Below are 97,879 nucleotides of genomic sequence, written 5' to 3'. Positions count from 1 at the left end.
GGGGTGTGGGGGTGTGGGGGTGTGGGGGTGTGGGGGTGTGGGGGTGTGGGGGTGTGGGGGTGTGGGGGTGTGGGGGTGTGGCCAGTTTCTTAGTATATCCAACGCCGTGCGACAGGACGGCCAACTGACCGCAAAGAGCGTGGAGTTGACCGCCGAAGCTCGCCGACACGGCGAGGTCCACGGGGGTCTCGACCGCCTGCTCCCAAGGCAGCACCGGAAGCCCCGACTCCGCGAGGAGTTCGGTGACACCTGCCTGGAACGCGGACGATCCGGTGCAGGTGGCGAGCAGCTGGACGCGCAGGTCGTCGTGGAAGAGCGGGACGACGTCGAGCAGCCGGGTCGCCGAAGTGACGTTGTGGACGACGAACAGCACGCGCCGGCATTCGGCCCGTGTCGCCCAGCGAGCCGCGTCGTCCCCGACCGGTACGCGTATTCGGCCGGACCGCCCGTCGATCATCAGCTGTCGTTCCCCGCCCTTCATGTGCCCCGGAGCACCGGGCCGCTTTCGTGACCGGCCACGATAACCAATGGGGCCACGACCTATGGGTCTCTGGGCGGCCGTGGAGGCGGACGCCGGACCGTATTGCGGCACTTGTACGATTGGTACGGCATTTCCCGTGGATGTGTGCCCCGGCACCGGCAGGCCAGGCAGGTGCCCGCGTATCCCGTAGACCCCGGACCGGAGCCCATGCCCAAGCAGCACTGCCGCAGCCGCCTGCTCGATGTCCTCAGAGGCTGTCTCATCGGCTCCGCCGAGGTCGTTCCCGGGGTCAGCGGCGGCACCGTCGCCCTTGTCACCGGTGTCTACGAGCAGCTGATCGGCGCCATCGGGCAGCTGGCGGGCGCCGCCCGCTGTCTGGTCGTGGACCTGCCGAGGGGACGGGGTACGGCGCGCGCGGGACGGGCCCTGCGGGACATCGACTGGGGTCTGCTCGTGCCGGTGCTCGCCGGCATGGCCGCGGCCCTGGTCCTGGGCGCCCGGCTGATCGCGCCCTTCGTCGAGTCGCATCCGCAGTCCGCGCGTGCGCTGTTCTTCGGTCTCGTACTCGCCTCGCTGTGGGTGCCGTACACACAGTCGGGCCGGGCCTGGCGCGTGCGGGACTTCGGACTCGCGGCGGCCGTGGGAGCTGGGGCCTTCGTGCTGACGGGGCTCCCGCCCGCGCAGGCCCCGACGCATCCGGCGGTCGTCTTCGCGGCCGGGGCGGTGGCGATCTGCGCCCTGGTCCTGCCCGGACTCTCCGGCTCGTTCATCCTGCTCACGATCGGTCTGTACGAGCCGACCATTGCGGCCGTCAACGAGCGCGACTTCGGGCATCTGGCCGCCTTCGGCGCGGGCTGCGTCGTCGGACTCGGACTGTTCGCCAAGGCGCTGAAGTGGCTCCTTCAGCACCGCCGACATGTGACCCTGGTCGTGATGACCGGCCTGATGGCGGGGTCGCTGCGGGCACTGTGGCCGTGGCAGGACGCCGACCGGCGACTGCTCACGCCGGATGGCTCGCCCACCGCGGAAGTGCTGCTCGCGCTGGCCGGCTGCGCGCTGGTCGTGGGGGTGCTGCTGATCGAGGCGCGAGTACGGGCTCGGGGCGGGCGCGCGTCGGTGGCTGCCGGGGGTGCGGCGGCGGGTATGGGGCAACCGGTGGCCGCCCGAAGTGCGACGACGGCCGCCGTGACGGAGGCGGCGGTTGTGCGGCAGACGGCCGGCGTGACGGAGGCGGCGGATGCGCGGAAGACGGCCGGCGTGAGCGCGGCGGCCGGGAAGGGAGGCGACCCTGTCCACTGAAGTTCCCGGGGAGACCGACACCCCTCAGGAGACCGAAGTTCCCGAGGAGCAGGTGACCGCGGCGAAGGCCGTCATGTCCCAGCTGCTGCTCGCCTTCCGGCACGGCAATCAGCAGGCCTTCGACGCCGAGCTGGAACGCGTGGGCGCCACCGGCGAACTGGCCGACCTGGTCTCCGCCCTGTGCTGGTCCGCCAACGAGGCCGTACGCAAGGCCTACCGGCCCGAAGCCGGCGACCAGGTCCTGCGCCATCTGGCGCGGCGCGCCCCGTACGGCGAGCGCTGGGTGCTCACCGACGAGGCGGCGGCGCCCGCCGCGGGGCTGCTCGTCGAGGCCGTCGCCGCCGGTGACACCGAGACCGTGCGCGATCTCGTCCGGAGCACCCCGGACACGACGTACCTCCTGGGAAAGCTGGTGCTCGCCCTCGGCCTTCTGGTCCCCGACGTGCCGCCGGAGCGGGTGCGCGCCGTGGTCGACGAGCTGCGCGGCGACAGCGGCGATATATGACGTAAAGACGTCGTACGAGATGCGGCTCGGCTCGCCGCCCGGACCGGCGCCACTCGACGAGGTCGATGCGCGGCCGATGCGAGGCTGATGGGGGGTCCGGGTCCTGGTTCATGAGATGTCCCCCGCGAACACCGGGCGCGGGGCCCTCTCCGCGCCAGTCGGACAGAGCCGGGAACACGGGTGGCCGCCCCGCGCCCCGCCGACCGGGTACGGGGCGGCCAGTCACGTTCTACACGAGAGAGGAATGAGCCCCTCCGGATGTGGTTGAGATCTGGCCACTTCGCGGACGGCGGGGTTCAGCGCAGTTCGCCCTGGAGCAGCCCCATCGTGAACTCGTCGTACCACTGCCCGTCACGGCGGAAGGTCTGCCGGAGCCTGCCCTCCTCGACGAAGCCGACCTTGCGGTAGATGTGGTGCGCCGCGTGGTTCTCGGTGACGACGGTCAGCGCGATCTTGTGCAGCCGCATCTTGTCGAAGCCGTAGCGGCAGACGGTCCGCAGGGCGTCGGTGGCGTAGCCGCGTCCCCAGTACTCCTTCTCGCCGATGTAGAGGTCGAGTTCGGCACAGCCGGTCTCGGGCTCGGCGTCCCGCAGCCGGACGACACCGATCGCGGCCCCGCCGTCAGGCCCCTCGTGCCCCTTGCGCCCATCGGGTCCCTCGCGCACCTCGACGGCGAACAGCACGTTCCCGTACGCGTTCGGCGGCCGCTCCTCAAGCCGCCTGCGCACCGCGGCAAGCGGCTGCGCGTACCCGTCGTCCATCCAGCGCATGACCTCGGGGTCATGGTTCCAGCGCCACAACGCCTCCGCGTCCTCGGGCCCCATCGCCCGCAACGCCACCAGCTTCCCCGCCACCATGACCTCGCCCCCTCCGCGTACACCTTGATGGTCTCTGCGCACCTGCGGGAGAACGACTCTGTGCGCCCCCCCGGCCCGCAAGAGGTAGCACGGGGCGCGGAGGGGGCTCCACTGAATTGAGGGGGGGCGTCCGGCATTGCAGGGTCGGCCGGTCGCGGAGCGCGGACAGGGCCCGGCGGAGGGGTAGCCCGCGTCAGCTCAGGCGTGGGATCTCGATGGCCGGGCAGCGGTCCATCACCATGTCGAGGCCCGCGGCGCGGGTGCGCTCATACGCGGCCTCGTCGATCACGCCCAGCTGGAACCAGACGGCCTTCGCGCCGATGGCCACGGCCTCGTCGGCGGCCGGGCCCGCGAGTGTGCTGTTGAGGAAGACGTCGACGACGTCGATGTCGAAGGGCACGTCGGCGAGGGACGCGTACCCCTTCTCGCCGTGCACGGTCTCCGCCTTCGGGTGGACCGGCACGATGCGCTTGCCGAAGCGCTGCAGGATGGCCGCCACCCCGTGGGCCGCGCGCTCCTCGTTGTTGGAGAGGCCGACGACCGCCCAGGTGTCGCCGAGTTCGGTGAGGATCCTGCGGATGGTCGGCTGGTCGGCGTACATGCTTGGCCTCCGTCGTCTGGGGCTTGGGGCCCGGGGCGTGCGGGTGCCCGCCGCCGGGCTCAGGCTGTGTACGCCCCAACTGCCGGAGGCCGCCGATCCTTCCCGTACGGTGCCCCGGCCTCGCGGTGGCGCGTCCCGGAAGCCTCAGCCGGGGTCCCGTACCTGCCACGCCCCTCGCACCCCGACGTCCCCCGGCTGGTCGGGGACGTGCACCGGAAGGCCCGTGCGGTCGCGCAGATGGTCCGGCAGGCCGTGCAGGTGGGCGGCCTCGCCGCACAGGATCAGACCGCGGTCGTAGACATCCTCGACCAGCTTCGGCGGACTGTCCGGCAGGAGGGCGAGGACGAGGTCGGAGATCGTGCCGTACGTGGCGCGGGCCACCTGCGCCAACTCGGCGACGGGGACCTGGCGGGTGTCGGGCAGGCCGCGCTGGAGGTCCTGGCCGTGCACGGGCACCGTGCCGTGTTCGGCGGCGGCCCGGGTCATCAGATGCTTGGCGCGTTCGGCCTCGCCCGGGCAGATGGTCAGGCCGTGGCGGTGGCGCATCAGGCGGATCAGGCCGGTGTCGACGTCGGTGCCGCCGACCGCGGCGCTGCGCGCGGCGATCACATCGCCGAAGGAGAGCAGCGATGCGGAGGTCCGTTCGGCCCCCACGTCCACTATCAGGGCACCCGCCGGCTCGGCCAGCGGCACTCCCGAACCCGCCGCGGCGGCAAGGGACTTGGGCACGAGGCGGATACGGCGCAGGCCCGCGTTCTCGCAGACGTCGAGCAGCGCCTGGGTCTGCAGGGCGCCTATTCGGTCCGGTACGCAGACGGTGCCGCCGGAGAAGGTGCGGCTCTTCGTGCCACCCGAGGCCTCACGCAGTGCCACGCGCAGGAGATGGGCGGCGAGCGTGGTGTCGGCGACGGCGCGACGGGTCACCGGGCGCACAAGCCGCAGTGCGTCGGGGCGACGGCCCTGCAGGGCGAGCGCTCCGTTGCCGCGGGCCCATATTCGCCCGTTGTGGTCGAGCGCGGCGACCGTGGGCGTACGAAGGACTTGCTGCTCCTGCCGGGAGAGGATCCGCAGGGTCGCGCTGCCGAGGTCGATGGCGAACCCCTGGGCCGCGTCGCGCATATGGCTCTCCACTCACTCGGAACCGGGTCACGGGAAGGCTCGAAGGACGGGAATGCGTAGCAGGACAGGAATGCATCACAGGAACGCATGAAGGGCGGCGGCCCGAGCGGGCCGTGTCTTCGACGCTGGCACAGCTCGTACAGGGCGGCGAGCGCTGGGGGTCCGATGGAGCGGTGCCTGGTGTCTGGTGCCCGGGAGCCGGTAGCCGGTAGCCGGTAGCTGGTACGACGAGGGGCGCCCGCGGCCTTGTGGGGGACGGGAGGCGGAGTGGCCGTGTGCGCACTAGCCTCGGGACATGAGCCCGACGCCCGCACGCTTCACCGTCGTCCTGAAGCCCCAGCTCACCGACGCCGAAGGGCACCTCGACCACGGCGGCGCCCTGCGCTCGGCCACGGTCCGGCACACCGGCGGTTTCGGCGCGAGCGGTTTCCCGCGCTACGAGGGGGACGGTCTGCAGGTCGACATCGACCCCGCGACGCGGACGGTGGAGGCGGCCACCGTCGACGGCGACGAGCTGCCGTACGGCTGGGTCGCGGAAGTCGCCCCGGACGACGACGGCAGCTGACGCCGACGGCCGCCGTGTCTGCCGGAGGACTGCCGACGCCGACGGCCGCCGTGTCCGCCGGAGGACCGCCGTGGGACGCCTCCGCGGCGCCCGCATAGGCTGGCCCGATGCAGGACGAGTACCGCACCGTGGCCCGCGAGGGCGTGCACGAGACCGAGGTCAACCGCTCCCGTTTTCTGTGCGCGCTCGCACCCGCGGCCACCGAGCGGGAGGCGCAGGAGTTCATCGCGCGCGTCCGCAAGGAGCACCCCGGCGCGAACCACAACTGCTGGGCGTACGTCATCGGCGCCGACGCCTCCGTGCAGAAGGCGAGCGACGACGGCGAGCCCGGCGGCACCGCGGGCGTGCCGATGCTGCAGATGCTCACCCGGCGCGAGATGCGGTACGTCGTCGCCGTCGTCACCCGCTACTTCGGTGGCGTCAAACTCGGCGCGGGCGGCCTCATCAGGGCGTACGGCGGTGCGGTCGGCGAGGCCCTGGACGCGCTCGGCACCCTCACCCGGCGCCGTTTCCGCCTCGCCACGGTGACCGTCGACCACCAGCGCGCGGGCAAGCTCCAGAACGAGCTGCGTTCCACGGGCCGCGAAGTGCGCGACGTGCGCTACGGCGAGGCCGTCACCCTGGAGATCGGTCTGCCGGACGCCGACGTCGAGGCCTTCCGTGGCTGGCTCGCGGACGCCACGGCGGGGACGGCCGGGTTCGAGCTCGGCGGCGAGGCGTACGGGGACGCGTGAGCCAGCACCGGCCCCTCAGCGGGTCGGCGGGGCGGAGCCGTGGCCGTCGCCTCGCATGGCGGGCCGGCCGTCCTCCGGGGCGCATCGGGGCGCATCGCCCAGTGCCTCGCCCTTCGCGATCGTGAATCAGGGAGCAGAGGGGCACAGGTGGCCGTGCGTGGTGACTGTGCTCACGCCGCAGGGGCGTGAATCGGGATGCGCCTGAGAGACCGGCGCAGCGACCGATACGCTCGGGGATCATGAGGCTGCTGCACACGTCCGACTGGCACCTGGGGCGGGCATTCCACCGAGTGAATCTGCTCGACGCCCAGGCTGCGTTCATCGACCACCTCGTCGCCACCGTGCGCGAGGAGCGGGTCGACGCGGTGCTCGTCGCCGGTGACGTGTACGACCGGGCGGTGCCGCCGCTCGCCGCGGTCGAGGTGTTCGACGAGGCCCTGCACCGGCTCGCGGAGCTCGGGGTGCCGACGGTGATGATCTCCGGCAATCACGACTCCGCGCGGCGTCTCGGTGTCGGCGCCGGGCTGATCGGCAGAGCCGGTATCCATCTGCGCACCGCGCCCGCCGAGTGCGCCACGCCGGTGGTGCTCGCCGACGACCACGGCGACGTCGCCTTCTACGGTCTGCCCTATCTCGAACCCGCCCTGGTCAAGGACGAGTTCAAGGTGAAGAAGGCGGGGCACGAGGCGGTGCTCGGGGCCGCCATGGACCGGGTGCGGGCCGACCTGGCGGCGCGGCCTCCGGGCACCCGCTCCGTCGTCCTCGCGCATGCCTTCGTCACCGGCGGCGAGCCCAGCGACAGCGAGCGGGACATCACCGTCGGCGGTGTCGAGTCCGTGCCCGCGGCCGTCTTCGACGGCGTCGACTACGCCGCGCTCGGCCATCTGCACGGCAGCCAGACCCTCTCCGAGCGTGTGCGCTACTCCGGCTCCCCGCTGGCGTACTCCTTCTCCGAGCAGCACCACCGCAAGAGCATGTGGCTGATCGACCTCGGGCCCCGCGGTGAGATCGCCGCCGAGCGGATCGACTGCCCCGTGCCGCGCCGCCTCGCCAGGATCGAGGGCACCCTCGAAACGCTGCTCGCCGACCCGGAGTTGGAGGGGCACGAGGATGCCTGGGTGGAGGCCACGCTCACCGACCCGGTGCGTCCGGCCGAACCCATGGCCCGCCTGAGCGAACGCTTCCCGCACACCCTCAGCCTGGCCTTCGCGCCCCGCAGGCCCGACGGGGTCCCCGAGGTCTCCTACGCCCAGCGGCTCAAGGGCCGCGACGACCGGGAGATCGCCGAGGACTTCGTCGCGCATGTCCGCGGCAGCGGGCCCGACGAACACGAACGGGCCGTGCTCCAGGACGCGTTCGACGACGTACGCGCATCCGAGGCCGTGCGCGAGGTGGCCAGGTGAGACTGCACCGTATCGCCCTCACCGCCTTCGGCCCCTTCGGCGGCAGCCAGGAGGTCGACTTCGACGCGCTCTCCGAAGCCGGCCTCTTCCTGCTGCACGGCGCGACGGGCGCGGGCAAGACCTCGGTGCTCGACGCCGTCTGCTACGCCCTGTACAACGCCGTGCCCGGCGCCCGGCAGAGCCCCGGCACCAGTCTGCGCAGCGACCACGCACCGGCGTCCCTGCGCACCGAGGTGCGCCTCGAACTGACCGTCGCCGGGCGGCGGTTGGAGATCACCCGGCAGCCGTCCTGGGAGCGCCCCAAGAAGCGCGGCACCGGCACCACCACCGAAAAGGCGCAGTCCTGGCTGCGCGAGTACGACGCCGGGACCGGCACCTGGAAGGACCTCAGTCGCTCCCACCAGGAGATCGGCGCCGAGATCGAGGGCCTCCTCGGGATGAGCAGGGAGCAGTTCTGCCAGGTCGTCCTGTTGCCGCAGGGCGACTTCGCGCGGTTTCTGCGCGCCGACGCCGAAGCCCGCGGCAAGCTGCTCGGCCGGCTCTTCGACACCCGCCGCTTCGCCGCCGTGGAGGCAGGCCTCGCCGAGCGCCGCCGTGGCGCGGAGGCCCAAGTGCGGGCCGGCGACGACCGGTTGCTGGCCGCCGCGCACCGTATCCAGCAGGCCGCGGGTGACGCCGCCGAACTGCCGCTGCCCGCCCTCACGCCCGGCGAGCCGGGTCTGGCGGGCGCCGTCCTGCAGTGGGCCGCGGTCGCCAGGGCCGGAGCGCGCGAGCGCCTCGCCGTCGTACGCGCCGGTGTCGAGGCCGCCGAGTCCGCCCAGGCCGCGGCGCAGGCCGCCTTCGAGGACGTACGCGAGACCTACCGGCTGCAGCGCCGGTACGCCGAGGCGCGGGAGCGCGCGGCCCGACTCGACGAACGCGCCGGTGAGCACCGGGAGTTGCAGGCGCGCCTGGAGCGGGCGCGCAAGGCCGAGACTGTCGCACCCGCCCTCGGCCTTCGGGCCGCCACCGAGACCGAGCACCGCGACGCCCGGCAGGCCGAGGCACGCGCGCGTGCCGCACTGCCCGAGTCGTTCGCCGGTGCCGGCGCGGCGGGCCTGACCGCCGCCGCCCGCAAGGCACTTGAGGAACTCGGCGGCCTGGAGTCGGCCCGCCGCGCCGAGCAGCGGCGCACCGAACTCGCCGCCAGGCGCGCCGACGCCGACCGGCAGGAACGCGCCGACGCCGACGTACTCCAGGAGGCCGCGGCCTGGCTGGACGGCTGGGAGTCGACCCGCCGCGCGCTGCAGGAACGCATCGAGCACGCGCAGGACGCCGCCACCCACGCCGAGCACCTGGCGGGCCAACTGGAGCCCGCCCGCGCCAAGTCGGCGGCCGCCCACCGCCGTGACGCCCTCGCCGGACAGGCCGCACAGGCCAAGGAACACGCCCTCGCCGCCCGGGAGGACGCGAGCCGGGCACATGAACACTGGCTCGCACTGAAGGAACAGCGGCTGCAGGGCATCGCCGCCGAGCTCGCCCAGAGCCTCACTCCGGGCGCGCCCTGCTCCGTGTGCGGCGCCACCGAACACCCCGCGCCCGCCCGCACCGTCGAGGGGCACGTCGGACGCGAGGGCGAGGAGGCCGCCCTCGCCGCATACCGTCAGGCAGAAGAGCGGCGCGCCGACGCCGAGCGCGCTCTTGGTGACGTACGCGAGCAGCTGGCCGCACAGACCGCCGCCGCGGGCGACACTCCGGCCGGTGAACTGGCCCGGGAGGCCGAAGAGCTGGCCCGCCGGCACGCCGAGGTCCGCGACCGGGCGCTCGGCCTGCACAGCGCGCGCGAGCGGCTCGCCCGCGCCGAGGCCGAGCACGAGCGGCGGCTCGCCGAACGCCAGGACGCCGCGACACGGGCCGCGTCCCGTGACTCCCTGCGCGAGGCGATGGTCCGTGAACAGACCGCACTGGAAGAGGAGTTGACCCAGGCGAGGGGCGGTGCGGCGACGGTCGCCGCGCGCGCCGCGCAGCTGGAGCGGCAGGCCGCGCTCCTCACCGAGGCCGCCGACGCGGTGCGCGCCGTCGAGGACACGGCCCGCCGCCTCAAGGACGCCGACGCCCGCCTCGCCGACGCCGCCTACCGCGCCGGGTTCGAGACTCCCGCCGCCGCGGCCGCCGCCGCGCTCGACGACGCCCGCCACCGTGAGCTGCAGGACCGTATCGACGGGCGGCAGCAGGAAGAGGCCGCGGTCCGCGCGGTGCTCGCCGAACCCGACACGGCGGCCGCAGCCGAGCAGCCGCCCGCCGACCCCGCCGCCGCGCACACCGCCGCGAAGAGCGCGGCCCGGGCGGTGCGCGCCGCCGTCGCCGAGCACACCGCCGCCGAGCACCGCTGCACCGAACTCGACCGGCTCTCCCGCGGCGCCGCCGCCGAGGCCCGCGAACTCGGGCCGCTGCGCGAGGAGTACGACCGGGTCGCGCGCCTGGCGTCGCTCACCGCGGGCACATCGGCGGAGAACGAGCGCAAGATGCGCCTGGAGTCCTATGTCCTGGCAGCCCGTCTTGAGCAGGTCGCGGCGGCGGCCACGGCCCGCCTGCAGCGCATGTCGTCGGGCCGCTACACCCTCGTCCACTCCGACGACCGCACCGGGCGCGGGCGTTCGGGCCTCGGCCTCCATGTCGTCGACGCCTGGACGGGCAGCGAACGCGACACGGCGACCCTGTCCGGCGGCGAGACCTTCTTCGCCTCCCTCGCCCTCGCCCTCGGCCTCGCCGACGTGGTCACCGACGAGGCGGGCGGCGTACGCCTGGACACGCTCTTCATCGACGAGGGCTTCGGCAGCCTCGACGACCAGACCCTGGACGAGGTCCTGGACGTCCTGGACTCCCTGCGCGAACGCGACCGCAGCGTCGGCATCGTCAGCCACGTCGCCGACCTGCGCCGCCGCGTGCACGCGCAGCTGGAAGTCGTGAAGGGGCGGGCGGGTTCGGTGGTACGGCAGCGGGGGCTCGGCCGGTGAGAGTCCGTGCCCCGAGGGGGGCGCGGGCGTTCGGCCGGTGAGCGGTCGTGCCCCGAGGGGTGGCGTGCCCCGAAGGGGCGCGGGGAACTGCGCGACCCGCCACGACGCGTCCGCAGCCGATACACCGACCGGCCAGCCCGCAGGGCACTCAGCAGTCAGTTCAACGGCCCAGCAGCCCAGCGCTCAACGGCCCAGCGGGCGGCGTGGCAGCGGCGATGAGTAGACGACACTCGTCGTCACCGAGCCGAGCGCGCCGATCTTGCCGGAGACCTCTTCGAGATGGCTCATCGAGCGCGCCGCGACCTTGATGACGAAACAGTCGTCGCCCGTCACATGGTGTGCCTCCAGAATCTCCGGCATGGCCGCGACCAGGTCGTGGAACGGCTTGTAGTTGCCGTTCGGATAGCGCAGGCGGACGAAGGCCAGGATCGGCAGGCCGATCTTCTCCGGGGACACCACGGCGGCATAGCCCTCGATCACCCCGGCCTCCTCCAGGCGCCGCACCCGCTCGGTCACCGCGCTCGGTGACATGGAGACGGCGCGGGCCAGCTCCGCGAAGCTGGCCCGGCCCTGGCGCTGCAGCACATCGAGGATGCGCCAGTCGGTGGCGTCCGGGGAATAGTCGGTCATGCCTGAGAAGTAGCAGGGGATTCCCCGGCAGATCAAGGGTGGTGCCGTGGATCGTCCCTTCACCGTGATGATCTCTGGCCATAGATTTCTGGGCATGAACACACAGGTCCCCGCCACCGTCTCCGCTCCGCAGACCGACACCGCGCTCGCCGCCAACCCCGTGCTGCGGGTCGCACCGGCCGCGCCCGCGGCCGCCGCCGCGTACTTCGCGGCGTCGCTCGCCTTCCACACCGATGTCTCCGATGTCGCCGCGGCCCTCGCGGCCGACGGCGACCCCGGGTTCGTGCTCGTCGACATCCGCTCCACCGAGTCCTGGGACCAGGGGCATATCCCGGGCGCCCTGCATCTGCCCACCGCACTCATCCCCGGGCAGGCGGGGGAGCTCCTCGACAAGTCCGTGCCGGTGGTGACGTACTGCTGGGGCCCCGCCTGCAATGGCGCGACTCGCGCGGCCCTCGCCCTCGCCCAACTCGGCTACCAGGTGAAGGAGATGCTGGGCGGCTTCGAGTACTGGGCCAGGGAGGGCTTCGCCTACGAGACCTGGCAGGGCACCGTGCAGCCGGTGGCCGACCAGCTGACGGTGCCGGTGGACGCGGAGGACTGCGGCTGCTGACGGCCGGCGTCGGCAGGTCGGCCCGAACCGGAGCCTGCCATTCGCTCACGTTCCCTGGTTTGACGGGGTCACTTCATGGGACTCGTGGGGCGCGACGGCCCTGGGCGCCGCCTTTTGTGCGCTCCGGCGTCCGGTGGCCGTGGCGCCCGGCCGGCGCTCAGGAGGGGGAGTACCGGCCGGGCCTCGGGGGAGGCGGCATCGGGCGAGGCGGCATCCGGCGAGGCGGCATCGGGCGAGGCGAAATCCGTTGGCACCCCGCGGCCCGTGGCCGCCATCATGATCGGATGCCTCGACTTCCCCACCCCACCCCCGAACAGCTCCGCCGCGACCCGCTGCCGCTGCGCGGGCGTACCGCCCTGGTCACCGGTGCGAGCAGGCGCGGCGGCATCGGCCATGCGGTCGCCCGCAGGCTCGTCGCGTACGGGGCGAGCGTGTATCTGCACCACCACCTGCCGCATGACGAGGCCCTGCCCTGGGGCGCCGAAAGGCCCGAGGACGTCGTGGCCTCCGTGCGGGCGGCGGCGCCCGACCCCGAGCGGGCTCAAGTCCTGCACGGCCCTGGCGACTTGAGCGATCCGGAGCTGCCCGCGCGGCTGATCGCCACGGCCGCGGACGCGCTCGGTGGCCGCCTCGACATCCTCGTCGCCAATCACGCACTCAGCGGCGACGACGGCACGCTCGACGCCATCGACGCCGGGAATCTCGACCGCCACTGGGCCGTCGACACCCGCTCGGTGATCCTGCTCGTCCAGGCCTACGCCCGGCTGCGTGCCGAGCCGGCCTCGCGTACCCCCGGCGGGCGCGTGGTGATGATGACCTCGGGCCAGGACATCGCGGGCGGCATGGCCTGGGAGCTCGCCTACGCCCTCCAGAAGGGCGCCCTCGCCTCCATCACCCGCTCCCTCGCCACCGCGCTCGCCGAGCACGCGGTGACCGTGAACACCGTCAACCCCGGCCCCGTGGACACCGATTACATGTCGGGCACGGGCTACGACGCGATCGCCGCCCGCTTTCCGGCCGGCCGCTGGGGCATGCCGGACGACCCCGCCCGCCTCATCGCCTGGCTGGCCACCGACGAGGCGGAATGGATCACCGGGAACGTGATCGACTCGGAGGGCGGCTTCCGCAGGTAACGGACGCCGCCGCCCGGAGCGACGCCAACTCCCCTCAGAGCTTGGACAGTTCGTCGACCAGATCGTCCAGGCCGAGGGAGCCCTGGGACAGGGCCGCCATGTGCCAGGCCTTCGCGTCGAACGCGACGCCCCGCGCGCGACAGGCGCGACGGGCGTTCTCACGGCCCAGCAGCCAGGCACGCTCGCCCAGTTTGTAGCCGATGGCCTGGCCCGGCATGGACAGATAGCGGATCAGCTCGCTCTCCACGAACTCCGCGGGGCGGCTGCTGTGCAGGCCGAAGAACTCCTGGGCGAGCTCGGGCGTCCACCGCTGTCCGGGGCGGAACGGCGAGTCCGCCGGGATCTCCAGCTCCAGATGCATGCCGATGTCCACGATCACCCGGGCCGCGCGCATCATCTGGGCGTCCAGATAGCCGAGCCGCTGCTCCGCGTCGGTGAGGAAGCCGAGTTCGTCCATGAGCCGCTCCGCGTACAGCGCCCAGCCCTCGGCGTTGGCGCTGACCATGCCCACCGACGCCTGGTAGCGGGAGAGGTCGTCGGCGACGTGCACCCACTGCGCGAGCTGCAGATGGTGACCGGGCACACCCTCGTGGTACCAGGTGGAGAGCAGGTCGTAGACGGGAAAACGGCTCTCGCCCAGCGTCGGCAGCCAGGTGATGCCGGGCCGCGAGAAGTCGTGCGACGGGGGTGTGTAGTACGGGGCCGCGGCGCCGCCCGGCGGGGCGATCCGGGACTCCACCCTGCGGACCCGCTCGGCGAGTTCGAAGTGGGTGCCGTCGAGCGCGTCCATCGCCTCGTCCATGACCTGCTGCAGCCACGAGCGCACCGCGTCGACACCCTCGATGTGCCGGCCGTGCTCGTCCAGGTGCTTGAGCGCCTCCCACGGGGACGCCGCGCCCGGCAGCACCTTCTCGGCCTCGGTCCGCATCTCGCCGAGGATGCGGTGGTACTCCGCCCAGCCGTACGCGTAGGCCTCGTCCAGATCCAGATCCGTGCCGTTGAAGTGGCGCGACCAGCGGGCGTAGCGCTCGCGGCCCACGGTGTCGCTCGCGCCGGCCACCGCGGGCGCGTACGCCTCGCGCATCCAGTCGCGCAGCCGCGCCACGGCCGCGGTGGCGGCGGCGCCCGCGGCGTCGAGGTCGGCGCGCAGCTCCTGCGGGCCGTCCGCCGTGAGTTCCTCGAACCAGCCCTTGGCGCCGTCCTCGCCGGCCCACTCGGTGAGCTGGCCGATGAAGGTCCCGGTGGCGCGCGGGCCGCCGTACATCTTGCGTTCGAGGCCGAGCGCGAGGCAGGCGCGGTAGCCGTCGAGCGCGGCCGGCACGGCGTGCAGACGCCGTGCGACGGCCGCCCAGTCCTCGGCTGTGCGCATGGGTGTCACCGTGAAGACCTGGCGCACCTTGTGCACCGGTGAGTGCAGATTGCTGACGGCGCGCAGATGTTCACCGGCGTCGTGGACCGCCAGCTCTGCCGTCAGGCGCTCCCGCAGCAGCCGGGCGCAGCGCCGCTCCACGCCACTGTCGCCGCCGGGCGCCCGCTCTGCCTCGGCGAGCCGGCCGAGCGTCTCGCGGGCCAGATCCGCGAGCCGCTCGGCACCCGCGGGGGAGAGGTCGGGCAGGGTGCTTGAACTCTCCGGTACGCCCAGGAAGGTGCCGGTGATCGGGTCGAGGGCGATGAGGTCGTCGACATAGGCGTCGGCGATCTGCCGGGGCAGCGGGCTGCGCGTGGTGTCTGACATGCGCACATCCTCGTACGGCCAGGTGTGTGCCGTCACTCGGTTCTGCTGTCGGCAGCGGGCCCTGCGTCGGTGCCGCCGGTGCCGACGGTGCCCGCGGTGCCGGTGTGCGGCGGCAGCAGGGGGCCGCAGTCCCACTGCTGGAAGATCAACCGGGTCTCCACCCGGGCCACTTCGCGCCGCGAGGTGAACTCGTCGAGGACGAGCCGCTGCAGATCCGCCGTGTCCGCCACGGCCACATGCACCAGATAGTCGTCGGGCCCGGTGAGATGGAACAGGGAGAGCGACTCGGGCAGCGCCCTGATCCGCTCCACGAACGGGCCGACCAGCTCCCGGCGGTGCGGTCTGACCTGCACCGAGAGCAGCGCCTGCAGACCGCGCCCGAGCCGCGCCGCGTCCAGCTGCAGCCGATGGCCGACGATCACCCCGGAGCGGCGCAGCCTGGCCACCCGGTCGAGGCAGGTCGACGCGGCCACACCGACCTGGGCGGCGAGATCGCGGTACGTGGTCCGGGCGTCGTTCTGCAGAAGGCGCAGAATGTGTAGATCGATCGGGTCCAGTACGACGGATTCGGCCATCGGCCGAACGTAGCACGGGACTTCACCGCTGCCTTCCGCTGTGCGTTCAGTCTCTGACCATGGACTCGACCAGGGACTTCCACCGGGACGCCGCCACCCCCGCGGACCGGGACCTCGACGGATTCGGCCAGGCGCGGACCACCGCGCGCCGGGCCCTGACCACCGAAGCCGTGCACGCCGGCCGCGAGGACCTCGCCGGGCTCGGCCTGCACGCCCCGCCGCTCGATCTTTCCACCACCTACCCGTCGTACGACAGCCGTGGTGAGGCGGCCCGTATCGACGCCTTCGCCGCCACCGGCGCGCTCGATGACGGCCCGCCCGTGTACGCGCGGCTCGCCAACCCCACCGTCGGCCGCTTCGAGACGGCCCTGGCCCGTCTGGAGGGCACCGAGAGCGCCGTCGCCTTCGCCAGCGGCATGGCCGCGCTGACGGCGGTTCTTCTCGTACGCGCCGCTCAGGGGCTGCGGCACGTGGTGGCCGTCCGGCCGTTGTACGGCTGCAGCGACCATCTGCTCACCGCGGGACTTCTGGGCTCGGAGGTCACCTGGGTCGATCCGGCCGGCATCGCGGACGCGATCCGGGCCGACACGGGGCTGGTGCTCGTGGAGTCCCCGGCCAATCCGACCCTGGCCGAGCTCGATCTGCGGGCCGTGGCGCATGCCTGCGGTGAGGTGCCGCTGCTCGTCGACAACACGTTCGCGACCCCCGTGCTGCAGCGCCCGGCGGAGAGCGGCGCCCGGCTCGTGCTGCACAGCGCCACGAAGTACCTGGGCGGGCACGGCGATGTGCTCGGCGGTGTGGTGGCCTGTGACGAGGAGCTGGCGCGCGGTCTGCGGCAGGTGCGGTTCGCGACCGGCGGGGTGCTGCACCCGCTCGCCGGCTATCTGCTGCTGCGCGGTCTGTCCACGCTGCCGGTGCGGATGCGGGCGGCCTCGGCGACGGCCGCGGACCTCGCGGGCCGGCTCGCCGCCGACCCGCGGGTGGCGCGGGTGCACTATCCGAGGCTCGGGGGAGCGATGGTCGCCTTCGAGGTGACCGGCGACCCGCACGAGGTGATCGCCGGGGTCCGGCTGATCACCCCGGCGGTCAGCCTCGGCAGCGTGGACTCGCTGATCCAGCACCCGGCGTCCATCAGCCATCGCATCGTGGACGCCGGGGACCGCAGGTCGGCCGGGGTGAGCGACCGGCTCCTGCGGATGTCGGTCGGCCTGGAGGACGCCGATGACCTGTGGGCCGACCTGGACGGTGCGCTCGGGGCGAGCGCCGAGTCCGGGACTGGGGCCGGGACTGCGTCCGAGTCCGGGTCCGGGGCCGGGTCCCGAGAAGGGGTACGGGCCGGTTACGGCCGCGGCTCCGTCCCGGCCCGGTCGTAGGGCAGGTTCGACTGGACCGGGGTGGCGTCCAGGCGGGCGGTGATGACGAGGGTGCCCTCCTCGATCTGGTAGTCCAGAGGCAGGCCGAGGCCGCGCATCGCGGCGACCATGCCGGTGTTGGAGGCCTGCGTCACCGCGTACACGCTCTCGCAGCCCGCCTCGATCGCCAGGCCGACCAGGCGGCCGAGCAGTTCGCCGCCGATGCCGCGGCGCTGCCAGTCGTCCTCGACGAGCAGCGCCACCTCGGTCTCGTCGCCGTCCCACAGCAGATGTCCGAGCGCGACCAGGCGCCCGGACGGCGCCTGCACCGCGAGGGTGCGGCCGAAGCGCGGGCTGAGCAGATGGTTGAGATAGCGGTCGGCGTCGCCGACGGGGCCGTGATAGCGCAGGCCGAGCGTGCGCTTGGAGCAGCGCTCGTGCATCGCCTTGGCGGCTTCCAGGTCGTCGGTGTCGGCCCGCCGCACGGAGATGTCGGGGCCCTCGGGCAGCGTCATGACGTCCTGGCTGCGCGGGATACGCGGTCCGAGCCGGGCGTCGAGCTCGACCAGGGCGCGGGCCCGTGCGAACTCGGTCGGCGTGAACGGCAGATACGGCCGCTCCACCGTGATCGCCCCGCCGGCCGGGTCGCGCAGCCGCATCAGGGTGCCGTCGAGCACGCCCTCGACGGGTGCCTCCGCGGACTTGGCGCGGGCGGCTGCCGGGATCGAGCGGATGGTGCAGCGCCCGAGCAACTGGCGCAGGGCGAGCGGGAGTTCGGCCGCGTCGAGGGCGGTGCGGGTGGCGAGGTTGAGCATCCGTGTCGGGGCGTCCACCAGGTCGTGGGCGTCGGCCCGCTCGATCCAGGTGCCGCTGCCGCCGGCCGCGGCGACGGCCCGGGTCAGCTCCGATGCCGCGAGCTGCTCGGGGCCGCGCAGCAGGAACTCGTCGACGGTGCCCTCGCCCAGCGGGTGGGTCTGCAGGCTCAGGATGTCGACGTGCCGGGTGGCGAGCGCCGTGCACAGGGCCGCGAGCGAGCCCGGCTCGTCCCGCACGGTCGTGCGCATCCGCCACAGGGTGGTGGGCCCGGCGGGGCGCTGCCGCTCGGGCTTGCCGGTGGTCCCCGCGTTCTGCGGGGTGCCGGTATCAGCGGTCGGAGGGGCGTGCCCGTGCCGTCGTGACCACCAGGTGTGGAACCCGGCGGTGGCGACGAGGGCCACCGCGGAGGCGATCAGGGCGATCGGCCCGTCCGGCCCGTGGACGACGGTCTTCGCGATGGTGTCGGCCACGGCCACGGCCGTGAACAGGGCGGCGAGTTCGACCACGTCCCGCCGCCAGTGGTGATGGGTGCGGCGGGCGCGCTTCGCGGATGTCACATCAGTCATGTCTGCACTCTGGACCATCGGTGTTGCGTGATCACGAACGCTTTGTGACTGATCGGTTAAGAGGGCTTCTGTCCTTTTTGCGGTTCTTTTGCCTTGCGGTTACGGCGAAGGGGTGTCTGTTCGCGGCGAGAGGGTGTCGGTTTTACGGGGAGGTGTGTCCCGCGCGGGGGTCCGCTCACTGCCCGACGCGGCCGGGCTGCAGCACCTTCGTGTAGAGCACTTCGCCGCCCTCCTGGCGCAGCCGCACCGTCAACTCGCCGCTGCCGCCGTCGATCTCGACCTCTCCGAAGTACGGCGGCACCTCGGCCGGCGAGACATTCGCGCGGGCCGGCGCCTTGACGAAGGTCTGCTCGGGCCCGAACGTGCCGTCCAGCTTCAGCGCGGGGAAGCCGCCCGCGGCCAGCGGCCCGGACACGAACTCCCAGAACGGCGCGAAGTCCTGGAACGCGGCGCGCGAGGGGTCGTAGTGCTGCGCCGAGGTGTAGTGCACATCGGCGGTCAGCCACAGGGTGCCGGTGACCTTGCGGTGCTTGATGTGCCTCAGGAGCTCCGCGATCTGCAGTTCACGGCCGAGCGGGGCTCCCGGGTCGCCCTGCGCGACGGCCTCGAAGTTCTCCTTGCCGTCCGGCACCACCAGGCCGAGCGGCATATCGGAGGCGATCACCTTCCACACGGCCCGTGAGCGCGACAACTCCTTCTTGAGCCAGGCGAGTTGCTCGGCGCCGAGGATGCCGACGGTGTCCTCGCCCTGCCGGCCGGGGGAGTTGGCGTTGCGGTAGGTGCGCATGTCGAGCACGAAGACATCGAGCAGCGGGCCGTGCCGCAGGACGCGATAGACCCGGCCCTCCTTGTCGCCGGAGGGCAGCTCGCCGGAGGGCAGCGTCGAGACCGGGAAGTACTCGCCGAACGCCCGCAGCGAACGGGCCGCGAGCACGTCGACGTCCTTCTCCGTGTAGCGCGGGTCGTCGAGGATCTGTCCCGGGTACCAGTTGTTGCGTACCTCGTGGTCGTCCCACTGCGTGATCGACGGCACCTGCGCGTTGAAGCGGCGCAGGTTCTCGTCGAGGAGGTTGTAGCGGAAGTTCCCGCGGAACTCCCCGAGGGTCTCGGCGACCTTGGCCTTCTCCTCGGTCGTGACATTGCGCCACACCCGCCCGTCGGGGAGCGTGACGCTCGGCTGGATCGGGCCGTCCGCGTAGATGGTGTCGCCGCTGCACAGGAAGAAGTCCGGGTCCAGACGGCGCATCTCGTCGAAGACGCGATAGCCGCCGCGGTCGGGGTTGATGCCCCAGCCCTGGCCCGCGATATCACCGGACCACAGGAACCGGACGCCTTCGCTTCGCTTCACCGGCGGCGTACGGAACGTCCCCATGACCGCCTCGCCGGTACGCCGCGGATCGTCCGGATCGGCGAGCCGTACCCGGTAGTGCACCTGCTCGCCCGGCGGCAGGCCGTGCAGCCGTGTCGTACCCGTGAAGTCGGTACCGGGGCCGAGCAGCGGCCCGCGCCACCGGACGGGGTTGCGGAACGACTCCGTGGCCGAGGTCTCCACGATCATCCGGGCCGGCCGGTCCGAGCGCACCCACACGAGCCCCGAGTGCGCCGAGATGTCACCGGCCTGCACACCCCACGCCGCCCGCGGCCGCCCGGACAGCGACTGTGCGGGGGCCGCGCCGCCGATCGCGGGCAGCGCGAGCGCGGCCGAGGCCGCGACCGTGCCGCGCAGCACGGAACGGCGGGCGGGGGAGCTGCTCGGCTGGACTTCCGGCATCGCTGCGCCTCCTGGAGTGATCGGACGATCGACGGTGCAGGCACCGTACTAGGTCCACGGTCGCAGGTCTGTGGTCGCGGGTGACGGGACCATGAACCGATGGCCACAAGATCGTGGCCTACCTACGGTGGAGGGGCTGGGGCAACCGGTGCCGAACCGTCAATTCCCCGGCGCATCACACTACTTGTGTCCATGCATCCGCGTTCACGCACATTCATGGCGAAGGGGAATCCCATGACCTCGCTCAGCCGTAGCCACATCCGTCTCGCCCGTCCCTCCCGCGATCTGGCCGCGGCGGAACGCTTCTGGGTGGGCGGGCTCGGGCTCGCCGTCGTCTACCGCGCCGAGGGCGGGAGCGAACCCGGTGAGCACGATCTGCTGATGGTCGGCTGGCGCGACGCGGACTGGCATCTGGAACTCGTCCATGAGGCGGCGGCACCCGTCGAGCCGCGCCCCACGGAAGAGGACCTTCTCGTGCTCTACCTCGACGGTCCCGTGCCGGGCGAGCTGGTGGCCCGGCTCGAAGAGCACGGCGGCAAGCGCGTCGTCTCGCCGAATCCTTACTGGAACGAATGGGGCGTCACCGTCGAGGACCCCGACGGCTACCGGCTGGTGCTGTGCACGCGCGCGTGGTCCAACTCCTGAGCGTGCGCGCGGAGGTCATACGCCTTCGCGCGGAGGCGGGGAGTTCTCGCGGTCAGGCCCGGGGCGCCGCACTCCACGATGATCCCGCCGACGAAGACCCCGATGCCCGCGGCGGCCCACACGACCAGGGCCGCGTGGGCGATACGGGCGTCGGCCCAGGTGTCCACCCAGGCCACGGCCATCAGTCCGGCCAGTCCGAGAAGCCCGCACACGCGCGCGTGGATGCGGCCCCTGCCGCCCCGGGGGCTGTCCGCGGGCGCTTCGGGCATGGCTCAGGCGGCCCGGCGGTTCTCGCCGCGGACCGCCGCCGCCCACTCCACCACGAGGTGCTCATAGGCGACCCGCTCGTCCGCGGACAGGCGTCCGCGGGTGCGCACCCAGAGTGCGCGGATGTCCGCGTTGACCGACGCCGCGGAGCGCGGGGGCCTACGGGAAGGAGGGGTGCTGGCCATGCCTGCCAGCGTACGGTGCGGCGCCGTCAGGCCGGCGTAAGTGGGGACGGCTCGGGCAAGTGGGGCAACTGTTGTATTTGAGGGATGATTTGGCGACGTATCGAACCCCTGTGAGCTGCGCTTCAGGGAGGTTGGCGTGAGCCGATTCACAATCGCGCCATCCGCGCGGGGGGCGTCGCCGCCGCCCGCACGGCGCGCGGGCGGCCCGTCGGCTCAGCGGCTGGTGTCGAGGATCACGCGGGCCACGAGGGCGGGGTCGTCGTTCATCGGGACGTGCCCGCAGCCCGGCAGGCGTACGAGCCGGGCGCCGGGGATCGTGTGCTTGGCCCGGATCCCCTGCCGGCGCAGCAGCAGCCGGTCGTGGGCGCCCCAGGCCACGGTGACCGGGAGCCCCGGCACGTCGTCACGGAACAGCGCCTCACGTCCGGCGGCGAGCGTCTGGAGGAAGCCGGTGGCGTTCCGCAGGGCCAGCGTCTCCTCGACGACGGCCTCGGGCGAACGGCGCCCGGGGTGCGCGTAGATGGTGCTCGTGAGGGCCCAACGGCCCGCCACGGAGCGCGAGAGCCGTTCGATCACGGGCAGCGGCAGGCTCTTGGCCCCCTGCCGCATGCCGAGCAGTACGGCGAAGGCGTAACGCCGCTCCGCCTCCGTCCAGAAGCCGCCGGGCGAGAGTGCCGTCACCGAGCGCACGCGCTTCTCGCGCCCCAGCTCCAGGGCGAGAAGGCCGCCCAGGGAGTTGCCCGCGACGTGCGGCGTCTCTATGCCGAGTTCCTCGCAGAGCGCGCCCAGGGCGGCCACCACGGTCGGCAGGTCGTACGCCGCGCCGTCCGGCAGTGCGGGCGACTCACCGAAGCCCGGCAGGTCCACGGCGATCACGTCGTGTTCGGCGGCCAGGATGTCGAACACCGGGTCCCAGGCCTGCCGGTGGTGGCCGATGCCGTGCAGCAGGAGCAGCGGCTCGCCGGTTCCCGCGCGCCGGTACGCGACGGTCGCCGGCCGGGGGCCGTGCGGTGTGTCGATGCTGAAGGAGGCGGTGGCGGACATGCTGCTCCTCGTCGTGGGCGACGCTCCGGCGGGCTGTCGGACGACAGCCTCGTAGACACCTTGTCAGCAACAATTACCGCTCGGTAGGCCCCAGTTCAAGACCCTCACTGCCGCTGCTGTGGGACTTTCGTGTGGGTTCCGTACGGCGCACGCGCGCGTGCCCGCGCAGTCGGCTGCCTTCGGCCGGCAGTCGGCTGTCCGCGGCCGACGGTCGGCTGCTGCGGCCGGCGGTCGGCTGTCTTCTGCTGGACAGTGCGGGCGCCGCGGCCTTGGATGGGACCGTGGCCACGGAAACCGCAACAGAACTCTTCGAAGAGCACCGCCCCGTCCTGATGGGCGTCGCCTACCGCATGCTGGGCCGCGTCGCCGACGCCGAGGACATCGTGCAGGAGGCCTGGCTGCGCTGGTCGGCCTCCGGCCGGGAGGAAGTCAGGGAGCCGCGCGCCTACTTGGTGCGGATCACCACCCGGCTCGCCATCGACCGGCTCCGCCAGGTGCAGTCGCGGCGCGAGGCGTACGTCGGCCCCTGGCTGCCCGAGCCGCTGGAGACGGACTTCGGGCCCACCGCGCCCGACACCGCGGAACAGGCCGTGCTCGCGGACTCCGTGTCGATGGCCGTCCTGGTGGTCCTCGAATCCCTCTCGCCCCTGGAGCGGGCGGTGTTCGTGCTGCGCGAGGCCTTCGGCTTCCCCTTCGCCGAGATCGCCGCCACCCTCGAACGCAGCGAGGCGGCCGTACGCCAGCTCGCGGGCCGGGCCCGCAAACACGTCGACGAGGGCAGGCCGCGTTTCGACGTCGACCCCGTCGAGCGCCGTGACCTGACCGAGCGGTTCCTGGCCGCCGCGGCGAACGGTGACCTCGACAGCCTGATGGCCGTGCTCGCACCCGATGTGCGGCTCGTGGGCGACAGCGGCGGCAAGTCCCGCGCACCGCTGCGCGTCCTCGAAACCGCCGACAAGGTGGGGCGCTTCCTCTTCGGTGTGGCCCAGAAGCCCATCCCGGACGTGGAGTTCCGCTTCGTCGAGGTCAACGGCGGCCCCGCGGTGCTGACGCTCTCGGGCGGCAAACCGGACAACGTCCTCCAGCTGGACGTGGTCGACGGGCGCATTGAGCGCGTATATATCGTGCGGAACCCGGACAAGTTGGTTTCGTTCGTCGCCTGATTGGTCGCCTGATTGGTCGCCTGATTGCCACCTGGTCGGCCACCTGATTTGCGGCCCGAGCGGTCGTCTTCGGTATCCCCGAGCGGCCGTCTTCGGTATCCACGGGCAGGGGCCCTCGCCTGACGCAGGCGAGGGCCCCTCGTCGTTTCACGAACGCGGTGCTACGCGCGCGTGCCCCCGTACGAACAGCGCGTGAACGCTCTCCGGTATCGCGCGACCGCGCTGTGTAACGGACGGAGGATTGGTCTTGACCAAGGGTGGGGGCGCGCCTATCGTCGCGTAGATAGTGCAGGAACCTTTAATAAACAAGGGCACGTAATAGGCCGCCGGGACACGGCGATTGCGGAGGACAGGGTGGGGACCACGCAGCTCGAAACGGTGCCGGAGCCTAAGTACTGGCACCTCAAGACCGTGCTCGCCGAGGCGCTCGACTCCGAGTTCGCCGTGGGCGAGATCCTGCCGAACGAACGTGAGCTCGCCGCCCGCTTCGGCGTGGCCAGGGCGACCCTGCGTCAGGCGCTCGAGCAGCTCGAACTGGAAGGCCGCCTGCAGCGGCGCCGTGGCGTCGGCACCACCGTCGCACCGCCGCGCATGGGGGTGTCCGTCTCGCCGCTGCACACCTGGCCCGGCGCCGCCGGTGACGACTGGGAGCCCGCGGACTGCGCGCCGGGCGTGCCGCCCGCGGCGGTGGCAAGCCTGCTCGGCACCGAGGCCGAAGAGCCGGTGCACACCGTGCGCCGCTCCCGGGTCAGCGGCGGACAGCCCGTCGCCGCCGAGCTGTTGTACGTCCCTGAGGACTCGGTGCCGGACCTGTCCGCCATCGACGCCCCCGCCGGCCCGGCACGCGCGCGTGCCGTCCTGCGCGAGCTGCAGCGCCTCGGCCTCGAAGGTGAGGACCGGGCGGTGGAGCTGGGTTCGGCGCGCGCGGAGGACGCCAAGCAGCTCGACCGGCTGCCGGGTGCACCCGTACTCGTCGTCACCACGCGGTACTTCGCGTTCGGCCGTACCGCCGCGGTGTCCGTCGCCACCTACCGCGCCGACACCTGCCGGCTCACCTTCGGCGACTCCGGTGACGTGGAGATCCACCACGGCCAGGAACGCCAGGCGTCCTGACCGCCCCTGCCTCAACTCGCTTGTCCTGAACTCCCGTGTCACGGGCGTGCGGTGAGCGGCTCGCCCCCGCAGGCGGGCCTCACCGCTAGGCGTGCCTCACTGTTGGGCGGGCCTCACCGTCGGGCCGTGACGGTTCCCTCCACGGCGAAGAGCTGCTCCTCGACGTGGTCGAGGGCGAGGCGCAGGGCGCCGGTGGCGATGGCTGCTTCGCCGAGGGCGGAGAGTGCCACCCGGGGCGGGCGGAGACAGTAGCGGGCCAGCTCGCGGCGCAGGGGTTCCAGTACGCCGTCGAGGCCCGCGGCCCAGCCGCCCACCACGACCAGCTCCGGGTCCAGGGCAAGGACCAGGGCCGCCACGTCGTGCACCAGTCGCTGGATGAACCGCTCGACCGCCGCGGCCGCACCCTCGTCGCCCTCACGAGCATGCGCGAAGACCTCGGTCACGGCCTGCTCGTCCAGCGGATGCAGCGGCTCGCCGGTGGTCGAGAGCAGCGACTCGGGAGTCACCTCGCGGCCGAGCAGATGCAGCGCGCCGATCTCGCCCGCCGCCCCGCCGAAGCCCCGGTGCAGCCGCCCGCCGATCAGCGAACCGGCGCCCGGACTGAGCCCGGCGAGTACGAACACCACGTCGTCGGACTCGGCCGCCGCGCCCTTCCAGTGCTCGGCCACCGCCGCCGTGTTGGCGTCGTTCTCGACAAGGACCGGGCACTTGAAGGACCGCCGCAGCCGTTCGCCGAGCGGCAGTCCCGTCCAGCCGGGCAGGGCCGTGCCGAGCCGGACCGTGCCGTCGGCCTCCACGATGCCGGGGCTTCCCACGCCGACGGCGCGCAGCGAGTCACGGGCGATCCCCGCGCGCCGCAGCAGATCCGCGACGGTGAGCCGCAGCCGCTCCAGGCGTTCGTCCGCGGAGGCCGCCTCGTCCACCGCACGCTCGCCGGTCCCCAGGACCCGGCCGTCCAGGTCGGACAGGACCGCCGCCACCCGGTGCGCGCCGATCTCCAGGCCGAGCAGATGCCCCGCCTCCGCCCGGAAACGGAACCTCCGCGCGGGGCGCCCCTGGCGTCGTGCCACCCCTTCCTCGGCCGCGACCTCCACGACGAGGCCGGCGTCGATGAGTCCCTCGATGACGCCTTCGACCGTGGGCCGGGACAGTCCCGTCACCCGGGTGATCTCGGTGAGCGTCGCGAAGTCCGCGCCGCGCAGTGCGTGCAGCACCACCGCGGAGTTGATCCGCCGCAGCAGAGAGGGATCCCCGCCGGTCAACCGCCCCAACGTCGTCCTCCCAGGTAGCCGCGCATGATGGCCGGATCGTACTCGCCGGTCCCGGCGCACGGCGAGTGCCGGGCACCGCCCAGGAGTGACGGAATCCGGATGTGTACGTGCGAGAGGCCGGACGGGACCGTGCGGGAGGCCGGACGGAGCCGTGCGGGAGGCCGGGGGATGTGCGCATACGGACCGCGCGGGGCGCGGGGGCGCCAGGCCGCGCCCCACGCATGCCACCACGGTCGCCCGCCGCGCACCCCGGCTTCCCGAACCCGGCACGACCCGAACCCGGCGCGCCACACGTGCAGCGACTCGGCGAACCTCCCCAGGTGGGGCGGGTGTTGTCCGACACTCGCCCCATTGTCAGTGCCTGCCGGTTTACTTGAGGCATGAGTACGGCACAGCACCTGCGCGCCATCGACCTGCTGTGCTCCCGGGACCTGCGCGCGGAGCACCGCGGGTCGCATCTGCGCGGGCCCGGATTCGAGCTGACCGAGCTGCTGCGCACCACGTTCGACGACGGCGGGATGGGGGAGTACGACACGGTCGCGGAGCAGTACGAGGCCGAGCGGGACGCACTGCTCGCACCGCTGGGTGCCAAGTGGGGCGAGACGCACGAGATCGGTCTGCAGGGCTGGCAGCTGCGCGGCGGCCTGGGGGACGAGATACCCGAGCCGTGGCACAGGCTGAGCGGGCTCGCCGAGTCGCTGCACGTGTGGCGCGCCGGTGACCGCTGGCTCGCCCTCGGCATCACCTATCACGACGGGCCTGCACTGCTCCGTTTGGTCGCCGCCGCCACGGACATCGACCCGCCGTAGCGGGCGCCCGCCGCGCCCCGGTGCGAACTCCCGTGCCACCATAGGCGCTTGGGGATCTTGGACGAGCGGCGGCACGAAGGAGCAGGCGTGAGCGAGCACAGCGGTCACACGGCACACAATGCCCGGGTCTGGAACTACTGGCTGGGCGGCAAGGACCACTACGCCGTGGACCAGCAGGTCGGCGACCAGGTCACGTCGATGTACCCCAGCATCGGCCAGGTGGCCCGCGCGGACCGCGAGTTCCTCGGCCGTGCCGTACGCCATCTCGCGGGCGAGGCGGGCATCCGCCAGTTCCTCGACATCGGCACCGGCCTGCCCACCGCCGAGAACACCCATGAGGTGGCCCAGCGCATCGCCCCCGACGCCCGCGTCGTGTACGTCGACAACGACCCGATCGTCCTCGCCCACGCCCGTGCCCTGCTCACCAGCTCCCCCGAGGGCGCCACCAGTTATATCGACGCCGACGCACACGACCCCGACGCGATCCTGCGCAGCGCCGCCGACATCCTGGACTTCGAGCGCCCCGTCGCGGTGATGCTGCTCGGCATCCTCAATTTCATCCTGGACACCGAGGAGGCCACGGCCATCGTCCGTCGCCTGGTCGACGCGGTGCCGTCCGGCAGCTATCTGGTGCTCACCCACCCCACCCTGGAGCTCGGCGGCGAAGGCAACACGGAGGCGATGGCCTTCTGGAACGCGAACGCCAAGCCGCCGATCACCGCCCGCACCGGCGCGGAGATCGCTGCGTTCTTCGACGGCCTCGACCTGATCCCGCCGGGCCTCGTCTCCTGCTCCCGCTGGCGCGCGGACGCCACACCGGGCCATGAGTCCTTGCAGGTGGCGCAGTTCGGAGGGGTCGCGCGCAAGCCGTGAGGCCGGCCCGGCCTCAGTCGCCGGACGCCGCCTCCCGCAGCCTGGCGTACTCCTGCGCCATCGTCTCCAGCGTCCAATGCGCGTTCAGGCCGCTGGGGTTGGGCAGCACCCACACCCGGCTGCCGCCGATCGTGCGCTCCTGCGCTCCGATGCGGGCCGTACGGTCGTCGAACGCCGCGCGGTAGGCGGTGACGCCGACGACCGCCAGCCAGTCGGGGCGCAGCCGTGCCACCTTCTCGGTGAGCAGCCGGCCGCCCTCGCGGTATTCGTCGGGCGTGAGCTCATCGGCGCGGGCCGTGGCCCTGGCCACCACGTTCGTGATGCCGAGGCCGTACGTCAGCAACTCCTCCTGGTCCGCGGGCGGCAGCTGCCGCGGGGTGAACCCGGAGCGGTGCAGAACCGGCCAGAAGCGATTGCCGGGGCGGGCGAAGTGATGGCCGGTCGCCGCCGTCATCAGGCCCGGGTTGATTCCGCAGAACAGCACACGAAGGCCGCCCGCCACCACATCGGGAACGATGCGGTCGCGAGCGGCCTCGAGCTCGGCCGGTGTGAACCGGGCGCGCCGTGTCGTCAGAGGATCGCCCCCGGCGTGTATCCGGCGGCCTCCGGGTGCTGCTTGACGATCTCCTCGATCCGCGCCACGACCGCCGCGACCTGGTCACCGGCGGCGCCCGTGAAGGACAGCTTGTCGGCCATCAGGGCGTCCAGCTCCGCCCGGTCGAGCGGAATCCGCTCGTCCGCGGCGAGCTTGTCGAGGAGTTCGTTGCGCTCGGCGCCCTGCTCGCGCATGGCGAGGGCGGAGGCGACCGCGTTCTCCTTGATGGCCTCGTGCGCCACCTCGCGGCCCACGCCGCCGCGCACCGCGCCCATCAGGACCTTGGTGGTGGCGAGGAACGGCAGATAGCGGTCCAGCTCGCGGGCGACGACCGCCGGGAAGGCACCGAACTCGTCGAGCACGGTCAGGAAGGTCTCGAGCAGGCCGTCGAGCGCGAAGAACGCGTCGGGCAGGGCGACCCGGCGCACCACCGAGCAGGAGACATCGCCCTCGTTCCACTGGTCGCCGGCCAGCTCGCCGGTCATCGACGCATAGCCGCGCAGGATGACCATGAGGCCGTTGACGCGCTCGCAGGAGCGGGTGTTCATCTTGTGCGGCATCGCCGAAGAGCCGACCTGGCCGGGCTTGAAGCCCTCGGTGACCAGCTCGTGCCCGGCCATGAGACGGATCGTCTTGGCGAGCGAGGAGGGCGCGGCGGCCACCTGCACCAGGGAGGTGACGACCTCGTAGTCGAGCGAGCGCGGGTAGACCTGGCCGACGGACGTGAAGGCCTGGGCGAACCCGAGGTGACCGGCGATGCGCTGCTCGAGGTCCGCGAGCTTGGCCGCGTCGCCGCCGAGCAGGTCGAGCATGTCCTGTGCCGTGCCCACCGGGCCCTTGATGCCGCGCAGCGGGTAGCGGGCGAGCAGCTCTTCGAGGCGGCCGTACGCCACGAGCAGCTCGTCGGCGGCGGTCGCGAAACGCTTGCCGAGCGTGGTGGCCTGCGCCGCCACGTTGTGCGAGCGGCCCGCCATCACCAGCTCGCCGTACTCCCCGGACAGCTTGCCGAGGCGGGCGAGGACGGCGACCGTGCGGTCCCGCATCAGCTCCAGGGAGCGGCGGACCTGCAGCTGCTCCACGTTCTCCGTGAGGTCGCGGGAGGTCATGCCCTTGTGCACGTGCTCGTGCCCGGCGAGGGCGTTGAACTCCTCGATCCGCGCCTTCACGTCGTGCCGCGTGACCTTCTCGCGGTCGGCGATGGAGACCAGGTCGACCTGGTCGAGTACGCGCTCGTAGTCGGCGAGGGCGGCGTCCGGCACCTCGATCCCGAGGTCCTTCTGGGCGCGCAGCACGGCGAGCCACAGCTGGCGCTCCAGCTTCACCTTCTGCTCGGGGGACCACAGGGCGGCGAGCTCGACGGAGGCGTAGCGGCCGGCCAGGACGTTCGGGATACGGGGCTTAGCAGTCACAGTCGGCCAGTCTACTGGTGCTTTCTGCAGGCCAGCGCCCCTGTCCGGTTCGTCGGAAGCTACGACAGAGCGTCCTGGTCGGGGCGCTGTGCGGGCTGCGGCGCGGGCTCCTCGTCCAGCCTGCGCCACCCGGTGACCGGCCCGGCCCCTGCGCCCTCCGCCGGCGTGATCCAGAAGGCCCGGCCGTCCGCCGTGCTGAACTGCGCACCGCTGCGCCCGTCGCCGGAGGAGCGGCCGGTGAGCCGGCGCCCGATCCACGGCACGAGGTGCTCCCGTGCGAAGCGTGCGTCGGCGATACGCCGGGCCGCGAAGCCGGGCCGTACCGCGGGCGGCAGCACGGTCCGCCAGTCGTCCTCGGGCTCGTAGCCGAGGCTCTGCCACACCGCCTCCGCGACCCGGCGGTGGCCGTCGGCCGTCAGATGCAGCCGGTCCACGTCCCACATCCGCTGATCGCCGAGCACCTCGGCGCCGTACAGGTCGACGACGACGGCGCCGTGCCGCGCCGCCAGTTCGTCGACGTGCCCGAAGAGCTCCTCCATGCGCGGCCGGAACCGTTCGAGCACCGGGCCTCGGCGCCCCGGGCTGCGCATCAGGACCAGCTGCTTGCAGGACGGGGCGAGCCGCTCCACCGCCTCCGTGAGCAGCGCCCGCACGCGGCCCATGTCGCACTTGGGGCGCAGTGTGTCGTTGAGCCCGCCGACCAGGGTCACCACATCGGCGCGGAGCGCCGCGGCGGGCGCCACCTGCTCCTCGACGATCTGGCCGATGAGCTTGCCGCGCACCGCGAGATTGGCGTACCGGAAGCCCGGCTGCACCCCGGCCATCCGGGCCGCGAGGAGATCGGCCCAGCCGCGGTAGGAGCCGTCGGGCAGCCGGTCCGACATGCCCTCGGTGAAGGAGTCGCCGACCGCGACAAGACTGGTGTACGTGGCATTCATCTGCATGGCGTCAGAGATGCTAACCGCACCGCGCGGCCGCCGCCGGGGGAGGTGTCGCATCGGCCCGCGCCCCGCACGTTTCCCCCGGTCCCTGGGCAAGTCGCCGGTGGCGCGGTATGCCGGGAGCAAGCCTGCACATGTACGGATGTGCCGCGGGTGTCCGGGAGAGGGGACTGGCCATGTGGAACGCCGCATTCTGGAAGGACACCGCCGAGCGCGCGGTGCGGACCTTCGCACAGGCACTGGTCGCCGTGCTCACCGCGGGGGCGACCAACCTGCTCGACGTCGACTGGGCCGCCGCCCTCTCGACCGCCGGGATGGCGACGGTGCTCGCGGTGCTCACGGCGATCGGCCTCGGCACCCGCAGGCCCGCGCCGGAGAAGGGGGCCGAGGCCGCGGGGACGTGACGTAGGGGGATGCGCTGGTGGGCGTGACCCGGCGTGACCCGGCGTGACCTGGCGTGACCTGGCGTGACCGGGGGGCGTGGGGGATGTCCCGGGACCGCTGCCGGGGCGTAGGACGCTGATCTGCCCGTGACGCTCCCGGGGGCCTGCCCGTGACGCTCCCGGGGGGCTGCCCGTGACGCTCCCGGGGAGCCCGCCTGGGACACCCCGCGGGACCTGCCCGAGACACCCCCGGGGCGAGGCGCCGTGGGATGGCGGTGGCATGCTGCACCGATGACCGCCTTCTATCACGTGTGCTTCGTCGTGCCCGAACTCGAACCGGCCATGAGGGACTTCAGCGCCGCCGCGGGCGTCGAGTGGCGGACGCCGCGCAGCAATGTCCTGGGCGACTGGGAGTACCGGCTCACGTTCACCACCGGCGGCGCCCCCTTCATCGAGCTGATCGAGGGCCCGCCGGGCAGCCCATGGGACGCGACGGATGGGCCGCGCTTCGACCACCTGGGCTTCTGGACGACCTCCCTGGAAGCCGGTGCCGCACGCCTCGAACGGCACGGCATGCCCGAGGAGTTCAGCGCCTGCCCGTACGGCCGGGCCTTCGCGTATCACCGTATGGACTCGATCGGCGCCCGCGTCGAACTCCTCGACCTGGCCCTGCAGCCGGGCTTCCTGGACACCTGGAACCCCGGAGGCGCGGCCATGCCCGCCATCGACGAGGAGACCTTCGGCGTGCCGCAGAGGGGCGCGGGGCCGAGTTGATGTGCGGCTCCGCCGCGATGGGGGCTCCGCTCAGTGGCCAGCCCAGCCCAGCCCAGCCCAGCCCAGGGCCGGTCCGAACCCGGCGGCACTACCCCTGCGGTCGCCCCGCGACCAGATGCAGCCGCTCCCCGGTGAAGCGCTCGCGCAGTCTGCGGTCGTGGGAGACGACGACCAGCGTTCCCGCGTACGCCGCGAGTGCCTGCTCCAGTTCCTCGACGAGCGCGGGGGAGAGGTGGTTCGTCGGCTCGTCGAGGAGCAGCAGGTCCGCGGGGCGTGTGACCAGGCGGGCCAGGGCGAGACGGCGCCGCTGGCCCACCGAGAGCCCCTTCACCGGCACCGCCAGATCCTCCTCGCGGAACAGGCCGAGGGCGAGCAGCGTCTGCGCGGGATCGTCGGGCGGCTCGCCGGGCCCGGCCGCGAAGGCGTCGAGCAACGAGAGCTCAGAGGCCGCCTCGTCGTAGCGCACCTCCTGCGCCAAGTGGCCGATACGGGCCGGCAGTTGGGCCTCGCCGCGGTCCGGGGCGAGCTCACCGGCGAGTACCCCGAGGAGCGTGGACTTGCCCGCGCCGTTGCGGCCGGTCACCAACAGCCTTGCCCCCGGCTCCAGTTCGAGCCGCGGAACGTCGAGCCGGCTGCCGATCGCGATCTGAGTCAGGGAGACGGGCCGCAGGAAGGGATGGTCGCCGCCGCCGACCTCGGCGGTGAAGCGCAGCGGGTCGGGCGGCCTCGGCACCGGCTCGGCGCGCAGTCTGCGCAGGCGTTCACGGGCGTTGCGGACGGTCCCGGAGATCTGGCCCTCGACCGAGCGCTGATGGCCGGCGAAGCGGGGGTTGGTGCTCATCCGCCAGCCGGCGGAGAGCCGGTCGGAGCCGGCCTCGGCGATCCCCTCCTGGCGCCGCACCTCGTCGCTCCATTCCCGGTAGCGCTGCTCCCAGCGGAGCCGGGCGGCGGTGCGCTGCGCGAGATAGCCGTGCCAGCCGCCGCCGTAGCGGGCCACGGTGTGCCGGTCGCCGTCGACCTCCACGATGGCGTCGGCGATCCGGTCGAGGAAGACCCGGTCGTGGGTGACGGCGACGACGGTGCCGCGATGGGCCCGCAGCCGCTGCTCCAGCCAGTCGAGGGCCGCGGCGTCCAGGTGGTTGGTCGGCTCGTCCAGGAGCAGCAGTTCGGGAGCGGCGGCGAGTACGCAGGCCAGGGACAGGCGCGCCGCCTCGCCGCCGGAGAGTGAGCCGAGGGTGCGCTCGCGCCCCAGGTGCGGGACGCCGAGCCCGTGCAGGGCCGCCTCCAGGCGGGCGTCGGCGCGGTAGCCGTCGCGGGCCTCGAAGGCGGCCACCAGGTCGCCGTACGCGGTGAGTTCGGAGGGTGAGGCGGAACCGAGCGACTCCTCGGCGGCGCGGATCCGCCGTTCCAGGTCGCGCAGTTCGGCGAGCGCGTCGTCGACGGCGTCCTGCACGGTGGCGTGCGGCGGCAGGGCCAGGGTCTGCGGCAGATAGCCCGTGCCGCCGTCCGCGGCCACGGCCACCTCGCCCTCTGCGGGCACCGCCACCGCACCGCCGGCGGGTACGGCACGGCCGGCGATCAGGCGCAGGAGCGTGGACTTGCCGGAGCCGTTCTCGCCGATGACGCCGACGTTCTCACCCGGGGGTACGGAGAGCGAGACCCGCTGGAGCACCGGCCGGTCGGGATAGCCGAACGACACGTCGCGCAGCACCAGTTGACTCATCGTGCTCCCCTCACGTTCCGGTACGCCGCACCGGATGGGCCAGGCGCGCCGGACGGGCCAGGTACGCCGGACGGACCGGACGCGCCGGACGGGCCAGGTACGCCGGACGGACCGGACGCGCCGGACGGGCCAGGCGCGCCCGACGGTTTATACAGGCTGTCCGAACAGCTCCCGCAGCACGTCCTCCATGGTGACAAGGCCCGCCAGCCTGCCGTCCTGGCCGAGCACCGCCGCCACATGGGTACGGCTGCGGCGCATCGCGGTCAGGACGTCGTCGAGCGGTGTGGCCTCGCGCACCCGGGCGATCGGCCGCATCTCCCGTACCTGGAAGGGCAGATCGCGCGGAGTGGCGTCGAGGGCGTCCTTGACGTGCAGATAGCCCACGATGCGCCGGCTCTGGTCGACCACGGGGAAGCGGGAGAAGCCGGAGCGCGCCGACAGCTGCTCCAGCTGCTCGGGGGTGACGCCGATCTCCGCGTACACCACGCTCTCCAGCGGCAGCACCACGTCCTTGACGGGGCGGCGGCCCAGTTCGAGCGCGTCGTGCAGGCGCTCCTGCGCGCGGTCGTCGATCAGGCCCGCGTCGCCGGAGTCCTTGACGAGGCGGGCGAGTTGATCGTCCGAGAACGTCGCCTCCACCTCGTCCTTGGGCTCCACCTTGAGCAGCCTGAGCAGGGCGTTGGCGAAGGCGTTGATCGTGAAGATCACCGGGCGCAGGGCCCGGGTCAGGGCGACGAGCGGCGGGCCGAGCATCAGCGCGCTGCGCACCGGCTCCGCGAGCGCGATGTTCTTCGGGATCATCTCGCCGAGCAGCATGTGCAGATACGTCGCCACGGCCAGGGCGATGACGAACGAGATCGGGTGGATCAGGCCGTGCGGCACGCCGACCGCGTCGAAGAGGGGCTCGAGCAGATGCGCGAAGGCGGGCTCGGCGACGATACCGAGCACCAGGGTGCACAGGGTGATGCCGAGCTGGGCCGCCGCCATCAGGTGCGACACATGCTCTAGGCCCCACATGACGCTGCGGGCCCGCCGGTCGTCCGCCTCGGCGTGCGGCTCGATCTGGCTGCGGCGCACCGAGATGAGCGCGAACTCGGCGCCCACGAAGAAGGCGTTGACGACCAGCGTCGCCAGGCCGATGACCAGCTGGACCGCGATCATCGCCGTTCCTCCTTGTGAGCGGTCTTGCGAGGGGTCTTGTGTGCGGTCCTGTGTGCGGCCTTGTCAGTGGTGTCCTGGCCGGTCTTGTGGCCGGATTCCTGGGAGGCGCCCTCCGCGGCCGTGGCGGGTGCGTGAAGCAGCACGCGGGCCGCCCGGCGTCCGGCTGCGTCCACGACGTCCAGGAGCCAGCCGTCGACGACGACGGTGTCGCCGATGGCGGGGATCCGGCCGAGCTCGGTGGCGACCAGGCCGGCGAGTGTCTCGTACGGACCGTCGGGGGCGCGCAGGCCGATCTTCGCCAGCTGGTCGGTCCGGGCGGCGCCGTCCGCCGAGTACAGCCGTCGGCCGTCCTCGTCCTCGCCCGCGCGGGCCAGGTCGGGAGTCTCGTGCGGGTCGTGCTCGTCGCGTACCTCGCCGACGACCTCCTCGACGATGTCCTCCAGGGTGGCGACCCCCGCCGTGCCGCCGTACTCGTCGATGACCACGGCCATGGTGCGCTTGCCGGAGAGACGGTCGAGGAGCCGGTCCACGGTGAGCGTCTCGGGCACGAGCAGCGGCTCGCGCATCAGCTCGGCGACCGGATGGCGGGCCCTGCGCTCGGCGGCCACGGCCAGGACGTCCTTGATGTGGGCGACGCCCACGACCGAGTCCAGGTTGCCGCGGTAGACGGGGAAGCGGGACAGACCGGTGGCGCGGGTCGCGGAGGCCACGTCCTCGGCGGTGGCCTGCACGTCGAGGGCCATCACCTGCACGCGCGGCGTCATCACGTTCTCCGCGGTCAGGTCGGCGAGGTTCAGGGTGCGTACGAACAGCTCCGCGGTGTCGGCCTCGAGGGCGCCCTCCTTGGCGGAGTGCCGGGCGAGTGCGGCCAGTTCCTGCGGGCCGCGCGCGGAGGCGAGCTCCTCGGCGGGTTCGAGGCCGAAGCGGCGCACCGAGCGGTTCGCGGTGTTGTTCAGATGGGTGATCAGCGGCTTGAAGGCGGCGCTGAACCAGCGCTGTGCCGTGGCCACTCGCTTGGCGACGGCCAGCGGCGAGGAGATCGCCCAGTTCTTCGGCACGAGCTCGCCGACCACCATCAGGACGACGGTGGAGAGGACCGTGCCGAGCATCAGGGCGACGCTCTCGGCGGCGCCCTTGGACAGGCCGATGTCGTCGAGCGGCCCGGAGAGCAGCTTGCCGATGGACGGCTTGGCGAGCATGCCGATGACCAGACCGGTCACGGTGATGCCGAGCTGGGCGCCGGAAAGCTGGAAGGTGAGGACGCGCACCGCCTTCAGGGCGCTGTCGGCGCCCCGCTCGCCGTCGGCGGCGGCCCGCTCCAGGCTGCTGCGCTCGACGGTGGTGAGCGAGAACTCCGCCGCGACGAACACACCGCAGGCCAGGGTGAGCAGCAGCGCCAGGCCCAGCAGAAGCAGTTCGGTCATCGGGTCACCTCGGTCCCATGATCGGCCAGAGGCGGGGCGAATGCGCGATGTCGGCTACTGGGAGGCTCGCCCATGGGCGGACGCTCACACCTTTCGTTGAGGTTCGTCGGCGTATGCCGTGTGGTTCGTCGGCGCGTATGCCGTGCAGCTCGTCGGCGTACGTACGCCGTGATGCGGAGCCTCCATGGTAAAGGACCGGCAAAGGGCTCATCCGGTGAGCGGCTTCACCCAGCGGCGCCACTGCTCCTCGGGCCGGTACCCCGCCGCGCGCCAGGCATGCTGCGCGGTCTCGTTCTCCACCAGGACCATCGCGTCCCCGCGGCGTCCCCCGAGGCGTACGAAACGCTCGTGCGCGGCTTCCAGGAGCGCGGTCGAGACACCCCTGCGCCGGTGATCCGGGTGGACCGCGAGCCGGTACAGATGGCACCGCCATCCGTCGAAGCCGGCGATCACGGTGCCGGCGAGCTCGCCGTCGCGTTCGGCGATGAGCAGGGCCTCGGGGTCGCGGGCGACGAGCCGCTCCACCCCCTCGCGGTCGTCGCTGATGCTCGTGCCTTCGGCGGCCACCTTCCAGAAGGCGAGGACGGCGTCGAGGTCTGCGGGCGTCGCGGCCCGGATGCGCAGTGCGGTCACACCGGAATCCCATCACCGCTGCCGCGCCCGAGTCGAGCGGGTTCCGCGATCCGGGATCCGGACATCACGGCCGCCCCGTGACAAGGGGTACGGAGGTGTTACGCGAGTGACCCCGGATGAGGGTGGGTTCGTATCATGTCCAGTCCGACACACGGGGAGGCGCACACCAATGGAACAGCTGGCTCCTGACGAGCCCAGGGAGATCGCCGGTTACCGCCTCCAGGGCCGGCTCGGCCAGGGCGGCATGGGTGTGGTGTATCTGTCCCACACCCGCGGCGGCCAGCCCGTGGCGCTCAAGGTCGTCCGCCGCGAGTACGCCCAGGACCCGCTGTTCCAGCAGCGGTTCACCCAGGAAGTGCAGGCCGCCCGGCGGGTCCAGGGCCCCTACACCGCCGCCGTGCTCGACAGCAGGACCGAAGGCGCCGACCTGTGGCTGGCCACGGCCTACGTCGCGGGGCCGCCGCTGTCCGACGCCGTCAGCCGCTACGGCCCGCTGCCGCTGCGGACCGTGCTGCAGCTGACCGGCGGGATAGCCGAGGCCCTGCAGACCATCCACGCCGCCGGGATCGTGCACCGCGACCTGAAGCCGTCCAACGTGCTGCTCGCCGCCGACGGCCCGCGCGTCATCGACTTCGGTATCGCCCGCGCGGCCGACACCGCCGCCCTGACCGGCACCAACGTCGCCCTCGGCACCCCCGCCTACATGGCGCCCGAGCAGGCCACCGGCGGCGAGATCAGCGCGGCCCTCGACGTCTTCGCGCTCGGCCTCGTCATGCACTACGCGGTCAGCGGTGCGCATGCCTACGGCGAGGGCCCCTCGCAGGCGATCCTGCATCGCATCGTCGCCAACGAGCCCGATCTGAGCGGCTGTCCGCAGGAGCTGCGCGGCCTCATCGAGAGCTGCCTGAACAAGGACCCGGCGGGCCGGCCGTCCCCGGCCGAGATCGTCGAGCACTGCTACGCGGTGGCCGGCGCCGCGGGACTCGGCCGCGCCGAGGGCTGGTGGCTGCCGCCGTCCGTCGCGCAGGCGGTGGCGCAGCAGGAGCACACGATGGCCCTCGCCTCGTCCTCATCTGCTCCCTCCGCTCCCTCTGCGCCCGCCGCTCCCTCTGCCCCCGCTGTCCCCTCTACCCCTCCCGGCTCTCCCGCCTCCTCCGTGCCGGGGGCCCCGGTGGCCCATATGCCGACGGAGGCCCCGCAGGGTCCCGGCGCCCCTGTGCCGCCCGCACCGAAGGGCGCCCCCGTGCCGCCGCCCCCGCACCCGCTCGGGCAGCCGGGGCCGATGGACCAGTACGGGCAGCCGGCCCACATCCAGTCGGCGCCCCACGGCGGCACCACGGCACCCACCGCGACCGCCAAGCGTGGCCGCACCCCGCTCATCGTGGCGGCGGCCGTCATCGGCGTGGTGGCCGTCGGCGGTGGCTCCGTGTTCGCCTACAAGACCTTCGCCGAGGGCGACGCGGGCACCGGCGGTCAGTCCTCGGACCAGCCCAGCGGCAACGCCGGGGACCAGGACCGGCCGAACGACGACAGCTCCGGCGACAGCGGGCAGAGCGCGGGGCCGAGTGAGCAGCCGGCCGAGGGCGGCGCCAAGACCGAAGCGGGCTGGCGGCTCACCCACCAGGACAAGACCGTCACGCTCACGGGCCCCAAGCCCGACTCGGGCAGTTACAACATGAAGTGCGACGCCAAGGCGGACACGTACAACATCGACGTCGACCGCGACTTCAAGGTCAGGCATCCCGGCACCATGGGCGCCGCCGACTTCATGGGTGCGCTCGCCTACCACGCCTGCCAAGTCCCGGACAATCTCGAGGGGTTGCAGGCCACGGACGGCAGCATCATGAACACCACCACGGAGGAGTTCCCCACCCCCAGCGAGTGCCGCAAGACGGCTCGCGACAGTGCGCTGCCCAACCCGATTCCGCTGAAGAAGCTGCGCGACGACTCCGTCCTCAAGGAGGGGACGGGACTGTGCGTCGAGACCGCCGACAAGGCGGTCGCCCATCTGTGGATCCGGAAGATCAACCGCGACAGTGCCGACGCCCTGCCCACCTATGTGACCACGGCGACGCTCTGGGAACCGGAACAGTGACCGGTGGGGGCGCACCGCCATGCGCCCCCACCGGCCGGGCGCGCGCCGCCGGGCGCCCGCACCTTTCCTCGCTCGTGCGCGCACCCCTCCCTACTCGTGCGCGATGGCCGCGAGCACATTCATCCGTGAAGCCCGCAGCGCGGGAAGCAGGGCCGCCGCCAGGCCCACGACCACCGAGCCGAGTACGACCGTGACGACGGTGCCCCACGGGATCGCGAGGGCCGTCATGCCTTCGAGCGCGAGCACCTGCTGCACGGCGAGCCCCCACACCAGGCCGAGCCCGAGGCCGAGTACCGCGCCGAACACCGCGATCACCACGGATTCGAGACGGATCATGCGGCGCAACTGCCGCCGCCCCAGACCGATCGCGCGCAGCAGGCCGATCTCCCGGGTGCGCTCCACGACCGACAGGGCAAGGGTGTTGACCACCCCGAGGATCGCGATGACGATCGCCAGACCGAGCAGCGCGTACACCAGGTAGAGCATCACCGCGATCTGACTGCGGATCAGCTCCTTGTAGTCGGCCTGGTCGCGCACCTGCACCTGCGGATACGGATCGAGCGTCTTCTCCAGGGAGGCCCGCAGTGCGTCGGTGTCCGTGCCCGCGGCGGCGTTCACGAACAGCGCCGAGTCCTGGGCGTCGGGCAGATACGCGTCCGCCGTGCCCATCCCGATGAACAGGCCGCCCTCGGTGCCGGGACCGCTGGCGCCGCCCTGGTCGGTGAGCGCGGCGACGGTCAGACGGGAGCGGCGCTCGCCGGGGAACTCCACGGGCAGCACATCACCCAGACGCACCTTGTGGTCGGCGGCGAACTTCCGGTCCATCGCGATGTGGTCCTTGGTGAGCGCGGCGGCGGTGTCCCCCGCGGCGTACTCGACCTTGGCGACCTCGTCGAGCCGCGGCTCGAACGCACCGGCCGTGGACTCGACCCGTTTGCCGTCGGGCAGGCGCAGTTCGAGGGGGACGAAGCGCTCGCGTACGACCACGCCGGCGCCGTCGGCGGCCTGCACCCGCTCTGTGATCTCCACCGGGAACGGCAGGAAGTTGCTGTTCTGCACCACGAAGTCCGCGCCGAGTGTCTTGTCGATCTGCTCGTCGAAGGACTTCGTCATCGAGGCGCTGGCCACGGAGAGCCCGCCGACCAGGGCGAGTCCCACCATCAGCGCGGCGGCGGTGGCGCCGGTTCGCCGTGGATTGCGCAGGGCGTTGCGCTGGCTCATCCGTCCCACCGAGCCGAACACCGCGGGGAACGCGCCGCCGAGGAGCCGGATCACGGGCCGTACCAGGAGGGGGCCCGCGATGACCGTCGCGATCAGGGTGAGCACCACGCCGAGCGCGAGCAGCGACGCGGACGTGGAGGTGTCCGCGCTGGCCGCGCACCCGGCGAGCGCGGCCGCCCCGGCCACGGCCACCACCGCGCCCGCCACCGCGCGGATCGTCAACGGCCGTCCCGCACCGGCCACTTCGGCGTCCGCGAGCGCCGCCATGGGCGAGACCCGCGCCGCCCGCCTGGCCGGCAGATACGCGGCGACGAACGTGACGCCGACCCCCACGGCGTAGGCCGCGACGGGCGTCGCCACCTTGATGACCATCTCGGTGGACTTGAGGTTCATGCCCAACAGGCCCATCAGCTCGATGAGTCCGGCGGCCAGGCCGATCCCCGTGGCCAGGCCGAGGGTGGAGCCGACCAGGCCGAGCAGCAGTGCCTCGGTGAGCACGGAGCGGCGCACTTGGCGGCGGTCGGCGCCCAGGGCGCGCAGCAGGCCGAGTTCCCGGGTGCGCTGGGCGATCAGCATCGAGAAGGTGTTGACGATCAGGAAGACACCGACGAGGACGGCGATCCCGGCGAAGCCCAGCATCACGTACTTGATGATGTCCAGGAACCCGCCGAGCTGCTGTGCCGCCGACTCGGCCTGCTCGTCCGCCGTCTTGAGCTCGTACGCGGAGCCGAGCTCGGCGGCCACGGTGCGTTTCAGGGCGCGGTCGTCGACACCGGGGGCCGCGGTCACCGAGATCCCGCTGGCCACATCCGGCCCGCCGAGCAGCTTCCGCTGGGCCGTGCCGGTCTCAAGGAACACCAGTGCCGCACCGGGGTTGGTGGTGGTGAAGGTGGCGATGCCGACCACCTTCACGTCGAAGGAGCCGGGCCGGGCGAGCACGGTCAGGGTGTCGCCGATCGCGACGCTCTTGCTGTCGGCGGTGTCCGCGTCGAGCAGCGCCTCACCGGGCCCGCGCGGCGCGTGCCCGTCCGTGAGGCGCACCGGACTGCGGTCGGTCACATACCAGTTGGTGGCGATGGTGGGCGCGCCCGTCGTGGAGCCGACGGGCTCCTTCTTGTCGTCGACGACGGTGAGGTTCTCCACCGCCGCGTCGACATGGGTGTCCGCCACACCGTCCAACGTCTCGATACGGCGGGCCAGTTCGGCGGGCACGGTCGGGGTGGCGCCGGACGGTATCGCCTCGCGCACACCTTCCTTCGGGCCGACCGTGAGATCGGCGGACGTGGAGGCGAAGAGCCGGTCGAAGGTACGGGTCACCGTGTCCGAGAAGATCAGGCTGCCCGCCACGAACGCGACCGACAGCACCACGGCGAGCGCCGAGAGCGCGAGGCGCCCCTTGTGCGCGAGGAAACTCCGCAGCGTGGCCTTCAGCACGACGGCCTCAGCCCTCGTCCGAGCGGCGCGTGTCCGGCGGCCGGCTGTCCCGGAACGGTTCGTTCGGGCGGTGCGCGTGGGGGAGTTGACCGTCGTGCCCCGGTGTACTGATGTGCCCATGTGCGGCGTCGGGCAGGAGCGTGTCGAAGCGTTTCATCCGCTCCAGGACCGCCTCCGCGCTCGGCTCCGCCATCTCGTCCACGATCCGGCCGTCGCCCAGGAAGAGCACCAGGTCGGAGTGGGCGGCGGCGCCCGGGTCATGGGTCACCATCACCACGGTCTGGTCGAGTTCGTCGACGGCCTCGCGCAGAAAGCCGAGCACTTCGAGGCCGGAGCGCGAGTCGAGGTTGCCCGTGGGTTCGTCGGCGAAGATCAGCTCGGGCCGTGAGGCGAGCGCCCGCGCGCAGGCCACGCGCTGCTGCTGGCCGCCGGAGAGCTGCGCGGGGCGGTGGCTGAGGCGGTCGCGCAGGCCGAGGGTGTCGATGACGCGCTTGAGCCACTCCTGGTCGGGCTTACGGCCCGCGATATCCATCGGGAGCGTGATGTTCTCCGCCGCGTCGAGCGTCGGCAGCAGGTTGAAGGACTGGAACATAAAGCCCACCCGGTCCCGGCGAAGACGGGTCAGCTCCCGTTCCTTGAGCCCGGTGATCTCGGTCCGGCCCAGCCACACCTGGCCCGCGGAGACCGAGTCGAGCCCGGCCAGGCAGTGCATCAGCGTGGACTTTCCCGAACCCGAAGGCCCCATGACGGCCGTGAACCGGCCGCGGGCGATATCGACATCGACCGAGTCGAGGGCGAGCACCGTCGTCTCCCCGGTGCCGTATGCCTTGGTGAGGCCGCGGGCCCGGGCGGCGATCGGGGCCGCCTCCGCGGCTTCGGTGGCGCCGGCTGCAGCAGGTGTGGACAAGGCCGCCTCCCCTGGGTCAAGGCCGTCCCAACTCCCGTACGGGGGCCGAGAGTAGTGCGCTCACCGGCGCGGACGATATCCCTCCCAAGTCGTTGTCGAGGCGACTTGTGTAAGGGGCACCGGCTGGGCCGGGCAGCACTCGCTTGCCGGGGCTAGCGCGGCGCCGCTAGCTTGGAGAGGTGGCGAAGACCCAACTCAATGTACGTGTGGACGAGAGCACCGCGCGGGCCGCCCGCGAGCGCGCCCTGGCCCTCGGGATGAGCATCAACCGCTATATCGAGGAGCTGGTCAGACATGACTCGGGCGAGGCGGGCCGCACTTTCGTGGACGCCGCGGCCGACTTCATGAAGCAGTACGAAGCGGTCTTCGCCGAGGAGTTCGGCGGCGCCGAGACCACCTCGGCCCGCCGCCGGAGCCCCCGTCGTGAGGCCCGCCGTTGAACACTCGGATCGACCTGGCCTGGCTGCTCATGGTCGCCGAGCAGAAGACACCGTCCGACCCGCGGGTCACCGACTGGGGATCGCTGATAGCGGCCGTCAGCCGGCACGAGGCGGAGATCTTCGGCGTCCCGGTCTACGACGACCCGCACACCCGCGCCGCGGCCCTGCTGCAGCAGCTTCTGCACATCCCGGCCCTGGAGCGCGCCAACGCCATCTTCGCCTCGGCCGTCGCATACGCCTATCTCGTCGCCAACGGCCTGAAGGTGGTCACCACACCCGAGCAGGTGCGTGACCTGGCACGGCTCGTCAAGGACGGCACGGCCGACGTCCATGTCATCGCGGCGGAGCTGCGCGGCTGGTCCCTCTGACGTCAGCCGCCGCTCTCGGCCCAGCAGAGGTGCGTGGCGGGTTCTTTCGGCGTCAGCCGCTGCTCCCGGCGGAACCTTCTGCCGCGTCCTCGCGCGGGCGGTGCGCGGTGCCGAGTACGCAGTACGACATGGGCAGGCGCGGGCCGCGGTCGGGCAGCAGGAAGCGGCGGTACGACGCCAACTCGAGCCCCGCGGCGGTGATTTCGGCGAGCGTGTCACGCCCGACATGGCAGCCGCCGAACAGCAGCGGCCACACCGTGCGGTCCAGGCCCCGCTGCACGGCGGGCATCAACCGGCCCTCCGGGGCCCGCCCGTGCTCGAAGAAGCGCATCTCACCGCCGGGCCGCAGCACCCGGCGCAGCTCGGCGAGGGCGCGCGGCACATCCCGCACGCTGCACAGGACCAGGGAGACCACGGCGGCGTCGAAGGCCTCGCTCTTGACCGGCAGCGCCTCGGCCGCCCCGGGCACCACATCGACCGGCACTCCGGCGCGCAGCGCGGCCGCGACCGCCAACTGCCGCAGCCTGCGCTCGGGTTCGATGGCCACGACCTCGGAGACGGCCGGCGGATAGTGGGCGAAGTTCAGACCGTTGCCCGCGCCGATCTCGATGACCCGGCCCGAAAGTCCGGCGAGCAGCTCCTCGCGGTGGCGGCCCATGACCGGCTCGGCGGCCACGCTCTGCCAGGCGTAGAAGCGGGCGAAGAGCGGGTGGTGCACGGTGTCCTTGGAGCCAGGGGTGGGACGCGACGGCATGACGGCCTCCTCGCCGGACGGTATCGGCTACGGCGATTGTTCCCCGCGCCCCGCCGCCGCGACCGGCCCCGGAGCGACGAAACAGAACTCGTTCCCTTCGGGGTCACGCAGCACCTGGAAGTACCCGTGATCGTCCGTCACCATGCCCCCGACCCTGGTGGCGCCGAGCGGCTCGGCCCCGGCGGCGGCCGCGTCCACGTCCCCCGCGTCCAGGTCCAGATGGAGCCGGTTCTTGACGGCCTTGCCCTCCGGCACTTGCTGGAAGGCGATCCGGGTGAAGCCCGGCACGTCGACATAGGACCAGCCCGCGCTCCGGTCCACCGGCTCGCCCCCGAGCAGGCCGGCCCAGAACCGGGCCAGGACAGCGGGCTCCGCGCAGTCGTAGACGATCTCGTCGACCCTTACGTGCATGGGTCCACGGTAGGGCCTGACGAGCCGTCCGGTGATTGAGGACGAGCCCGAAGGGCGATCGACGGCGACCAGGACGGTGACCAGGACGGTGCGGGCCGGCGATCCGGGGCCTACGGGATCTGAGGCCTACGGGATCCGGGGCCAACGGGACCCGGGGCCTACGGCTCCCACGTTCCCGCCAGCGCGGGCGCCAGCCAGCCGGAGGCCCGGGTGCGGAACTCGGTGGGCGCAAGAGCGCCCGCGCCCGACGGAAGCACTCCGAGCAGCGGCGCCTGCGCGGCCACCGGCAGATCCGTGAGGTTGCACTGCTCGGCGAGGCCCGGCTCCTGGGGCCAGCTGCCCACGACCACGCCCTTCTGGACCAGGCCGCGCAAGCGCAGCGCCTCACCGGTGAGGGTGGTCGCGTTGAGCGTGCCGAGCCCCGCGGCCGCGACCACGAGCACCGGGGCGCCAAGCAGCCGCGCGGCGTCCGCGAGCGTGCCGCCCTCGCCGTCGAAGCGTACGAGGAGCCCGCCGGCGCCCTCGATCAGGACCAGGTCGTGCTCCACGGCGAGTTTCCTTGCGGCATCGGCCACTTCGTGGGGCCGCACCGCGGGGAGCCCGGCCCGCCGCGCCGCCGTCCCGGGCGCCAACGGCTCGGGGTAGCGGGCGAGTTCGAGTGCGGTGACGGGGCCCGCGAGGCGGACCACCTCGTCCGCGTCGCCCCGTTCGCCGGGACCCACCCCGGTCTGCGCGGGTTTGAGCACGGCCACCGAGCGGCCCGCCGCGAGCGCGGCGGCCGCCACCGCGGCCGTCGTCACGGTCTTGCCGACCTCGGTACCGGTCCCGCTGACCACAAGGAACGTCATTTCAGCCCGCCTTCGCCGCCGCGGCCACCGCACGGCAGATCCGCGCCAGATCCTCGTCACCCGTGATGTACGGCGGCATCGTGTAGATGAGGTCGCGGAACGGCCGCAGCCACACGCCCTCGGAGACCGCGGCCCGGGTGGCCGCCGCCATGTCCACCGCGTGATCGAGCTGGACGACGCCGATCGCGCCGAGCACCCGGACATCCACGACCCCGGCCTCGGCGGCCAGGGGCTGAAGCCCGGTGCGCAGACCCGTCTCGATGCGTTTGACCTCGGTCTGCCAGTCCTGTGCGAGCAGCAGCTCGATCGAGGCGCAGGCCACCGCGGCGGCCAGCGGATTGCCCATGAACGTCGGCCCGTGCGCGAGCACCGGCACCTCGCCCTGCGAGATCCCCTGCGCCACCCGCGCGGTGCACAGGGTCGCGGCCATCGTCATATAGCCGCCGGTCAACGCCTTGCCGAGACACATCACATCGGGGGTGACGGCCGCGTGGCCGGCGGCGAAGAGGGCGCCGGTGCGGCCGAAGCCGGTGGCGATCTCGTCGAACACGAGCAGCACGTCGTGGGCGTCGCAGGCCTCGCGCAGGACCCGCAGATACGCGGGGTCGTGGAAGCGCATACCGCCCGCGCCCTGCACCACCGGCTCCACGATCACTGCGGCCAGTTCGTCCGCGTACGCCCCGATCCGCTCCCGCAGATGCTCCGCGTACGACTCCTCGTACCCGGACGGCGGCGCGTCCGCGAACACCTGCCGCGGCAGCACGCCCTGCCACAGCTCGTGCATACCGCCCTCGGGGTCGCACACCGACATCGGCTGCCAGGTGTCCCCGTGGTAGCCGCCGCGCCAGGTGAGGAGCCGGCTCTTCTCCGGCCGCCCCAGGGAGCGCCAGTACTGCAGGCACATCTTGACGGCCACCTCGACCGACACGGAGCCCGAGTCGGCGAGGAAGACATGCTCGAGACCCTCGGGAGACATGTCGACAAGGTGCTTCGCGAGCCGGACGGCGGGCTCGTGCGTGAGCCCGCCGAACATCACATGGCTCATCTTCTCCAGCTGACCGCGGACCGCGTCGTTGAGCACCGGGTGGTTGTAGCCGTGGATCGCCGACCACCAGGACGACATGCCGTCCACAAGCTCGCCGCCGTCGGCGGGCCGCAGCCGGACGCCGGACGCGGACTCGATGACGAGTGGTTCCTGCCGCCCGGGCATCGGGCCGTAGGGGTGCCAGACGTGCCGCCGGTCGAGGTCGAGCAGTTCGGGCAGGGGGAACTCAGGCATTCGGGGCCAGATCCGTGCCCGCGCCACGACGGCGTACCGCCACCAGATCGGTCCGCGCCTCGCTCTCCTGCGCGGTCTCGGTGCCGCCGGGCTCGTCGGCCGAGCCGCAGGGCGCGCAGCCCCCGCCGCCGTGCGAGCCGCAGCCCGCCGCGGCGTCGGCGTCACGGCGGTGCTCGGGCAGCGTCACCTTGTCGGTGCCCTCGACCTCGAACCCGGCGTCCGCGATCATGTCCAGATCGGCCTTGCCCGCCTGGCCCTCACTGGTCAGGTAGTCGCCCAGGAAGATCGAGTTGGCGAGGTTCAGGGCGAGCGGCTGCAGAGTGCGCAGATGCACCTCGCGCCCGCCGGCCAGACGTACCTCCACGTCCGGACAGACGAAGCGGACCATGGCGAGGATCCGCAGGGCCCGCTGCGGGGTGAGGTTCCACTCCTTGGCGAGCGGGGTGCCCTCGAAGGGGATCAGGAAGTTCACCGGCACCGAGTCCGGGTCGAGCTCACGCAGCGAGAAGACCACGTCGACCAGGTCGGCGTCGCTCTCGCCCATGCCCGCGATCAGCCCCGAGCAGGCGGAGAGGCCCGCGGCCTGCGCCTGGTGCACGGTGTCCACGCGGTCCGCGTAGGTGTGCGTGGAGGTGATCTCGCCGTAGGTCGCCTCGGAGGTGTTCAGATTGTGGTTGTACGCGTCGGCGCCCGCGGTCCGCAGGCGCTCGGCCTGGCCCTCGGAGAGCAGCCCGAGACAGGCGCACACCTCGACGCCTTCGTTCTGGTCCTTGATCGCCTCGATGGTCTTCGAGACCCGGTCCACGTCCCGGTCGGTCGGGCCGCGTCCGCTGGCCACCAGACAGACCCGCTTGGCACCGCCCGCCACACCGGCGGCGGCGGCCTCGGAGGCCTCGTCGGGCTTCAGCCAGGTGTACTTGAGGATGTCCGCCTTGGAGCCGAGCCGCTGCGAGCAGTACGAGCAGTCCTCGGGGCACAGGCCGGACTTGAGGTTCACCAGATAGTTGAGTTTCACCCGTCGGCCGAACCAGTGGCGGCGCACCTTGCCCGCCGCGGACACCACGTCCAGGAGTTCGTCGTCGGACGTCGCCAGCACGGCGAGCGCCTCTTCGCGGGTCGGCAGCTCGCGCCTGAGCCCCTTGTCCACCAGCGTGTTCAGCAGGTCCATGAAGTGTGATCCTTGCTTACGGCAGTGCCCCCGGCCAAGTAAGAACCTCACAATAGAGCGACTTGCCCATGTGGGTATCGCCACACCCTGTCCCCGCGATCGTCCCGCTAGTGTCTGTTGACTGCTTACAAAGCGACCGGGGCTACAAAGGGAGTGGGGACCCGGGCGGCCCTCCGCCCCGTCGCCCGCGAACACGAGGGATGGGCCGATGCACCGCCAGGCGACGAACGACAGCAGCGCCGCAACACCCTTCGGCTGGATCGACGAGCAGTCCGCACAGCGGCGCGCGGCCGGGCTCGTGCGGGTGCTGCGCCCGCGCGCCGCCGAAAGCGACCGGCTCGATCTCGCGGGCAATGACTACCTAGGTCTGTCCCGGCACCCCGAGGTCACCGAGGGTGCGGCCGCCGCGGCCCGGCACTGGGGCGGCGGCGCGACCGGCTCACGCCTGGTGACCGGCAGCACGGAGCTGCACGCCGAACTGGAGCGTGAGCTGGCCGAGTTCTGCGGTTTCGAGGCGGCCCTGGTGCTGTCCTCCGGCTACGCGGCCAATCTCGCCGCGGTCACCGCGCTCGCCCCGCACGGCTCCCTGATCGTCTCCGACGCGGGCAACCACGCCTCGCTGATCGACGGCTGCCGGCTCGCCCGCGGCGCCACATCGGTGGTGGCGCACGCCGACCCGGAGGCCGTCGGCAAGGCGCTCGATACGCATACGGGACCCGCCGTGGCCGTCACCGACTCGGTGTTCTCGGTGGACGGCGACGCCGCGCCGCTGGCCCAACTCGCCGCCGTATGCCGGGAGTACCGCGCCGGACTGATCATGGATGACGCGCACGGACTCGGTGTGCTCGGCGCCGGCGGGCGCGGCGCCGCGCAGGCCACGGGGCTCGCGGGCGACCCGGACGTGGTCGCCACGCTCACCCTGTCCAAGTCCCTCGGCAGCCAGGGCGGCGCCGTACTCGGGCCCGCCAAGGTCATCGAGCATCTGGTGAACACCGCCCGCACCTTCATCTTCGACACGGGTCTGGCTCCCGCGGCCGCCGGTGCGGCGCTCGCCGCGCTGCGGCTGCTGAGCCGTGAGCCCGAACGCGCGGCACAGGCCCGCGCGGTGGCGGCCGAGCTCCACGGCCGGCTCACCGCCGCGGGCCTGCAGGCGGTGCGCCCCGACGCGGCGGTGGTGTCCGTGCGCGCGCCCTCGCCCGACGAGGCGGTGCAATGGGCGGCGGACTGCCGCGCGGCGGGACTTGTCGTCGGCTGTTTCCGTCCTCCTTCCGTGCCCGACGGGATCTCGCGCCTGCGGCTCACCGCACGCGCGACCCTGACGGGCGATCAGATCGAAAGGGCGGTACGGACCATCGAGCGCACCGCGCCCGCGGGCGCCCGCACCGCATAGGGGTGGGCCGGCGGCTCACCGGGGGTGGCCGCGTACCCGCGCTAGAACGCCATGCCTCGGACGGCGGCGAGGAAGGAGTTCCAGGACGCGGTCGGGAACAGCAGCGCAGGACCTGATGTGCGCTTGGAGTCGCGCACGGCGAGGCGCCCGGTCAGGGGACCCTGGTCCAGATGTGCTGTCTCGACGCAGTTGTTCATGCCGGTGCTGCGGCTGCTGCGCCGCCAGTCGGCCTGGTGGGGTGCGCTGTTCAGAGAAGTGCTGACTGGTACGTACCGAGGCAGTGCTGTCATGGTGCCTCCTTACGTGCCATCACCGATCCCGGCGATGAATTCGAGGGTGTCCTCGGGAGAAAGAGCGTGCTCCCTAAGGGAGTTGAAGGCCTCGGTGTAGGCCTTGAGGTCTTCTTTCCGCTCCAGGTAGAGGCTACTCGTCAGATGGTCGAGAACAACCACATCCAGGTCAGCAATGTTCGGAAAAGAGAAAATAACGAAAGGCCCACTGAGCCCGATGTGGGCACCGGCCGCATAAGGCAGCACCTGCAACCGCACTTGTGGCAGACCGCCGCCGAGATCGACGAGATGGCGCAATTGGCGTGCCATCACCCGGTAGCCGCCCACCGGGCGGCGCAGCACCGCCTCGTCGAGCACCGCGCTCAGCTCAAGAGGCGGATCCCCGTGCAGTACGTCCTGGCGGGCCAGGCGCACCTCCACGAACGAGTCGACCTGCTCCTGCGGCAGCCCGTCGAGGGAGGCCCGGGTCACCGCGCGGGCGTAGTCCGGGGTCTGCAGCAGACCCGGCACCACAGAGGTCTCCAGGGTGTGCAGCCGGCAGGCCTGTGACTCCAGGCTGATGAAGTCCCGGTACGCGGGCGGCAGCAGGCCTTTGTACGCGTGCCACCACTGGTGGCGCTGGGTCCGGTCGCCGTCCGCTCCCGCCAACGCCTCCAGAAGCGCCCGCAGTTGACGGTCGCGTACCTCGTAGGCGTCGAGCAGCAGCCCCACGTCCGCCGGTTTCACGCCACTGCGGCCGGTCTCGATCCGGCTCACCTTCGACTGGTGCCAGCCGACGAGCTGCGCGGCCTCACCGCTGGTGAGTCCCGCGCGGTCGCGCAGCGCGCGCAGCTCGGAGCCGAGCTTGCGGCGGCGCACCGCTGGACCGTACTGCATGCCCCTCTCCTCTCCGGGCGGCGGCAGTGGATGTCGAAGCGCACCAGTGTGCCGTCCAAATACGGTCTTCCGTAGCAGAGTTCACCGCTTCGAGCGACAGATATATGCATATCTTGGGGGATCGGCACCGTGGGCGTCCCGCAAGTGGCAATCTGGCGCGAAGCACCAGTCCGGGTCCGTCGATCATTTCGGTGTTGGTCGGCGTCTATCGGCCCCGTGCCGGTCCGGCCCCGGTGGGAAAGGGACAGCGTCGCCATGGCAGATCACAAGGAAGCCTCCGTCACTCTGCCGAGCGATCCCGCTTCGGTCTCCGCGGCGCGAAAATACGTCAGCAGCGTTCTGAGCGACTGGGGACTGCCCAGTGACGCGGATGTCGCCGACAGCGTCAGAATCATCGTGTCCGAACTCGCCACCAACGCCGTCCAGCACACCTTCGGCCAGTCGCCGACCTTCACCGTCGACGTGGAGCTCGAGCGCGACGAGCAACTGCGTATCGGGGTCACCGACAGCCATCCGCGCTTCCCCAAGCGGCTGCCCGCAGCAGTGCAGCAGGACAACGGCCGGGGCATGGTCATCATCCGCTGGCTCACCGCCGAGTGCGGAGGCCGCCTTACGGTCAACGCCACGAAGGAGGGCGGCAAGACGGTCTGGATCGCCCTGCCGTGGACGGCGCCGGTGCAGAGCTGAGGGCGCGAGCCCTGCGGAGGGACCCGGGCCGTCGCCGACCGGCCGGGAGAGACTCAGGCCGTCGCCGACCGGCCGAACGCCCCGCGCAGCAGCGCGAGCAGAGTCGCCGCCGCGGGGCTCGCGTCCTCGCCCCGGTGCACGACCGAGATGGTCCGGCGCAGCTCGCCCGGCTCAAGAGGGCGGGTGCTCACGGGGGTCGTGGACATCCTCGCCACCATCTCGGGCACCACCGCGACCCCCAGCCCGGCACTGGCCAGGGCGCACACCACCGCGTAACCCGGCGTCTCCACCACCACCGCCGGAGTCGCCCCCGCCGCGGCGAGCGCCGCCTCGACACCACGGCGGCGCGGATGCGCGGGCGCCATGCTGATCAGCGGCTGACCCGCGAGTTCCGTCAGCGGCAGGCGACTTGAGCCCTCGGTGAGCACATGCCCCGGCGCCGTCACCACGACCAGCTCCTCGACGAGCAGCGGCTCCACCGTCACCGCGGCGGGCACGGCCTCCACGCCGTCCGCGGGCCGGTACACATGCGTCAGGGCCAGATCGAGCGTGCCGTCGGCCACCGCCGCCACCCCCTGCGGCGGCTCGAACTCCGCGACGGAGAGCTCCACATCGGGATGCGCACGGCGGAACGCGCTGAGTGCGGGCGGCAGCAGATGGATACCGGCAGTCGGAAACGTGCCGATACGCAGCCGGCCCCCGCTCAGACCGGTCAGCCGCGCCAGCTCGTGCCGCGCCCGGTCGAGTTCGTCGAGCACCCGGCGGGCCCGCGCGGCCAGGAGTTCACCGGCGGCGGTGAGCCGGGCGCCCCGGTGATGGCGGACGAGCAGCGAAGCCCCCGCCTCCCGCTCCAGCTTGGCCAGTTGCTGCGACAGGGCGGGCGCCGTGTACCCCAGGCGCTGGGCGGCCCGGGTGATCGAGCCGTCCTCCGCGACGGCGACGAGTGCGGCCAGGCGCGTGGGATCGTACATAAAAGCAATGCTTAAGGCAGACCCTCAAGATTGCAAGTACCCGCTGAAGGCTCGGGACCGGCACGCTGAGGTCATGGACGCACAGCTCATCGCCTTCGTCGCCGTCGCCTTCGGTCTGGTCGCCATGCCGGGCGCGGACTTCACCGTCGTCGTCCGCAGCGCCCTCGCCTCCCGCCGCGCGGGCTGTGCCTGCGCCCTCGGTATCGCGGCAGGGCTGCTCGTCCACACCGCGCTCGCCGTCGCGGGGGTCGCGGCGGTGCTCACGGCCGTGCCCGCGCTGTTCCGGGCGCTGCAGCTGATCGGCGGGGCGTATGTGCTCCATCTCGGCTTCCGCGCCCTGCAGTCGGCGGCGTCGTACCGGCACCGGAAGGCCGGGACCACTGGCCCGCACAGCGAGGCGCCTGTGGCCGACGAGGCCTCTGCGGCCGTGAGCCTGCGCCAGGGCTTTCTCACCAACGTCCTCAACCCGAAGGCCTCCCTCACCTTCCTGAGCGTGCTGCCGCAGTTCGTGCCCGCTGGCGGTGGCGCGCTGCCGCGCACACTGCTCCTGGCCGCCCTCGTCGTCATGATCGCCGGGCTCTGGTTCCAGGGCGTCGCCCTGCTCGTGGACCGCCTGGGCCGGTGGCTGCGGCGGCCGCGCACCGTGCGGGTCATCGACGGCGTCAGCGGAGCGGCGCTCTCGGCATTCGGCCTCGGGCTGCTCGCGGCGCCGCTGTTCGCGGGGTAGCCGGGCGGGGGAGGCTCAGCCGTCGTCGCCGTTGTCGATCCTGATGAGCCGGGGCAGTACGCCCCACAGGCCGACGCAGATCACGAACGTGCCCGCCGCCGCGATGATTCCGGCCGTCCTGCCCGCCGCCACGTCCACCACGAGCAGCACGGACCCGGTGAGCGCGAGCACCAGCACCGCCATTCCCGCGGCCGCGAGCCGGGACGAGGCCATCACGATCTGCGGCTTCGCCCGGCGCTGGAAGAGCGCGCGGTGCAGCGCCGCGGGTGCCGTGAACAGTGCGGCCGCGGCGACGGCGAGCAGCAGGGTCGAGACATACGTGGTGCGCTGCACGAGATCGAGGGAGGGAAACCGTGGCGTGAACGCCAGGGTCAGCAGAAACGCGAACAGGATCTGGACGCCGGTCTGCGTGACCCGCAACTCCTGCAGAAGTTCGGCGAAGTTGCGGTCGGCACGCTCAAGGGACGTCTCGTTGCGCTCGATGCGCTGCGTCGATTTCCCCGTGCGGTCGGCGCGGTCGGTGGGGTCGGTCGGCGTCTCGCCGTCGGCAGGGTGCGGGTGGTTTTCGCCCATAGACGTCCGAGTATCCAGGCCAACGCCCATCAAGCCCGGCAGGTGGCGCGGCGGGGGCGGTGCGTCAGCCCGTGGCGGTGCGCTCGGCGCCGGTCGTCCGCCACGACCGCCCCGATCCCGGCGAGCCGCTCCACCTCGGCATCCCGCGTGCCCACGGGCGGCTGGATGTCGAGATGGAGCCGGTTCTTCCCGCTCTTCGCCTCCGGCACATCGAAGTTGACGTGCCGCGTCCGGCACGCGCAGGCCGGGACGGGGCTGACAGGTCAACCTACGGCGGCCGCAAGGCAGGGCGCCACGGGGTTACCGCACGCGTCCGTACCAGACGCTGCGCGTCCAGATCTTCTGCAGCCGCACCACGTCACCGGTCTTGGGCGCGTGCCAGATGCGGCCCTTACCGGCGTAGATGCCCACGTGGTAGATGTTCCGGCCGGAGTGGAAGAAGACCAGGTCGCCGCGCTGGCGCTGGCTCGACGAGATGTGCCGGGTGCGGTTGTACTGCTGGGCCGCGGTGCGCGGAAGCTTCTTGCCCACCCGCTTGAACGAGTAGAGCGTGAGGCCCGAGCAGTCGAAACGACGTGGTCCCGTCGCGCCGTACCTGTACGGAGATCCCTTCTTGGAGGCCGCCACCTGCAGGGCCTTGGCCGCCGGCGCGGCCGCTTCGGCCTCGCTCACGGCGCCCGGTGCGAGGACGGTGCCGCCGACTGCGGCGAATGTGAGGACCGACGCGGTCCCCGCCCGCGAGAGCAGGGACGGAACTCGGTTGAGCGCGGTCATGCGCAACCCTTCGTCAGCCGCCTGTGAAGGATGACCTGTCGGATTCGGGCCAACGAAGAATTGCCCGGCCGCGTCGTGCTCTGCGGCTTCACCCCAAGGGGCCTGCCAAGGGACTTGGCGCCCCGCCGTGCTCGGGTCCTCCACTCCTGCCGGTCCACCGATGTCGACCTGGCATCCGGGCGGCGGCAGGACTCGGCGTCCGCCCGGACCGCCCCGCCGCTGTGGCGGGGGCTTGTCGTCGGAAGGGATCTTCACGCACCGGCCGTGCCGATTCCGAGTCGAATCGGCGGTATGTGAGGCTCCTCACGACTGACCTGTTCGGGTGGACAGCGATGTTTGGCGGCTTCGGTGACGAGCCCCGAGGACGGCCGCACCAGCACCGGAACACTTCATTCCGCCCGTTGTGTACGCCCAGAGCGCAACTCGGCTGGTACCCAAGGGAGATCAGCGGCTAGGCCATTCGTGCGAGCCGAACTGGTCGCTCCATGGCGCCGTACGGACACTCACTTCAACTCACGGACGCCGGCGGCACCGTGACCCGCTCCGCTCTCCGCTCCCCGTCGAGCACCCGCAGTGCCCGTGCGAGCGTCGCCGCGTGCACCTCGTGCTCACCGCGCTGGTGCATCAGCGTCAACGCGTCCCGCAGCGCCGTCGCCTTGGTCACGAGGGCCTGCGCGGCCCGCAGGCCGCCGTAGGTGTCCCGGCCGCGGGCCGGGTTGATCCGCCCCATCAGGTCGACGACTTCGAGATAGCGGTCCACCAACTCGCCCTCGGCGCGCGTCAGTGCGGGCAGTTCCGGAAGCTCCGGTGGCAGCATCGCGGGGCTCACCGCGCCGACGGGCCGTAGAGCGAGCCCGCGCGAGGTGTGATGACGCGGTCCACCAGGCCGTACTCCTTGGCCTGTTGGGCGTCGAGGATGGTGTCACGCTCGATGTCGGCCTTGATGCGCTCCTTGCTCTGGCCGGTGTGGCGGGCGAGCATCTCCTCCAGCTCGGCGCGGGTGCGCAGGAGTTCCTGCGCCTGGATCGCCAGATCGCTGGTCTGCCCGTGGATCGGCTCCACGAACTCCGGCTGGTGGATGAGGACCCGGGCCCCGGGCAGGGCGGAGCGCTTGCCGGGGGTGCCGGCCGCGAGCAGCACGGCCGCGGCCGAAGCGGCCTGCCCCATGCAGACCGTCTCCACGTCGCAGGTGACGAACTGGATCGTGTCGTAGACCGCCGTCATCGCGCTGAACGAGCCGCCGGGCGAATTGATGTACAGCGAGATGTCCCGCTCGGGCGCGGCGTGTTCGAGATGCATGAACTGCGCCATCACGTCATTGGCCGAGGTGTCGTCGATCGGGGTGCCGAGGAAGACGATGCGCTCTTCCAGGAGCTTCGCGTACGGGTCCATGGTCCGGCTGCCCGAGCTGGTGCGCTCGGTGAACTCCGGCAGGACATAGCGGGCGGACGGTCGGTTCATGACGGGCCCCTCTCTCGTCAGCGCCTGGCTGTTCGTGGCGCCTGGCTGTGCGCAGCGCCTGGCCATCTGTAAAAAATGTACAGGACGTACATGCCGTTATGATGGGAGCATGGCCTACGAGATTCCGGTGACGCAAGCACGCGCAGAGCTCGCCGACCTCATCAACCGCGTTGTCTACGGCGGGGAGCGAGTGGTCGTCACCCGGCACGGCAAACCCCTCGTGGCCCTGGTGTCGGCGGATGACCTGCGTGCGCTCGAGGAAACGCGGGAGCGGCCGGAGGAGCCGGTGATCAGCGCCGTGTCCACGGTGGGTACGTCCGCGTCCGCGCCGGGCGAACGGCAGCGCTTCGGTATCGCCGCGGAGCACCGCGGCCCCGACGCGACCTAGCCACACGCCGGTCGGCGCCCCGCCCTGCGGCCACCGCCACGGCCGCGCCACGGTCATCGCCCCGGAGAGCGGCGTACGAAAAGCCCGAGAGCGACGTACGAAAAGCCCGAGAGCGACGTACGAAAAGACCGTGCGCCCCCGTCCGCTACAGCGGGGACGCACGGTCGTCCGGTGGCGGGGGAGTGCCGCCCCCCCCCCGGGCGTCACCCCACCGGCACGGGCTCCGGACGGCGTTCGGCGGCGGGTGCCTGTCGCTTGCGGCCGCGCAGGCCGCCGAGCAGCACCAGGACCAGGCCGACGGCCGCCCAGATCCCCAGGATGACCGCGGGCCACATCGCGCGGGCACCGTCGAAGAACGCGACCGACCGTACGAGCGAGCCGCCGGCACCGGGCGGCAGCAGCCGGCCGATCAGGCCGACCGGCTCCGGCAGCAGCTCGGGCGCGGAGGTCACGCCGGAGAACGGGTTGCCGAGCAGGACCACGGCCAGGGCGACGACCCCGATCCCGGCGGGCCCCACGAGTGCCGCGAGCCCGGCCGCGGCGGCGCTCACGGCGAGCGTCGACAGGCCGAGTGCGCCCGCCTCGGTCCACCAGTCGCCGGTCAGCGCCCCGAGCCAGCTGTGGGTGAGCGCCGTGGCCACGATCCCGACCAGGGCGGCGGCCCCCACCAGGGCGAACACCGCGCGCATTCCCCGCAGTCCGAGCATCGTCACGACACCGCCTGCCGCGACACCGGCGATCGCCATCGGCAGCACGCTGGAGCTGAGTGTGGCGCCGCGCGGGTCGGCGGCGGGCGCCGCCACCACGTCATCGGTCACGACCCGGGCGCCCTCCGGGACCTGTGCGGTGACCGCCTGCTGCAGCAGCTGGGCGACCAGCGGGCTCGCGGCCGTGGCGGTCAGGAGCTTGGGGCCGCGCTCGGTGACGACGACCGCGCCGTATACATCCCGTTTCTCGATGGCGTCCCGGGCGGCGGCCTCGTCGGCGTAGCGGTGGACCTCGAACGCGCCCTCGCGCTGCTGCAGTTGCTGCTGCACCCCGGCCGCCGCGGCGGCGTTGCCCGCGACACCGACGGGCAGGTCGTGCGGGGCGGTGCGGGCGGCGGGCCAGGCGAACGCCCACAGGGCGAGGGCGACGAGCGCCGGCACCAGGAGAAGCACGGCGATCAGCCGCCTGCCCTGCGCGGGCGGTGCTGCGGCTGTGGCTGCGGCGCTTTGGGTGGGCGGCGGAGGTGGCGGTGTAGCGGAGGTGGTGGACATGGCGGCCTCCTGCGGCGAGTTGCGGTCGAGTCACGCGGCCGAGTTATAGAGAATGACCGTTCGTTTTACGTGATGCTCACTGTCCCGGTGGCTCGGTCGCTTGTCAAGAAGGAATGTTCGTTTTACGTTGAGGTCCATGGCCCGCGTATCCCCGGAACACCTCGAAGCCCGCCGCCGCCAGATCATCGACGGCGCCGCCCGCTGCTTCACCCGCAATGGCTTCCACGCCACGTCGATGCAGGACGTCCTGCGGGAGGTCGGGCTCTCCGCGGGGGCCGTCTACCGCTACTTCAGCGGCAAGGAGGAGCTGATCGCGGCCATCGTCGGGGAGGCCTTCGACGCCATCAGGGGCGCCTTCGAGGAAGCCGCACGGCAGAGCCCGCCGCCACCGCCCGACGAACTGCTCGGCCATGTCCTCAGGACCGTGCTGCCCGGCAAGGTCGGCGCGGACAGCCGGGACGAGTTCACCCGGCTCATCGTCCAGGTGTGGGCCGAGACGCTGCGCTCCGAGGAACTGGCGCAGCCGTTGCGTGAGGGCTTCAGGCGGATGCGGGGCTCCTGGGCCGAGGTCGTCGACGCGTACCGCGAGGCGGGGATCATGCCCGCCGACGTCCCGGCCGACCATGTGGCGCGCACGATGATGGCCGTGGCTCAGGGATTCATCGCGCAGGCGGCGCTCTTCGGGGACGCGCGCGTGGAGCAGATCGAGGACGGGCTCAAGGCGCTGATGTCCATGCAAGTGCCCAAGCCCAGTTAACGCGCAGGAAAAACTTCGGCATTAGCGTGCAATGTCTTGCGGCGGGACGCCCAAGCTCAGGTCAACAAGATGTTGAAGGCAACTAGTGTCCCGCCTGCGTCCTGGCGGAGGCACGCCCGCAGTCTGCCTCCTCGGCCCGGACGATGCCGGTTCCGCCTGCCCGCACACAGGTGGACCATGACGGACTGTGAGGTGGCACGCGTGCAACTGACCCCGCACGAGCAGGAAAGACTGCTCATTCATGTGGCCGCGGACGTGGCCGAGAAGCGAAGGGCGCGCGGGCTCCGCCTCAACCACCCCGAAGCCGTCGCACTGATCACCTCGCACATCCTCGAAGGCGCGCGCGACGGTCGCACCGTGGCCGAACTCATGGCATCGGGAAGGAAGCTGCTCGCCCGCGAGGACGTGATGGAGGGCATCCCGGAGATGCTGCACGATGTCCAGGTCGAAGCGACGTTTCCGGACGGGACCAAGCTCGTGACCGTCCACGAACCGATCGCCTGACGGGGGAGCCTGCCGATGCAATCCGTCAGTTCTCCCGACGCGGCCCCGCCCGCTTCCGCCGCCGCGGCCCCGGCCGCCGGACCCGTGGTCCCCGGGGAGGTGCTCTTCGCGACGGCGCCCGTCGTCCTCAACGAAGGGCGCCCCGTCATCCGTCTGACCGTACTCAACGCCGCCGACCGCCCCGTGCAGGTCGGCTCCCACTACCACTTCGCCGAGGCCAACCCGGGCCTGGAGTTCGACCGCACCGCGGCCCGCGGCCTGCGGCTCAACATCGCCGCGGGCACCGCCGTCCGCTTCGAGCCGGGCATCCCCGTGGACGTCGAACTCGTACCGCTGGCGGGACTGCGCAGGGTCCTGGGCCTGCGCGGCGAGACCGGAGGTGCCCTCGATGGCTGAGCTGACACGTGCCGCCTACGCCGATCTGTTCGGCCCCACCACCGGTGACCGGATCCGGCTCGCCGACACCGATCTGCTGGTCGAGATCGAGGAGGACCGCTCCGGCGGGCCCGGACTCGCCGGGGACGAGGCGGTGTTCGGCGGCGGCAAGGTGATCCGCGAGTCCATGGGCCAGTCCTGTGCGACCCGCGCCGAAGGCGCCCCCGACACCGTGATCACCGGTGCGGTCGTCGTCGACCACTGGGGCATCGTCAAGGCCGACATCGGCATCCGGGACGGCCGGATCACCGGCATCGGCAAAGCGGGCAACCCGGACACCATGGACGGGGTGCACCCGGACCTTGTGATCGGCCCCGAGACCGAGGTCATCGCGGGCAACGGCAAGCTCCTCACCGCCGGAGCCATCGACGCACACGTCCACTTCATCTCGCCGACCATCGTCGACACCGCCCTCGCCGCCGGCATCACCACCCTCGTGGGCGGCGGCACCGGACCCGCCGAGGGCACCAAGGCGACCACGATCACGCCGGGTTCCTGGCATCTGGCCCGGATGTTCGCGGCGCTCGACGCGACCCCCCTGAACATCGGCCTTCTCGGCAAGGGCAACACCATGTCCGCCGATGCCATGCACGCCCAGCTGCGCGGCGGGGCGCTCGGCTTCAAGATTCATGAGGACTGGGGCGCGACCCCCGCCGTCATCGACGCCTGTCTCGGTGTGTGCGAGCAGAGCGGGGCCCAACTCGCCATCCACACCGACACGTTGAACGAGGGCGGGTTCGTCGCCGACACCCTCGCCGCCATCGCGGGGCGCTCGATCCACGCGTACCACACGGAAGGCGCGGGCGGCGGGCACGCGCCCGACATCATCACGGTCGTCTCCGAGTCCAACGTTCTGCCGAGCTCCACCAATCCGACCCGGCCGCACACCGTCAACACCGTCGAGGAACACCTCGACATGCTGATGGTCTGTCACCACCTCAACCCGGCCGTGCCCGAGGACCTGGCCTTCGCGGAGTCCCGGATCCGGCCCTCCACCATCGCGGCCGAGGACATCCTGCACGACCTCGGCGCGATCTCGATCATCTCGTCCGACTCGCAGGCCATGGGCCGGATCGGCGAAGTGGTCCTGCGCACCTGGCAGACGGCGCATGTGATGAAGCGGCGGCGCGGATTCCTGCCCGGGGACACACGCGCGGACAACCACCGGGTACGGCGCTATGTCGCCAAGTACACGATCAACCCGGCCGTCGCCCAGGGCCTCGACGGCGAGATCGGCTCCGTCGAGAGCGGCAAGCTCGCCGACCTGGTGCTGTGGGACCCGGCGTTCTTCGGCGTCAAGCCGCAACTGGTCATCAAGGGCGGGCAGATCGCGTACGCGCAGATGGGCGACGCCAACGCGTCCATCCCCACGCCCCAGCCGGTGCTGTCGCGGCCGATGTTCGGGGCCCTGGGCAAGGCGCCCGGCGCGAACTCGCTGAACTTCGTGACGCAGTCCGCGCTCGACGACGGGCTGCCCGAGCGCCTCGCCGGTGGCTTCGGGGTCGGCAAGGAGTTCACCGCGATCTCCAGCACGCGCGGCGTCACGAAGGCCGATATGCGTGAGAACGACGCGCGCCCGCAGGTGCGGGTGAACCCCGACAGCTTCGCCGTCACCGTCGACGGCGAGCTGGTCGAGCCCGCGCCGGCGGCCGAACTGCCCATGGCCCAGCGGTACTTCCTCTTCTGAGCCGCCGAGTACTTCTGCGCCACGGAGTACTTCTGACCGCCGAGCACGAGAACCCGTACAAGTACGAGAAGGGGGCGCGTCGATGAGCAGAGCCGCACTGCTGGTTCTGGCCGACGGCCGCTTCCCCGCCGGAGGGCACGCGCACTCCGGCGGGGCGGAGGCGGCGGTGGCCGCGGGCCGCGTCAGGGGCGCCGCCGACCTGGAGGAGTTCTGCCGCGGACGGCTGCACACCAGCGGCCTGGTGGCGGCCGCGCTCGCCGCGGCGGCGGCACTCGGCGTCGACCCGCTGGACCTGGACGACGCCGCCGACGCCCGCACGCCGTCGGCCGCGCTGCGCCTCACCGCCCGCAAGCTGGGGCGCCAGATGATGCGGGCCGCCCGGTCCACCTGGCCGTCGCCTGAACTCGACGCCCTCGCCGCGCGGCGTCCGCGCGGTGCCCACCAGCCGGTCGTGCTCGGGCTCGCCGCCCGCGCGGCCGGGCTCGGGCCCGAGGACGCGGCCCACGCGGCGGCGTACGAGGCACTGAGCGGACCCGCGACGGCCGTCGTGCGGTTGCTCAGCCTCGACCCCTTCGACGCGACGGGCGTTCTCGCCCGGCTCGCACCGGAGGCGGACCGCGTCGCACTCGACGCGGTGGCATCCGCCCGCCGCGTGCCCGCCGACGGCGTCGACGCGCTGCCCGCCGCGTCGGCACCGCTGCTCGAAATCGGAGCAGAGGACCACGCGGCCTGGTCCGTACGGCTCTTCGCGTCGTAGCGGCGGACTGCGGGGAGCGCCGGGACCTGCCTGGTCTGCCGGAACCTGCCGGAACCTGCCGGACGGGCCGTACGCCATTGCGCGGGTCCGAAGGCGCCGCACCGGCCCAAGCGCCCTGCCGGGGCGAAGACATGACGACTGGAGTAACACCATGCACCTCGACCACTCCCACGACGGACCGGCCGCCCTCAGCGCCGATGCCATGCGGCCCGACGGGCGGCGCCGGGCCCTGCGGATCGGGCTCGGCGGGCCGGTCGGGTCCGGCAAGACCGCGACGGTGGCGGCGCTGTGCCGGGAGCTGCGGGACCGCCTTTCCCTCGCCGTCGTGACCAATGACATCTACACGCGGGAGGACGCGGCGTTCCTGCTGCGCGAGGCCGTGCTGCCGCCCGAGCGGATCACGGCCGTCGAGACCGGGGCCTGCCCGCACACCGCGATCAGGGACGACATCTCCGCGAACCTGGAGGCCGTCGAGGATCTGGAGGACGAGGTCGGGCCCCTCGACCTGATCCTGGTGGAGTCCGGCGGCGACAACCTGACCGCCACCTTCTCGCGCGGTCTGGTGGACGCACAGATCTTCGTCATCGACGTCGCGGGCGGCGACGACATCCCCCGCAAGGGCGGCCCCGGGGTGACCACGGCCGATCTGCTCGTGATCAACAAGACCGACCTCGCCCCGTACGTCGGCTCCGATCTGCAGCGGATGGCGGGGGACGCCAAGGAGCAGCGTGCCGAACTGCCCGTCGTCTTCCAGTCGTTGAGGTCCGAGACCGGCGTGGGCGACGTGGCCGCATGGGTGCGCGAACGGCTCGCCGCCTGGACGTCGGCGTGATCGCTCAGTCCGGGGTCCGTGCGCGGGCCCGGATCAGGGCCGAGGCGGACGAGCGCGGCATCAGCCGGCTCCCGGTGCTCGAAGGCGAGGGGCCGCTGGCCCTGCGCCGTACGCGCGCCGAGGGCGACGAGGCGCGGGTCGCCCTGATCGGCGCCATGAGCGCGCCTCTCGGCGGCGACCGGCTCGGCGTGCGGGCCGAAGCAGGGCCCGGCGCGCGGCTGCACATCGGCTCCGCCGCGGCCACCATCGCGCTGCCCGGTCAGACGAAGGAGGCCGCGCACTACGACGTACGCCTGGACGTGGCCGAAGGGGCCGAACTGCGCTGGCTGCCCGAGCAGCTGATCTCGGCGGCCGGCAGCGAGCTGCAGGTCACGACCCGGGCCGAACTCGCGCCCGGCGCCCGCCTCGTGCTGCGTGAGGAGCAGGTGCTCGGCCGGTCGGGGGAGGAGCCGGGCACGCTCAGGAGCCGCCTTACGGTACGTCTCGCCGGGCGGACACTGCTCGACCAGGAACTGTCCTGCGGACCCGGCGCGCCCGGCGGCTGGGACGGGCCCGCCGTCCTGGGCGGGCGCCGCGCGGTGGGCCAACTCGTCGTCGTACGGCCGGAGTTGGAGCACCGTATGCCGGAGCCGCGGATGGTGGGGAAGAGTGCGGCGCTCACTCCGCTGGCCGGACCCGCGGTCCTGGTGACGGCGGTGGCGGCGGACGCGCTGCGGTTGCGCAAGACCCTGGACGAGGCCTGCCGGTGGCTGGAGCGCGCGACCGACGACCGCTGAGTGACCGCAACGACTGCTGACTGACCACTGGCTGGCCACTGCCTGACCGCGACGACCGCGGGATGACCATAGCGACCGCTGAGTCGAATGTGTCTTCCGGTTATCGGATTGGCAAAGAACAGCGGCCTCATCTGTTGTCAGGGACCACACAGGCGCAAAGATCCCCGGAAGATACCGAAACGATCCGATCGAAACGATCTGACGACCTGGGGGAGGTACCACTTGAGACGCACGGCAGTGCTCGGCTCGGCCGGCACTCTGATCGCGGGAACTCTCATAGCGGGCGCGATGGCCGCACCGGCGGCGAACGCCGACAGCGGTCGCCGCACGGTTTCCGAGGCGCACGGCGCGGCCGTCGCGGCGGCCCGCGCGGCGAAGGCGGGCATCGACTGGAAGGACTGCCCGGCGGACTGGGGGCTCGCGAAGCCCGTCCAGTGCGGCTGGGTCAGCGTTCCGCTCGACTACGCCAAGCCCCACGGCAAGCAGATCAAACTCGCCGTGGACCGTGCCAAGAGCACCGGTTCCAAGGACGAGCGCCAGGGCTCCCTCGTCTACAACCCGGGCGGCCCCGGCGGCTCCGGGATGCGCTTCCCGCTCCGGATCGCCAACAAGGCGCCGCTGTGGGAGAAGACGGCCAAGTCGTACGACTTCGTGGGCTTCGACCCGCGCGGTGTCGGCCACTCGGCGCCCATCTCCTGTGTCGACCCGCAGGAGTTCGTCAAGGCGCCCAAGCTCGACCCGGTGCCGGACTCCGAGGCCGACAAGCTCGCCCAGCGCAAGCTGGCCGCCGAGTACGCGGACGGCTGCAAGGAGCGCAGCGGCGAGATGCTGCCGCATATGACGACTCCCAACACCGCGCGCGACCTGGACGTCATCCGGGCCGCACTCGGTGACAAGAAGCTCAACTTCCTCGGTGTCTCCTACGGGACGTACCTGGGCGGCGTCTATGCCACGCTCTTCCCGAACCACGTCCGGCGCATGATCGTCGACAGTGTGGTCAACCCCTCGCGGGAGAAGATCTGGTACCAGGCCAACCTCGACCAGGACGTGGCCTTCCAGATGCGCTGGGAGGACTGGAAGAAGTGGGTCGCGAAGAACGACGCCACCTTCCACATCGGCGACACCCCCGAGAAGGTCGAGGCGCAGTGGGTCAAGCTGCGTTCGGCGGCCAAGAAGAAGCCCATCGGCGGTGTGGTCGGTCCGGCCGAGCTGATCGGCTTCTTCCAGGGCGCGCCGTACTACGACTCGTCGTGGGTGCCGGTCGCCGAGGTGTGGAGCAAGTACCTCGCCGGTGACGAGAAGGCACTCGTCGAGGCCGCCGGTCCTGATATGTCCGACACCGCGGGCAATATCTCCTCGGAGAACGGCAACGCCGTCTACACCGCCGTCGAGTGCGCCGACGCCAAGTGGCCCACCAGCTGGAAGAAGTGGGACCGCGACAACACGGCCCTGCACAAGGACCACCCGTTCATGACGTGGGCCAACGCCTGGATGAACCTGCCGTGTGCCACCTGGGGCGTCAAGCAGCAGACGCCGCTGGAGGTGAAGTCCGGCAAGGGGCTGCCGCCGGTCCTCATCGTGCAGGCCGAGCGGGATGCCGCCACCCCGTACGAGGGCGGTGTGGAGCTCCACAAGCGGCTCAGGGGCTCGCGTCTGATCACCGAGAAGGACGCCGGTTCGCACGGGGTGACCAACCTGGTCAACCCCTGCATCAACGAGCGGGTGGACACCTATCTGCTCTCCGGCAAGACGGACAGCCGTGACGTGACGTGCGCGCCGCACGCCACGCCCAAGCCGTAGCGGTCCGCCGATCGTTCAAAGGGTGAGGGGCGGCCGGAGTCCAACTCCGGCCGCCCCTCGCTCTGTTCCCCTGAGGGCTCACCTTGTTCAGCCGGGGCACCTCAGGCCGGGCGTCGGTGCACCTCAGGCCGGGCGGCGCCGGGCCAGCCAGGCGTCCTCCGCCGCGTAGTCGAAGAGATCGCCGGACGGGTCGTAGGCGGCGGCCATCTTCGGGAACGCCTCGCGCCAGTCCCTGCCGTTCAGGTGGCGGCTCAGCCACTCCACCGTCTCCGGCAGCGACTCGGCGTAGGTGGTCACCGGTCGGTAGCCCAACTCCCGCTCGGCCGCGGTCATATCGAGCACCATCGGGTGCGGCAGGCTCCACGGGGTGCTGCCCACTCCCGGCTCGGGCGGCTCGCCCGACACCAGGACCGTCTCGGCCTCGACCCCCGTCAGCGTGTCGATGGCGGCGCCGATCTCCGCGACCGTGGGGGCCTCCGGGTCGGCGGCGTTGAGGGCGCGTGAGCCCGGTGTGGCCGCCGAAAGGCGCACCAGTTCCGCGATGTTGTGCACGCTCGCCGGGTGGAAGCGGCTCGCTCCGCCGTAGGCGAGGACTCTTCTGCGCCGCCCGTCCAGGGCCCGCTTCACGAAGTACAGCTCGCGCGGCGTGCGGCAGTGCGGCCCGTGGACCGCGGACGCGCGCAGCACGGTCACCGGCAACTTGTCGCCAGTGCCCAGGAGTTCGGCCTCGATGGCGGCCTTGCGTGTGCCGTAGGTCGTGTCGGCCGGGGCCAGTGTGCGGTACGACTCGGGGAGGGGCACCGGGTAGTGCGGGTAGCCGTCGGGCTCGCCCTGGGTGTCGAAGCTGCGGCCCTGGGTGTCCTCGTACACCGCCGCGCTGGAGATCACCACCGCGGAGCCGATGCGGTCCGCGAAGGACGTCAACTGGCGGGCGTGGCGCAGCTCGAAGGCCACCACGTCGACGACCACGTCGCAGCCGTCGCCGAGGAGCCGGGCGAGCGTCGTGTCGTCGTCGCGGTCCAGGGCCGCCGTGCGCACCGTGTCGGGCCAGGACTCGTCGCGGCCGGCCCCGCGCGAAGCCGCCGTGACCTCCCAGCCGTCGTGTGCGAGCGCGCGCACCGCGGCCCGTCCGATCTGTCCCGTCGCCCCGATCACCAGCGCATGTGTCATGCAAGGACCGTACGCCTTTCATGATCCAGACCGTGAGGGGGTTCGCCCTGCGCGGATTTCACCCCGCGAGCAGGGTGTGCGGCCCTCGGCGCCTCAACTCAGGGGCATCCTGGGGAACTTGCGTTCCTTCGCGGCGGCCTGCTTCTCCTTCTCGGCCTGTTCCTCGGCCTTCACCACGGCCGCGTACCGGTCGACGTACTCCTGTCCGGAGAGCTCCAGGATCGCGTACATGATCTCGTCCGTGACGGCCCGCAGCGCTGCCTTCTCGTTGTCCAGGCCCTCGTAGCGAGAGAAGTCGAGCGGTTTGCCGAAGCGGATGGTCACGCGCTTGAAGTTCGGCAGCTTCTGGCCGGGCGGCTGGGCCTCGAAGGTGCCGATCATCGCGCACGGGACGACCGGTGCCTGGGCCTTGAGTGCCATCGCGGCGACGCCGACCTTGCCCTTGTAGAGCCTCCCGTCGTGCGAACGGGTGCCCTCCGGGTAGATGCCGAGCAACTCGCCCTTGCGCAGCACTCCGAGCCCTTCCCGGATCGCCGCCTGGCCGGCCTCCTTGCCCGACCGGTCCACCGGGATCTGACCGGCGCTGCGGAAGAACGCCGCCGTGAGACGCCCCTTGATGCCGGGGCCCGTGAAGTACTCGGCCTTGGCGAGGAACGTGATGCGCCGCTTGATGATCGCGGGCATCAGGAAGTGGTCGGAGAACGACAGATGATTGCCCGCGACGATGGCCGCTCCGTCGTCCGGAATGTGCTCAAGGCCCTCGATCCGGGGCCGGAAGAGCAGCCGGAGCAGGGGGCCAAGCAACACGTACTTGAGCACGTAATAGAACACGGAGTCGCTCCTCACTCTGCCAAACCGGCTCAACCACTGCGTTTTCGCAGGTCACATGGCTATCCGTGGGCGTCAGTGTAGGTGCAGGTACGGCCCTCTGTAACCGTGTCTTGTCGGTTCGATTGCAGAGCTGCCCAAGGAAGCTCGCTCACCCGGCCACGGAGTTTCGGGCTCCGCCGAAAGCCGTGTCCGGCCTTGGCGCAGGCGGTGACGATGCCTGTCAGGGGAACCGGAGCGAACCGGTCAGGGCAATCGGAGAGATACGGGGGACAGTCATGCGTCTACGGGGACTTGGCCGCGCGGCGGCCGTACTGGTCGTGGCAGGCGCCACGGCTGCGACATTGACCGGGCCCGCGGCCCAGGCGGAGACCGGCTCCGCCGCGGCGTCATGGAAGTGCACCGGAGGCTGGGACAAGGCGACGCCGGCGGCCCGCTGGAGGTATCACGCCTCGTGCACAAGGAGCGGCGAGGGCTTCTCGGCGTACTTCCAGCCTTACGACGAGATCCTCTGGGTCTACGACAACTTCCCCAACAACCGCAAGACGGTGGCGCACTTGTCGGTGCAGGGCAACGGGAACGCGTCGTTCAGGACGGGCAAGCACGACGAGAGCTACGCCGAGAACCTGAACGTGAGCATCCGGGTGTGCAGCTCGTCGTCGTCGGCCGCGAAGTGCTCGGACACGTACAGCAAGGGACACACCTGAGCCGACCGGTGAATGCCTCGATGGGGGAGGGTGGGTGGCATGCTGCTGCCCACCGCCCATGAGGCGACCGAGCTCATCGAGGTCATCCGGATCGCGGACCCGGCTCGGCACATCACGTCGCAGGACCTGTCGGTTGAGCCGGTGGCTCTGTGGACGGATGGCGATGTCCGGCAGGTGCTGGCGCTGATCGCCGAACTGCCGGAAGGCGAGCAGTACCGCTGCTCTCTGCCGGCCTGGGGGATCCGGGCGCACAGTGCGACCGGGCCGCTCTTCGAGATCGCCTTCTGCTTCCGCTGTCACGGCGCCCGGATATGGGGCCCGGAGATGCCCGCCGGACAACGCGCGCAGACCTTTGACGCCGAGTGCCCGGCGGCACAGGAACTCCTCGTCCGGTTCCGTGCGTGCGTGGTGGCCTGAATCGGGGGTGCTGAGGGGCACTCATCATCAACTCCCTTCTCGTTTCTCCTCGTTGTGGACAAAGTATGGACGCGCAGCGACCGTATCCCTACGCTGAGCGTCGCTTTGCCGCAGAAGTCTGCGTAGCCACCGCGGAACGACGCAGGAGGAAGAGTGAAGCCATCACGCCCCGAGCGCCCCCGTTTCTTATCTCGCTCCAGACGTCGTGCCACCGGACTGCTGCTCACCGCACTCCTCGCGGGCGGCGTGAGCGTGCCCGCGGCTGCCGTCGGTGAGCCGCGGCCGTTCGCGGATCTGCCGCCGCAGGAACCCGGCGTCACCTTCCGGGCCTTCGACATCCAGTCGCCGCTGAGCAAGCTGTGCGATCTGAAGCCCGCGCAGACCCCGAACGTCGACAAGCTGATTCCCACCGCCGACTGGACCTCGACGGACGGCTTCGGGTTCAGTGACAACTTCGTTTCGCAGATCATCGGCAATCTGAACGTGCCCGAGGCCGGTTCGTATGCCTTCCGGCTGATCAGCGATGACGGCTCACGGCTCTTCCTCGGCGGGCGGCAGGTCATCGACCACGACGGGCTGCACGGCGCCGAGCCCAAGGACGGCGAGATCACGCTCGACGCCGGCTATCAGCCGCTGCACATCGACCACTTCGACGCGGGCGGCGGCCAGCAGGTCACGCTGCAGTGGAAGCCGCCGGGGGCAGCCGAGTTCAGTGTCGTGCCGAACTCGGTGCTCAGCACGGACGCCGATGTCGTACGGGTCACCGCACCCGGCAGGAAGGAGTGCGAGGGAACCTACGACACCCCGGGTGACGGGCTGCCGCTGACCGAGGTGAACCCGGGCTACACCCTGACCGATCTGCGGCCGAAGGGCTTCGAGCCGCAGGTGTCCGCGATGGACTGGCTGCCCGACGACCGGCTCGCGATCACCACCTGGGGCGGCAGCGACGAGACCAAGGGCGAGGTGTACCTCCTCGACAACGTCACCGGTGACACCGGGCCCGAGAAGGTCACGTACAAGAAGATCGCCGAAGGGCTCAAGGAGCCGATGGGCGTCAAGTACGTGGACGGCAAGCTGTATGTGTCGGAGAAGCACCAGCTGACCGAGCTGAACGACACCGACGGTGACGATGTCGCCGACGAGAAGCGCAAGATCGCCGAGTGGCCGTTCGGCGGCAACTTCCACGAGTTCGCCTTCGGACTGCTCTACGAAGACGGCGACTTCTATCTGAACCTCTCCGTCGCCATCAACTACGGCGGCGCGACCACCGATCCGCAGCCCGCCCCCGACCGCGGCACCACCATCAAGGTCAACAAGGCGACCGGGAAGGTGACTCATATCGCCGGAGGGCTGCGCACGCCCAACGGAATCGGGCGCGGCCCCGACGGCGATCTGTTCGTGACCGACAACCAGGGCGGCTGGCTGCCCGCGTCCAAGCTCATGCACATCAAGCAGGACCGGTTCTTCAACCACCACACCAACCCGGACGGCCCGTTCGACGACAAGCCCGTCACCAAGCCGGTGCTCTGGCTGCCGCAGAACGAGATCGCCAACTCGCCCAGTACGCCGATGCAGTTGAAGGACGGCCCGTTCGCCGGGCAGATGGTCTTCGGAGATGTCACCTACGGCGGACTGCAGCGCGCCGACCTGGAGAAGGTCGACGGCGAGTACCAGGGTGCGGTGTTCCGGCACACCCAGGGACTGGAGTCCGGTATCACCCGGATCGCCACCGGACCCGACGGCGCGATCTACACCGGCGGCCTGGGCGCCGACGGCAACTGGGGCCAGGCGGGCAAGCTCCGCTTCGGCCTGCAGAAGCTCACCCCGAACGGCAGGACGGCCTTCGACATCCAGACCATGCGCGCCACCGGTGACGGCTTCGAACTCACCTACACCAAGCCCCTGTCGGAACAGACCGCGGCCAAGCTGACCGAGGGCGCCTACTCCGTCGAGCAGTGGCGCTACGTGCCCACACCCGCATACGGCGGCCCGAAGGTCGACGAGGAGTCCCTGCCCGTCACCTCGGCCCGGCTCTCCGACGACCGGCGCAAAGTCACGCTCACCATCCCCGGCCTGAAGAGCGACCGCGTCGTACACGTCCGCTCGCCGCGCCCCTTCTCCTCGGCCGACGGCGAACAGCTGTGGTCCACCGAGGCCTGGTACACCCTCAACGCCAAGCCCGGGTCCGACGACCCCGTCACCGCCTACGACGCCGAGTCCGCCGCGCTCTCCGGCAGCGCGGGCATCGACACCGAACACGCCGGCTACACAGGCGGCGGCTTCGTCGACGGCTTCGGCGAACAGGGCGCCAAGGCACGCTTCGACGTCGAGGTGGACAAGGACGGCGCCTACGACGTGGGCCTGCGCTACGCGAACGGCCCGCACCCCGCCGCCGGCACCAAAACGGTCGGCGTCAGCGTCAACGGCGGCGAGCCGCGCCGGACGAGCCTGCCCTCCACCCGCGAGTGGAACCGCTGGTCGACGAAGACCGAGCGTCTCCAACTGCACAAGGGCCGCAACACGATCACCTACGGCGTGGGGGCCGACGACACCGGCCATGTGAACCTCGACGCCATCGAGGTACGCCGGCCGGGCGCCCGTATCGACCTGTTCTCCGGCGGCAGCATCTCCACCGCGTGGCAGCACACCGACGGCCGCAGCGCCGACTGGCCGCACACCGCCGAGAAGTCCATGGAGGTCTGCTGCGGAGACCTGCGCACGAAAGCGCACTTCGGCGACTTCAAGCTGCATGCCGAGTTCCGGGTGCCGCTGCTGCCCGACGACGTCACAGGACAGGACCGGGGCAACAGCGGTGTCTATCTCCAGGAGCGGTACGAGGTGCAGATCCTGGACTCGTACGGGGTGCCGAAGCTCGCGAACAACGAGGCGGGGGCGATCTATCTGAAGAAGGCCGCCGACCTCAACGCCTCGACCGCGCCGGAGACCTGGCAGACGTACGACATCACCTTCCGCGCGGCCCGCTTCGACAGTGACGGCAAGAAGACCGAGGACGCCCGGATCACCGTCGTATGGAACGGCAAGAGGGTGCACGACAACGTGGCCGTGGACGGCCCGACCGGCGCGGGGGACCCCGAGTCGGCCGCTGCGGGCGCGATCCGGCTCCAGGATCACGGGAACAAGGTGCGGTTCCGCAACGTGTGGGTGGAGCCGCTGTCCTGACCCACCGGCCCCCAGAGTCAGCCCCGGGGGCCGGTACCTCTGAAGCAACCCTGAATGTCCCTCATCCTTCCCTGACAACTGCCGAAAATCTTTGACGCGTTCACCGGGCGACTGCACCGTGGAGGAGAACGGGCCGCCGAGCGGCAACTCGACGGCCCGTGCACGATCTGAGCTGTCCCGCGCGACCATCAGCCACGACTCGCGCGGGCCCTTCCCCTGCGGAGAAAGCGGGTTGCGTCATGCCCAGTCCTGCACCGTCCACTGTAGTCGCGTCCTCCAGCAGCTACGCCGTGTCCATCGCGGACTCCGAAGAGCTGATCCGCGCCGCGCAGCGTCTGCGCCACGAGGTCTTCGCCCGCGAGATGGGCGCCCGCCTCCACACCCCTGTGCCCGGACACGACATCGACGACTTCGACGCCCTCGCCGACCACCTGGTGGTCACCGACACCACCTCGGGCGAAGTCGTCGGCACCTACCGCCTGATACCCCCGGGCCGTGGTGAACGGCTGTATTCGGACGGCGAGTTCGAGCTGACGGCGCTTGCCGGTATCCGCTCCCAGCTGGTCGAGACGGGACGCTCCTGTGTCCACCCCGACCACCGCAGCGGCGCCGTGATCAACCTCCTGTGGTCGGCCCTGGCCCGCTATCTGCTGCTCTCCGGGCACCGCTACCTCGGCGGCTGCGCCTCCGTTCCGCTGGCCGACGGCGGCCGCGCGGCCAGCAGCGCCTGGCTCCTGGGCAACGGCAAGCACGCCTCGCCGCCCGAGCTGCGGGTGCACCCGCACCGGCCCTGGCACCCCTCGGGCCCGCCCGAAGGGCCGGCCCGCATGTCCGATCTGCCGCCGCTCCTGCGCGGCTATCTGCGCCTGGGCGCCTGGATGTGCGGGGCGCCCGCGCACGACCCGGAGTTCGACGTCGCCGACTTCTACGTCCTGCTGCCCATGGACCGGATCAACGACCGCTACCGGCGGTACTTCCTGGGGGAGGAACAGTGACGGCACCGCCGGCGGAAAGGGGCAGCGCAGCACCGGCACCACCACATCCGGCGCAGCGAGGCACAGCGCCATCGACAGCGACATCCACACCGCCGTCCCCGCCTCTGCCTCCGCGCCCGCCCCTGCCATCGCGCTCGTCCCTGCCCCCGCGCCCCGCCCCCGCGAGCAACCCCTGGTTTCCCGTATCCCCCTGCACCCCGCGCTGTGCCGTGCCCATCGGCCCGCCGGTGCGCCCCGCCGTGACCGCCCGCCGCTACACCGACCTGACCCGCGTCATCGCCGGGGCCGCCGCATCGCCGCGCGCCACGGCGACTCCGGAAGCGGTGCGGCTCAGAGCAAGACGCCTCCTGACCGCGCTCGACGTACACCTGGACGACGGCGGAACCCCGCTCGGCGCGCCCGGCTCCGGCGCCCTCGTCGTCGCCGACCACATCTCCTGGCTGGACGTGGTGGCGCTGCTCGCCTGCGACGCGGTCACCCTTGTCGCCAAGCGCGAGGTGGCCCGCTGGCCCGTGGTCGGCCCGCTCGCCCGCCGTATCGAGACCTGTTTCATCGACCGCGGCAGCCTGCGCGCCCTGCCCCAAGCCGTCGGGCGGGTACGGGAGTTCCTGGCCGCCGGCCGCACGGTCGCCGTGTTCCCGCAGGCCACCACCTGGTGCTCGGCCGCCGGCGGCACCTTCAGGCGCGCCATGTTCCAGGCCGCCGTCGACGCCCGCGTCCCCGTGCGTCCGGTGACCATCGACTATCTCCAGGACGGCAGGCCGAGTCCGGTCGCCGGGTTCCTCGGGGACGAGGGCTTCCTGCCGTCGCTGCACCGGGTGGCCCGCGCGGGCGGGCTCACGGTCCGCGTCCGGGCGCACGGCCTGCTGCCGCCGCGGCACGGCGGGGCGTACGGCGAGGACCGGCGCGCCCTCGCCGCGGCGGCACAGCGCTCCGTGTCCCAGGGCCAGTCGAGCCGCCATGGCTGAGTGGCTCGAGCGCTATGTGGCCCTGCTGCAGAACCTCCTCGACTCGCCGTGGATCTGGCTGCTCATCTTCGCCACGGCGGCGCTCGACGCCCTGCTCCCCTTCATGCCGAGCGAGACGACCGTCGTCATGGCGGCCGTCCTGATCGGTGCCGACCCCGGACGTCTGGTGCTGCTCACGGTCCTCGCCGCGGCGGGCGCCCTCGCCGGGGACCTCGGGGGTTACGCCATCGGCCGCCGCGCGGGCCCCCGCATCATCGCGCTGCTGCTGCGCGGCGCCCGGGGCAGACGCCGCCACCAGTGGGCCCGCACCGCGGTGGCCCGGCACGCGCCCCTGCTGATCATGGCCGGGCGTTATGTCCCCGGGGGCCGGGTCGTCACCGGGCTCACCACCGGCGGTCTGCGCTATCCCGTACGCCGCTTTCTGCTCTACGACGCCATCGGCGCGAGCATCTGGGCCGTGCTCAGCGTGACGATCGGCTGGCTCGGCGGCGCGGCCTTCGCGGGCCGCCCGGTGTACGGCCTGCTGGTCTCGCTCGGTGCGGTCACCCTGCTCACCGCCGCGGTCGAGTGCGCCAGAAGGTGGCGCGGGCGACGCACGTTGAGCATGCAGACTGATGAGTCAGTCATCATCGCAACATCACACCCCGGGGGAGTGGTGGGCAGTAAATCAAAGGTCAGTTGACGTCGCAGCGTCATTCGCGCGTGATCGGCATGTTGCGGTTATCTCAACGCGTCGTTAGTGTGTCCGACCATGCAGCAGGAACCGGGCAGCCGAGTCGGCGACACCCGTGGCGAGGTCGCCGACCGCGTCCGGCAGGTGATCGACGCCGTGGGCGTCAGCCAGCGCGAGTTCGCGCGCCGGATCGTCATGGACCCCTCCAAGCTGTCCCGCTCGCTCAGCGGAGCCCGCCGCTTCACCGTCGCCGAGCTGGCCCGGGTCGCGGACACGGGTGACGTCGACGCGGCCTGGCTGCTCGGCTCCGCCGGCGGTCCGGGCGGCGGTACCGGCAGCGGGCCGTCCGCCGGGCAGCCCGCCCCCGCGGGTCGCCGGCGTTCCGCCGCCCCCGCGGCGCCCACGGACGGCGGCAGGCCGCTGCAGATCGTGCGCGAAACGGTCCGTCTGATCGCCGAGCGCGGCTTCCACGCCGTCCGCGTCTCCGATATCGCCGAGGCCTGCGCGACCAGCACCGCCGCCATCCACTACCACTTCCCGGGCCGGGACGACCTGCTCGAAGCGGCCGTGCGCTGGTGCATGGACGAAGACACCGCACGCCGCGCCGCGCGCACCGCGGAGGCGGTCGATGTCGCGGACGAACTACGGCAGTTGATCGAGCTGCAGACCCCGCACACCCGGCAGCGGCGCCGCCAGTGGAGCGTCTGGCTCGATCTGTGGGCGGAGGCCGCCCGCTCCACCGCCGTCGGCCGGCTGCACGTCGAGTACTACCGGCAGTGGCGTGCGACCGTCGCCGACGTCATCCGCCGCGGGGTCGCCGAAGGCGTCTTCCGGCCGGTCGACCCCGAGACCGCGGCCCTGACCCTTACCGCCCTGATCGACGGCCTCGCGTCCCAGGTCCTCGCCGGCACCCCGGGCGAGTCCGGCACCAGCGCCGACGACATGCTCGAGGCCCTGCTCACCCACGTCGACACCACCCTGATTGCGCGCTGACCGCGCCCTGAACCACGGCACGGCCCTCAGCAACCTCATAACCACCCCATGAACCGGGTAACAGCCCCCATCCCCGTACGAAGAAAGGGAGTTCCGCATGCCCATGAACCAGGACGTCATCGTCACCGCCGCCCTCACCGGCGCCGGTGACACCGTCCGCAAGAGCCCGCACGTCCCCGTCACGCCGGAGCAGATAGCCCGCTCCGCCGTCGAGGCCGCAGAGGCCGGCGCCGCTGCCGTACACATCCACGTGCGCGACCCCGAGACCGGCGCACCCTCGCGCGACCCGCGCCTCTACCGCGAGACGGTCGAGCGGATCAAGGAGACCGGCACCGACGTCATCATCAACCTCACCGCAGGCATGGGCGGTGACCTGGTCGTCGACCCGGAGCAGCCGCTCAAGGGCCTCGGCGAACTGCCCGGCACCGACCTCGTGGGCGGCCTTGAGCGACTGCCGCACGTCGAGGATCTGCTCCCGGACATCTGCACCCTGGACTGCGGCTCCCTCAACTTCGGCGACGGCTCCAACCTCTACGTCTCCACGCCCGACATGCTGCGCGCCGGCGCCAAGCGCATCCAGGAGCTCGGCGTACGGCCCGAGCTTGAGATCTTCGACACCGGGCACCTGTGGTTCGCCAAGCAGCTGCACGCCGAGGGCCTGCTCGACGACCCCACTGCCTTCCAGCTGTGCATGGGCATCCCGTGGGGCGCCCCCGCCGACCCCGGCGTCCTGCAGTCCATGGTCAACATGCTGCCGGAGAACGCCCAGTGGGCCAGCTTCGCGATCGGCCGGATGCAGATGCCGTGGGTCGCCCAGTCGATTCTGCTCGGCGGGCACGTCCGCGTCGGCCTCGAGGACAACCTCTACCTCGGCAAGGGCAACAAGGCCACCAACGCCCAACTCGTCGAGCGCGCCGTGCAGATCACCGAGGCCATCGGCGCCCGGGTCGCCACCCCCGACGAGGCCCGCGTCACGCTCGGCCTCAAGCCCCGCGCCTGAGCCCTGCCCCTCAGCCGCCGCCCCCCGCACCGCCGGAACGTAATGCCGAAGGACCCCTCATGACCGCAACCCCCACACCTCCCTGCGCCCCCGAGGACGTACGCCGCGTCGCCTGCATAGGCGCCGGCGTGATCGGCGGCGGCTGGGTCGCCCACTTCCTGGCCCGTGGCTACGACGTCACCGCCTGGGACCCGGCGCCCGACGCCGAGGCGAAGCTGCGCCGCCTCGTGGACGCCGCCTGGCCCGCGCTCACCCAGCTCGGCCTCGCCGACGGCGCCTCGCGCGAGCGGCTCACCGTGGCCGCGACCCTCGAAGAGGCCGTCGCCGACGCCCAGTTCGTGCAGGAGAGCGCCCCCGAGAAGCTGGAGCTCAAGCGCGACCTGCTCGCCGACCTCGACGCCGCCGCCCCCGCCGGGGTCGTGATCGCCTCGTCCACCTCCGGCTACCCGATGACCGATATGCAGACCACGGCCACCGACCCGGGCCGCCTGGTCGTCGGACACCCCTTCAACCCGCCGTACCTGATCCCGCTCGTCGAGGTCGTCGGCGGCGAGCAGACCGTGGAGCACGCGGTGACCTGGGCGTCCCGCTTCTACGACGTGGCGGGCAAGTCCGTCATCACCATGAAGAGCGAGGTGCCCGGCTTCATCGCCAACCGCCTCCAGGAAGCCCTGTGGCGCGAGGCCCTGCACATGGTCGCCAACGGCGAGGCCACCGTGCAGGAGATCGACGACTCCATCACCGAAGGCCCGGGCCTGCGCTGGGCGTTCATGGGCCCGATGCTCACCTTCGCGCTCGCGGGCGGCGAGGGCGGCATGGCCCATATGCTCGACCACTTCGGGCCGTCCCTGAAGTCACCCTGGACGCGCCTCGAAGCCCCCGAACTCGACAAGAAGCTCTACGACGCCGTCGTCACCGGCTGCGACGAGGAGGCCGCCGGGCGCACCATCGCGGACCTGGTCGCCGAGCGCGACCAGGGAGTCATCGACGTACTGCGGGCGACAGGTCGCCTGCCCCAGCAGCGGAAGGACACCACGTGACCGACACCGACACCCACACCGAGACCCTGCCCCCGCTGCACCGTACGGTCAGGCCCGAGTGGATCGACTACAACGGCCACATGAGCGAGGCCTTCTACGTCCTCGTCTTCGGCCACGCCACCGACGCCATGATGATCGAGACCGGTCTGCACTCCGGCTACCGCGAGTCCACCGGCTGCTCCCTCTACACGGTCGAGTCGCATATCCGTTATCTGCGCGATGTCCCCGAGGGCGCCCATCTGGCCGTCCGCACCCGGGTACTCGGCGCCGCCGCGAAGAAGGCCCACTTCGCGCACGAGCTGTATGTCGTCGACGAGCCGGAGTCCGCGGTGCCCGCCGACGCCCCGGCCGTCGCCACCACCGAGCTGCTCGCCCTCCACGTCGACCAGCAGGCGGGGCGGGCCGTGCCCTTCCCCGACGCGATCCGCGAACGCCTCACGGCTCTCACCGAGGAGGCCCCGGACTGGGCGGGACGGGCCATCGCACGCGTCGCGTAGGGGCTCCGCAGCGAGCCTGTCCGCGTGAGCGGTCACGACGCAGCCACGGCTGCGTCGTGACCGCTCACGCCGCGGCGGACTCGCAGCTGGATACAGCCCCGCGCCCCTTTCGTGTCCCGTCTTCGGGGCCCGTCCGAGCGGTGGTTCGGAGGGTGGTTCGAGGCCCGTCCGAGCGGTGGGCGAGGGCCGTACGAGGGGCAGTGCGGCGCGGCTGCTTGCCGTCACTCGCGGGGCCGGGTGCCCTGGCGGGCGATCCCAACCGCGCCCCCCAGGAGGTCCGGATGCGCCCCAGCGTCCTTGCCGCAGCAGCCCTGCTCGTCCTCGCTCCGGCGGTGCCCGTCATCGCTCCGGCGGTGCCCGCGTACGCCGCGGACTCGGCCCCCGTACGCCCCGGCCTGTTCCTCACCGTCTCGGGCTCCGAGAACACCTGGATCCGTGGCGTCAAGCTGCACTGCACGCCGAAGCCCGCACGGCCGCACCCCAAGGCCGAGGCCGCCTGCGCGGCGCTCGACGCGGCCCGCGGGGACCTCGGCGCACTCGCCGATCAGCCGCTGCGCTGCACCAAGCTGTACGACCCGGTCACGGTGAGCGCCTCCGGCACCCACCGCGGGCGGCCCATCGGCTGGCACAAGACGTACTCCAACCTGTGCGTGATGAAGGCCGACACAGGCCCGGTTTTCGACTTCTGACCGGGCTCGCCGGACGAGCCCGGCTCAGGCCGGGCTCGACAACGCCATCGCCGCCGTGATCAGTCCGAGCACCACCCAGCCGAACCACAGCCAGCCGTTGCTGCCGAGCGCCACCGAGTAGGCCGTCACCGAGACGAGCCCACCGACGGTGAGCACTCCCATCGCTTTCGTAGAACCGGGCATCGCGACACCCTTCCTCCCGCCGGCCGGACACCGAGTGCCCGGACCGCGCCAGAAGGTCATCGTCTCCCGTGCGAGGTCAGTTCCGCTAGCGTCGGAACCGAGTCACTGCCCGCGCGCGTGCAACGAGGCCAGATAGGCGTTGTACGCCTCCAGCTCCTTGTCGCCGTCCCGGTCCGCGGCCCGGTCCTTGCGACGGGACTCACGGTCCTCGGACTTGCGCCACTGGAACAGCAGCGCCACCAGGACCACCACGGACGGAATCTCACTGAACGCCCAGGCGATACCGCCGGCCGCCTCCTGGTCGGCGAGCGCGTCGATGCCGAGCGAGGCGGGCGGGTTCAGATACGTGCCGATCATCGGCTGGGTCGCCATCATCAGGGCGATACCGAAGAACGCGTGGAACGGCATGCCCGCGAACAGCTCCAGCATCCGCATCACATAGCCGGGCCGGTGCGGGCCCGGGTCCACGCCCATGATCGGCCAGAAGAAGACCAGGCCCACGGCGAGGAAGTGCACCATCATCGCGATGTGCCCCGGCTTCGACTCCATCAGGAAGTCGAACAGCGGCGTGAAGTACAGGCCGTACAGGCTCGCGATGAACATCGGGATCGTGAACGCCGGGTGCGTGATCACCTTCATATAGCGGCTGTGCAGCAGCATCAGGAGCAGCTCGCGCGGCCCCTTGCGGCGGCCCCGGCCCGCCACCGGCAGCGCCCGCAGCGCCAGCGTGATGGGCGCGCCCAGGAGCAGCAGGATCGGCGACAGCATGCTGATCACCATGTGCTGCACCATGTGCACGCTGAACATGACCATGCCGTAGTCGTTGAGCTTGGTGCACATCACCAGGGCCACGCTCACCACGCCGAGCACGAACGACACCGTGCGGCCGACGGGCCAGGAGTCGCCCCTGCGCAGGAGGCGTACCAGGGCGAAGCCGTACAGGGCGAGCGCCAGCAGGCAGCCGATCAGGAAGAAGGCGTCCATCGAGAACTGAAGGCCACGGCCCAGCGTGAACGGCGGCAGATCCATGTCCATGTGCATGCCGTGGCCGCTGTGATCCATCCGGTGCTCCTGATTCGTGCCTGTTGTCCGCTCCAGAGTAGAACCGCCCCCGGCCGAGGTGTCGGCCGGGGGCGGGAAGGCGGCGGGCGAGGGTCAGAGCACGGTCTCCGCCTCGGCGTAACGGTCGGCCGGGACCGTCTTGAGCGTCTCCACGGCCTCGGCGAGCGGGGCCATGATGATCTCCGTGCCGCGCAGCGCGGTCATCATCCCGAACTCGCCGCGGTGGGCGGCCTCCACGGCGTGCCAGCCGAAGCGGGTGGCGAGGACGCGGTCGTACGCGGTGGGGGTGCCGCCGCGCTGGACATGGCCGAGAATCACCGGCCGGGCCTCCTTGCCGAGGCGCTGCTCCAGCTCGATGGAGAGCTGCCGCGCGATGCCCGCGAACCGCTCGTGGCCGTAGATGTCCTTGCCGCCCTCGTCGAACTCCATCGACCCGGCACGGGGCTTGGCGCCTTCGGCGGCCACCACGATGGCGAACTTCTTGCCCGCCTCGAAGCGCGCGCCGACCTTCTCCGCCAGCTCGTCGATGTCGAAGGGCCGCTCCGGCACGACGATCGCGTGCGCGCCCGCGGCCATACCGGAGTTGAGCGCGATCCAGCCGGTGTGCCGGCCCATGACCTCGACGATCAGCACGCGCTGGTGCGACTCGGCGGTGGTCTTGAGGCGGTCGAGTGCCTCGGTGGCGACACCGACCGCGGTGTCGAAGCCGAAGGTCACATCGGTGACCGCGATGTCGTTGTCGATGGTCTTCGGCACGCCCACGATGGGCAGTCCGGCGTCGGAGAGCAGCCGGGCCGCCTTGAGGGTGCCCTCGCCGCCGATCGGGATGATCGCGTCGAGACCGAGCTCCTCGACATGTCCCTTGGCGCGCTCGACACCGTCACGCAGATGTGCGGGCTGGACTCGCGACGAGCCGAGGATGGTGCCGCCGCGGGCCAGGATGCCGCTGACCGCATCCAAGTCGAGCTTGCGGTAGTCGCATTCCAGCAGGCCCTTCCATCCGTCGTGGAAGCCGATGACCTCGTCGCCGTGATCGACGACAGCACGGTGCACGACCGAACGGATGACGGCGTTCAGGCCGGGGCAGTCGCCGCCGGAGGTGAGGACACCAATACGCATGACCCAAGAACCCTTGCAACGTGGGCGGATGACCGGACCACGTCGTCCGGCAAAGACCCCGTCACCCTACTAGTGCGAAGTGACGGGGCCGAATCCGTCCCACGGGTCGGTCTTTGGGCGACCGTACGAAAGTGACCTCGAGGGGCCACGGAAGAGCCCTGGAGTGAGTGATCGCTCAGGCGGGCTGGGTGGCCGCCGCGATCCGCTCGCCGCGCAGCGCCTCGTACCAGCGGTCGTCGACCTGCGGAAGGGCGTTCACATCGAGCGCCAGCTTCAGCAGGAGGTCGGCGATCTGCGGGTTGCGGGCGAGTACGGGGCCGTGCATGTACGTGCCGAACACCGTGTCGTTGTAGGCGCCTTCGGTGCCGTCCCCGGTGCCGTTGCCCTTGCCCAGGCGTACGTGCGCGAAGGGCCGGGCGGAGGGGCCGAGGTGGGTGATGCCCTGGTGGTTCTCGAAGCCGGTCAGCTGCGGCAGGCCCAACGGCTCGTCGATGTCCGCGAGTACGTCGCCCACGCAGCGCTCGGCCTCGCCGCGGGTGGAGACCACGTCGAGCAGACCGAGGCCCGGCTCGCGCTGCCCGAGGTCGTTGATGAACTCGTGGCCGAGGATCTGGTAGCCCGCGCACACCGAGAACACGATGGCGCCGTTGGCGACCGCGCGGCTCAAGTTGCCGTCGCGGCGCAGCCGTTCGGAGGCGAGGCGCTGCGGCCGGTCCTCGCCGCCGCCGATCAGATAGATGTCGCCGGAGGTGGGCACCGGCTGGTCGCTGCGTACGTCGTAGCGCTCGACCTCGAGGCCGCGCTGGCGGGCCCGGCGCTCCACGACGAGGGCGTTGCCCTGGTCGCCGTAGGTGCTGAGCAGGTCCGGGTAGACCCACACCAGACGAAGGCTGTTGTCGCTCATGCTTGGCTCGTCCTTAAAGTCCGTGCGGGCGGGGTCAGTTGCCGACGCGGCGGCGCAGATCCTGGAAGGCGGTGTAGTTGGCGATCGCCTCGATCCGTCCGGGCGGCGCCAGCTGTACGGCCTCGTCGACGCTTTCGCAGACCCGGAAGTCGAGCCCGGCGACCTCGAGGCGGACCGCCAGGTCCAGCCTGCGGTCGCCGATGACGAAGATCGGGTGCCCGGCGAGGCGCGTGTAGTCGACGTCCCACAGCCAGGAGGTGTCGGTGCCGTCGGCGCCACGGGCGTTCACCGAGAGGATCACCGGGGTCGGCGGCGGGTCGATCAGCGAAAACGTTTCGAGCCAGCCCGCCGGGTTCTTCGCGAGCAGCAGCCGCAGATCGCGCCCCATGAACTGCACGACGTCGTAGCGGCCCGCGACCGCCTGCACCGAGTACATCCGCTCCAGGGCGACCTGCGGCGGCACTCCGAAGACGGCGGCCACGGCGGCGGAGCTGGTGGCGTTTGCCTTGTTGGCGCGGCCCGGCAGCTGCAGCTGGATCGGCCAGGCGGAGCCGTGCGGGTCGAGCACGTGGTCGCCGTTCAGGGCCCAGCTGGGCGCGGGGCGGCGGAAGCCGCACTCGCCGCAGAACCAGTCGTCGCCGGGGCGCTGCATGACGCCGCCGCACGAGGGGCACGACCAGGCGTCGTCCTTCCACTCCTGGCCGGCCGCGACCCACACCACGTTCGGCGAGGAGGAGGCGGCCCAGACCACCAGGGGGTCGTCGGCGTTGGCGATGATCACGGCCTTGGAGCCGGCCAGGCCCTCGCGCCAGCGCTCGGCCAGCATGCGGGTCTCGGCGGCCCGGTCGAGCTGGTCGCGCGAGAGGTTGAGCAGGGCGATGGCCTTGGGGGCGACATCACGGGCGACACCGGCGAGGTACTTCTCGTCGACCTCGATGACACCGAACTTGGCGTCCGAGCCGCCGGCCAGGGCCGAGGTGATGCCCGCGGGCATGTTCGCGCCGAGCGCGTTGGACACCACGGGGCCCGCGGCGCGCAGTGCCTCGGCGATCAGCCGGGTCGTGGTGGTCTTGCCGTTGGTGGCCGAGACGAGCACGACGTCCAGGTGCTGAGCGAGCCGGCCGAGGAGGTCCGGGTCGAGCTTCAGGGCCACCCGGCCGCCGATCACCGATCCGCTGCCCTTGCCCGCGGCGCGCGAGACCGCCGCGGCCGCCTTGCCCGCCGTGACGGCCAGCTTGGCCCGCGGCGACAGCGGGTCTGCACCCGGGTTGGTTGCCATCGTCCTAGCTCCTCCTTGCTTCCGGCGCCGCGCCTGCCCTCGGCACTGGTGGCCCTCAGCCTATCGAGATCCGTGGCGGGGCCCGAACGGCGCCTCCGGTGGCGGGCCCGGATTCACTTCCCGGGAGGCTCGGGGCGAGCGCCTTCCCGCGTGCGGGCCCGGCCGTCCACGCGTGCGGGCCGGGCCGTCCGCGGGTGTGGGCCGGGCCCGGCCGAACGTACCCTTTCGCTCATGCGACACGGATCCATCCCGGGCAGCTCGGGACGCGTACGACCGATGAGCCTGCTCGGCGACCCCGTGCTGCACGGCCGCTGCGACGACGTCACCGACTTCGGCCCCGACCTCGACCGGCTCGTCGAGGACATGTTCGCGACGATGTACGCCGCCGAGGGCGTGGGCCTGGCCGCGAACCAGATCGGCGTTCCGCTGCGGGTCTTCGTCTTCGACTGCCCGGACGACGAGGACCGCCGGCACCTCGGGCATGTGGTCAACCCGCGCCTGGTGGAGGCCGACGGCCTGACGGTGCGTGGCCCGGAGGGCTGTCTGTCACTGCCGGGCCTCGAAGCGCAGACGCCGCGCTTCGACCACGCCCTGGTGGAGGGCGTCGACCGCGGCGGTGAGCCGGTGCGGATCGAGGGCACCGGCTGGTTCGCGCGCTGCCTGCAGCACGAGTGCGACCACTTGGAGGGGCGGGTCTATCCGGACCGCCTGGGCGGCTGGAGGCGCGGGCGGGTGCTGCGGGCGGCGCGCAGGACGTCGTGGGGCGCCGGCGTCGACGTACACGCGAGGCCGCAGGCGCGGGGCTCTCAGGAACCGGAGACGCGGTAGGGGAGTGCGGCGGGGGCTCGCGGCAGGAGTCTGCGGCGGGCGGCGCTCAGAAGCCCGGGCCGCCGACCCGGTCGCCCGCCGCGGCGAGCCGGCCCCACAGCAGGTCGGCCAGGCTGCCCACCAACTGGGCGCGGGAGCACGGGCGTTCACCGAGCCACCAGTCGCCGGCCGCGTGCATCATGCCGACGATCCCGTGTCCCCAGACGCGGGCGAGCTGCTCGCCGCCGGGGCCGAGGTCGACCCGCTCGGCGATGACCTCGGCGAGCTCCTCGCCGAGGCGGCGCAGCAGGGGAGCGGAGTGCAGGCCGACGTCGAAGCCCTGCTCGCCCTGGGATGCGGTCTCCGCCGGATGCATCAGGAAGCGGTAGACCTGGGGAGCGGCCTCGATGGCCGCGAGATAGGTGTCGAGGGTGGCCTCGACGCGCTCACGGCGTTCGGCCGGGGCGTCGAGCGCGGCCCGCAGTGAGGCGAGCAGGGCGTCGGTGTGCCGCTTGGCGAGGGCCGCGTAGAGACCGCCCTTGTCGCCGAAGTGCCGGTAGAGGATGGGCTTGGTGATGCCCGCCTCCGCGGCGATGGCGTTCATCGAGGCACCGGGGCCGTCGCGCAGCACGACCCGGTCGGCCGCTTCGAGGAGCTCGCGTCGTCGGCGCTCCGCCGATCCGACCTGCGCGGCCTGCTGTGTCGTGTCCATTGCGTTTCTCCCCGCCCATGCGATTCCGTGACGCACGCGCAACGTAACACCCCCGCGGATCCTCCTCTCGAACGCATCGAACGGGTGGCCGGGAGTTGACATTGGCTACTCGCGGGTAACAGACTCCTGTTACCGCAAGTAACATCGTACGTATCGGGTGCTGGAGGGGACATGGCCGAGTTCACCATGGAGCTGAACGACGAGCAGAAGGAGGTCCGGGACTGGCTCCACGGGTTCGCCGCCGATGTGATCCGCCCCGCGGCCGCCGAGTGGGACGAGCGCGAGGAGACCCCCTGGCCGGTGATCCAGGAGGCCGCCAAGCTCGGCATCTACTCCCTGGACTTCTACGCCCAGCAGTTCTTCGACCCGACCGGGCTCGGCATCCCGATGGCGATGGAGGAGCTGTTCTGGGGCGACGCGGGCATCGCCCTGTCGATCGTCGGCACCGGCCTCGCCGCCGTGGGTGTGCTCGCCAACGGCACCGAGGAGCAGATCGGCACCTGGGTGCCGCAGATGTACGGCGACGCCAATGACGTGAAGGTCGCCGCCTTCTGCTCCTCCGAGCCGGACGCGGGTTCCGATGTCGCCGCCATGCGCACCCGCGCCGTCTACGACGAGGCCAAGGACGAGTGGGTGCTCAACGGCACCAAGACCTGGGCGACCAACGGCGGCATCGCCAACGTCCACGTGGTGGTCGCCTCCGTCGACCCCGAGCTCGGCTCCAAGGGCCACGCCTCCTTCATCGTGCCGCCGGACACCCCCGGCCTCTCCCAGGGCCAGAAGTTCAAGAAGCACGGCATCCGCGCCTCGCACACCGCCGAGGTCGTCCTGGAGAACGTCCGCGTTCCTGGGCACTGCCTGCTCGGCGGCAAGGAGAAGCTGGACGAGCGCCTGGCCCGCGCCCGTGAGAAGGCCAAGAAGGGCGGCGAGCGCGTGAAGAACGCCGCGATGGCCACCTTCGAGGCGTCCCGGCCCGCGGTCGGCGCGATGGCCGTCGGCACCGCCCGCGCCGCGTACGAGGAGGCCCTCGAATACGCCAAGACGCGCGAGCAGTTCGGCCGCCCGATCATCGACAACCAGGGCGTCGCGTTCCAGATCGCCGACATGCGCACGCAGATCGACGCGTCCCGGCTCCTGGTGTGGCGGGCCTCATGGATGGCGACCACGGGCAAGAAGTTCGAGAACGCCGAAGGTTCCATGTCCAAGCTGTTCGCCAGCGAGACGGCCAAGAAGGTCACCGCGCAGGCGATCCAGATCCTCGGCGGCAACGGCTTCACGCGCGAGTACCCGGTCGAGCGGATGCACCGCGACGCCGCGATCTACACCATCTTCGAGGGCACGAGCGAGATCCAGCGCCTGGTGATCGCACGCACCCTGGCGGGCCTGCCGATCCGCTGACGTGCGGCGTCCGCGGAAGGGGTGGCGCCCGGCCGTGCCGGGCACCCCGACCGGTCAACTCCCCGCGGCCCCCGCCCACTTGGGCGGGGGCCGCGGGGAGTCCCCGGGCTCAGGCGGGCAGGCTGCCCTCGATCGCGGCCACCAGGTCCTCGGCCTCGGGCTCGGTGCGCGGCCGGAACCGGCCCACGACCTCGCCGTCCGTTCCGATCAGAAACTTCTCGAAGTTCCACTGGATGTCGCCCGCCGCGCCCTCGGCGTCCGCGACCTGCGTCAGCTCCTCGTAGAGCGGGTGCCGCCCCGCGCCGTTGACCTCGGTCTTCTCAAGCAGCGGGAAGCTCACGCCATACGTCGCCGAGCAGAAGGTCGCGATCTCCTCGGAGCTGCCCGGCTCCTGGCCGCCGAACTGGTTGCAGGGCACCCCCACGACCGTGAACCCCCGCTGCCCGTACTGCTGTTGGAGCCGCTCCAGGCCGGCGTACTGCGGTGTGAGTCCGCACTTCGAGGCCACGTTCACAAGGAGCACGGCCTTGCCCTTGTACGCGCCGAGCGTGGTCGGCTCGCCGTCCAGGGTGCGCAGCGGGATGTCGTACAGGCTCATCAGCTCTCCTCGGTGACTCGTTCTTGTGCTCGTGCTCGTTCTCGTTCGCAACGCTTCCACCGCATCCTGTCATCCGGAGTGTGCCGTCATGCGGCCCCGTCGGTACCGGCGCCCCGCAGGGGATAGCGGGCCCGGTCCTGCCAGGCCGTGCCGTCCCACACGATCAGCTTGACCGCGCCGACACGGGTGGTGAGGGGGAGGTGCGGAGCGAGTTCGGCCTCCAGGGCGTCGTACGCGGTACGCCAGGTGTCCGGGCCCTCGTGGTTGGCGAGCGTCAGATGCGGGTCGAGGCCGCCGGGCCCGAAGACGCCCCGGTAGGGCACCGCCTCGGGCCAGCGCGTGGTGAGGTCCTTGGTGAGCGCCGTGACCGGGTCGTGCGGCCACGGGTCGAGGTAGAGCACGCCCGGATAGCGTGCGAAGGCCCCGAAGGCGAGGTCGAACGCGTCGTGCGCGGCGAACAGCGCACGCAGCCGCGCCTCGGCCGCCGCGTCGAGGCGGGACTCGTGCACGAACGGGTAGAGCACTGTGACATGCGCGGGAAACGGTGCCCGCACCAGCGGGTCCGCTTCCGGTACGGCGATGGTCAGGGCCGTGTCGCCGGGTATGTCGGGCCAGCCGTCGGAGTTGCCGTTGCCGTTGCCGTTGCCGTTGCCGCTGCCGTTGTCGCTGGCGCCGTCGCTGTCGCTGTCGTCGGTCTCGTGTTCGTGGTCGCTCATGGGATGTGCGGCGGGGCTCAGCCCACGAGGCCGAGGACCGGGAGGAGCCCCGCGGGCCGGGCGTCGGCGGGCAGATGGTCGACGAAGTGCACCGCACAGCCGAGGGCAGCGGCGCCCCCGTCCGCCCGCCGGTCGTCGCCGACCATCAGGGCGTCGGCGGGAGCGATCCCGAGCGTCTCGCAGGCCACCTCGAACAGCCGAGCCTGGGGCTTCTGCACCCCGTGCTCGTACGAGAGGACATACGCGTCGACATAGGCGTCGAGACCGTGCGCACGGAACACCGGCCGCAGGTCCCAGCCGATGTTGCTGACGACGGCGACCGGAATACCCCGCTCCTGCAAGGCGGCGAGCACCTCGCCCGTGTCCGGGTAGGGCTGCCAGGCGGCCGGGCTCATATGCCGTTCGTACAGCGCGTCGTGCAGATGCGGCGCGGGCAGCGGGACCTGCCGGGCGAGTCCGGTGTACGCCGCGCGGTGCTGCGCCGGGCTCCGGTCGCGGGTGGCCCACAGCTCGGCCAGCTCCTCGGGGACGACACTGGGGTGCGCCCCGCCCGGCAGCCCGCCCGCCGCTTCGAGCTCGGCCGCCAGATGCTTGAACTCGCCCTCGGGGACCGCCAGTTCGGCGACATCGAGGACGGCCCGCAGCCACGATTCGGCGGATTCGATCCGCAGAAGGGTCCCGGAGAAGTCGAACAGCACGCCCTTGATCGCCATGAGGGAATGGTCGGCTGTACGCCTCGGCCCGGTCAAGCACGCCCTGTTCCCGGCCCGGTCGGCACAGGCGGCTCGCTCGGTCCGGTCAGGCGCGCCCCACGTGCGCCCTCTCCGCGGCGCTCTCGCGCACCCCGTACCGCGCGTAGAGGAGCATCGCGAGGACCACCGTCAGCGCACCGAGCAGCCAGCCGCCCACGACGTCCGACGGCCAGTGCACACCGAGCCAGACGCGGGTGGCGCCGACGCCGACGACGGATACGACGGTCACGGCGAGTGCCGTGTGCCATCGGGCGCCGCCGATGCCGATGCGGGCGAACACCCACAGGAACAGACCGCCCACGACCACCGCCGTCATCGCGTGGCCGGAGGGGAACGCCGCGTAGTGCGCGCTGTCGACCGGGTCGGGCCAGCTGGGCCGATCACGGCCGACCACCGCCTTGAGCACCTGCTGCGCGAGCGTGCCCACCAGACAGGCGGCGCCGGCCCACACCGCGAGGCCGCGGTCGCCGCGCCACCACAGCCGGCCGACGAGGACGGCGCACAGGATGCGCATCGTCCAGGGGTCCCAGAACCAGTCGGTGAGGATCCGGTTGGCGTGCGTCGCTGTGGGGTCGGCCACCGCCCAGCGGTGGGTCGTACGGGCGAGCGTGCCGTCCAGGTCGAGGAGCGGCGGCCAGGCCGCGACGACCGCCCCGAGCAGCAGCGCCGAGAGCGCGGCCAGGGTGAGTGCCGTCGCGGTCAGAGCGCCGGACGGACGGGGGCGAGGGGGCGCGGCGGAGTCCTGTGGTGCCGAGTGCATGGGAATGATCCTCGCCGACGCCGGGCGGTACGGGCTATCCCAGCGCGCTGAGTCCCGGTACGAACGCCACGAGCAGCGGCAGTGCGGGCACAAGGGCCGCGGCCGCCGTCAGGCGCAGCCTGCGCCCCGCCGTGAGCCGCGGCTCGGGCGTGAGCAACCGGTGCACGCGCTGCGGTACTTGGGCGTGGGTGGCCGGGCAGGGCCCGAACACCCCGCGGTGTTCGTTGAGTTCGACCAGGGCGAGAGCGATCGTCAGGCGGCCGAAGCGGCGTGAGGCGACATCGTCGGCGGCGAGCTCCACCAGGCGGTGCATCTCGTCACGGAACGCGCCGAACACCCGGATCTGCGGGAAGCCGGTGGCCAGAGCACCCGAGCAGTGCAGCAGCCAGTCGTGCCTGGCCTGCGCGTGCCCCTGCTCATGGGCGAGTACGGCATCGAGCTGGCGCCCCTTGAGGCGGCGCAACGCGGCCGTGGTGATGACCAGTTGGGGTGCCGTGCCCGGCAGCCACCAGGCGTCGGGACGCTCACCCTCCAGGACGACGAGGCGGTCACTGCCCGGTTCCTCGCCGGGCAGCAGCGGGGAGCGGACCAGGAGCTCGGCGCGGCGGGCGCGGCGCCTGGCACGGGCGCGCACCACCTCACGGGTCAGCATCGCCGCGGTCCACACGCCGCCGAACGCGAGGGTCACCGCCGTGGCCGCCGCCCAGGGACCCGTGGCCGACAGGGCGTAGGCCTCCACCACGCCGTGCGGCGCCGGTGCGAAGACCTGCCCGCGGACGGCCTGCCACGCGGCGGCCGCGCTCAGCGTCATCGACAGGGCGCAGCACAGGAGCACCGCGGCGATCACGCACTGCCACACCCACAGGGCGACGACGGGTTCGCGTTCCGGCCATTCGGCGCGGGCGAGGAGTCTTGGGCCTACGGCGGCGGTCAGCACGCCGAGCAGGAGCAGGGCGACGGGGACCAACATGGCCCCAGCCTATGAGGGGCCGCTACTCGACGGTATGGGCTGCGTCGTCAAGTGACGCACGCCACGGTTTCGTACACCCGCTCCGAGGGCCTTTCGGCGTCTGCGCACGGCGCCGCTCACATCGTGAGCAGCATCGCGAACATCCCGATGCCCATGGACAGGCGGCAGGCGAGGGCGAGCTCCGCGCGGTCGCCCCAGGTGAGGGTGGCGCCGCCGGTGGTGGCCGCTTGTGCGGGTACGGGGATGAGGCGCAGTCCCGACCACAGGACGTAGGCGGCGTAATACAGCAGGAGCACACCGGTGAGCAGGGGGCTGCCGGCCGTGGCCGTGTGCCCCGCGTGGCCGCCCGGCACGGTGACCATGGCCACCGCCATGTAGACCATGGCGAGCGTGCCCACCAGGTGGTGGAGGTGGTGCGGGGAGCTGCGGGCCGACCACAGGGCGCGCACCGCGGCCGCCCCGAAGACAAGCGCGTATCCGATCCAGGCCCAGCGCGGCGGGCCGAACACCGCCGCGGGCACGGCCATCACGGCCATACCGAAGCCCATGAGTGCCTCGCCGCCCGCCGCGCTGCGTTGCTCGGCGACCGAACTGCGCATCCGCAGCAGGCAGTACGCCCCGGTCGCCGCACACAGCGCGACGAGCAGCCAGCCGGCAAGTGCCGGACCGTGCACGGCACACCTCCCCCTCCGACGAGTCGGCTGTTCCGTGTGTCGACTGGTCGATGCCCGCAGGGGCGGGGTGCGTACGCAGCGCACGGATACATGCGGGGGAGCATGGCGGGGGCGTCCGGGGCCCGCCGAGCGATGCGTGCCGCGGTGGGACCGCGGTGACCTGCGTGCCCCGCGAGTGCGCCCCCGGGGCGTGCGCAGCGCTCAACTCCCGCTGTACGTGGCGCACATGGGGGTCACCGCAGGCCGCGCGGCCGGTGGCCGGTCAGCGCAGATGCACCGGGAGCGACTCCACGCCGTACACGATGGACAGCTTGCGGAAGGCCAGCTCGTCGGGGTCGACGGCGAGCCGCATGTCGGGGAAGCGCCGCAGCAGGGCGGGGTAGGCGGCACGCAGTTCCATGCGGGCCAGCTCCGCACCGATGCAGCGGTGGATGCCGTGGCCGAAGGCCATGTGTCCGGTGGCCTTGCGGTGCGGGTCGAAACCGCCCTCGTCGGAGGTGAAGTGCGGGTCGCGGTTGGCTCCGCTGAGGGAGCACAGGACCATGTCGCCCTTGGGGATGTGCACCCCGGCTATCTCGATGTCCTCGCGGGCGAAGCGCGGGAAGGCCAGCTGCACCACGGTCAGATAGCGCAGTGCCTCCTCCACGAAGGGCGCGGCCGCGGCGTCGTCGTCGCGGACCCGCGCGAACGCCTCCGGGTCCTGCAGGAGCACCAGGGAGCCGAGCGCCAGCATGCTCGCGGTGGTCTCGAAACCGCCGGTCAGGACGCCGTCGGCGAGGCCGGCGAGCTCTTCGTCGCCGACGGTGTCGCCGTGCTCACGGACGATCATGCCGAGCAGGCCGTCGCCGGGCTGCTCGCGCTGCTTCTTGACGACGTCACGGAAGTAGTCGAGCGAGGCGGAGGTGTGGCCGAAGGGGGCTATGGCGCCGTCGGAGAGGTCGAAGCGGGCCATGCTCAGCTGCTGGAAGTCATGCCGGTCCTCATAGGGCACGCCGAGCAGTTCGCAGATCGTCAGGGACGGGATCGGCAGCGCGAAGGACTGCACGAGATCGACGGGACCCGGCGTCCGCTCCATCGTGTCGAGCTGCTCCTCGACGATGGCGTCGATCCGCGGAGTCAGCCGCCGCAGCCGGCGCATCGTGAACTCCGGCGTGAGGATCTTGCGCAGCCGGGTGTGCACCGGCGGATCGGCGAATCCCAGGCCACCGGGGTTCTGCTCCTCGACGAGCCCGGCGTTCCCGGCGAGGTTGGTGAAGTCCGTGCTGAAGCCGTCGGCCGTGCCGAGCACCGCCTTCACCTCGTCGTACCCGGTGACCACCCAGGCGTCCATGCCGAAGGGCAGCGGCACCTTGGACACGGGGGCCTGTGTCTGCGTGGCGATGAGCTCGGGGGCGAGGTCGAGGCCCTCGCGCTTGAGCGGCATCAGCAGTGCGTCCGGCAGGAGCGAGATCGTGGACGATCCGATTCCGTGCTTCTGGATCCTGGCCAGGTACTTGCGCCCGATGCGGGCGGCAAGGCGGGATCGGAGCTTCGCCCTCAATGTGAACTCCATGGTCGACGTACAGCCCAGACTCTCGATACGGACTAGCGGGAGCGGTCAGCATAAGTGGCCAGGTGATCCGCACGTCGAGCGAGGTGCCCGCTTCCGCCGGTAATCAGGGGCAAATCAGGGGGAGTGTCAGGGGTGTTTGGGGGTGTGCCGAGGGGCTGGTGAGGTTTGCGACGGAGGGCACACACACGCGGGTCCGGCACCCGGCGGCGAACCGTTGCTGAATCGTGAGGAGTACCCCGGCACGCCCCCTGACGGCCACCGTGACCGAGGGTTCAGGGGCGGTAGCGCAGGGGGTGGTCCCGGGGGACTTCGACGAGGACGATCTCGTTGCCGTCCGGGTCGTTGATCCACATCTCGATGAGGCCCCAGGGTTCCCGTCGCGGTTCACGCACCATGTCGACACCGCGCGAGCGCAGTTCCTCGTGTGCGGAGGTGACGTCCGCCACCTGCAGCCAGAGCCGGACACCGGGGGAGTGGGCGTGTTCGGCGCGGCCGGAGAGTTCGAGGAAGCCGCCGCCGAGGAAGTAGACGGTGCCGCGCTCGGGGCCGGTACCGAACTCCCGGTAGACGGGGAGGCCCAGGGTCTGCCCGTAGAAGGTGCGGGAGCGCTCGGGGTCGGTGGGGCGAAGGAGGGTGCGGCTGCTCAGTACGTGGACCATGATTTCGGACCTTAGTGGTCACGCTAGGCTCGGAAAGGCCGTTCCGCGCCATGGGTTTCGCCCGCGGGACCCGCCCGCACACGTGCGCTCGCTCCGGACGACGACCCACCGGACCCCAGCGACCCACCGGCCCACCGACTCACCGCCCCGAATCCGAAAGGCCCGCTCCATGGACACCGCTCCTCGTCCCGCCACCGGTGACCTGACCTACCGTGACGCCACGTACACCGATGTCGACGCGCTCGTGCAGCTCATCGAGTCGGCGTACCGCGGCGATACGAGCCGGGCCGGCTGGACCACCGAAGCGGACATCCTGGAGGGGCAGCGCACCGACCCGGAGGGTGTGCGCGACGTCATCAAGTGCCCGGACAGCCGTCTCCTGGTGGTCGAGCGCGACGGCGCGGCGGTGGCCTGCTGCCAGCTGGAACACCGGGGAGATGCCGCCTACTTCGGCATGTTCGCGGTCAGCCCCGCCCTGCAGGGCGGGGGCCTCGGCAAGGTGATCATCGCGGAGGCGGAGCGCACGGCCCGCGAGAGCTGGGGCGTACGGGAGATGCAGATGACGGTGATCTCGGTTCGCGAGGACCTGATCGCCTGGTACGAGCGGCGCGGCTACCGCCGTACGGGAAAGATGACGCCCTTCCCGTACGGCGACGAGCGCTTCGGCATTCCGCAGCGGGACGATCTGGAATTCGAGCTCCTGGTGAAGGCGCTCGACGCCTGACCGGCGCGGGTCAGGCCGTGAAGCGGCCGGTGCGCTTGATCTCGGGGTAGTCGGTGGTCGCGCCGTCCAGCTGCAGGGCGCGCACCAGGCGCAGATGGTCCTGGGTGTTCACGACCCAGCCGATGATCCTGAGGTCCGCCTTGCGGGCCAGCTCCACCGTCTCCAGGGTGAGGCGGCGGATGTTCAGGACCAGGCCGGTGGCGCCCACGGCGGTGGCGCGCTCCACGACGTCGGGGCCGTAGCGGCTGGCGACGAGGGCGGTGCGGACGCCGGGCACGAGCCGGGCGATCTCGGCGAGCGCGTCGTCATGGAACGAGATGACGTCGACCCGGGCCACGAGGTCGCGCCGGTGCATCACTTCGGCGAGCGCGCGGGCGGCGGCGACATCCTTGATCTCGGCGTGCAGCGGCGCCTTCACCGCGTCCAGGACCTCTTCGAAGACGGGGATGCGCTCACCCCGACCGGCGTCGAGTTCGCGCAGCTCGGACAGGGTCTTCTCGGCGATCGGGCCCTTGCCGTCGGTCGTGCGGTCCACCAGTGCGTCATGCATGACGACCAGGGCGCCGTCCTTGCTCAGATGCAGATCAAGTTCGATCACGTCGAGTCCGGCCCGTTCCGCGGCGATGAAGGAACGAAGCGTGTTCTCGGGCTCCACGCCCATGACTCCGCGATGACCGATGGTGAGGAAGTTCAAGGTTCACTCGCTTCCGTCGACGGCGGCTCCCCGCGCGGTGCGGTCCCTGCCCCACGCGGCAAGGCCGCAGCCTAACGGTCCGCTTCGGCAATGGACCCGGAACGGGCCGGGGAAGTGGAGTGATCCGCTCTGGCGCCCGCGACGCCGAGGACGAGCCCGGTGATGACTGCGGCGACAAGAACGGCACGGATACTCACGGCGGTACGGCTCCCATGGACCGAGGGCAACGGACCAGCCCGTCCTACCGCCCACGCCCCCGGCACGGCGAGCCGCTTCACCCGTGGGTGGGCGGTGTCGCGCATGCCTTGACGGGAGCTCCCGCGGAGGCGTGCGCCGGCGAGGACGGAGCCCGCGGTCACCGGGCCGACGGCGCGGCTCACGCTCCGGGCCCCAGCTCCTCCAGGTCACCCAGCATCGCCTTCGCGAGATCCAGCTCGGAGAGCAGCCGCCGCTCGCTCCACCGCAGGGCTATCTGCGGATGCCCCCAGGCCTCCACGCCGTCCGCCCGCGCGAGCGCATCGCGGACTTCCTTCAACTCACCCTCCGTACGCGCGATGTGCTCCTCCACGAGGGTGCGCAGATGTCCGGGGGAGGCGAGATGGCCGAGCCAGACACGCAGCAGCAGCGGGTGCTTGAGGACCGGTGTGCCCGCGTCGTGGCCGGAGTCCGCCCAGCGCCCCAGCGCGGTGCGGCCCGCCTCGGTGATCGCGTAGGCCCGCTTGGCGCGCGGCTCCTCGGGGCCCGAGCGGCGCGAAGTGACGTAGCCGCGGGCTTCGAGGCGGCGCAGCTCGGCGTAGATCTGGCTGATCGCGGGGGACCAGTAGAAGAACCGCAGGGACGAGTCGGCCCACTTCTTCAGCTCGTAGCCGGTGCGCTCCCCGGGGAAGGAGAGCAGGCCGAGCACGGCCCACGCGGTCGGCGGCAGGCCGTCGCCCGAAGGGTCCTGTGTGCCCTGCTCGCCCTGCGCGTCCAATGCGCCCGGCGTGGCCCCGCGATCACCCATGTTCATGGCCGCATTCAAGGCGGGCGGGGGCTCCGGGCGCAATGCCCGCGCCGTATCCGCCGTATCCGCCGTACCCGCCCCGTATCCGCCGTGTCCCGGCCCTTGTCACCGCACGACCTGACGACTAGTCATATAGCTAATTGAAGTATGTGCGGGACACAAGGCACACGGACCCAACTCCCTGGAGGCACCGTGAAGTTCTCCGTGATCTTCGAGGCCCAGCTGGCCGATCCGACCGTCGAGCGCGAGCACCAGGTCATCCATGACTGCGTCGAACAGGCCGTCTACGCCGAGGAGATGGGCTTTGACCGGATATGGGCGGTCGAGCACCACTCCCTGAAGTGGTACGCGCACATGAGCGCCCCGGAGGTCTTCCTCACCTGGGTCGCCGCCCGGACCAGCACGATCAGGATCGGACACGGCGTGGTCTGCATGCCGTTCAACTTCAACCACCCGGTGCGCGTCGCCGAGCGGGCCGCCATGCTCGACCTGCTGTCCGGCGGGCGCCTGGACCTGGGCGCGGGGCGCGGCGGCACCGCGCAGGAGACCTCGCTGTGCGGCGTCGACAAGGAGCGCACCACCCAGGAGGTCGAGGAGGCGCTGCGGATCATCGGCCGGGCCTGGCAGGAGGACGAGCTCGAGTACCACGGCGAGCTGCTCGACATCGATCCGCACCCGATCCTGCCGCGCCCGAAGCAGACCCCGCACCCGCCCCTGTTCCTCGCCTGCAGCCGCACCGAGACCCTGGCGCAGGCCGCCGAACTCGGCATCGGCGCCCTGGTGATGGGGTTCGCGGGGCCCGGCGCGATCAAGGAGATGCGCGCGGCGTACGACGCGGCGGTGGCCGCCCGCGGTACGGAGCGGCTCGTCTCCTCTGTCATCAACGACCACTTCTCCGTACTCTGTCCGACGATCGTTCTCGACGACCGGGTAGCGGCACGGCGCATCGGCATCCGCGGGCAGCGGTTCTTCGCCCAGTCCATCGGTCACTGGTACGGCGGGGCGGGCATCCCCGACGAAGCGGTGACCGAGGGCGGCGACGAGGCAGCGGAGATGCGCAAGGCCGCCGAACAGGTCGTGGCACGGCTGCACGAGCACAACATTCCGGTACGACCGACCTCCACCGCCACGTTCAACGCGGACCACGCCTACGGCACGGCGGATGACGCCATCGCCTACGTCGAGCAGCTGCGCGACGCCGGCGCCGACGAGATCATGTGCCTGATCCAGATGGGCACCGTGCCGCAGGAGGCCTGCATGGAGACCCTCCGGCAGTGGGGCGAGAAGGTGATTCCGCACTTCCGTGACGACGCGCGGCAGCCGTCCGCGCAAGAGCAGGAGGCAGCCCGATGAGCCTGGCAGAGGACCGACTGGCCCCCGACGTAAGGGCGTTGGTGGACCTGATCAGTTCCGTCTTCCCCGATCTCGGCGGCACCGTCACCGACGCGGCCGAGGCCCGCCGCATCCTGGCGGCCGCGCCGAAGCCGCCCTGGGAGCCGCCCGCGGTCGGCTCGGTCGAGGACCGCACGATCCCGGGGCCCGAGGGGGCACCCGACCTTCCGGTACGGATCTATCTGCCCGACCCCGGAGAGGTGCGGGGCCCGCGGCCGACCGTCGTCTTCCTGCACGGCGGGGGCTGGGCGATCTGCGATCTGGACAGCCATGACGGCACGGCCCGCGGACTGTGCCGCGAGGCCGGGGCCGCGGTGGTGTCGGTGGACTACCGCCTCGCGCCCGAAGCCCCGTTCCCGGCCGCCGTGGAGGACGCCTACGCCGCCGTGTGCTGGGCGGCGCAGCACCTCGGTGAACTCGGCGGCGACCCGGGCGCCCTGGTGGTGGCGGGGGACAGCGCGGGCGGCAATCTGTCGGCCGTGGTCGCCCAGCGCGCCCGCGACGAGGGCGGGCCCGCGCTCGCCCTGCAGCTGCTGATCTATCCGGCGACGGACATGACGCAGGAGTGGCCCTCGCTCGCGAAGAACGCCGAGGGCTACTTCCTGTCCGCCTCGCACATGGCGTGGTTCCGGGACCAGTACCTCGGGACCGGCGGCGACCCGGCGGACCCGAGGATCTCGCCGCTGCTCGGCGATCTCGCGAAGCTGCCGCCCGCGCACATCGTGACCGCCGGCTGCGATCCGCTGTGCGACGAGGGGCAGGCATACGCGGTCCGGCTGCGCGAGGCCGGTGTCACCGTCACCGAGGGTTACTTCCCGCGGATGTTCCATGGCTTCTTCGGCTTCACCGAGGTCCTGGAGGACGCCCGCGAGGCCCTGTCCGCGGCGGCCGCGGCCATCGCGGCCACGGTGACCGACTCAACGCCCTCTGTGACCGATCCGGCGCCGGATACGGCAGACGGCGGGAAAAACTCCGGTGAAGTAGGGGGTAGCGCAGGATAATTTCCTCAGGCCCCTCTTGTGGGGGAGAACCTCGCATGCATACGGTGTCTTTACGCGAGGTTCTCCCGTGGAGGAAGTGTCATGACGGAAATTCTTGTGCAGGCGGCTACGGAGGGACAGCTTCCTCCCGGAAGCAGGGTGGTCGAACACCCGGCATGGCCCGTGCTCAAGGACGCCGTGGAGGAGATCAGGACCTTCCAGTCCAAGGACGGCTCGATCGACTTCGAGGCCGAGGGCGCCCCGTCCCGTTCGGTGACCGAACTCGCCCTGGACCGCGTCGTATCCGCCGTGGAGCAGCTCGCTCCGCTGCTGCCGCATGACGCCGAGTACCACCGGGCGCTCGTCCTCGATCTGCGCCGCTGGGCCGACGAGGGCTTCCAGGTGCCGGACTTCCTGGACTCGCTGCTCGCCTTCCAGCCCGCCCGGATGCGCGCCGACGGGCTGCAGCACCTGGTCGTGTTCCCGATGTACACGCAGAACGGCAACCCGGACCGCAACTTCGAAGCGGTGGTCCTGAAGATGGTCTGGCCCGACTGGCTGGCCGAGCTGGAGCGCACGCGCTACGACAACCCGCTGTTCTGCGGCATCACCTTCGAGGACTTCACCTCGGGCTACGACACCAACTCGGCGGTGCTCTTCCCCGAGACGATCGCGGTGCGCGAGGCCCCGGAGCGGTTCAGCTGGGGCGGTATCTTCTGCGACCGCGAGGCGGCCCGCTTCCGCCGGGTCACCGAGGCCGCCGTCGACACCCTCGGCCTCGAACTGCCCGACGACATCCGCGAGATGATCGGCGACCAGGACCGCTGCCAGCAGGCCTTCGTCCTGTGGGACATGGTGCACGACCGCACCCACAGCCACGGCGATCTGCCCTTCGACCCCTTCATGATCAAGCAGCGTCAGCCGTTCTGGATGTATGGCCTGGAGGAGCTGCGCTGTGACCTCACCGCCTTCAAGGAGGCCGTGAAGCTGGAGGCGGACGGCGTCCCGCAGGGCCGTGACGTGCAGTACGCGGTGCTGTTCGACCGGATGTTCCGCTTCCCCGTCACCGGCGAGCGCGTACGCAACTACGACGGCCTCGGCGGCCAGTTGCTCTTCGCCTACCTCCACAAGCACGACGTGGTGCGCTGGACCGACAACACCCTGAAGATCGACTGGGAGCGGGCCCCGCAGATCACCAACCAGCTCTGCGGCGAGATCGAGGACCTGTACCGCGCCGGCATCGACCGCCCGAAGCTGGTCCACTGGTTCGCCGCTTACGAGCTGGTCTCGACGTATCTCGCCCCGCACCCCGGATCGCGCTGGGCCAAGGGCCCCGATGCCCTGGACACCTCCCTGCCGCCCCGCAAACTCGTCGACGAGGTGCTTGCGGACGAGTTTCCGCTGAGCATGTTCTATGAGGCGCTCTCGAAGAAACTCAAGGGTGTGATCGCCTCGACCCGGGGGATCACGGCCGCGGACGTCGAGCGAGTCGCCGCGTGAGGTCGAGCGACGCGGAGGTGGAGGTGATGACCATGCCGAACGGCAATGGCAACGGCAATGGTGCGCTGAACGGCGCGGTGGTCGCGGTGGCGGGCGCCGCCGGACCGGCCGGACGTGCCACCCTGCTCAGGCTCGCCGAGGCGGGTGCCACCGTCGTGGCCGCCGACGCGGACGCCACCCGGCTCGCCGAGGCGGTCGACGCGGCCCGCTACGCCCACGGCGGTGCCACCGTGATCGGCGACACCGTCGAT

General features: G+C 71.8%; 102 protein-coding genes, 1 pseudogene and 1 riboswitch (1 of these 104 only partly in view). Of the genes and pseudogenes, 49 read left to right on the top strand and 54 right to left on the bottom strand.

The genetic code is table 11. The features are described 5' to 3' along the window. Positions 1–457, bottom strand: a pseudogene (locus ACFQVC_RS27925) (hypothetical protein); the annotation flags it as partial. A gap of 231 nt (positions 458–688) precedes the next feature. Between ACFQVC_RS27925 and ACFQVC_RS27920 the strand changes: the two are divergent. Next, on the top strand, positions 689–1,780 hold the full coding sequence (locus ACFQVC_RS27920) for a DUF368 domain-containing protein (RefSeq protein ID WP_381835662.1): 1,092 nt from the start codon (positions 689–691) through the stop codon (positions 1,778–1,780). A gap of 52 nt (positions 1,781–1,832) precedes the next feature. Beyond that, positions 1,833–2,285, top strand: a complete 453-nt coding sequence (locus ACFQVC_RS27915) for a hypothetical protein (RefSeq protein ID WP_381835660.1) — start codon at positions 1,833–1,835, stop codon at positions 2,283–2,285. Positions 2,286–2,581: 296 nt separating this feature from the next. Here ACFQVC_RS27915 and ACFQVC_RS27910 read toward each other — a convergent pair whose 3' ends face one another. The 3 genes from ACFQVC_RS27910 to ACFQVC_RS27900 form a co-directional block, all read right to left on the bottom strand. Further along, positions 2,582–3,142 carry a GNAT family N-acetyltransferase gene (locus ACFQVC_RS27910; RefSeq protein WP_381835658.1) on the bottom strand — a complete coding sequence of 187 codons (561 nt, stop codon included), beginning with the start codon at positions 3,140–3,142 and terminating at the stop codon, positions 2,582–2,584. A 193-nt stretch (positions 3,143–3,335) separates the two neighbouring features. Beyond that, positions 3,336–3,743, bottom strand: coding sequence for a CoA-binding protein (locus tag ACFQVC_RS27905; RefSeq protein WP_381835656.1), 408 nt, complete (start codon positions 3,741–3,743; stop codon positions 3,336–3,338). 144 nt (positions 3,744–3,887) lie between these two features. Then, on the bottom strand, positions 3,888–4,862 hold the full coding sequence (locus ACFQVC_RS27900; protein WP_381835654.1) for a rod shape-determining protein: 975 nt from the start codon (positions 4,860–4,862) through the stop codon (positions 3,888–3,890). A gap of 295 nt (positions 4,863–5,157) precedes the next feature. Here ACFQVC_RS27900 and ACFQVC_RS27895 point away from each other — a divergent pair, with 295 nt between their 5' ends. From ACFQVC_RS27895 to ACFQVC_RS27880, 4 genes are all read left to right on the top strand, one after another. Continuing rightward, positions 5,158–5,427, top strand: a complete 270-nt coding sequence (locus tag ACFQVC_RS27895; RefSeq protein ID WP_381835652.1) for a hypothetical protein — start codon at positions 5,158–5,160, stop codon at positions 5,425–5,427. Positions 5,428–5,534: 107 nt separating this feature from the next. Continuing rightward, complete coding sequence (locus ACFQVC_RS27890; protein ID WP_381835650.1) at positions 5,535–6,161, top strand: YigZ family protein; 627 nt, start codon at positions 5,535–5,537, stop codon at positions 6,159–6,161. A 239-nt stretch (positions 6,162–6,400) separates the two neighbouring features. Continuing rightward, on the top strand, positions 6,401–7,564 hold the full coding sequence (locus ACFQVC_RS27885; protein ID WP_381835648.1) for an exonuclease SbcCD subunit D: 1,164 nt from the start codon (positions 6,401–6,403) through the stop codon (positions 7,562–7,564). After that, positions 7,561–10,560 carry an AAA family ATPase gene (locus ACFQVC_RS27880; RefSeq protein ID WP_381835646.1) on the top strand — a complete coding sequence of 1,000 codons (3,000 nt, stop codon included), beginning with the start codon at positions 7,561–7,563 and terminating at the stop codon, positions 10,558–10,560. The genes ACFQVC_RS27885 and ACFQVC_RS27880 overlap by 4 nt, the downstream gene beginning before the upstream one ends. 183 nt (positions 10,561–10,743) lie before the next feature. On the opposite strand, the gene ACFQVC_RS27875 is transcribed toward ACFQVC_RS27880, so the two are convergent. Beyond that, on the bottom strand, positions 10,744–11,190 hold the full coding sequence (locus tag ACFQVC_RS27875) for an Lrp/AsnC family transcriptional regulator (RefSeq protein WP_381835644.1): 447 nt from the start codon (positions 11,188–11,190) through the stop codon (positions 10,744–10,746). Positions 11,191–11,284: 94 nt separating this feature from the next. Between ACFQVC_RS27875 and ACFQVC_RS27870 the strand changes: the two genes are divergently transcribed. Together ACFQVC_RS27870 and ACFQVC_RS27865 are read left to right on the top strand one after the other, a co-directional pair. Next, positions 11,285–11,803 carry a rhodanese-like domain-containing protein gene (locus ACFQVC_RS27870; protein ID WP_381835642.1) on the top strand — a complete coding sequence of 173 codons (519 nt, stop codon included), beginning with the start codon at positions 11,285–11,287 and terminating at the stop codon, positions 11,801–11,803. A 284-nt stretch (positions 11,804–12,087) separates the two neighbouring features. Beyond that, positions 12,088–12,936 (top strand): SDR family oxidoreductase, encoded by an 849-nt coding sequence (locus ACFQVC_RS27865; protein ID WP_381835640.1) that lies wholly within the window; start codon positions 12,088–12,090, stop codon positions 12,934–12,936. A 34-nt stretch (positions 12,937–12,970) separates the two neighbouring features. On the opposite strand, the gene ACFQVC_RS27860 is transcribed toward ACFQVC_RS27865, so the two are convergent. Next, positions 12,971–14,671 carry a DUF885 domain-containing protein gene (locus tag ACFQVC_RS27860; protein WP_381835638.1) on the bottom strand — a complete coding sequence of 567 codons (1,701 nt, stop codon included), beginning with the start codon at positions 14,669–14,671 and terminating at the stop codon, positions 12,971–12,973. A 32-nt stretch (positions 14,672–14,703) separates the two neighbouring features. Next, positions 14,704–15,246: an Lrp/AsnC family transcriptional regulator gene (locus tag ACFQVC_RS27855; RefSeq protein ID WP_381835636.1), complete on the bottom strand. Its 543-nt coding sequence runs from the start codon at positions 15,244–15,246 to the stop codon at positions 14,704–14,706. Between the two features lie 59 nt (positions 15,247–15,305). On the opposite strand from ACFQVC_RS27855, the gene ACFQVC_RS27850 reads away from it, so the two are divergent. Continuing rightward, the gene (locus tag ACFQVC_RS27850; protein ID WP_381835634.1) at positions 15,306–16,619 is read left to right on the top strand and encodes a trans-sulfuration enzyme family protein; all 1,314 of its coding nucleotides are present in this window, start codon (positions 15,306–15,308) and stop codon (positions 16,617–16,619) included. Here the strand turns inward: ACFQVC_RS27850 and ACFQVC_RS27845 are convergent. Both ACFQVC_RS27845 and ACFQVC_RS27840 read right to left on the bottom strand, forming a co-directional pair. Then, positions 16,586–17,980 carry a GNAT family N-acetyltransferase gene (locus tag ACFQVC_RS27845; RefSeq protein WP_381835632.1) on the bottom strand — a complete coding sequence of 465 codons (1,395 nt, stop codon included), beginning with the start codon at positions 17,978–17,980 and terminating at the stop codon, positions 16,586–16,588. The genes ACFQVC_RS27850 and ACFQVC_RS27845 overlap by 34 nt on opposite strands. 175 nt (positions 17,981–18,155) lie before the next feature. Then, complete coding sequence (locus ACFQVC_RS27840) at positions 18,156–19,751, bottom strand: alkaline phosphatase D family protein (RefSeq protein WP_381835630.1); 1,596 nt, start codon at positions 19,749–19,751, stop codon at positions 18,156–18,158. A gap of 234 nt (positions 19,752–19,985) precedes the next feature. On the opposite strand from ACFQVC_RS27840, the gene ACFQVC_RS27835 reads away from it, so the two are divergent. After that, positions 19,986–20,396 (top strand): VOC family protein, encoded by a 411-nt coding sequence (locus ACFQVC_RS27835; protein ID WP_381835628.1) that lies wholly within the window; start codon positions 19,986–19,988, stop codon positions 20,394–20,396. On the opposite strand, the gene ACFQVC_RS27830 is transcribed toward ACFQVC_RS27835, so the two are convergent. The 3 genes from ACFQVC_RS27830 to ACFQVC_RS27820 form a co-directional block, all read right to left on the bottom strand. Beyond that, positions 20,354–20,608, bottom strand: a complete 255-nt coding sequence (locus tag ACFQVC_RS27830; protein WP_381835626.1) for a hypothetical protein — start codon at positions 20,606–20,608, stop codon at positions 20,354–20,356. The two genes, ACFQVC_RS27835 and ACFQVC_RS27830, sit on opposite strands and share 43 nt — an antisense overlap. 60 nt (positions 20,609–20,668) lie before the next feature. Further along, complete coding sequence (locus ACFQVC_RS27825; protein WP_381835624.1) at positions 20,669–20,848, bottom strand: hypothetical protein; 180 nt, start codon at positions 20,846–20,848, stop codon at positions 20,669–20,671. A gap of 213 nt (positions 20,849–21,061) precedes the next feature. Beyond that, positions 21,062–21,892 (bottom strand): alpha/beta fold hydrolase, encoded by an 831-nt coding sequence (locus ACFQVC_RS27820; protein ID WP_381835622.1) that lies wholly within the window; start codon positions 21,890–21,892, stop codon positions 21,062–21,064. A gap of 281 nt (positions 21,893–22,173) precedes the next feature. Here ACFQVC_RS27820 and ACFQVC_RS27815 point away from each other — a divergent pair, with 281 nt between their 5' ends. After that, positions 22,174–23,055 (top strand): RNA polymerase sigma-70 factor, encoded by an 882-nt coding sequence (locus tag ACFQVC_RS27815; RefSeq protein ID WP_381835620.1) that lies wholly within the window; start codon positions 22,174–22,176, stop codon positions 23,053–23,055. Positions 23,056–23,409: 354 nt separating this feature from the next. Then, a complete protein-coding gene (locus ACFQVC_RS27810; RefSeq protein WP_381835618.1) occupies positions 23,410–24,168 on the top strand; it encodes a GntR family transcriptional regulator in 759 nt (252 codons plus the stop codon). A gap of 113 nt (positions 24,169–24,281) precedes the next feature. Here the strand turns inward: ACFQVC_RS27810 and ACFQVC_RS27805 are convergent, their stop codons facing one another. Beyond that, a complete protein-coding gene (locus ACFQVC_RS27805; protein WP_381835616.1) occupies positions 24,282–25,439 on the bottom strand; it encodes an ROK family transcriptional regulator in 1,158 nt (385 codons plus the stop codon). Positions 25,440–25,819: 380 nt separating this feature from the next. Here ACFQVC_RS27805 and ACFQVC_RS27800 point away from each other — a divergent pair, with 380 nt between their 5' ends. Further along, positions 25,820–26,248, top strand: coding sequence for a hypothetical protein (locus ACFQVC_RS27800; RefSeq protein WP_381835614.1), 429 nt, complete (start codon positions 25,820–25,822; stop codon positions 26,246–26,248). Between the two features lie 87 nt (positions 26,249–26,335). Then, on the top strand, positions 26,336–27,121 hold the full coding sequence (locus ACFQVC_RS27795) for an SAM-dependent methyltransferase (protein ID WP_381835612.1): 786 nt from the start codon (positions 26,336–26,338) through the stop codon (positions 27,119–27,121). A gap of 13 nt (positions 27,122–27,134) precedes the next feature. Here ACFQVC_RS27795 and mug read toward each other — a convergent pair whose 3' ends face one another. From mug to ACFQVC_RS27780, 3 genes are all read right to left on the bottom strand, one after another. Then, positions 27,135–27,626 carry a G/U mismatch-specific DNA glycosylase gene (gene mug / locus ACFQVC_RS27790; RefSeq protein WP_381835610.1) on the bottom strand — a complete coding sequence of 164 codons (492 nt, stop codon included), beginning with the start codon at positions 27,624–27,626 and terminating at the stop codon, positions 27,135–27,137. 65 nt (positions 27,627–27,691) lie between these two features. Next, positions 27,692–29,125, bottom strand: a complete 1,434-nt coding sequence (gene purB / locus ACFQVC_RS27785; RefSeq protein ID WP_381835608.1) for an adenylosuccinate lyase — start codon at positions 29,123–29,125, stop codon at positions 27,692–27,694. Positions 29,126–29,184: 59 nt separating this feature from the next. Further along, entirely contained in the window at positions 29,185–30,069 is an 885-nt protein-coding gene (locus tag ACFQVC_RS27780; protein ID WP_381835606.1) for an SGNH/GDSL hydrolase family protein, read from the bottom strand. 173 nt (positions 30,070–30,242) lie between these two features. On the opposite strand from ACFQVC_RS27780, the gene ACFQVC_RS27775 reads away from it, so the two are divergent. Together ACFQVC_RS27775 and ACFQVC_RS27770 are read left to right on the top strand one after the other, a co-directional pair. Beyond that, positions 30,243–30,470, top strand: coding sequence for a holin (locus tag ACFQVC_RS27775; protein ID WP_381835604.1), 228 nt, complete (start codon positions 30,243–30,245; stop codon positions 30,468–30,470). A 270-nt stretch (positions 30,471–30,740) separates the two neighbouring features. After that, complete coding sequence (locus tag ACFQVC_RS27770; RefSeq protein WP_381835602.1) at positions 30,741–31,223, top strand: VOC family protein; 483 nt, start codon at positions 30,741–30,743, stop codon at positions 31,221–31,223. Between the two features lie 88 nt (positions 31,224–31,311). Here the strand turns inward: ACFQVC_RS27770 and abc-f are convergent, their stop codons facing one another. The 4 genes from abc-f to ACFQVC_RS27750 form a co-directional block, all read right to left on the bottom strand. Beyond that, positions 31,312–32,946 (bottom strand): ribosomal protection-like ABC-F family protein, encoded by a 1,635-nt coding sequence (gene abc-f / locus ACFQVC_RS27765; RefSeq protein ID WP_381835600.1) that lies wholly within the window; start codon positions 32,944–32,946, stop codon positions 31,312–31,314. 147 nt (positions 32,947–33,093) lie between these two features. Next, positions 33,094–34,107, bottom strand: coding sequence for a hemolysin family protein (locus ACFQVC_RS27760; RefSeq protein WP_381835598.1), 1,014 nt, complete (start codon positions 34,105–34,107; stop codon positions 33,094–33,096). Next, positions 34,104–35,531 carry a hemolysin family protein gene (locus ACFQVC_RS27755; protein WP_381835596.1) on the bottom strand — a complete coding sequence of 476 codons (1,428 nt, stop codon included), beginning with the start codon at positions 35,529–35,531 and terminating at the stop codon, positions 34,104–34,106. The genes ACFQVC_RS27760 and ACFQVC_RS27755 overlap by 4 nt, the downstream gene beginning before the upstream one ends. A gap of 207 nt (positions 35,532–35,738) precedes the next feature. Beyond that, entirely contained in the window at positions 35,739–36,164 is a 426-nt protein-coding gene (locus tag ACFQVC_RS27750; protein ID WP_381835594.1) for a GNAT family N-acetyltransferase, read from the bottom strand. A gap of 169 nt (positions 36,165–36,333) precedes the next feature. Here ACFQVC_RS27750 and ACFQVC_RS27745 point away from each other — a divergent pair, with 169 nt between their 5' ends. Then, on the top strand, positions 36,334–38,259 hold the full coding sequence (locus ACFQVC_RS27745) for a serine/threonine-protein kinase (RefSeq protein ID WP_381835592.1): 1,926 nt from the start codon (positions 36,334–36,336) through the stop codon (positions 38,257–38,259). Between the two features lie 90 nt (positions 38,260–38,349). On the opposite strand, the gene ACFQVC_RS27740 is transcribed toward ACFQVC_RS27745, so the two are convergent. Both ACFQVC_RS27740 and ACFQVC_RS27735 read right to left on the bottom strand, forming a co-directional pair. Then, entirely contained in the window at positions 38,350–40,914 is a 2,565-nt protein-coding gene (locus tag ACFQVC_RS27740) for an ABC transporter permease (RefSeq protein ID WP_381835590.1), read from the bottom strand. Between the two features lie 7 nt (positions 40,915–40,921). Next, positions 40,922–41,821 carry an ABC transporter ATP-binding protein gene (locus tag ACFQVC_RS27735; RefSeq protein WP_381835588.1) on the bottom strand — a complete coding sequence of 300 codons (900 nt, stop codon included), beginning with the start codon at positions 41,819–41,821 and terminating at the stop codon, positions 40,922–40,924. Between the two features lie 179 nt (positions 41,822–42,000). Here ACFQVC_RS27735 and ACFQVC_RS27730 point away from each other — a divergent pair, with 179 nt between their 5' ends. Together ACFQVC_RS27730 and ACFQVC_RS27725 are read left to right on the top strand one after the other, a co-directional pair. Further along, positions 42,001–42,261 carry a toxin-antitoxin system HicB family antitoxin gene (locus ACFQVC_RS27730; RefSeq protein WP_381835586.1) on the top strand — a complete coding sequence of 87 codons (261 nt, stop codon included), beginning with the start codon at positions 42,001–42,003 and terminating at the stop codon, positions 42,259–42,261. Next, a complete protein-coding gene (locus ACFQVC_RS27725; protein ID WP_381835584.1) occupies positions 42,258–42,629 on the top strand; it encodes a fic family toxin-antitoxin system, toxin component in 372 nt (123 codons plus the stop codon). Before ACFQVC_RS27730 ends, ACFQVC_RS27725 begins: the two co-directional genes overlap by 4 nt. A gap of 52 nt (positions 42,630–42,681) precedes the next feature. Here the strand turns inward: ACFQVC_RS27725 and ACFQVC_RS27720 are convergent, their stop codons facing one another. The 5 genes from ACFQVC_RS27720 to bioB form a co-directional block, all read right to left on the bottom strand. After that, positions 42,682–43,383: a class I SAM-dependent methyltransferase gene (locus tag ACFQVC_RS27720; RefSeq protein ID WP_381835582.1), complete on the bottom strand. Its 702-nt coding sequence runs from the start codon at positions 43,381–43,383 to the stop codon at positions 42,682–42,684. A 27-nt stretch (positions 43,384–43,410) separates the two neighbouring features. Next, on the bottom strand, positions 43,411–43,794 hold the full coding sequence (locus ACFQVC_RS27715) for a VOC family protein (protein WP_381835580.1): 384 nt from the start codon (positions 43,792–43,794) through the stop codon (positions 43,411–43,413). A gap of 158 nt (positions 43,795–43,952) precedes the next feature. Next, entirely contained in the window at positions 43,953–44,642 is a 690-nt protein-coding gene (bioD, locus tag ACFQVC_RS27710) for a dethiobiotin synthase (RefSeq protein ID WP_381835579.1), read from the bottom strand. Between the two features lies 1 nt (position 44,643). Continuing rightward, on the bottom strand, positions 44,644–45,921 hold the full coding sequence (locus ACFQVC_RS27705) for an adenosylmethionine--8-amino-7-oxononanoate transaminase (RefSeq protein WP_381835577.1): 1,278 nt from the start codon (positions 45,919–45,921) through the stop codon (positions 44,644–44,646). After that, positions 45,914–47,089, bottom strand: a complete 1,176-nt coding sequence (gene bioB, locus ACFQVC_RS27700) for a biotin synthase BioB (protein ID WP_381835575.1) — start codon at positions 47,087–47,089, stop codon at positions 45,914–45,916. The genes ACFQVC_RS27705 and bioB overlap by 8 nt, the downstream gene beginning before the upstream one ends. A gap of 208 nt (positions 47,090–47,297) precedes the next feature. Here bioB and ACFQVC_RS27695 point away from each other — a divergent pair, with 208 nt between their 5' ends. Then, positions 47,298–48,479: an 8-amino-7-oxononanoate synthase gene (locus ACFQVC_RS27695; RefSeq protein ID WP_381835573.1), complete on the top strand. Its 1,182-nt coding sequence runs from the start codon at positions 47,298–47,300 to the stop codon at positions 48,477–48,479. 41 nt (positions 48,480–48,520) lie between these two features. Here the strand turns inward: ACFQVC_RS27695 and ACFQVC_RS27690 are convergent, their stop codons facing one another. Together ACFQVC_RS27690 and ACFQVC_RS27685 are read right to left on the bottom strand one after the other, a co-directional pair. Beyond that, a complete protein-coding gene (locus ACFQVC_RS27690; RefSeq protein WP_381835571.1) occupies positions 48,521–48,769 on the bottom strand; it encodes a DUF397 domain-containing protein in 249 nt (82 codons plus the stop codon). Positions 48,770–48,778: 9 nt separating this feature from the next. Next, on the bottom strand, positions 48,779–49,645 hold the full coding sequence (locus ACFQVC_RS27685; protein WP_381835569.1) for a helix-turn-helix domain-containing protein: 867 nt from the start codon (positions 49,643–49,645) through the stop codon (positions 48,779–48,781). A 255-nt stretch (positions 49,646–49,900) separates the two neighbouring features. Between ACFQVC_RS27685 and ACFQVC_RS27680 the strand changes: the two genes are divergently transcribed. Beyond that, positions 49,901–50,332, top strand: a complete 432-nt coding sequence (locus ACFQVC_RS27680; RefSeq protein WP_381835567.1) for an ATP-binding protein — start codon at positions 49,901–49,903, stop codon at positions 50,330–50,332. Positions 50,333–50,385: 53 nt separating this feature from the next. Here ACFQVC_RS27680 and ACFQVC_RS27675 read toward each other — a convergent pair whose 3' ends face one another. Beyond that, positions 50,386–51,303, bottom strand: coding sequence for a LysR family transcriptional regulator (locus ACFQVC_RS27675; protein WP_381835565.1), 918 nt, complete (start codon positions 51,301–51,303; stop codon positions 50,386–50,388). Positions 51,304–51,376: 73 nt separating this feature from the next. Between ACFQVC_RS27675 and ACFQVC_RS27670 the strand changes: the two genes are divergently transcribed. Then, positions 51,377–52,030, top strand: coding sequence for a LysE family translocator (locus ACFQVC_RS27670; protein ID WP_381835563.1), 654 nt, complete (start codon positions 51,377–51,379; stop codon positions 52,028–52,030). Positions 52,031–52,045: 15 nt separating this feature from the next. Here the strand turns inward: ACFQVC_RS27670 and ACFQVC_RS27665 are convergent, their stop codons facing one another. The 5 genes from ACFQVC_RS27665 to ACFQVC_RS27645 all read right to left on the bottom strand — a co-directional run bounded on the left by ACFQVC_RS27665 (position 52,046) and on the right by ACFQVC_RS27645 (position 54,838). Next, entirely contained in the window at positions 52,046–52,603 is a 558-nt protein-coding gene (locus tag ACFQVC_RS27665; protein WP_381835561.1) for a DUF6328 family protein, read from the bottom strand. Between the two features lie 29 nt (positions 52,604–52,632). Next, complete coding sequence (locus ACFQVC_RS27660) at positions 52,633–52,812, bottom strand: VOC family protein (protein WP_381835559.1); 180 nt, start codon at positions 52,810–52,812, stop codon at positions 52,633–52,635. Between the two features lie 91 nt (positions 52,813–52,903). Then, on the bottom strand, positions 52,904–53,377 hold the full coding sequence (locus tag ACFQVC_RS27655) for a C40 family peptidase (RefSeq protein WP_381835557.1): 474 nt from the start codon (positions 53,375–53,377) through the stop codon (positions 52,904–52,906). Positions 53,378–53,380: 3 nt separating this feature from the next. Then, positions 53,381–53,547, bottom strand: a riboswitch (cyclic di-AMP (ydaO/yuaA leader). A 338-nt stretch (positions 53,548–53,885) separates the two neighbouring features. Beyond that, positions 53,886–54,194: a hypothetical protein gene (locus ACFQVC_RS27650; RefSeq protein WP_381835555.1), complete on the bottom strand. Its 309-nt coding sequence runs from the start codon at positions 54,192–54,194 to the stop codon at positions 53,886–53,888. A gap of 8 nt (positions 54,195–54,202) precedes the next feature. After that, positions 54,203–54,838 (bottom strand): ATP-dependent Clp protease proteolytic subunit, encoded by a 636-nt coding sequence (locus tag ACFQVC_RS27645; RefSeq protein WP_381835553.1) that lies wholly within the window; start codon positions 54,836–54,838, stop codon positions 54,203–54,205. Between the two features lie 109 nt (positions 54,839–54,947). Between ACFQVC_RS27645 and ACFQVC_RS27640 the strand changes: the two genes are divergently transcribed. Next, complete coding sequence (locus tag ACFQVC_RS27640) at positions 54,948–55,226, top strand: type II toxin-antitoxin system Phd/YefM family antitoxin (protein WP_381835551.1); 279 nt, start codon at positions 54,948–54,950, stop codon at positions 55,224–55,226. Between the two features lie 203 nt (positions 55,227–55,429). Here ACFQVC_RS27640 and ACFQVC_RS27635 read toward each other — a convergent pair whose 3' ends face one another. Next, on the bottom strand, positions 55,430–56,485 hold the full coding sequence (locus tag ACFQVC_RS27635) for an ABC transporter permease (RefSeq protein WP_381835549.1): 1,056 nt from the start codon (positions 56,483–56,485) through the stop codon (positions 55,430–55,432). A gap of 136 nt (positions 56,486–56,621) precedes the next feature. Here ACFQVC_RS27635 and ACFQVC_RS27630 point away from each other — a divergent pair, with 136 nt between their 5' ends. The 8 genes from ACFQVC_RS27630 to ACFQVC_RS27595 all read left to right on the top strand — a co-directional run bounded on the left by ACFQVC_RS27630 (position 56,622) and on the right by ACFQVC_RS27595 (position 64,033). Beyond that, positions 56,622–57,242, top strand: a complete 621-nt coding sequence (locus tag ACFQVC_RS27630; protein ID WP_381835547.1) for a TetR/AcrR family transcriptional regulator — start codon at positions 56,622–56,624, stop codon at positions 57,240–57,242. A gap of 201 nt (positions 57,243–57,443) precedes the next feature. Then, positions 57,444–57,746, top strand: a complete 303-nt coding sequence (locus tag ACFQVC_RS27625) for an urease subunit gamma (protein ID WP_381835545.1) — start codon at positions 57,444–57,446, stop codon at positions 57,744–57,746. An 84-nt stretch (positions 57,747–57,830) separates the two neighbouring features. After that, positions 57,831–58,142 (top strand): urease subunit beta, encoded by a 312-nt coding sequence (locus ACFQVC_RS27620; RefSeq protein ID WP_381835684.1) that lies wholly within the window; start codon positions 57,831–57,833, stop codon positions 58,140–58,142. Then, the gene (locus ACFQVC_RS27615; protein WP_381835543.1) at positions 58,135–59,868 is read left to right on the top strand and encodes an urease subunit alpha; all 1,734 of its coding nucleotides are present in this window, start codon (positions 58,135–58,137) and stop codon (positions 59,866–59,868) included. The genes ACFQVC_RS27620 and ACFQVC_RS27615 overlap by 8 nt, the downstream gene beginning before the upstream one ends. A gap of 82 nt (positions 59,869–59,950) precedes the next feature. Next, the gene (locus ACFQVC_RS27610) at positions 59,951–60,625 is read left to right on the top strand and encodes an urease accessory protein UreF (protein ID WP_381835541.1); all 675 of its coding nucleotides are present in this window, start codon (positions 59,951–59,953) and stop codon (positions 60,623–60,625) included. 151 nt (positions 60,626–60,776) lie between these two features. After that, positions 60,777–61,457, top strand: coding sequence for an urease accessory protein UreG (gene ureG, locus ACFQVC_RS27605; protein WP_381835539.1), 681 nt, complete (start codon positions 60,777–60,779; stop codon positions 61,455–61,457). Further along, positions 61,418–62,233 (top strand): urease accessory protein UreD, encoded by an 816-nt coding sequence (locus ACFQVC_RS27600; RefSeq protein ID WP_381835537.1) that lies wholly within the window; start codon positions 61,418–61,420, stop codon positions 62,231–62,233. Before ureG ends, ACFQVC_RS27600 begins: the two co-directional genes overlap by 40 nt. A 222-nt stretch (positions 62,234–62,455) precedes the next feature. Then, positions 62,456–64,033, top strand: a complete 1,578-nt coding sequence (locus ACFQVC_RS27595; RefSeq protein ID WP_381835535.1) for an alpha/beta hydrolase — start codon at positions 62,456–62,458, stop codon at positions 64,031–64,033. 123 nt (positions 64,034–64,156) lie between these two features. Here the strand turns inward: ACFQVC_RS27595 and ACFQVC_RS27590 are convergent, their stop codons facing one another. Next, positions 64,157–65,203 (bottom strand): NAD-dependent epimerase/dehydratase family protein, encoded by a 1,047-nt coding sequence (locus ACFQVC_RS27590; protein ID WP_381835533.1) that lies wholly within the window; start codon positions 65,201–65,203, stop codon positions 64,157–64,159. A gap of 93 nt (positions 65,204–65,296) precedes the next feature. Next, a complete protein-coding gene (locus tag ACFQVC_RS27585; RefSeq protein WP_381835531.1) occupies positions 65,297–66,034 on the bottom strand; it encodes a lysophospholipid acyltransferase family protein in 738 nt (245 codons plus the stop codon). Between the two features lie 275 nt (positions 66,035–66,309). On the opposite strand from ACFQVC_RS27585, the gene ACFQVC_RS27580 reads away from it, so the two are divergent. The 11 genes from ACFQVC_RS27580 to ACFQVC_RS27530 all read left to right on the top strand — a co-directional run bounded on the left by ACFQVC_RS27580 (position 66,310) and on the right by ACFQVC_RS27530 (position 77,190). Further along, entirely contained in the window at positions 66,310–66,738 is a 429-nt protein-coding gene (locus ACFQVC_RS27580) for a hypothetical protein (protein WP_381835529.1), read from the top strand. 39 nt (positions 66,739–66,777) lie between these two features. Then, positions 66,778–67,155: a hypothetical protein gene (locus tag ACFQVC_RS27575; protein ID WP_381835527.1), complete on the top strand. Its 378-nt coding sequence runs from the start codon at positions 66,778–66,780 to the stop codon at positions 67,153–67,155. 153 nt (positions 67,156–67,308) lie between these two features. Next, a complete protein-coding gene (locus ACFQVC_RS27570) occupies positions 67,309–70,335 on the top strand; it encodes a 3-keto-alpha-glucoside-1,2-lyase-like domain-containing protein (RefSeq protein WP_381835525.1) in 3,027 nt (1,008 codons plus the stop codon). 239 nt (positions 70,336–70,574) lie between these two features. Then, positions 70,575–71,330 carry a GNAT family N-acetyltransferase gene (locus ACFQVC_RS27565; RefSeq protein ID WP_381835523.1) on the top strand — a complete coding sequence of 252 codons (756 nt, stop codon included), beginning with the start codon at positions 70,575–70,577 and terminating at the stop codon, positions 71,328–71,330. 209 nt (positions 71,331–71,539) lie between these two features. Beyond that, positions 71,540–72,298: a lysophospholipid acyltransferase family protein gene (locus tag ACFQVC_RS27560; RefSeq protein WP_381835521.1), complete on the top strand. Its 759-nt coding sequence runs from the start codon at positions 71,540–71,542 to the stop codon at positions 72,296–72,298. Then, the gene (locus tag ACFQVC_RS27555) at positions 72,291–72,980 is read left to right on the top strand and encodes a DedA family protein (protein ID WP_381835519.1); all 690 of its coding nucleotides are present in this window, start codon (positions 72,291–72,293) and stop codon (positions 72,978–72,980) included. Before ACFQVC_RS27560 ends, ACFQVC_RS27555 begins: the two co-directional genes overlap by 8 nt. Before the next feature lie 69 nt (positions 72,981–73,049). After that, positions 73,050–73,964 (top strand): TetR/AcrR family transcriptional regulator, encoded by a 915-nt coding sequence (locus tag ACFQVC_RS27550; protein WP_381835517.1) that lies wholly within the window; start codon positions 73,050–73,052, stop codon positions 73,962–73,964. Between the two features lie 97 nt (positions 73,965–74,061). After that, positions 74,062–74,964: a beta-keto acid cleavage family enzyme gene (locus ACFQVC_RS27545; protein ID WP_381835515.1), complete on the top strand. Its 903-nt coding sequence runs from the start codon at positions 74,062–74,064 to the stop codon at positions 74,962–74,964. 59 nt (positions 74,965–75,023) lie between these two features. Continuing rightward, complete coding sequence (locus tag ACFQVC_RS27540) at positions 75,024–76,004, top strand: 3-hydroxyacyl-CoA dehydrogenase NAD-binding domain-containing protein (protein ID WP_381835513.1); 981 nt, start codon at positions 75,024–75,026, stop codon at positions 76,002–76,004. Next, entirely contained in the window at positions 76,001–76,501 is a 501-nt protein-coding gene (locus ACFQVC_RS27535) for a thioesterase family protein (RefSeq protein ID WP_381835511.1), read from the top strand. Before ACFQVC_RS27540 ends, ACFQVC_RS27535 begins: the two co-directional genes overlap by 4 nt. A gap of 281 nt (positions 76,502–76,782) precedes the next feature. After that, positions 76,783–77,190, top strand: a complete 408-nt coding sequence (locus tag ACFQVC_RS27530; RefSeq protein ID WP_381835509.1) for an SSI family serine proteinase inhibitor — start codon at positions 76,783–76,785, stop codon at positions 77,188–77,190. A gap of 24 nt (positions 77,191–77,214) precedes the next feature. On the opposite strand, the gene ACFQVC_RS27525 is transcribed toward ACFQVC_RS27530, so the two are convergent. The 5 genes from ACFQVC_RS27525 to ACFQVC_RS27505 form a co-directional block, all read right to left on the bottom strand. Further along, positions 77,215–77,373 carry a hypothetical protein gene (locus ACFQVC_RS27525; RefSeq protein ID WP_381835507.1) on the bottom strand — a complete coding sequence of 53 codons (159 nt, stop codon included), beginning with the start codon at positions 77,371–77,373 and terminating at the stop codon, positions 77,215–77,217. Between the two features lie 102 nt (positions 77,374–77,475). Next, positions 77,476–78,435, bottom strand: a complete 960-nt coding sequence (locus ACFQVC_RS27520) for a cytochrome c oxidase assembly protein (protein WP_381835505.1) — start codon at positions 78,433–78,435, stop codon at positions 77,476–77,478. Between the two features lie 93 nt (positions 78,436–78,528). Beyond that, on the bottom strand, positions 78,529–79,554 hold the full coding sequence (locus ACFQVC_RS27515; protein WP_381835503.1) for a 6-phosphofructokinase: 1,026 nt from the start codon (positions 79,552–79,554) through the stop codon (positions 78,529–78,531). 175 nt (positions 79,555–79,729) lie between these two features. Continuing rightward, positions 79,730–80,458 carry a type 1 glutamine amidotransferase gene (locus ACFQVC_RS27510; protein ID WP_381835502.1) on the bottom strand — a complete coding sequence of 243 codons (729 nt, stop codon included), beginning with the start codon at positions 80,456–80,458 and terminating at the stop codon, positions 79,730–79,732. Positions 80,459–80,492: 34 nt separating this feature from the next. Then, complete coding sequence (locus ACFQVC_RS27505) at positions 80,493–81,737, bottom strand: MurT ligase domain-containing protein (protein WP_381835500.1); 1,245 nt, start codon at positions 81,735–81,737, stop codon at positions 80,493–80,495. 231 nt (positions 81,738–81,968) lie between these two features. Here ACFQVC_RS27505 and def point away from each other — a divergent pair, with 231 nt between their 5' ends. Further along, complete coding sequence (def, locus tag ACFQVC_RS27500) at positions 81,969–82,565, top strand: peptide deformylase (protein WP_381835498.1); 597 nt, start codon at positions 81,969–81,971, stop codon at positions 82,563–82,565. Positions 82,566–82,611: 46 nt separating this feature from the next. Here def and ACFQVC_RS27495 read toward each other — a convergent pair whose 3' ends face one another. Next, the gene (locus ACFQVC_RS27495) at positions 82,612–83,256 is read right to left on the bottom strand and encodes a TetR/AcrR family transcriptional regulator (protein WP_381835496.1); all 645 of its coding nucleotides are present in this window, start codon (positions 83,254–83,256) and stop codon (positions 82,612–82,614) included. Between the two features lie 171 nt (positions 83,257–83,427). Between ACFQVC_RS27495 and ACFQVC_RS27490 the strand changes: the two genes are divergently transcribed. Continuing rightward, positions 83,428–84,654 (top strand): acyl-CoA dehydrogenase family protein, encoded by a 1,227-nt coding sequence (locus tag ACFQVC_RS27490; RefSeq protein ID WP_381835494.1) that lies wholly within the window; start codon positions 83,428–83,430, stop codon positions 84,652–84,654. Positions 84,655–84,763: 109 nt separating this feature from the next. Here ACFQVC_RS27490 and ACFQVC_RS27485 read toward each other — a convergent pair whose 3' ends face one another. The 8 genes from ACFQVC_RS27485 to ACFQVC_RS27450 form a co-directional block, all read right to left on the bottom strand. Continuing rightward, positions 84,764–85,252 carry a glutathione peroxidase gene (locus tag ACFQVC_RS27485; RefSeq protein WP_381835492.1) on the bottom strand — a complete coding sequence of 163 codons (489 nt, stop codon included), beginning with the start codon at positions 85,250–85,252 and terminating at the stop codon, positions 84,764–84,766. Between the two features lie 86 nt (positions 85,253–85,338). Next, a complete protein-coding gene (locus tag ACFQVC_RS27480) occupies positions 85,339–85,968 on the bottom strand; it encodes a 2'-5' RNA ligase family protein (RefSeq protein ID WP_381835490.1) in 630 nt (209 codons plus the stop codon). A gap of 17 nt (positions 85,969–85,985) precedes the next feature. Beyond that, positions 85,986–86,681 carry an HAD family hydrolase gene (locus ACFQVC_RS27475; protein ID WP_381835488.1) on the bottom strand — a complete coding sequence of 232 codons (696 nt, stop codon included), beginning with the start codon at positions 86,679–86,681 and terminating at the stop codon, positions 85,986–85,988. Between the two features lie 85 nt (positions 86,682–86,766). Continuing rightward, complete coding sequence (locus ACFQVC_RS27470) at positions 86,767–87,480, bottom strand: phosphatase PAP2 family protein (RefSeq protein WP_381835486.1); 714 nt, start codon at positions 87,478–87,480, stop codon at positions 86,767–86,769. 34 nt (positions 87,481–87,514) lie between these two features. Next, the gene (locus ACFQVC_RS27465) at positions 87,515–88,450 is read right to left on the bottom strand and encodes a M56 family metallopeptidase (protein WP_381835484.1); all 936 of its coding nucleotides are present in this window, start codon (positions 88,448–88,450) and stop codon (positions 87,515–87,517) included. Between the two features lie 116 nt (positions 88,451–88,566). After that, entirely contained in the window at positions 88,567–89,124 is a 558-nt protein-coding gene (locus tag ACFQVC_RS27460; protein WP_381835482.1) for a DUF5134 domain-containing protein, read from the bottom strand. A gap of 262 nt (positions 89,125–89,386) precedes the next feature. Next, positions 89,387–90,664: a cytochrome P450 gene (locus ACFQVC_RS27455; protein WP_381835480.1), complete on the bottom strand. Its 1,278-nt coding sequence runs from the start codon at positions 90,662–90,664 to the stop codon at positions 89,387–89,389. Positions 90,665–90,948: 284 nt separating this feature from the next. Next, positions 90,949–91,335: a VOC family protein gene (locus ACFQVC_RS27450; RefSeq protein ID WP_381835478.1), complete on the bottom strand. Its 387-nt coding sequence runs from the start codon at positions 91,333–91,335 to the stop codon at positions 90,949–90,951. Between the two features lie 169 nt (positions 91,336–91,504). Here ACFQVC_RS27450 and ACFQVC_RS27445 point away from each other — a divergent pair, with 169 nt between their 5' ends. Further along, the gene (locus ACFQVC_RS27445; RefSeq protein WP_381835476.1) at positions 91,505–92,059 is read left to right on the top strand and encodes a GNAT family N-acetyltransferase; all 555 of its coding nucleotides are present in this window, start codon (positions 91,505–91,507) and stop codon (positions 92,057–92,059) included. A 10-nt stretch (positions 92,060–92,069) separates the two neighbouring features. On the opposite strand, the gene ACFQVC_RS27440 is transcribed toward ACFQVC_RS27445, so the two are convergent. Both ACFQVC_RS27440 and ACFQVC_RS27435 read right to left on the bottom strand, forming a co-directional pair. Continuing rightward, positions 92,070–92,753, bottom strand: coding sequence for a glycerophosphodiester phosphodiesterase (locus tag ACFQVC_RS27440; RefSeq protein WP_381835474.1), 684 nt, complete (start codon positions 92,751–92,753; stop codon positions 92,070–92,072). A 376-nt stretch (positions 92,754–93,129) separates the two neighbouring features. Next, positions 93,130–93,762: a helix-turn-helix transcriptional regulator gene (locus ACFQVC_RS27435; RefSeq protein WP_381835472.1), complete on the bottom strand. Its 633-nt coding sequence runs from the start codon at positions 93,760–93,762 to the stop codon at positions 93,130–93,132. Positions 93,763–93,948: 186 nt separating this feature from the next. Here ACFQVC_RS27435 and ACFQVC_RS27430 point away from each other — a divergent pair, with 186 nt between their 5' ends. The 4 genes from ACFQVC_RS27430 to ACFQVC_RS27415 all read left to right on the top strand — a co-directional run. After that, entirely contained in the window at positions 93,949–95,109 is a 1,161-nt protein-coding gene (locus ACFQVC_RS27430; RefSeq protein ID WP_381835470.1) for an LLM class flavin-dependent oxidoreductase, read from the top strand. Beyond that, the gene (locus tag ACFQVC_RS27425) at positions 95,106–96,149 is read left to right on the top strand and encodes an alpha/beta hydrolase (RefSeq protein WP_381835468.1); all 1,044 of its coding nucleotides are present in this window, start codon (positions 95,106–95,108) and stop codon (positions 96,147–96,149) included. Before ACFQVC_RS27430 ends, ACFQVC_RS27425 begins: the two co-directional genes overlap by 4 nt. Positions 96,150–96,230: 81 nt before the next feature. After that, positions 96,231–97,628, top strand: coding sequence for a DUF6421 family protein (locus tag ACFQVC_RS27420; RefSeq protein ID WP_381835466.1), 1,398 nt, complete (start codon positions 96,231–96,233; stop codon positions 97,626–97,628). Positions 97,629–97,654: 26 nt separating this feature from the next. Then, positions 97,655–97,879, top strand: the beginning of a protein-coding gene (locus tag ACFQVC_RS27415) for an SDR family NAD(P)-dependent oxidoreductase (RefSeq protein ID WP_381835464.1). Its footprint extends 555 nt past the window's final position; only the first 225 of its 780 coding nucleotides appear in the window; it begins with the start codon at positions 97,655–97,657; its stop codon lies off the right edge, out of view.

Source organism: Streptomyces monticola, assembly GCF_042665355.1.
Lineage (GTDB): Bacteria > Actinomycetota > Actinomycetes > Streptomycetales > Streptomycetaceae > Streptomyces > Streptomyces monticola.
Note: the sequence above shows the minus strand (reverse complement) of the source record. Positions and strands in the feature narration are given on the sequence as shown.

Bases quoted from the DNA above. Each gene is read 5' to 3' on its own strand.
- ACFQVC_RS27920 (WP_381835662.1), top strand. From the start codon at position 689: ATGCCCAAGCAGCACTGCCGCAGCCGCCTGCTCGATGTCCTCAGAGGC.
- ACFQVC_RS27910 (WP_381835658.1), bottom strand. From the start codon at position 3,142: ATGGTGGCGGGGAAGCTGGTGGCGTTGCGGGCGATGGGGCCCGAGGAC.
- ACFQVC_RS27905 (WP_381835656.1), bottom strand. From the start codon at position 3,743: ATGTACGCCGACCAGCCGACCATCCGCAGGATCCTCACCGAACTCGGC.
- ACFQVC_RS27900 (WP_381835654.1), bottom strand. From the start codon at position 4,862: ATGCGCGACGCGGCCCAGGGGTTCGCCATCGACCTCGGCAGCGCGACC.
- ACFQVC_RS27895 (WP_381835652.1), top strand. From the start codon at position 5,158: ATGAGCCCGACGCCCGCACGCTTCACCGTCGTCCTGAAGCCCCAGCTC.
- ACFQVC_RS27890 (WP_381835650.1), top strand. From the start codon at position 5,535: ATGCAGGACGAGTACCGCACCGTGGCCCGCGAGGGCGTGCACGAGACC.
- ACFQVC_RS27885 (WP_381835648.1), top strand. From the start codon at position 6,401: ATGAGGCTGCTGCACACGTCCGACTGGCACCTGGGGCGGGCATTCCAC.
- ACFQVC_RS27875 (WP_381835644.1), bottom strand. From the start codon at position 11,190: ATGACCGACTATTCCCCGGACGCCACCGACTGGCGCATCCTCGATGTG.
- ACFQVC_RS27870 (WP_381835642.1), top strand. From the start codon at position 11,285: ATGAACACACAGGTCCCCGCCACCGTCTCCGCTCCGCAGACCGACACC.
- ACFQVC_RS27865 (WP_381835640.1), top strand. From the start codon at position 12,088: ATGCCTCGACTTCCCCACCCCACCCCCGAACAGCTCCGCCGCGACCCG.
- ACFQVC_RS27860 (WP_381835638.1), bottom strand. From the start codon at position 14,671: ATGTCAGACACCACGCGCAGCCCGCTGCCCCGGCAGATCGCCGACGCC.
- ACFQVC_RS27855 (WP_381835636.1), bottom strand. From the start codon at position 15,246: ATGGCCGAATCCGTCGTACTGGACCCGATCGATCTACACATTCTGCGC.
- ACFQVC_RS27850 (WP_381835634.1), top strand. From the start codon at position 15,306: ATGGACTCGACCAGGGACTTCCACCGGGACGCCGCCACCCCCGCGGAC.
- ACFQVC_RS27845 (WP_381835632.1), bottom strand. From the start codon at position 17,980: ATGACTGATGTGACATCCGCGAAGCGCGCCCGCCGCACCCATCACCAC.
- ACFQVC_RS27840 (WP_381835630.1), bottom strand. From the start codon at position 19,751: ATGCCGGAAGTCCAGCCGAGCAGCTCCCCCGCCCGCCGTTCCGTGCTG.
- ACFQVC_RS27835 (WP_381835628.1), top strand. From the start codon at position 19,986: ATGACCTCGCTCAGCCGTAGCCACATCCGTCTCGCCCGTCCCTCCCGC.
- ACFQVC_RS27825 (WP_381835624.1), bottom strand. From the start codon at position 20,848: ATGGCCAGCACCCCTCCTTCCCGTAGGCCCCCGCGCTCCGCGGCGTCG.
- ACFQVC_RS27820 (WP_381835622.1), bottom strand. From the start codon at position 21,892: ATGTCCGCCACCGCCTCCTTCAGCATCGACACACCGCACGGCCCCCGG.
- ACFQVC_RS27800 (WP_381835614.1), top strand. From the start codon at position 25,820: ATGAGTACGGCACAGCACCTGCGCGCCATCGACCTGCTGTGCTCCCGG.
- ACFQVC_RS27780 (WP_381835606.1), bottom strand. From the start codon at position 30,069: ATGCAGATGAATGCCACGTACACCAGTCTTGTCGCGGTCGGCGACTCC.
- ACFQVC_RS27775 (WP_381835604.1), top strand. From the start codon at position 30,243: ATGTGGAACGCCGCATTCTGGAAGGACACCGCCGAGCGCGCGGTGCGG.
- ACFQVC_RS27770 (WP_381835602.1), top strand. From the start codon at position 30,741: ATGACCGCCTTCTATCACGTGTGCTTCGTCGTGCCCGAACTCGAACCG.
- abc-f (WP_381835600.1), bottom strand. From the start codon at position 32,946: ATGAGTCAACTGGTGCTGCGCGACGTGTCGTTCGGCTATCCCGACCGG.
- ACFQVC_RS27760 (WP_381835598.1), bottom strand. From the start codon at position 34,107: ATGATCGCGGTCCAGCTGGTCATCGGCCTGGCGACGCTGGTCGTCAAC.
- ACFQVC_RS27755 (WP_381835596.1), bottom strand. From the start codon at position 35,531: ATGACCGAACTGCTTCTGCTGGGCCTGGCGCTGCTGCTCACCCTGGCC.
- ACFQVC_RS27745 (WP_381835592.1), top strand. From the start codon at position 36,334: ATGGAACAGCTGGCTCCTGACGAGCCCAGGGAGATCGCCGGTTACCGC.
- ACFQVC_RS27720 (WP_381835582.1), bottom strand. From the start codon at position 43,383: ATGCCGTCGCGTCCCACCCCTGGCTCCAAGGACACCGTGCACCACCCG.
- ACFQVC_RS27715 (WP_381835580.1), bottom strand. From the start codon at position 43,794: ATGCACGTAAGGGTCGACGAGATCGTCTACGACTGCGCGGAGCCCGCT.
- bioD (WP_381835579.1), bottom strand. From the start codon at position 44,642: ATGACGTTCCTTGTGGTCAGCGGGACCGGTACCGAGGTCGGCAAGACC.
- ACFQVC_RS27705 (WP_381835577.1), bottom strand. From the start codon at position 45,921: ATGCCTGAGTTCCCCCTGCCCGAACTGCTCGACCTCGACCGGCGGCAC.
- bioB (WP_381835575.1), bottom strand. From the start codon at position 47,089: ATGGACCTGCTGAACACGCTGGTGGACAAGGGGCTCAGGCGCGAGCTG.
- ACFQVC_RS27695 (WP_381835573.1), top strand. From the start codon at position 47,298: ATGCACCGCCAGGCGACGAACGACAGCAGCGCCGCAACACCCTTCGGC.
- ACFQVC_RS27690 (WP_381835571.1), bottom strand. From the start codon at position 48,769: ATGACAGCACTGCCTCGGTACGTACCAGTCAGCACTTCTCTGAACAGC.
- ACFQVC_RS27685 (WP_381835569.1), bottom strand. From the start codon at position 49,645: ATGCAGTACGGTCCAGCGGTGCGCCGCCGCAAGCTCGGCTCCGAGCTG.
- ACFQVC_RS27680 (WP_381835567.1), top strand. From the start codon at position 49,901: ATGGCAGATCACAAGGAAGCCTCCGTCACTCTGCCGAGCGATCCCGCT.
- ACFQVC_RS27675 (WP_381835565.1), bottom strand. From the start codon at position 51,303: ATGTACGATCCCACGCGCCTGGCCGCACTCGTCGCCGTCGCGGAGGAC.
- ACFQVC_RS27670 (WP_381835563.1), top strand. From the start codon at position 51,377: ATGGACGCACAGCTCATCGCCTTCGTCGCCGTCGCCTTCGGTCTGGTC.
- ACFQVC_RS27665 (WP_381835561.1), bottom strand. From the start codon at position 52,603: ATGGGCGAAAACCACCCGCACCCTGCCGACGGCGAGACGCCGACCGAC.
- ACFQVC_RS27655 (WP_381835557.1), bottom strand. From the start codon at position 53,377: ATGACCGCGCTCAACCGAGTTCCGTCCCTGCTCTCGCGGGCGGGGACC.
- ACFQVC_RS27650 (WP_381835555.1), bottom strand. From the start codon at position 54,194: ATGCTGCCACCGGAGCTTCCGGAACTGCCCGCACTGACGCGCGCCGAG.
- ACFQVC_RS27645 (WP_381835553.1), bottom strand. From the start codon at position 54,838: ATGAACCGACCGTCCGCCCGCTATGTCCTGCCGGAGTTCACCGAGCGC.
- ACFQVC_RS27640 (WP_381835551.1), top strand. From the start codon at position 54,948: ATGGCCTACGAGATTCCGGTGACGCAAGCACGCGCAGAGCTCGCCGAC.
- ACFQVC_RS27635 (WP_381835549.1), bottom strand. From the start codon at position 56,485: ATGTCCACCACCTCCGCTACACCGCCACCTCCGCCGCCCACCCAAAGC.
- ACFQVC_RS27630 (WP_381835547.1), top strand. From the start codon at position 56,622: ATGGCCCGCGTATCCCCGGAACACCTCGAAGCCCGCCGCCGCCAGATC.
- ACFQVC_RS27615 (WP_381835543.1), top strand. From the start codon at position 58,135: ATGGCTGAGCTGACACGTGCCGCCTACGCCGATCTGTTCGGCCCCACC.
- ACFQVC_RS27610 (WP_381835541.1), top strand. From the start codon at position 59,951: ATGAGCAGAGCCGCACTGCTGGTTCTGGCCGACGGCCGCTTCCCCGCC.
- ureG (WP_381835539.1), top strand. From the start codon at position 60,777: ATGCACCTCGACCACTCCCACGACGGACCGGCCGCCCTCAGCGCCGAT.
- ACFQVC_RS27600 (WP_381835537.1), top strand. From the start codon at position 61,418: ATGGGTGCGCGAACGGCTCGCCGCCTGGACGTCGGCGTGATCGCTCAG.
- ACFQVC_RS27590 (WP_381835533.1), bottom strand. From the start codon at position 65,203: ATGACACATGCGCTGGTGATCGGGGCGACGGGACAGATCGGACGGGCC.
- ACFQVC_RS27580 (WP_381835529.1), top strand. From the start codon at position 66,310: ATGCGTCTACGGGGACTTGGCCGCGCGGCGGCCGTACTGGTCGTGGCA.
- ACFQVC_RS27575 (WP_381835527.1), top strand. From the start codon at position 66,778: ATGCTGCTGCCCACCGCCCATGAGGCGACCGAGCTCATCGAGGTCATC.
- ACFQVC_RS27565 (WP_381835523.1), top strand. From the start codon at position 70,575: ATGCCCAGTCCTGCACCGTCCACTGTAGTCGCGTCCTCCAGCAGCTAC.
- ACFQVC_RS27555 (WP_381835519.1), top strand. From the start codon at position 72,291: ATGGCTGAGTGGCTCGAGCGCTATGTGGCCCTGCTGCAGAACCTCCTC.
- ACFQVC_RS27550 (WP_381835517.1), top strand. From the start codon at position 73,050: ATGCAGCAGGAACCGGGCAGCCGAGTCGGCGACACCCGTGGCGAGGTC.
- ACFQVC_RS27545 (WP_381835515.1), top strand. From the start codon at position 74,062: ATGCCCATGAACCAGGACGTCATCGTCACCGCCGCCCTCACCGGCGCC.
- ACFQVC_RS27540 (WP_381835513.1), top strand. From the start codon at position 75,024: ATGACCGCAACCCCCACACCTCCCTGCGCCCCCGAGGACGTACGCCGC.
- ACFQVC_RS27530 (WP_381835509.1), top strand. From the start codon at position 76,783: ATGCGCCCCAGCGTCCTTGCCGCAGCAGCCCTGCTCGTCCTCGCTCCG.
- ACFQVC_RS27525 (WP_381835507.1), bottom strand. From the start codon at position 77,373: ATGCCCGGTTCTACGAAAGCGATGGGAGTGCTCACCGTCGGTGGGCTC.
- ACFQVC_RS27520 (WP_381835505.1), bottom strand. From the start codon at position 78,435: ATGGATCACAGCGGCCACGGCATGCACATGGACATGGATCTGCCGCCG.
- ACFQVC_RS27515 (WP_381835503.1), bottom strand. From the start codon at position 79,554: ATGCGTATTGGTGTCCTCACCTCCGGCGGCGACTGCCCCGGCCTGAAC.
- ACFQVC_RS27510 (WP_381835502.1), bottom strand. From the start codon at position 80,458: ATGAGCGACAACAGCCTTCGTCTGGTGTGGGTCTACCCGGACCTGCTC.
- ACFQVC_RS27505 (WP_381835500.1), bottom strand. From the start codon at position 81,737: ATGGCAACCAACCCGGGTGCAGACCCGCTGTCGCCGCGGGCCAAGCTG.
- def (WP_381835498.1), top strand. From the start codon at position 81,969: ATGCGACACGGATCCATCCCGGGCAGCTCGGGACGCGTACGACCGATG.
- ACFQVC_RS27495 (WP_381835496.1), bottom strand. From the start codon at position 83,256: ATGGACACGACACAGCAGGCCGCGCAGGTCGGATCGGCGGAGCGCCGA.
- ACFQVC_RS27490 (WP_381835494.1), top strand. From the start codon at position 83,428: ATGGCCGAGTTCACCATGGAGCTGAACGACGAGCAGAAGGAGGTCCGG.
- ACFQVC_RS27485 (WP_381835492.1), bottom strand. From the start codon at position 85,252: ATGAGCCTGTACGACATCCCGCTGCGCACCCTGGACGGCGAGCCGACC.
- ACFQVC_RS27480 (WP_381835490.1), bottom strand. From the start codon at position 85,968: ATGAGCGACCACGAACACGAGACCGACGACAGCGACAGCGACGGCGCC.
- ACFQVC_RS27475 (WP_381835488.1), bottom strand. From the start codon at position 86,681: ATGGCGATCAAGGGCGTGCTGTTCGACTTCTCCGGGACCCTTCTGCGG.
- ACFQVC_RS27470 (WP_381835486.1), bottom strand. From the start codon at position 87,480: ATGCACTCGGCACCACAGGACTCCGCCGCGCCCCCTCGCCCCCGTCCG.
- ACFQVC_RS27465 (WP_381835484.1), bottom strand. From the start codon at position 88,450: ATGTTGGTCCCCGTCGCCCTGCTCCTGCTCGGCGTGCTGACCGCCGCC.
- ACFQVC_RS27450 (WP_381835478.1), bottom strand. From the start codon at position 91,335: ATGGTCCACGTACTGAGCAGCCGCACCCTCCTTCGCCCCACCGACCCC.
- ACFQVC_RS27445 (WP_381835476.1), top strand. From the start codon at position 91,505: ATGGACACCGCTCCTCGTCCCGCCACCGGTGACCTGACCTACCGTGAC.
- ACFQVC_RS27435 (WP_381835472.1), bottom strand. From the start codon at position 93,762: ATGAACATGGGTGATCGCGGGGCCACGCCGGGCGCATTGGACGCGCAG.
- ACFQVC_RS27425 (WP_381835468.1), top strand. From the start codon at position 95,106: ATGAGCCTGGCAGAGGACCGACTGGCCCCCGACGTAAGGGCGTTGGTG.
- ACFQVC_RS27420 (WP_381835466.1), top strand. From the start codon at position 96,231: ATGACGGAAATTCTTGTGCAGGCGGCTACGGAGGGACAGCTTCCTCCC.